The sequence below is a fragment of the Methylomonas koyamae genome (assembly GCF_019669905.1).
GTDB lineage: Bacteria > Pseudomonadota > Gammaproteobacteria > Methylococcales > Methylomonadaceae > Methylomonas > Methylomonas koyamae.
Map to the genome: position 1 here is coordinate 3207518 of NZ_AP019777.1, position 113594 is coordinate 3321111.

Annotated in this window: 107 protein-coding genes, 2 tRNA genes and 4 pseudogenes (1 of these 113 cut by a window edge); 58 read left to right on the forward strand and 55 right to left on the reverse strand. The window is 56.7% G+C overall.

Going from position 1 to position 113594, the window contains the following annotated elements; genetic code table 11:
- The first annotated feature begins 1 nt into the window (after position 1).
- Positions 2–331 (forward strand): small metal-binding protein SmbP, encoded by a 330-nt coding sequence (gene smbP, locus MKFW12EY_RS14335; protein WP_054762737.1) that lies wholly within the window; start codon positions 2–4, stop codon positions 329–331.
- Between the two features lie 145 nt (positions 332–476).
- Here the strand turns inward: smbP and MKFW12EY_RS14340 are convergent, their stop codons facing one another.
- From MKFW12EY_RS14340 to MKFW12EY_RS14355, 4 genes are read right to left on the reverse strand one after another with little or no spacing between them, the layout of a single operon-like run.
- Complete coding sequence (locus tag MKFW12EY_RS14340; protein ID WP_054762735.1) at positions 477–1595, reverse strand: HupE/UreJ family protein; 1119 nt, start codon at positions 1593–1595, stop codon at positions 477–479.
- Positions 1592–2770, reverse strand: a complete 1179-nt coding sequence (locus tag MKFW12EY_RS14345) for a tetratricopeptide repeat protein (RefSeq protein WP_157199459.1) — start codon at positions 2768–2770, stop codon at positions 1592–1594. The genes MKFW12EY_RS14340 and MKFW12EY_RS14345 overlap by 4 nt, the downstream gene beginning before the upstream one ends.
- A gap of 58 nt (positions 2771–2828) precedes the next feature.
- On the reverse strand, positions 2829–4448 hold the full coding sequence (locus MKFW12EY_RS14350; protein ID WP_221053241.1) for a DUF4331 domain-containing protein: 1620 nt from the start codon (positions 4446–4448) through the stop codon (positions 2829–2831).
- A 43-nt stretch (positions 4449–4491) separates the two neighbouring features.
- Entirely contained in the window at positions 4492–5226 is a 735-nt protein-coding gene (locus MKFW12EY_RS14355) for a DVUA0089 family protein (protein ID WP_221053242.1), read from the reverse strand.
- 426 nt (positions 5227–5652) lie between these two features.
- Between MKFW12EY_RS14355 and MKFW12EY_RS14360 the strand changes: the two genes are divergently transcribed.
- The gene (locus tag MKFW12EY_RS14360) at positions 5653–6297 is read left to right on the forward strand and encodes a sigma-70 family RNA polymerase sigma factor (protein WP_221053243.1); all 645 of its coding nucleotides are present in this window, start codon (positions 5653–5655) and stop codon (positions 6295–6297) included.
- Entirely contained in the window at positions 6290–7129 is an 840-nt protein-coding gene (locus MKFW12EY_RS14365) for a cupin domain-containing protein (RefSeq protein WP_221053244.1), read from the forward strand. The genes MKFW12EY_RS14360 and MKFW12EY_RS14365 overlap by 8 nt, the downstream gene beginning before the upstream one ends.
- A gap of 7 nt (positions 7130–7136) precedes the next feature.
- On the opposite strand, the gene MKFW12EY_RS14370 is transcribed toward MKFW12EY_RS14365, so the two are convergent.
- The gene (locus MKFW12EY_RS14370; protein WP_054762943.1) at positions 7137–8729 is read right to left on the reverse strand and encodes an ABC-F family ATPase; all 1593 of its coding nucleotides are present in this window, start codon (positions 8727–8729) and stop codon (positions 7137–7139) included.
- 374 nt (positions 8730–9103) lie between these two features.
- Here MKFW12EY_RS14370 and MKFW12EY_RS14375 point away from each other — a divergent pair, with 374 nt between their 5' ends.
- Positions 9104–9778, forward strand: a complete 675-nt coding sequence (locus MKFW12EY_RS14375) for a glutathione S-transferase (RefSeq protein ID WP_221053245.1) — start codon at positions 9104–9106, stop codon at positions 9776–9778.
- Complete coding sequence (locus MKFW12EY_RS14380; RefSeq protein ID WP_054762937.1) at positions 9772–10083, forward strand: hypothetical protein; 312 nt, start codon at positions 9772–9774, stop codon at positions 10081–10083. Before MKFW12EY_RS14375 ends, MKFW12EY_RS14380 begins: the two co-directional genes overlap by 7 nt.
- Positions 10084–10180: 97 nt before the next feature.
- Here MKFW12EY_RS14380 and MKFW12EY_RS14385 read toward each other — a convergent pair whose 3' ends face one another.
- Positions 10181–10336, reverse strand: coding sequence for a hypothetical protein (locus tag MKFW12EY_RS14385; RefSeq protein WP_186289564.1), 156 nt, complete (start codon positions 10334–10336; stop codon positions 10181–10183).
- A 208-nt stretch (positions 10337–10544) separates the two neighbouring features.
- On the opposite strand from MKFW12EY_RS14385, the gene MKFW12EY_RS14390 reads away from it, so the two are divergent.
- Together MKFW12EY_RS14390 and MKFW12EY_RS14395 are read left to right on the forward strand one after the other, a co-directional pair.
- Positions 10545–10829, forward strand: a complete 285-nt coding sequence (locus MKFW12EY_RS14390; protein WP_054762935.1) for a type II toxin-antitoxin system HicA family toxin — start codon at positions 10545–10547, stop codon at positions 10827–10829.
- 55 nt (positions 10830–10884) lie between these two features.
- Positions 10885–12138, forward strand: coding sequence for a YfiM family lipoprotein (locus tag MKFW12EY_RS14395; RefSeq protein ID WP_054762933.1), 1254 nt, complete (start codon positions 10885–10887; stop codon positions 12136–12138).
- Between the two features lie 93 nt (positions 12139–12231).
- Here MKFW12EY_RS14395 and leuB read toward each other — a convergent pair whose 3' ends face one another.
- Entirely contained in the window at positions 12232–13338 is a 1107-nt protein-coding gene (gene leuB / locus MKFW12EY_RS14400) for a 3-isopropylmalate dehydrogenase (protein ID WP_054762931.1), read from the reverse strand.
- Between the two features lie 160 nt (positions 13339–13498).
- On the opposite strand from leuB, the gene MKFW12EY_RS23075 reads away from it, so the two are divergent.
- From MKFW12EY_RS23075 to MKFW12EY_RS14415, 4 genes are all read left to right on the forward strand, one after another.
- A complete protein-coding gene (locus tag MKFW12EY_RS23075) occupies positions 13499–13720 on the forward strand; it encodes a hypothetical protein (protein WP_245006313.1) in 222 nt (73 codons plus the stop codon).
- An 82-nt stretch (positions 13721–13802) separates the two neighbouring features.
- The gene (locus MKFW12EY_RS23080; protein WP_054762929.1) at positions 13803–14015 is read left to right on the forward strand and encodes a hypothetical protein; all 213 of its coding nucleotides are present in this window, start codon (positions 13803–13805) and stop codon (positions 14013–14015) included.
- A 163-nt stretch (positions 14016–14178) separates the two neighbouring features.
- The gene (dgt, locus tag MKFW12EY_RS14410) at positions 14179–14871 is read left to right on the forward strand and encodes a dGTP triphosphohydrolase (RefSeq protein WP_221053246.1); all 693 of its coding nucleotides are present in this window, start codon (positions 14179–14181) and stop codon (positions 14869–14871) included.
- Between the two features lie 27 nt (positions 14872–14898).
- On the forward strand, positions 14899–15546 hold the full coding sequence (locus tag MKFW12EY_RS14415) for a hypothetical protein (protein WP_221053247.1): 648 nt from the start codon (positions 14899–14901) through the stop codon (positions 15544–15546).
- A gap of 66 nt (positions 15547–15612) precedes the next feature.
- Here the strand turns inward: MKFW12EY_RS14415 and MKFW12EY_RS14420 are convergent.
- Positions 15613–16035, reverse strand: a pseudogene (locus MKFW12EY_RS14420) (transposase); the annotation flags it as partial.
- Positions 16036–16616: 581 nt separating this feature from the next.
- On the opposite strand from MKFW12EY_RS14420, the gene MKFW12EY_RS14425 reads away from it, so the two are divergent.
- From MKFW12EY_RS14425 to MKFW12EY_RS14435, 3 genes are all read left to right on the forward strand, one after another.
- Positions 16617–17213 (forward strand): Uma2 family endonuclease, encoded by a 597-nt coding sequence (locus MKFW12EY_RS14425; RefSeq protein WP_054762925.1) that lies wholly within the window; start codon positions 16617–16619, stop codon positions 17211–17213.
- Positions 17214–17295: 82 nt separating this feature from the next.
- Positions 17296–17676 carry an AbrB/MazE/SpoVT family DNA-binding domain-containing protein gene (locus MKFW12EY_RS14430; protein WP_221053248.1) on the forward strand — a complete coding sequence of 127 codons (381 nt, stop codon included), beginning with the start codon at positions 17296–17298 and terminating at the stop codon, positions 17674–17676.
- Positions 17673–18068 carry a type II toxin-antitoxin system VapC family toxin gene (locus MKFW12EY_RS14435; protein WP_054762923.1) on the forward strand — a complete coding sequence of 132 codons (396 nt, stop codon included), beginning with the start codon at positions 17673–17675 and terminating at the stop codon, positions 18066–18068. The genes MKFW12EY_RS14430 and MKFW12EY_RS14435 overlap by 4 nt, the downstream gene beginning before the upstream one ends.
- Positions 18069–18077: 9 nt before the next feature.
- On the opposite strand, the gene MKFW12EY_RS14440 is transcribed toward MKFW12EY_RS14435, so the two are convergent.
- From MKFW12EY_RS14440 to MKFW12EY_RS14450, 3 genes are all read right to left on the reverse strand, one after another.
- Positions 18078–18800, reverse strand: a complete 723-nt coding sequence (locus MKFW12EY_RS14440) for a pseudouridine synthase (protein WP_054762921.1) — start codon at positions 18798–18800, stop codon at positions 18078–18080.
- Between the two features lie 198 nt (positions 18801–18998).
- Entirely contained in the window at positions 18999–20546 is a 1548-nt protein-coding gene (locus MKFW12EY_RS14445) for an alpha-isopropylmalate synthase regulatory domain-containing protein (protein WP_221053249.1), read from the reverse strand.
- A 148-nt stretch (positions 20547–20694) separates the two neighbouring features.
- Positions 20695–22200, reverse strand: a complete 1506-nt coding sequence (locus MKFW12EY_RS14450) for a phenylacetate--CoA ligase family protein (RefSeq protein WP_221053250.1) — start codon at positions 22198–22200, stop codon at positions 20695–20697.
- Between the two features lie 178 nt (positions 22201–22378).
- Here MKFW12EY_RS14450 and MKFW12EY_RS14455 point away from each other — a divergent pair, with 178 nt between their 5' ends.
- A complete protein-coding gene (locus tag MKFW12EY_RS14455) occupies positions 22379–23326 on the forward strand; it encodes an alcohol dehydrogenase catalytic domain-containing protein (RefSeq protein ID WP_221053251.1) in 948 nt (315 codons plus the stop codon).
- Here MKFW12EY_RS14455 and MKFW12EY_RS14460 read toward each other — a convergent pair.
- Entirely contained in the window at positions 23323–23853 is a 531-nt protein-coding gene (locus MKFW12EY_RS14460; RefSeq protein ID WP_245006314.1) for a YgjV family protein, read from the reverse strand. The genes MKFW12EY_RS14455 and MKFW12EY_RS14460 overlap by 4 nt on opposite strands.
- A gap of 190 nt (positions 23854–24043) precedes the next feature.
- Here MKFW12EY_RS14460 and MKFW12EY_RS14465 point away from each other — a divergent pair, with 190 nt between their 5' ends.
- Positions 24044–24478, forward strand: coding sequence for an SRPBCC domain-containing protein (locus MKFW12EY_RS14465; RefSeq protein WP_054763548.1), 435 nt, complete (start codon positions 24044–24046; stop codon positions 24476–24478).
- A 205-nt stretch (positions 24479–24683) separates the two neighbouring features.
- A complete protein-coding gene (locus MKFW12EY_RS14470; protein WP_221053252.1) occupies positions 24684–25757 on the forward strand; it encodes a class I SAM-dependent methyltransferase in 1074 nt (357 codons plus the stop codon).
- Positions 25758–25970: 213 nt separating this feature from the next.
- On the opposite strand, the gene MKFW12EY_RS14475 is transcribed toward MKFW12EY_RS14470, so the two are convergent.
- Positions 25971–26411 (reverse strand): hypothetical protein, encoded by a 441-nt coding sequence (locus tag MKFW12EY_RS14475; RefSeq protein ID WP_054763547.1) that lies wholly within the window; start codon positions 26409–26411, stop codon positions 25971–25973.
- A gap of 299 nt (positions 26412–26710) precedes the next feature.
- A complete protein-coding gene (locus MKFW12EY_RS14480; RefSeq protein WP_221053253.1) occupies positions 26711–27619 on the reverse strand; it encodes a LysR family transcriptional regulator in 909 nt (302 codons plus the stop codon).
- 95 nt (positions 27620–27714) lie between these two features.
- On the opposite strand from MKFW12EY_RS14480, the gene MKFW12EY_RS14485 reads away from it, so the two are divergent.
- Both MKFW12EY_RS14485 and MKFW12EY_RS14490 read left to right on the forward strand, forming a co-directional pair.
- The gene (locus tag MKFW12EY_RS14485; protein ID WP_054763550.1) at positions 27715–28143 is read left to right on the forward strand and encodes a VOC family protein; all 429 of its coding nucleotides are present in this window, start codon (positions 27715–27717) and stop codon (positions 28141–28143) included.
- A gap of 4 nt (positions 28144–28147) precedes the next feature.
- A complete protein-coding gene (locus tag MKFW12EY_RS14490) occupies positions 28148–29023 on the forward strand; it encodes an EamA family transporter (RefSeq protein ID WP_221053254.1) in 876 nt (291 codons plus the stop codon).
- 439 nt (positions 29024–29462) lie between these two features.
- Here MKFW12EY_RS14490 and MKFW12EY_RS14495 read toward each other — a convergent pair whose 3' ends face one another.
- The 3 genes from MKFW12EY_RS14495 to MKFW12EY_RS14505 form a co-directional block, all read right to left on the reverse strand.
- Positions 29463–34610, reverse strand: a complete 5148-nt coding sequence (locus tag MKFW12EY_RS14495; protein ID WP_221053255.1) for a RecQ family ATP-dependent DNA helicase — start codon at positions 34608–34610, stop codon at positions 29463–29465.
- 294 nt (positions 34611–34904) lie between these two features.
- Complete coding sequence (locus MKFW12EY_RS14500) at positions 34905–35372, reverse strand: single-stranded DNA-binding protein (RefSeq protein WP_221053256.1); 468 nt, start codon at positions 35370–35372, stop codon at positions 34905–34907.
- A 30-nt stretch (positions 35373–35402) separates the two neighbouring features.
- Complete coding sequence (locus tag MKFW12EY_RS14505) at positions 35403–36788, reverse strand: MFS transporter (RefSeq protein WP_245006315.1); 1386 nt, start codon at positions 36786–36788, stop codon at positions 35403–35405.
- Positions 36789–37012: 224 nt separating this feature from the next.
- On the opposite strand from MKFW12EY_RS14505, the gene MKFW12EY_RS14510 reads away from it, so the two are divergent.
- Genes MKFW12EY_RS14510 through MKFW12EY_RS14530 form a run of 5 tightly spaced genes read left to right on the forward strand, consistent with a single transcriptional unit; the run spans position 37013 to position 41191 of the window.
- Positions 37013–37432 carry a putative lipoprotein gene (locus tag MKFW12EY_RS14510; protein ID WP_054763744.1) on the forward strand — a complete coding sequence of 140 codons (420 nt, stop codon included), beginning with the start codon at positions 37013–37015 and terminating at the stop codon, positions 37430–37432.
- An 11-nt stretch (positions 37433–37443) separates the two neighbouring features.
- Positions 37444–39330 carry a hypothetical protein gene (locus MKFW12EY_RS14515; protein WP_221053257.1) on the forward strand — a complete coding sequence of 629 codons (1887 nt, stop codon included), beginning with the start codon at positions 37444–37446 and terminating at the stop codon, positions 39328–39330.
- The gene (locus MKFW12EY_RS14520) at positions 39331–39987 is read left to right on the forward strand and encodes a hypothetical protein (RefSeq protein WP_221053258.1); all 657 of its coding nucleotides are present in this window, start codon (positions 39331–39333) and stop codon (positions 39985–39987) included.
- 14 nt (positions 39988–40001) lie between these two features.
- Positions 40002–40838 (forward strand): amidohydrolase family protein, encoded by an 837-nt coding sequence (locus MKFW12EY_RS14525; RefSeq protein WP_221053259.1) that lies wholly within the window; start codon positions 40002–40004, stop codon positions 40836–40838.
- Positions 40839–40843: 5 nt separating this feature from the next.
- Complete coding sequence (locus MKFW12EY_RS14530) at positions 40844–41191, forward strand: hypothetical protein (RefSeq protein WP_054763535.1); 348 nt, start codon at positions 40844–40846, stop codon at positions 41189–41191.
- Here the strand turns inward: MKFW12EY_RS14530 and MKFW12EY_RS14535 are convergent, their stop codons facing one another.
- The 3 genes from MKFW12EY_RS14535 to MKFW12EY_RS14545 are packed head-to-tail and all read right to left on the reverse strand — an operon-like array spanning position 41192 to position 45368.
- Entirely contained in the window at positions 41192–42112 is a 921-nt protein-coding gene (locus MKFW12EY_RS14535; RefSeq protein ID WP_172680382.1) for a phosphatidate cytidylyltransferase, read from the reverse strand.
- A gap of 38 nt (positions 42113–42150) precedes the next feature.
- Complete coding sequence (locus tag MKFW12EY_RS14540) at positions 42151–42825, reverse strand: CDP-alcohol phosphatidyltransferase family protein (protein ID WP_221053260.1); 675 nt, start codon at positions 42823–42825, stop codon at positions 42151–42153.
- The gene (locus tag MKFW12EY_RS14545; protein ID WP_221053261.1) at positions 42822–45368 is read right to left on the reverse strand and encodes an AMP-binding protein; all 2547 of its coding nucleotides are present in this window, start codon (positions 45366–45368) and stop codon (positions 42822–42824) included. The genes MKFW12EY_RS14540 and MKFW12EY_RS14545 overlap by 4 nt, the downstream gene beginning before the upstream one ends.
- 165 nt (positions 45369–45533) lie before the next feature.
- Between MKFW12EY_RS14545 and uvrA the strand changes: the two genes are divergently transcribed.
- The 9 genes from uvrA to MKFW12EY_RS14590 all read left to right on the forward strand — a co-directional run bounded on the left by uvrA (position 45534) and on the right by MKFW12EY_RS14590 (position 54220).
- Complete coding sequence (gene uvrA, locus MKFW12EY_RS14550; protein WP_221053262.1) at positions 45534–48350, forward strand: excinuclease ABC subunit UvrA; 2817 nt, start codon at positions 45534–45536, stop codon at positions 48348–48350.
- A 15-nt stretch (positions 48351–48365) separates the two neighbouring features.
- Positions 48366–48746, forward strand: coding sequence for a type VII toxin-antitoxin system MntA family adenylyltransferase antitoxin (gene mntA, locus MKFW12EY_RS14555; protein WP_054762543.1), 381 nt, complete (start codon positions 48366–48368; stop codon positions 48744–48746).
- Positions 48727–49173 (forward strand): type VII toxin-antitoxin system HepT family RNase toxin, encoded by a 447-nt coding sequence (gene hepT, locus MKFW12EY_RS14560; protein ID WP_054762541.1) that lies wholly within the window; start codon positions 48727–48729, stop codon positions 49171–49173. Before mntA ends, hepT begins: the two co-directional genes overlap by 20 nt.
- A 275-nt stretch (positions 49174–49448) precedes the next feature.
- On the forward strand, positions 49449–50039 hold the full coding sequence (locus tag MKFW12EY_RS14565) for a Uma2 family endonuclease (protein WP_054762540.1): 591 nt from the start codon (positions 49449–49451) through the stop codon (positions 50037–50039).
- Between the two features lie 234 nt (positions 50040–50273).
- A complete protein-coding gene (locus MKFW12EY_RS14570) occupies positions 50274–50504 on the forward strand; it encodes an antitoxin (RefSeq protein ID WP_054762539.1) in 231 nt (76 codons plus the stop codon).
- Positions 50504–50911, forward strand: coding sequence for a type II toxin-antitoxin system tRNA(fMet)-specific endonuclease VapC (gene vapC, locus MKFW12EY_RS14575; RefSeq protein WP_054762536.1), 408 nt, complete (start codon positions 50504–50506; stop codon positions 50909–50911). The genes MKFW12EY_RS14570 and vapC overlap by 1 nt, the downstream gene beginning before the upstream one ends.
- Before the next feature lie 186 nt (positions 50912–51097).
- Positions 51098–51514 carry a hypothetical protein gene (locus tag MKFW12EY_RS14580; RefSeq protein WP_054762545.1) on the forward strand — a complete coding sequence of 139 codons (417 nt, stop codon included), beginning with the start codon at positions 51098–51100 and terminating at the stop codon, positions 51512–51514.
- On the forward strand, positions 51511–52815 hold the full coding sequence (locus MKFW12EY_RS14585) for a ParA family protein (RefSeq protein ID WP_054762534.1): 1305 nt from the start codon (positions 51511–51513) through the stop codon (positions 52813–52815). The genes MKFW12EY_RS14580 and MKFW12EY_RS14585 overlap by 4 nt, the downstream gene beginning before the upstream one ends.
- Positions 52808–54220, forward strand: a complete 1413-nt coding sequence (locus MKFW12EY_RS14590; RefSeq protein WP_221053263.1) for a hypothetical protein — start codon at positions 52808–52810, stop codon at positions 54218–54220. The genes MKFW12EY_RS14585 and MKFW12EY_RS14590 overlap by 8 nt, the downstream gene beginning before the upstream one ends.
- Before the next feature lie 46 nt (positions 54221–54266).
- Here MKFW12EY_RS14590 and MKFW12EY_RS14595 read toward each other — a convergent pair whose 3' ends face one another.
- From MKFW12EY_RS14595 to MKFW12EY_RS14605, 3 genes are read right to left on the reverse strand one after another with little or no spacing between them, the layout of a single operon-like run.
- Positions 54267–54650 (reverse strand): YciI family protein, encoded by a 384-nt coding sequence (locus tag MKFW12EY_RS14595; protein ID WP_157199439.1) that lies wholly within the window; start codon positions 54648–54650, stop codon positions 54267–54269.
- Between the two features lie 55 nt (positions 54651–54705).
- On the reverse strand, positions 54706–55212 hold the full coding sequence (locus tag MKFW12EY_RS14600; RefSeq protein WP_054762530.1) for a M48 metallopeptidase family protein: 507 nt from the start codon (positions 55210–55212) through the stop codon (positions 54706–54708).
- On the reverse strand, positions 55209–55823 hold the full coding sequence (locus MKFW12EY_RS14605) for a DUF938 domain-containing protein (RefSeq protein WP_221053264.1): 615 nt from the start codon (positions 55821–55823) through the stop codon (positions 55209–55211). Before MKFW12EY_RS14605 ends, MKFW12EY_RS14600 begins: the two co-directional genes overlap by 4 nt.
- Positions 55824–55838: 15 nt before the next feature.
- Between MKFW12EY_RS14605 and MKFW12EY_RS14610 the strand changes: the two genes are divergently transcribed.
- From MKFW12EY_RS14610 to MKFW12EY_RS14620, 3 genes are all read left to right on the forward strand, one after another.
- Entirely contained in the window at positions 55839–57011 is a 1173-nt protein-coding gene (locus MKFW12EY_RS14610) for a GNAT family N-acetyltransferase (protein ID WP_054762528.1), read from the forward strand.
- 208 nt (positions 57012–57219) lie between these two features.
- The gene (locus tag MKFW12EY_RS14615) at positions 57220–57684 is read left to right on the forward strand and encodes a metallophosphoesterase family protein (protein ID WP_054762525.1); all 465 of its coding nucleotides are present in this window, start codon (positions 57220–57222) and stop codon (positions 57682–57684) included.
- A gap of 121 nt (positions 57685–57805) precedes the next feature.
- A complete protein-coding gene (locus tag MKFW12EY_RS14620; protein ID WP_221053265.1) occupies positions 57806–58615 on the forward strand; it encodes an arylamine N-acetyltransferase family protein in 810 nt (269 codons plus the stop codon).
- 161 nt (positions 58616–58776) lie between these two features.
- Here MKFW12EY_RS14620 and MKFW12EY_RS14625 read toward each other — a convergent pair.
- Positions 58777–58852, reverse strand: a tRNA-Val gene (locus MKFW12EY_RS14625).
- 236 nt (positions 58853–59088) lie between these two features.
- On the opposite strand from MKFW12EY_RS14625, the gene MKFW12EY_RS14630 reads away from it, so the two are divergent.
- Positions 59089–60126: a GGDEF domain-containing protein gene (locus MKFW12EY_RS14630; RefSeq protein WP_054762523.1), complete on the forward strand. Its 1038-nt coding sequence runs from the start codon at positions 59089–59091 to the stop codon at positions 60124–60126.
- Positions 60127–60147: 21 nt separating this feature from the next.
- On the opposite strand, the gene MKFW12EY_RS14635 is transcribed toward MKFW12EY_RS14630, so the two are convergent.
- The gene (locus MKFW12EY_RS14635) at positions 60148–61377 is read right to left on the reverse strand and encodes a dicarboxylate/amino acid:cation symporter (protein WP_245006316.1); all 1230 of its coding nucleotides are present in this window, start codon (positions 61375–61377) and stop codon (positions 60148–60150) included.
- A gap of 206 nt (positions 61378–61583) precedes the next feature.
- Here MKFW12EY_RS14635 and MKFW12EY_RS14640 point away from each other — a divergent pair, with 206 nt between their 5' ends.
- The gene (locus MKFW12EY_RS14640; RefSeq protein ID WP_054762521.1) at positions 61584–61913 is read left to right on the forward strand and encodes a hypothetical protein; all 330 of its coding nucleotides are present in this window, start codon (positions 61584–61586) and stop codon (positions 61911–61913) included.
- 65 nt (positions 61914–61978) lie between these two features.
- Here the strand turns inward: MKFW12EY_RS14640 and MKFW12EY_RS14645 are convergent, their stop codons facing one another.
- On the reverse strand, positions 61979–62644 hold the full coding sequence (locus MKFW12EY_RS14645) for a hypothetical protein (RefSeq protein ID WP_221053266.1): 666 nt from the start codon (positions 62642–62644) through the stop codon (positions 61979–61981).
- Positions 62645–62933: 289 nt separating this feature from the next.
- On the opposite strand from MKFW12EY_RS14645, the gene MKFW12EY_RS14650 reads away from it, so the two are divergent.
- The gene (locus MKFW12EY_RS14650; protein WP_054762514.1) at positions 62934–63890 is read left to right on the forward strand and encodes a matrixin family metalloprotease; all 957 of its coding nucleotides are present in this window, start codon (positions 62934–62936) and stop codon (positions 63888–63890) included.
- Between the two features lie 23 nt (positions 63891–63913).
- On the opposite strand, the gene MKFW12EY_RS14655 is transcribed toward MKFW12EY_RS14650, so the two are convergent.
- From MKFW12EY_RS14655 to MKFW12EY_RS14675, 5 genes and pseudogenes are all read right to left on the reverse strand, one after another.
- The gene (locus MKFW12EY_RS14655; RefSeq protein ID WP_172680313.1) at positions 63914–64537 is read right to left on the reverse strand and encodes a hypothetical protein; all 624 of its coding nucleotides are present in this window, start codon (positions 64535–64537) and stop codon (positions 63914–63916) included.
- Positions 64509–65069, reverse strand: a complete 561-nt coding sequence (xrtM, locus tag MKFW12EY_RS14660) for an exosortase family protein XrtM (protein WP_221053267.1) — start codon at positions 65067–65069, stop codon at positions 64509–64511. Before xrtM ends, MKFW12EY_RS14655 begins: the two co-directional genes overlap by 29 nt.
- 777 nt (positions 65070–65846) lie before the next feature.
- Positions 65847–66878: an IS5 family transposase gene (locus MKFW12EY_RS14665; RefSeq protein WP_245006310.1), complete on the reverse strand. Its 1032-nt coding sequence runs from the start codon at positions 66876–66878 to the stop codon at positions 65847–65849.
- Between the two features lie 78 nt (positions 66879–66956).
- Positions 66957–67682 (reverse strand): hypothetical protein, encoded by a 726-nt coding sequence (locus MKFW12EY_RS14670; RefSeq protein ID WP_245006317.1) that lies wholly within the window; start codon positions 67680–67682, stop codon positions 66957–66959.
- 89 nt (positions 67683–67771) lie between these two features.
- Positions 67772–68865 (reverse strand): annotated as a pseudogene (locus tag MKFW12EY_RS14675) (IS5 family transposase).
- An 822-nt stretch (positions 68866–69687) separates the two neighbouring features.
- Between MKFW12EY_RS14675 and MKFW12EY_RS14680 the strand changes: the two are divergent.
- Positions 69688–71892 (forward strand): tetratricopeptide repeat protein, encoded by a 2205-nt coding sequence (locus MKFW12EY_RS14680; protein ID WP_054763584.1) that lies wholly within the window; start codon positions 69688–69690, stop codon positions 71890–71892.
- A 121-nt stretch (positions 71893–72013) separates the two neighbouring features.
- Here the strand turns inward: MKFW12EY_RS14680 and MKFW12EY_RS14685 are convergent, their stop codons facing one another.
- Together MKFW12EY_RS14685 and MKFW12EY_RS14690 are read right to left on the reverse strand one after the other, a co-directional pair.
- Positions 72014–72187: a hypothetical protein gene (locus tag MKFW12EY_RS14685; protein WP_221053268.1), complete on the reverse strand. Its 174-nt coding sequence runs from the start codon at positions 72185–72187 to the stop codon at positions 72014–72016.
- 190 nt (positions 72188–72377) lie between these two features.
- Positions 72378–72545: pseudogene (locus tag MKFW12EY_RS14690) on the reverse strand (IS5/IS1182 family transposase); the annotation flags it as partial.
- A gap of 128 nt (positions 72546–72673) precedes the next feature.
- Here MKFW12EY_RS14690 and MKFW12EY_RS14695 point away from each other — a divergent pair.
- Positions 72674–72964: pseudogene (locus MKFW12EY_RS14695) on the forward strand (integrase core domain-containing protein); the annotation flags it as partial.
- Between the two features lie 111 nt (positions 72965–73075).
- Here MKFW12EY_RS14695 and MKFW12EY_RS14700 read toward each other — a convergent pair.
- On the reverse strand, positions 73076–73540 hold the full coding sequence (locus MKFW12EY_RS14700; protein ID WP_221053269.1) for a hypothetical protein: 465 nt from the start codon (positions 73538–73540) through the stop codon (positions 73076–73078).
- A 72-nt stretch (positions 73541–73612) separates the two neighbouring features.
- Here MKFW12EY_RS14700 and MKFW12EY_RS14705 point away from each other — a divergent pair, with 72 nt between their 5' ends.
- From MKFW12EY_RS14705 to MKFW12EY_RS14760, 13 genes are all read left to right on the forward strand, one after another.
- On the forward strand, positions 73613–73822 hold the full coding sequence (locus MKFW12EY_RS14705; RefSeq protein ID WP_221053270.1) for a hypothetical protein: 210 nt from the start codon (positions 73613–73615) through the stop codon (positions 73820–73822).
- Complete coding sequence (locus MKFW12EY_RS14710; RefSeq protein WP_172680389.1) at positions 73819–74217, forward strand: IS3 family transposase; 399 nt, start codon at positions 73819–73821, stop codon at positions 74215–74217. The genes MKFW12EY_RS14705 and MKFW12EY_RS14710 overlap by 4 nt, the downstream gene beginning before the upstream one ends.
- Before the next feature lie 192 nt (positions 74218–74409).
- Positions 74410–75507, forward strand: a complete 1098-nt coding sequence (locus MKFW12EY_RS14715; RefSeq protein WP_221053058.1) for an IS5 family transposase — start codon at positions 74410–74412, stop codon at positions 75505–75507.
- Positions 75508–76700: 1193 nt separating this feature from the next.
- Positions 76701–77135, forward strand: a complete 435-nt coding sequence (locus tag MKFW12EY_RS14720) for a hypothetical protein (RefSeq protein ID WP_054762268.1) — start codon at positions 76701–76703, stop codon at positions 77133–77135.
- Position 77136: 1 nt separating this feature from the next.
- Positions 77137–77628, forward strand: a complete 492-nt coding sequence (locus tag MKFW12EY_RS14725) for a hypothetical protein (protein ID WP_157199415.1) — start codon at positions 77137–77139, stop codon at positions 77626–77628.
- Positions 77629–77749: 121 nt separating this feature from the next.
- On the forward strand, positions 77750–77896 hold the full coding sequence (locus MKFW12EY_RS23315; protein ID WP_373280609.1) for a DUF6680 family protein: 147 nt from the start codon (positions 77750–77752) through the stop codon (positions 77894–77896).
- A 267-nt stretch (positions 77897–78163) separates the two neighbouring features.
- Entirely contained in the window at positions 78164–79387 is a 1224-nt protein-coding gene (locus MKFW12EY_RS14730) for a site-specific integrase (RefSeq protein ID WP_221053271.1), read from the forward strand.
- Between the two features lie 29 nt (positions 79388–79416).
- Positions 79417–79647, forward strand: a complete 231-nt coding sequence (locus MKFW12EY_RS14735; RefSeq protein ID WP_054762261.1) for a hypothetical protein — start codon at positions 79417–79419, stop codon at positions 79645–79647.
- Between the two features lie 239 nt (positions 79648–79886).
- Positions 79887–80093, forward strand: a complete 207-nt coding sequence (locus MKFW12EY_RS14740; RefSeq protein ID WP_054762272.1) for a helix-turn-helix domain-containing protein — start codon at positions 79887–79889, stop codon at positions 80091–80093.
- A gap of 3 nt (positions 80094–80096) precedes the next feature.
- Complete coding sequence (locus MKFW12EY_RS14745; RefSeq protein ID WP_221053272.1) at positions 80097–80252, forward strand: hypothetical protein; 156 nt, start codon at positions 80097–80099, stop codon at positions 80250–80252.
- A complete protein-coding gene (locus MKFW12EY_RS14750) occupies positions 80245–82680 on the forward strand; it encodes a DUF3987 domain-containing protein (RefSeq protein ID WP_054762259.1) in 2436 nt (811 codons plus the stop codon). The genes MKFW12EY_RS14745 and MKFW12EY_RS14750 overlap by 8 nt, the downstream gene beginning before the upstream one ends.
- Positions 82680–83285 carry a hypothetical protein gene (locus MKFW12EY_RS14755; RefSeq protein ID WP_221053273.1) on the forward strand — a complete coding sequence of 202 codons (606 nt, stop codon included), beginning with the start codon at positions 82680–82682 and terminating at the stop codon, positions 83283–83285. The genes MKFW12EY_RS14750 and MKFW12EY_RS14755 overlap by 1 nt, the downstream gene beginning before the upstream one ends.
- A complete protein-coding gene (locus MKFW12EY_RS14760; RefSeq protein WP_221053274.1) occupies positions 83278–83475 on the forward strand; it encodes a hypothetical protein in 198 nt (65 codons plus the stop codon). The genes MKFW12EY_RS14755 and MKFW12EY_RS14760 overlap by 8 nt, the downstream gene beginning before the upstream one ends.
- Before the next feature lie 116 nt (positions 83476–83591).
- Here the strand turns inward: MKFW12EY_RS14760 and MKFW12EY_RS14765 are convergent, their stop codons facing one another.
- The 17 genes from MKFW12EY_RS14765 to MKFW12EY_RS14845 all read right to left on the reverse strand — a co-directional run bounded on the left by MKFW12EY_RS14765 (position 83592) and on the right by MKFW12EY_RS14845 (position 100511).
- Positions 83592–84479, reverse strand: coding sequence for an Lcl domain-containing protein (locus tag MKFW12EY_RS14765; RefSeq protein WP_221053275.1), 888 nt, complete (start codon positions 84477–84479; stop codon positions 83592–83594).
- 166 nt (positions 84480–84645) lie between these two features.
- Positions 84646–84721 (reverse strand) — tRNA-Thr (locus MKFW12EY_RS14770).
- Positions 84722–84782: 61 nt separating this feature from the next.
- Positions 84783–85628, reverse strand: coding sequence for a sulfite exporter TauE/SafE family protein (locus MKFW12EY_RS14775; RefSeq protein ID WP_231890874.1), 846 nt, complete (start codon positions 85626–85628; stop codon positions 84783–84785).
- Positions 85629–88079 (reverse strand): heavy metal translocating P-type ATPase, encoded by a 2451-nt coding sequence (locus tag MKFW12EY_RS14780; protein WP_221053276.1) that lies wholly within the window; start codon positions 88077–88079, stop codon positions 85629–85631.
- Between the two features lie 71 nt (positions 88080–88150).
- Positions 88151–88762, reverse strand: a complete 612-nt coding sequence (locus MKFW12EY_RS14785; RefSeq protein WP_054762253.1) for a hypothetical protein — start codon at positions 88760–88762, stop codon at positions 88151–88153.
- Between the two features lie 95 nt (positions 88763–88857).
- Positions 88858–89046 (reverse strand): hypothetical protein, encoded by a 189-nt coding sequence (locus MKFW12EY_RS23085; protein ID WP_082409858.1) that lies wholly within the window; start codon positions 89044–89046, stop codon positions 88858–88860.
- 125 nt (positions 89047–89171) lie between these two features.
- Positions 89172–89357, reverse strand: coding sequence for a heavy metal translocating P-type ATPase metal-binding domain-containing protein (locus tag MKFW12EY_RS14795; protein ID WP_064041388.1), 186 nt, complete (start codon positions 89355–89357; stop codon positions 89172–89174).
- Between the two features lie 190 nt (positions 89358–89547).
- The gene (locus MKFW12EY_RS14800) at positions 89548–89757 is read right to left on the reverse strand and encodes a hypothetical protein (protein ID WP_054762270.1); all 210 of its coding nucleotides are present in this window, start codon (positions 89755–89757) and stop codon (positions 89548–89550) included.
- Between the two features lie 234 nt (positions 89758–89991).
- Positions 89992–91212 carry an aspartate kinase gene (locus MKFW12EY_RS14805; protein ID WP_221053277.1) on the reverse strand — a complete coding sequence of 407 codons (1221 nt, stop codon included), beginning with the start codon at positions 91210–91212 and terminating at the stop codon, positions 89992–89994.
- Positions 91213–91400: 188 nt separating this feature from the next.
- Complete coding sequence (locus MKFW12EY_RS14810) at positions 91401–92438, reverse strand: glycosyltransferase family 4 protein (RefSeq protein ID WP_221053278.1); 1038 nt, start codon at positions 92436–92438, stop codon at positions 91401–91403.
- A gap of 221 nt (positions 92439–92659) precedes the next feature.
- On the reverse strand, positions 92660–95269 hold the full coding sequence (gene alaS / locus MKFW12EY_RS14815; RefSeq protein WP_221054616.1) for an alanine--tRNA ligase: 2610 nt from the start codon (positions 95267–95269) through the stop codon (positions 92660–92662).
- 105 nt (positions 95270–95374) lie between these two features.
- Positions 95375–95878 (reverse strand): regulatory protein RecX, encoded by a 504-nt coding sequence (locus tag MKFW12EY_RS14820; protein WP_054762244.1) that lies wholly within the window; start codon positions 95876–95878, stop codon positions 95375–95377.
- On the reverse strand, positions 95841–96890 hold the full coding sequence (gene recA, locus MKFW12EY_RS14825; protein WP_054762243.1) for a recombinase RecA: 1050 nt from the start codon (positions 96888–96890) through the stop codon (positions 95841–95843). Before recA ends, MKFW12EY_RS14820 begins: the two co-directional genes overlap by 38 nt.
- Positions 96891–96960: 70 nt before the next feature.
- The gene (locus MKFW12EY_RS14830) at positions 96961–98274 is read right to left on the reverse strand and encodes a cobyrinic acid a,c-diamide synthase CobB (RefSeq protein ID WP_245006318.1); all 1314 of its coding nucleotides are present in this window, start codon (positions 98272–98274) and stop codon (positions 96961–96963) included.
- Between the two features lie 61 nt (positions 98275–98335).
- The gene (gene nadA, locus MKFW12EY_RS14835) at positions 98336–99433 is read right to left on the reverse strand and encodes a quinolinate synthase NadA (protein WP_054763303.1); all 1098 of its coding nucleotides are present in this window, start codon (positions 99431–99433) and stop codon (positions 98336–98338) included.
- Positions 99434–99496: 63 nt separating this feature from the next.
- Complete coding sequence (locus MKFW12EY_RS14840; RefSeq protein WP_221053279.1) at positions 99497–99895, reverse strand: hypothetical protein; 399 nt, start codon at positions 99893–99895, stop codon at positions 99497–99499.
- 43 nt (positions 99896–99938) lie between these two features.
- Positions 99939–100511, reverse strand: coding sequence for a DUF2780 domain-containing protein (locus MKFW12EY_RS14845; RefSeq protein ID WP_221053280.1), 573 nt, complete (start codon positions 100509–100511; stop codon positions 99939–99941).
- A gap of 260 nt (positions 100512–100771) precedes the next feature.
- On the opposite strand from MKFW12EY_RS14845, the gene MKFW12EY_RS14850 reads away from it, so the two are divergent.
- From MKFW12EY_RS14850 to MKFW12EY_RS14860, 3 genes are read left to right on the forward strand one after another with little or no spacing between them, the layout of a single operon-like run.
- Positions 100772–101701 carry a ZIP family metal transporter gene (locus MKFW12EY_RS14850; RefSeq protein ID WP_221053281.1) on the forward strand — a complete coding sequence of 310 codons (930 nt, stop codon included), beginning with the start codon at positions 100772–100774 and terminating at the stop codon, positions 101699–101701.
- Positions 101702–101752: 51 nt separating this feature from the next.
- Positions 101753–102412, forward strand: coding sequence for a TMEM165/GDT1 family protein (locus tag MKFW12EY_RS14855; protein ID WP_221053282.1), 660 nt, complete (start codon positions 101753–101755; stop codon positions 102410–102412).
- A 35-nt stretch (positions 102413–102447) separates the two neighbouring features.
- Positions 102448–106947 (forward strand): PAS domain S-box protein, encoded by a 4500-nt coding sequence (locus MKFW12EY_RS14860; RefSeq protein WP_221053283.1) that lies wholly within the window; start codon positions 102448–102450, stop codon positions 106945–106947.
- Between the two features lie 30 nt (positions 106948–106977).
- Here the strand turns inward: MKFW12EY_RS14860 and rnd are convergent, their stop codons facing one another.
- Positions 106978–108126 carry a ribonuclease D gene (rnd, locus tag MKFW12EY_RS14865; protein ID WP_054759811.1) on the reverse strand — a complete coding sequence of 383 codons (1149 nt, stop codon included), beginning with the start codon at positions 108124–108126 and terminating at the stop codon, positions 106978–106980.
- Between the two features lie 196 nt (positions 108127–108322).
- On the opposite strand from rnd, the gene MKFW12EY_RS14870 reads away from it, so the two are divergent.
- Complete coding sequence (locus MKFW12EY_RS14870) at positions 108323–110620, forward strand: TonB-dependent receptor (RefSeq protein WP_221053284.1); 2298 nt, start codon at positions 108323–108325, stop codon at positions 110618–110620.
- A gap of 25 nt (positions 110621–110645) precedes the next feature.
- On the opposite strand, the gene MKFW12EY_RS14875 is transcribed toward MKFW12EY_RS14870, so the two are convergent.
- The 3 genes in view from MKFW12EY_RS14875 to MKFW12EY_RS14885 are tightly spaced (at most 7 nt apart) and all read right to left on the reverse strand, a layout consistent with a single transcriptional unit that may run on beyond the window.
- Positions 110646–111173, reverse strand: a complete 528-nt coding sequence (locus tag MKFW12EY_RS14875; RefSeq protein WP_221053285.1) for a DbpA RNA binding domain-containing protein — start codon at positions 111171–111173, stop codon at positions 110646–110648.
- A gap of 6 nt (positions 111174–111179) precedes the next feature.
- A complete protein-coding gene (locus MKFW12EY_RS14880; RefSeq protein WP_054759818.1) occupies positions 111180–112466 on the reverse strand; it encodes a peptidylprolyl isomerase in 1287 nt (428 codons plus the stop codon).
- A 7-nt stretch (positions 112467–112473) separates the two neighbouring features.
- Positions 112474–113594, reverse strand: partial view of an LPS-assembly protein LptD gene (locus MKFW12EY_RS14885; protein ID WP_245006319.1) — the 3' end only. 1546 nt of this gene lie beyond the right edge of the window; 1121 of the gene's 2667 nt are visible here — the last part of the coding sequence; its start codon lies off the right edge, out of view; it ends in the stop codon at positions 112474–112476.

Below are 113594 nucleotides of genomic sequence, written 5' to 3' on the forward strand. Positions count from 1 at the left end.
TATGAAAAAAATCGCGATTATCAGCGCCTTACTGTTAACCAGCACCGGCGTATTTGCCGAAGAGCACGCGGCCGAAGCGTTGAAACATTCCGAGCACGCCGTGACTCACGGCCAATCCGGTCACGCCGAGCAGTTGGTCGAACATGCCGGCAAGGCGCTGGACCACGCCAAACAAGCCGAAGGCGTAGCCAGCGGTTCGGCGAAAACCCATGTATCCGCCGGCATCAAATCGTTGGAAGAATCGATTGCCCACGGTAAACAAAACCACGCCGACGTGGCCACCAAACACGCCGAGGAAGCGGTAGGCCATTTCAAAGCCAGCAACGGTTAAAGCTATTTCCCAAGCCGATAGCCGGGGCGTTTTAACCGCGCCGGCCTTCGGCCGCCCGGCTCAGGATTCGCCGGGACGCAAAACTTAAACCTTACATCGGCGCGGATTGCGCCAAACAGCATCCTCTCACCGCAGCGGAATCCGCTCAGAAAATCTGCAAACTGATCTCCAGACTGCGCTCGGCCAGCCAAATGCAGGCCAGCGCCGCAATCGCCGCCGAGCTCCAGCGCATGGCCGAACCCGGATACGCGGCGAAACGGCCGGCGTATACCACCAGCGGAAACGCTAGCGCCACGACCACCAGTTGTCCGGCCTCGACGCCAAGGTTGAAGCCCAGCAAAGCCGCAATTGGCGAACTGCTCCCGTTGCCGATATCCAATAACACGCTGGCGATACCCATGCCATGGATCAAACCGAAACCGAACGCCAGCCAGGCCCGGCGCCGCGCCAACAGCGGGTAGATATTGTTCAGCGCCGCCAGCGCCACCGATGCGGCGATGGCCGCTTCGACCCAGCGCGCCGGCAAGGCGATGACATGCAATGCGGTCAGGCTCAAGGTTAACGAATGCGCCAACGTAAATGCGGTGACGACGGCGGCGACCTCCAGCGCAGCCGCGCGCCAACTGCCGACCGCGCGCCAGCCGGTTCGGTCCCAGGCCAGTCCGGCCGGCAGCAACAGGCTGAACAAAAACAGCAGATGGTCGTAGCCGATCAGGATATGGTGCGCGCCCTCCCCGGCAAAACTCGCCAATACCTGCCAAAGGCTGTGTTCGGTCGCAACGTCGAACGTCTGCCGCTGCGAGTCCGGGCCGAATATAGCCGGCCGGCCGGCGCTGCCGGCCCAACTGAACAGACCGCGGTGCTGGGCGTCCAGATCGAAAAACAAACGGTAATCCAGCGCCCAGGTCCCGGCCAAGTCCGGACAGGAAAGCGCAAAATTCAATACGGCGTAGTTGCCATCGCTATGGCTAGCGACCTGCAATTGGCCCGGCTGTAACGCGCAATCCCGGCCGGCACTGGCAACGCTCAGCCGTTGCATGGCATAAGCGAATACGGCATCGCTCATGTTGCGCAATTCGCCCCAGGTAAGCGCGCCGTCGCCGTTTGCGTCCAGGCCCAGTGCGTAATCCAGGTCGCGCAAGGCGATATCCCAGCGGCCTTGCAGGCGGGCCGGGTCCAGACTCAAATAGCTGTCGCTGGCTTTATGCGCCATGGCCGGGGCGGAGCAGCACAACCATAAGCAGAGTAAGGCCCAGTTCTTCATACTCCCTCCCCGCCGAACTGGGCGATCAACGGCTGTAAGCGGCTATCCTGCAAACCGGTACGCGCCAGAAAATCCAGCACCGGCCGCAACTCGGTCCGGCTTTTGCCGGCGGCCAGCGCCGCTTCCAGCAAAATCCGGGTGTCGCGTGGCTCGCGTTGGATTTGCCAATTGGCTTGCGCCAGCGCGAATGCGGCACCGGCCTGATTGCGCAGATGCAACAGAAACCGGGCTTCGTCGGCTTGGTGGCGGCTGTCGCCGCGCATGCGCAACGCGGCAAACCGCGCCTGTAACGCATCGGTATGGGCGGCGGCGTCCCGCTGCGGCAAATGCCGTTCCGCAAGCGTTAGCCGCAACAACAACGGATCGGCGCGGGTATGGTCGGCCAACAGCTCGACCAATTCGGCATACCGCTGCCGGTCCAACAGAAAGTCGGCATAGGCAGCCAGCAAATAGCCGTCGGCCTCCGCGCTGGCCAACGCCTGCCGGTAATGGCGCTCGGCCGCGGCCAGGTCGCCGTTGCGCTCGGCGATTTCGGCTAAGGTGGTAAATGCCCATTGCCGGTCGGTTGCCGACGCTTCGTTTGCATTCGCCAACGCTTGTTGCAACTGGCGGTAAGCCGCATCGCCCTGCCCGGTCAGGCTGATTACCGAATCGATGCAGACCGCGCTGACCAGCGGCGCCGCGGTTTTCGCCAGCGGCAGGCAACTACGGCCGGCGGCGGCATAGTCGCCTTGCACTTCCAGAATCGCCGCCCGGGTCAACCAGGCCTGGGCCAGCCGGGGCCGCAGTGCCAAAGCCCTTTCCAGCAAGGCCAGCGCCGGCGCGAATTCGTGCCGGTTTTGCAGCAAGGTCGCTTGCAGCGTCAACACTTCCGGGTCGGCGGCTTGCCGAGCCAACCATGGTTGCAAAGCGGCTTCGGCATAGCCGAAATAACGCGGATCGGCCTCGGCCCGGCCCAGTTCGATATAGCGCCGCGCCAGTTGCAGTACCGGCGGCAAAGCTTGGGGCTGGGCGGCGACTTGCTGGCGCAAGCCGCGCAGTTCCAGCCAATGGCTACCGCGGGCCGGCAAGGTCTCGATCACCTGACCGGCGTCGGCCGGCACGAACGCGTCGGCCCAACAAGGCTGCAGCGCCACAGTCAACACCATCCAGCCCATTCTCCAGCGATTAAACATCGTCATTCTCCTCGGCAAAGGGAGGCGGCCGCGCCGCCTCCGCGGTTGATAACGAAGGTCAATTGCTCGTGCAATTGCCGGGTAAGCCGCTGACTGGGTTGACGCAACCGGCTTCGCCCGGATCGACGTGCCGGCTGTGCCGGCCGCTGTTGGCGAAGGCGACGTAAGGAAAGGTTTCCTGGTAGATACGGTCGTTGCCGTTGACGCCGTCGGCGACCCGGTTGTTGGGAAAGGTATTGAACGCCGGGTTCAACACCCCGGCCACGGCTTGGGCGGCGATATCGGTGACGTCGTCGGATACTCGGCGCCCGTTCGGGAAACCGGCATTGTCCCCGGCCAGAAAGCCCATACGCTGCCGCGCTGCCGCCACGGTCGGGCCGATGCCGGTATTCAGCCGCAACAGGTCGGCCAAGGGTCCGCTCTGTCCGGCCGAGCAGCCTGGGCAAATCGGTGCGGCGTAAAATACCAGCGGCGCCAAGTCCAGCCGCGGCGGCGCCGGAATCGGCAACGCACCGCCGTAGGCGGCATTCAACACCCGCGCCAACAGCGGATCGAGCAGGTAATTGGCGAACGCGGCGTCGTTTTTCGGATCGCTCATGCTGAATTTGTCTTTGTCGCCGGTGCCGATCAACAACTCGTTGATCAACGGGTTACCCATGCGCTGGATCTGCGCGTAAGCGTTCGCCAACTTGGGTTTACCGCCCGGTTTGTCGGCATAGGCCTTGGTGCGCGGCCGCGAGGTAGTGGCATAGGTGCCGATCACGGCCAACGCATCGCTGGCGGCATGTTGTTTGCCGTCCTGGGTCAGGAGCGCGATCGGCAGTTCGATGGCAATGGAATTGACATTGAAGCCGGCCACGTCGTCCGGCGCGTAGTTGTTGCCGTTGTCGGCGGCCTGGCCGTCGGAAAACACGCCGGGAATCCCAGTACCGAAGGCGTCGCCGCGAAAATTAAAGGTATCGAACGCCGCGCCCAAATCGATGTAAAACGGATCGTCCACCGTGCCGGCAAACACTCGTACGCCGCCGCCCAAGTCGTAAATCCCCTGCCGGGCCAGATCGGTGTAATTCGGCATCGTGCGCGGCCCGACGTTGGACGGCACCGCATACAGCTTCTGTTGTTGGCTCAAGTCGATGACTTGGCGATTGGCGCCCTTGCCTTTGATTAACGTCACGCTGTAGCTTTGGCGCAGACCCAGGCCCTCGGAACCGGGACCGTCCAGCGCCGTGATGGCCGGCGGCACGATCGGACTGCCCGGAGCCACCGGCGCCGGCGAATTGGCCGGCGCGAAAATGCCGTTACCGGCACCGACGAAACCGGTAAACACGCCGGGCAAGCGGTTTTCGGTTTTAAAGCGAAATTGCAGCGTGAGGTCTTCTTCGGCGTCGAAGTCGTTATCGACTTTCATCTCGTAGAGAATCTCCGGGTCGAACGGAAAGTAGTTGGGACCGTTGCTGGGCTCCAGCAACGGATCGACGTTGAGTATCATCGTCACTTTGCTCGGATCGTCGTAGCTGACGAAGGCGTACCAGTCGGTAATGTCGGCCTTGCTGTCCAGCGCCGTCAACGGCGCCTCGCGGTGGTTGGCGGCGTCCGCTACGGCCATGCCGGCCAGATTGATGATGGCGCCGGCCAGCAGTGCCAGCGGCCAGCGGCTGAATGAGTCGTTTGGTTTCATAATCGGTCTCCTGTGGATTCAATAAGCGGATACAAGCTCCGCATCAGGCAATACGCGCCGGCGCGCTTTGCGGATGCAAGGCAACGGAAATTTTTGCGGAACCGGCACTCGGCTCGCCGCACAAATAGCGGCGGCCGTTTTTGGGTTTGGCGTAGCGGCCGCCCAGCATAAACAGCCCGGACAAGCCCAGCAGCATCAGGGTGGGCGGTTCCGGCACCGTGGCCGCCTGCGCGGCATCGACGTTGACAATGTGGAATTCCCAGGCCGCCGTGCGGTTCGGCTCGACCGGATTGTTGTTGCTGTCGAACAGGCTGCCAGCGCAGAAACGGCCGTTGCTGCAACCGAATGCGGCAGTGAAATTCGGATCGGCGTCGCGCAAGAAGCCGTCCGCCAACGCCGTGCCGACCGAGAAATTGTCGTATTGGGTTAACGTCGCCAGATAGTCGCCGGCGGCCAGATTCACAGCCAGATAGCTGTCGAACTCGCCGTAATCGAAAAGCGTGCCGTTGGAGACTTGGCTGCCGCCGGGAAAGCCGTCGTCCTGTTCCGCCAATTGGTTGCCGCCGCTGTCCCACACGCTGACAATCGGATCGAAGCCGCCGCCGAGCCAGGACGAGGTGAACAAGGTGACGACGCCGGGGGCACCGAGCGTGAAGTTGAAACGCAATACGTCGTTGTCGTTGGCAAAACTGCCGCTAAAGTCGAAGTCGGCGCCGGCGGCCGTTCCGGCCGCGCTTAAGCTCGCGGCCAAGGCTGCCGCGCAAAGAGTCTTTTTCATGATTTGCTCCGCAAAAGAGTGGTTGGGATAGGCAAACTCAGCCGCCGGGTCGCGACGCGGCCCAACGACTGGCTTGCAATCTTCAATACGCAGCGAATTCGGCCGCGGATGCAGAGCGGCAAAAAAATTTCGGCGGAAATTCTTAAGTGGTGGGTTGCGGACGGTCGATATCTTGGAAAAACCGACGTGTTTCAACAGCTTGAGCCGGCGGATTCATCAGGCACGTTTGCCAGGCCGGCGAAAGCTGCTTTATAGTGGCCCGAGAAATCCAATTTCCTTCAGCCTTGCGCCGAAGACGCTCACCCCAACTTGCCGACCGCATCGGTTGAATATGCCTGCCAGTTCGCAAAATTCAGCGTCTACCCTCCCCTGTCCTGCATCTATGGCGGCGTTCGCCGCGTATTTACCGTAACGGAGTAAGTAGCGATGGCGGACAACGATTGGGACCAAACAGACCAAGACCAGCCGGCGGAGGCACCGCGCACGGTTCCGGCCGACGAAGCCCAATTGCAGAGCTGGATTGCCGCCATCGTCGATCAAGATCAGTCGGCGCTGGAACGACTCTACGATTGTCTGGTCGAGCAAGTGTACGGATTGGCGTTGCGGATTACCGGCCGGGCGCAAATTGCGGAGGAAGTGGCGCAGGACACCTTCTGGCAGGTCTGGCGGCAGGCGCCGCGTTTCGACCCGGCGCGCGGTTCGGTTAGGGCTTGGGTCATGACGATGGCGCGCAGCCGGGCGTTGGACGCGTTGAGGCAATTGGATAGCAAGCAGACCGAACTGGAAGAGGAAACTTTGGCCGCCCTCGCCGCACCGGCGGCGCAGCGGCCGGCCGATCTGCTCGGCGCCGTGCAGCAAGGGCACATCTTGCACGCGGCATTGGCGCAACTGGAACCGCTACCGCGGCAGTTGCTGGCCTTGGCATTCTTCAGAGGCTTAAGCCACGACGAAATCGCCGAGAGCTGCGGCCTGCCGTTGGGTACCGTCAAGTCGCACATCCGCCGCGCGTTACAGAGTATGCAGCATTTATTGACAGCCGATTTCGGCGAGGTTGATCGAACCGATGATTGAACAACAGCCGCCTTTGTCCGGCTCTGAAGACGACGAGCTGGCGCCAATTCGCAATCTTTTGGCGGAGAATATTGCGCCGCTGCCGCTGGCCGGCAACCGCCGCAGCGCGATGCGCCAAGGCCTGATGGCGCAAGTGGCGACCGCCGTCGCCAAACAGGCCGGTCTGACCACGGTGCGGGCCAAGGACGGCGTATGGCAAACCTTGAAAACCGGCATCCGGGTCAAACCGTTGTGGGACGGCGGCGCTCTGGGCCGCTCGGTGTTGATCGAATTCGCCGCCGGCGCCAGCCTGATTCCGCACCGGCATAACAGCCTGGAGGAAGGCATCGTGCTGCGCGGCGATTTGGCGATGGGCGATTTACGTTTGGGGCCGCTGGATTACCATGCCGCCGCGGCCGGCAGCCGGCACGGCGCGATCTGCTCCGAGCGGGGCGCACTGGCCTATCTGCGTGGCACTTCGCTGGGCGATAGCCGCGAGGTGTTGAAAGAAGTGTTAAGCGGTTTGTTGCCGTTCGGCGCCGGTCCGTCGCTGACCGCCCATGGCTCGGACGTAAACGATTGGCCGGAGATCGCGCCCGGCGTGCGCAAGAAAAGCTTGTGGGTCGAAGGCGAGCGCGAGTCGTGCTTTTACCGGCTGGAGGCCGGCGCCCGCTGCCCGGCACACGGCCACGACACCGAACAGGAATGCATGATGCTGGACGGCGATTTATTCATCGACGACCTGCTGCTACGCGCCGGCGACTACCAACTGGCGCCGGCCGGCAGCGTGCATCGCGAGGTGTATACCGATGTCGGCGCTACCTTGTTCGTGCGCGGCGGCCGCAGCGATTGATCCGGGCTCAGCCGATATTCTGGCTGTTCAGATAATCCTCGTAACTGCCGCTGAAATCGACGATGCCGTTCGGTGTCAGTTCGATGATGCGGGTAGCCAGCGACGACACGAATTCGCGGTCGTGACTGACGAAAATCAGCGTGCCAGGATAATTTTCCAACGCGGCATTCAACGATTCGATCGATTCCATATCCAAGTGGTTGGTCGGTTCATCCAGCACCATCACATTGTTTTTTTGCAGAATCAATTTGCCGAACAGCATGCGGCCCTGCTCGCCACCGGAAATGACTTTGACGGATTTGTTAATTTCGTCATTGGAAAACAGCAAACGCCCCAGCGTGCCGCGAATGGTTTGATCGTCGTCGGTTTCCTTGCGCCATTGGCCCATCCATTCGATCAGCGACATGTCTTCGGCAAAATCTTCGGCGTGATCCTGAGCGAAATAACCGACGTCGGCGTTCTCGGCCCATTTCACTTCGCCGCTGTCCGGCGTCAAATCGCCGACCAAGGTTTTTAACAAGGTGGATTTCCCGATGCCGTTCGGACCGATCACCGCCACCCGCTCGCCGACTGCGATCATCATGTTCAGATTTTTAAATAAAGGTTCCGCGCCGTAGCCTTTAGCCAAATCTTTAGCTTCCACGGCCAAACGGTACAACTTTTTAGCCTGGTCGAAACGAATAAACGGATTGACTCGGCTGGACGGTTTGACTTCGTCCAGTTTGATTTTTTCCAACTGCCGCGCCCGCGACGTAGCCTGCTTGGCTTTGGAAGCGTTCGCGGAAAAACGCGCGACGAAGGTTTGCAACTCGGCAATCTGGGCTTTTTTCTTGGCATTGCTGGCCAACAATTGCTCGCGCACCTGCGTCACCGCAGTCATGTAATCGTCGTAATTGCCCGGATACACTCGCAATTCGCCGTAATCCATATCGGCCATGTGGGTGCAAACGCTGTTCAGAAAATGCCGGTCATGCGAGATGATGACCATCGTCGAGTTGCGCTCGTTCAGCACATTTTCCAGCCAGCGGATGGTGTTGATGTCCAGGTTGTTGGTCGGCTCGTCGAGCAGCATGATGTCGGGGTTGGAGAACAAGGCTTGCGCCAACAGCACCCGCAATTTCCAGCCCGGCGCCACCGCACTCATCGGCCCGTTATGTTGTTCCAATGGAATATCCAAACCCAGCAATAACTCGCCGGCCCGGGCTTCGGCGGTGTAGCCGCCGAATTCGGCGAATACCGTTTCTAGATCGGCGGCACGCATGTAATCGTCTTCGCTGGCTTCCATATTGGCGTAGATGGCGTCGCGCTCCGACATCGCCGCCCACATTTCGGCGTGGCCCATCATCACCACGTCCAGCACGCGCTGGTCTTCGTAGGCAAACTGGTTCTGGCGCAAGATACCCACCCGCTCATTGGCGTCGATGCTGACGTTGCCCGAGGTCGGCTCAAGATCGCCGCTGAGGATTTTCATGAAGGTCGACTTGCCGCAGCCGTTGGCGCCGATCAAGCCGTAACGGTTGCCGTTGCCGAACTTGACGGAAACGTTTTCGAACAGGGGCTTGGCCCCGAATTGCATCGTGATGTTAGCTGTAGAAATCAAAGGAATGTCCTTAAGTAGTCAAGAGCTGGCCGACTGAGCGCCGACGCTGCCATAGCGCGAAGGCGAGCGCTAAGAAAAACGTCCGATTTTACCAGAGTTTGCGCTGGGGCAGATTTGCCGTAGCCGCGGTACGGGGTTTAGGCTGAGGTTTTGTCGTAAAGTATCCAAAACAAAAGACACCCCAATGCCGCTCGAAACCTGCGCGCCAAAGGGGATTGAAAAACCAGCCTTTGGCTTTTGTCCGCGTCCAGGTTAGTGTCCTTTTCCGCCTCTGTTTTAATCGTACCCGAAGCGAAACGAAGGAGCTTCGCCTGTTACAATCGGCGCAGAAAAACCTGCTCAACGACCATCGATCAGCCGAACCCGGCAAAACCATGACCGACTCCAGCTACCCTATTCTGTACAGTTTTCGCCGCTGCCCGTATGCGATGCGCGCCCGTTTGGCAATCGCCGCCGCCGGCATTTGCGTTGCGCTGCGCGAAATCGAACTGCGCGCCAAGCCGGCGGCTATGCTGGCAGTCTCGCCCAAAGGCACGGTACCGGTATTAGTGCTGGCGAACGGCCAAGTCATCGACGAGAGTCTGGATATCATGGTTTGGGCCTTGACCCGGCACGATCCGCAAGACTGGCTTAACGTTTCGAGCCGGGCCGACGCCGACCGGTTAATTGCCGTTAACGACAGCCAATTCAAATACTGGCTGGACCGGTACAAATACGCCGACCGTTATCCGGAACACAGCGCGGAACATTACCGCGAACAAGGCGAATTGTTTTTGGCCGACTTGGAGCAACGCCTGCAGCGCAACGGTTGTTTCTGCGGCCGCCGTTTCGGCTTGGCCGACGCGGCGATATTGCCCTTCGTCCGCCAATTCGCCGCGGTCGATGCCGCCTGGTTCGCGCTAGCGCCTTATCCGGCGCTGCGGGCGGCTTTACAACACTTCGTCGAATCCGAGCTATTCGGCAAAATCATGGCACAGTATCCGGTCTGGCAAGCCACGGATCCGGCCCTCATTTTCGGCGCCGAATCCGGCGGGAGCAGCATATGTTGAAAATCTACAGAAAAGTCGTCGTCATCAACCCGAACCCGGACCAAGCGCAATTGCCGCCGGCAACAAAACCGCTGTCGCAACGCCTAACCGAGCTGTTGGCTATCCCGGCGATGATCGGCGGGGCCATCGTAGGCACCTTGGTGTTTTCCGCGCTGTTTGCCATCCTGCTGATTCCGCTATCGATCTTGGGCTTCAAGGTCTGGCGCGCCTGGCGCACTGCCCAACGCCAACAGGCCGAGCAAACCCTGGACGCCGAGTACACCGTGGTATCGACGGAACGCGACGAAAACCGTCCCGGCCGCTAACCTAGCCGCCAAAAAAAGGCCTCGAACCTTGCGGTAAGAGGCCAGGTAAGATGCAGAGCATTTACAACGAGGAGGTACTACGAAAATCGGGAAACGCTTAAATCCGGACCGGTTTGGCAACGCTCAGGTTGCTGGCCAGCGAGGCTGCGCCGAATAGCAACGTGGACAAGACAAACTCGCCCGACATGAAGCTGAAAATACCGGTGGTGAAAAACAGACCGGTAACGATGTCTTTAAATTTTGACTGGTTCATTTTTCCGCCTTGACTGGCTTGAGTCGAATCGTTGAAGTTGGGTTAACTATAAACTTTTAATTTTTATTTACAATAAGCCTATTTATAGATGATTTGTTTCTTTTGGAGAAACAAATAGCCGCCATTTAACCGCCCGCTGCAAGCTTTGGCGGAAAAGTTGGCATTTTTCAGGCAACGCTTTCAACACACCTGCCAGGAGTAAGCTGTCATGAGCCACCATTTAAACCTGCTCCGCGCGATATTTCAGGACCCGGTCAGCGCCAATCTGCATTGGCGCGACATCGAATCGTTGTTGCGCCATTTGGGCGCCAGCGTGCAACCCAGCCATGGCTCGCGTTTTCACGTGGTGCTGAACCAGGTCGAAGGCTTTCTGCACCACCCGCACCACAGCGGCGTCTGCAGCAAACAAGAAATCAAACACGTCCGCGAGTACCTGGCCCAGGCCGGCATCAGCGTGGCGCAGTACGAAGCGGAGCGGCACAAATCGGCCTGATTGTCGGCTTTCCGCGATCCGGCCCCGGATGCCGCCTAACCGCGTCGCACCAGCGATGAAGTTGTTCGGAAAGCTGTGCCGGCTGACTTTACTGCTGGCGCCGTTCTTAATCGCGCTGGCGATTTACGCTGCGCTCGACGCCAAACCTTTGTTGCAAACCCGCGCCGAACTGACGCCGGAGCAAATCGGCCGCGCCCGGCAATTGTTCCACCAAAACGACCCGCGCCGGCTGCGCTCCGGCACTGTCGCCCGCCTCAGCCTGGAGCAAGCCGATCTCGATTTGGCGCTGAACTACTGGGCCAACCAATTCGCCGGCGCCAGTGCCGCCTTGCGCCTGGAGCAAAATCGGGCCCGGATCGACGCCACCTGGCCATTGCCGGCCAACCCGTTCGGCGGCTACTTGAATCTAAGGCTGCAACTGCGGCAGAAAATCGGCTTGCCGCTCATCGATTCGGTTCGCCTCGGCTCCCTTTCAATTCCCGGACCGCTTGCCGAACTGGCGCTCAAAGCCGCGCTAGACTGGTTGCCGCTGCCGGTCGATCTAAAGCTCGTCGCCGGTTTCGTCCAACATGTGCAATTCCTGCCGCAACGCGCCACCGTCTATTACCGTTGGCAAGCCGATTTACCGCATAAATTGCGCCGCGCCTTACTGGCCGACGCCGAAGCCCAAATCCTGGAGCCGTACCAGCGCCGGCTGGCCGAACTGAGTGTTAAATTGCCGGACCGCGCCAGCCTGGCAGTATCGACTCAAGCCTTGTTCCAACTGGCGCAACAGCGCAGCCGAGCCGGCGATCCGATTGCCGAAAACCGGGCGGCGATTTTGGTGCTGACGCTGTATGCCAACGGTATTCCGCTGAGCAAAGCGATACCCCAAGCCGGACTCTGGCCGCGGCCCTACCGGCGCACGCTGCTGCTGAACGGCCGCGAAGACCTGACCAAACACTATCTGGTATCGGCAATGTTGGCGGCCTACTCCGGCACGCCGCTGGCCGATGCGGTCGGCTTGTATAAGGAGATCCAGGACTCGCGCGGCGGCAGCGGCTTTTCGTTTCCCGACCTGGCCGCCGACCGCGCCGGCACCCGCATGGGCGAAACCGCAATTGCCGGCCGGGATCAGGCTGCGCGGCTGCAACAGCGGCTGGCGCAAGCCGGCGAAGCGGATATGATGCCGGCCACTGCCGACTTGGTCGAATCGATGAACGAAGCCGAATTCGTCCAGCGCTTCGGCGGCGTCGAAGGCGCCGCTTACCGGCAAACTCTGCAAACCATCGAACGCCGCATCGCCGAACTGGCGTTGTTTCGCGATTGATTCGGAAAAATCCGGGCAATAAAAAAGGCGGGCCCTTACGGCGCCCGCCTTTTTACTGGAGGTTTTAAGCCGATTCGGCTTTACCGCGCAGACTTAAATTTTCGGCATCGCCCGCAGTTTTTCGACGACTTTATCGCCGAACTCCTGGGTGCTGATCATCGTTACGCCAGTGCCGGGTTTGGACAGATCGGCGGTCGAGTAACCGTCGCCGAACACGCCCTGCATCGCCGCCCAGACGTTTTTCGCTTCCGCTTCCATGCCAAAACTGTTTTCCAGCATCATCGCCACCGAACCGATCATCGAATAGGGGTTGGCGATGTTTTTGCCGGCGATGTCCGGCGCCGAACCGTGTGACGGCTCGTAATAAGCTTTATCGGGACCGATACAGGCCGACGGCATCAAGCCCAGCGAGCCCAAAATGCCGCCGCCCTGGTCGCTCAAAATGTCGCCGAACATGTTTTCCATCACCATCACGTCGAACTGGGTCGGTCTCAAGCACAGCGCGGTGGCGGCGGCATCGACCAAATAGTTGACGACTTGTACGTCCGGATAGTCCTTCGCCACTTCTTCCATCACCTCGTTCCACAACACGCTGGACATCAACACGTTGCTTTTATGGATGTTGTGCAGCAACTTGCGACGTTTTTGCGCCAGCTTGAACGCCTCGTGCATGATGCGGCGGATTTGGTCTTCGTCGTATTCCAGGGTTTCGCGGACGTAGCGCTTACCTTCTTCGTTAACGCCGCGCTCTTTGTTACCGAAATACAAGCCGCCGACCAGCTCGCGGACCATGATCAAATCGATGCCTTCGCCGATCACTTCCGGCTTTAACGGCGAGAAATGCGCCAGCGATTTGGGCAACGACACCGGGCGGAAATTGGCGTAAGTGTTGTAACGGCGGCGCATCGGCAGCAAAGCACCGCGTTCGGGTTGCTTCTCGACCGGGATTTTCTTGGATTCTTCGTGGCTCAAGCCGATAGGGCCTTTCAAGATCGCGTCGGCCTGGTCGCAAATATCAATCGTAGCTTGCGGAAAGGCGTCGCCGGTTGCGAAGTAAGCGCAGGCGCCGAACAAGGCCGGCAACAATTCGAAGCTCACGTCGTTACGTTCTTCGATGACTTTCAAAACCTTGAGGGCTTCCGCGGTGATTTCAGGGCCGATGCCGTCGCCGGCCAGGACTGCGATTTTGTAGTTTTTCATGAGATGGTGAGTGCTGAGTGGTTAAAGCGTTGAATCGAAAACGTTCGGTCAGTAAACAAACCGCGGATTTTAGCAGATTGGCCGCCACGCTTTCCTTGAAAAACGGCTTTCGTTTATCGATAGGCTACACTGTGCACGTCTTAACGTGAGAACTGACCTGATGAGTGACGAAAAACGCCTATCCACCACCCAACTCGCCAAATTACGCGGCGTATCCCAGGAGCAAATGTTCGGGCAACTGACCGCCGCCGGACGTGCTGCCGGCGGCGTTTATCTGACCGGCAAATACGGCCAATACGTCGCTTGGCCGGAAGCGCGTAGCCTCGATGCAGCGTCAGCGGAATCGAGGATTACAAAATTCCAACCATCAGGTGAACATTAAATAAATGAATTATATTGCCCTTTGAATCCTCGATTGCATCGAGGCTACTTGCTACGAACGCAAACTGCCGATTGAAGAGGAAATGTACTGCGACTTTTACATCCCCACCGGCAAGGTGTATATCGAATTCTGGGGCTACGAGAACGACGCCAAATACCAAGCCGGCAAACAGGAAAAACTCGCCATTTACCAGAAATATAATTTCAATTTGATTGAATTGACCGATAAGGATGTGTTGAATTTGGATGATATTTTGCCGAGGTTGTTGTTGAGATTTGGGGTGCAGGCTTATTGATTTCGAAAAATTCGTGTAGGGCGTATTAGCGCTAGCGTAATACGCCGAAAGAAAAGAAAATTCGGCGCAATGCCCGTTGGTTATTGCGCCTTACGGCATTGGTTGAATATGATTAAAGCGGTTAAGTTTTGATAAATTTTTCATCATTAAATGGAGAAAATATATGAGTATGAGCTGGGAAAAACTGTTATGTTCCGAACGTTTAGGTGCTCGACCTTCAAAAACTGAACTAGGGCGTTCAACTTTTATATCTGATCAGGACAAAATAATATTTTCGGGTGCGTTTAGACGTCTCGCAAGAAAAACTCAGGTTCACCCTCTAGCAACAAATGACCATATTCACAATCGATTAACACACAGTTTAGAGGTGGCTTGTGTTGGTAGAAGCTTAGGAAGTTTGGTTGGAAAAAAGCTGGCGTTAGACGGCAATCTTCCAGAGAAAATATCATCGGGTGATATTGGTGAAATTGTTAAAGCGACATGTTTGGCTCATGACATCGGAAATCCACCATTTGGTCATACAGGCGAAGAGGCCATACGCAGTTGGTTTAATAACGAGGGAAGTCAATATTTAAAGGAGTTAAGACCATGTGAGGCCAATGATTTAAAAACATTTGAAGGAAACGCTCAAGGACTCAGGATTTTGACATCCGTTGAAAATCACTTGAATGAAGGAGGTATGCGACTTACATACGCAACACTTGCGTCATTTATAAAATATCCTTGGACCTCACTTCCTTCGACTGATGGTCAAAGGCCAAAAAAGAATAAATATGGAGTATTCACATCCGAATTGGAGATATTTAAGGAAATATCAAATGCCACAGGATTAATGAAAAAAGATGGTGATGACTGATATGCGCGACATCCTCTCGTTCATCTTATGGAATCGGCAGATGACTTTTGCTACGGAATTCTTGATCTTGAAGATGGATTAGAAATGAACATCTTAAAATGGGATGATATATTCGAAATATTAAGACCTGTTTTAGAAATAAATGGGAGCGATATCTCTGATGTAGAAAATGAGTTGGGAAAAATGAATTATGGACGAAAAATGCCTATTTTAAGAGGAAAGGTAATCGGCGCTTATGTAGAAGCCGCAGCCGATGCGTTTATAAAACATGAAAACCAATATCTTAATGGTGACCCAACAAGCCTGATCGATTTATGCGAGTCTGATGTAAAAAATTCAGTGTACAAGGCCAAGGAAATTGCAAAAGATATAATTTTCAATCACCCGCGAAAAATTGAATTAGAAATTGGTTCTTACAATGTAATATCCACACTACTAAATGTTATGTGTGAGGCAGCTTTAGAGTGGAGCAAGGACTCCAACAAAATGTCTTTTAGAAGTCAGAGAGTAATGGATTTAATTGGAAGAAATACTTTTCATCCTAGAATTGGAGAGAATAGCAATGAACTATCCAAAAATTACATGGTATTGCTAAGAGTCATCGATTTCGTAAGTGGCATGACAGATAATTATGCAACATTTCTCGCTAAACAATTTAATGGCATGGGAATATAGGGCCGTAGGATGTGCTGAACACCGTGAAGCCCATCGGTCGCGAATGATGCGCTTCGCTTTTTTGAACCAAACATCTATCTCCATCAACCCCACCAAGCCTTCATAGTTGGCGGCACTGGAATAACGCCAATGCTGCGGTAAATTGACATAACCACGCTTGACCGGGTTGGCGTGGATGTAGTCCAGATTCTGCCGCATCATCGCTTCGTTCAAAATCATTTCGGCATGTACGCCCTCTTGCCAGAACTGGTATTCGCGATCCCGTTTATGTGCGGCTTTGGCAAAATGCAGGCGTTGCAGCAGGCGCTCGGCTTGTTGCCGCTGGAGGTGGTCAATGATCCGGCGAGCGGTATAAGCTTTGAAGCCGGCAACGCATTTGTCGAGTTCCGGGGCTTGGGCGATAAAGTGCAGATGGTTTTCCAAAATCACGTAGCCATAGAGTTTTAAACCTGTGTGTTGGCGTTGGTATTGCCAACTGTCTAGGACGATTTACACGGTTTCCGGGCGGGTAAACACGGCCAGCCATTCCACGACGGTGCAGGTCATGAAATGGGGTTTGTCGGCTTCGGTGATGAGATAACGGCTTCTGCCCATGCTTTACCTTGATTCATAAAGACGCCAGAGCGTCCGGGGCTGCATTCCCTCGCGGAGCGTGGGAACGATGATAGGACCAAAATGACTTAAATCGGCATCTCGATTATATCCATTCGAATCCGGTCAAGCATGGTCAAGTAAAACCGGCGATGGATTTACCCACAGGGCATAAAGGCCGTATTCCAGTTTTCATCAATTGGTGAAACCCGGAATTTATCCAAATGATTGGGGGAGCAATGAGCAATATTAAATTCAAGGTATCGAGTAACGCGAACGATGCGCCTCCTAACGTCGGCAGCATCCTATCAGCGCATTTTATGGGCTTGTTTAAGCGTTGAGGTTTGCATGGCCAGCCTCCAGAGTAAAATGCTCCCGAGTTAGCTGGCCGAATCGCACGTTGGCGGACAAGGATCGCATAATTCACATTGCGCCCCGGAAGAGTAGAATTAGGCCGACCCGCAACCGAGGAATAGACCATGGCACTTGCCGAAAAATTGAAGTTGAGCAGCAGCGACTATCTGCAAGGCGAAGAGGCCGCAACGGTGAAACACGAATATCTGGACGGCGAGGTCTGGGCCATGGTCGGCGCCAGCGATGCGCATGTTTCGATTTCCATGAATCTGGCGTTTCTGTTGAAGCAAGCGCTGAAACAGTCGCCTTGCCGGCCTTATATTTCCGACATGAAAGTCAACGTGGCCGCGGCTAACGCCTTCTTTTACCCAGACGTGCTGGTCACGTGCCACCCAAAGGACCGGGAGAATCGTTTATTCAAACAATATCCGCTGTTCATCGCCGAGGTCTTGTCGCCTTCCACCGAAGCCTTCGACCGCGGCGCCAAATTCGCCGCCTACCGTCAACTCGACAGCTTGCAGAGCTATTGGTTGATCGACAGCCGAACCCAGGCCATCGATTGCTTCCGGCGCACCGCCGACAACGCCTGGCTGCTGCATAGCTATACCGACTCGAGCGCTAAGCTGGCATTGCCGGAGCTGGATTTGGCATTGGATTTTGCCGAGATTTACGCCGATGTTACGTTGGATGCCGAGCCGCCGCTAGCCGAAACCGTTGGCTAAACCGATGCGGCAAGCCGGCCTTGCCCTACCCAGCAAACACCGACAACACCCGCAAAAAACTGTCTTCCAACTCCGCTCGTAAATGCAGAGAAAAATCATGCGCTTCGCCGCGCGCGGGAGCGACGAAGCCTTGTCTATAGACCGCCGCCAGTCGATAATTCGTCTTCATTTCTGTCTCACCCTAAGGAGTTTGCCAGTGTCTACCGCCACAATTACCCTGTCCAGCAAAGGGCAGGTTGTTATACCCAAGGAAATTCGCGACGAATTGCATTGGGAAGCCGGCACGGAGCTCACCCTGATTGCCAATGCATCCGGCGTTACGCTAAAAGCGGTGGAAAAAAAATCCGGCCGCAATTTGGCGGATTTGATCGGCATGCTCAAACATGACGGACCGCCGCTATCCACAGATGCCTTATGTAAGCCAGTGGAACTCAACGCAGAAGACGGTTCGGATGCTTCATGATTACTTTTGACACCAACCTATTGGTGCGGGCGGTAGTGGACGACCATCCGGAACAAGTCGCCTTGGTTCGGCAATTGATTGCCAGCGACCGGATCTTTGTTTCGCGCACCGTGCTGCTGGAAACCGAATGGGTGTTACGCGCCCGATATAAAAAATCCCGCGACCAACTGATCGCTTTTTTCTCGGCATTATTGGCCGTGGACAACACCGTGATCGAGGATGCGGAAGCCGTCGCCAATGCACTGGAATGGTACGCGCAAGGCGCCGATTTCGCCGATGCCTTGCATCTGGCGGCATGCGGCACAGCCGTCATGCACACTTTTGACCGCAATTTTTGCAAAGCGGCCAGGGATGCCGGATCGGCACCGGAAGTACGGGTGTTAGGAAATTAAACGACTGCACTACCCTGCAAACACCGACAACACCCGCAAAAAACTGTCTTCCAACTCTGCCCGCAAATGCAGCATCTCGCCGGTCGCCGGATGCGAAAAAGCCATTTCCGTCGCGGCCAGCATCAAACGCCCCTGGCCGAAACGTTCGGCAAAATAACGGTTATGGCGGCCGCGGCCGTGGTTGGCGTCGCCGATGATCGGGTGGCTGATGTGTTTCATATGTCGGCGCAGTTGGTGTTTGCGGCCGGTTTCCGGGTAGAGTTCGATTAGGCTGTAGCGGCTGGTGGGGTGGCCTTCGATGGCGACCGGAATTTCGGTGGTTGCCAGCCGCCGATAGCGGGTGCGGGCTTCGCGCTCCGGCTGCGGTTCGCCTTTCAAGCGGCGGTCTTCCGGCTCGTCGCGCAGCGGATGGTCGATCAGTCCCTGCTCCGGCGTCCAGCCGCGCACCATCGCCTGGTAGGTTTTGCGCACTTCACCGGCCATCAAGGCCTTACCCAAGGTACTCGCGGTTTGCGGGTCGCGGGCGAACACCAGCAAGCCTGAAGTGGGCCGGTCCAGCCGGTGCAGCGGGTAGACGTGTTCGCCGCCGTTCAGAGCCCGGGCGTATTGCAAGGCAAATTCGGTTTCGTGTTTGTCGATGGGACTGCGATGCACCAGCAAGCCGGCCGGCTTGTGGACGACCAACAGCCAGCGGTCGCGGTAGATTTCTGTGAGAGGGTTGTTTAAGTACACAGATTGTAACTATTCAGTGGCTTTCAGGAAGATGCTTACTCCCTCTCCTGATGGAGAGGGTAGGGAGAGGAGAGTCAAAATGAGGCTTTTGCCTTTTAAATTCTCCTCGCCCCGGCCCTCTCCATCAGGAGAGGCGATTGGCGCTTCGCGCTGAATAGTTACCACAGATTTAGACTGTCAGGTACGCAATGCGTAACCCTAGGCCTTTGGGCTGGCAGCCATCTCGTGCAGTTGAATGTTGATCAACTTGATCGTCGCCAGAATGCCGGCAAACACTTGGTTGACGTGGACGCCGCGGGTCTTGCGCAACTCGCTGCCGCAGTCCCAGGTAATCACGCACTCGGTCAGCGCGCTGGTATGGCCGCCTTTGGGGATGCGGATTTCGAAATCGGCCAGCGTCGGCAGCCGGTATTCGTAGTGTTGCAGCACCTTGCCGATCGCATCGATAAAGGCGTCGAAACCGCCGCTGCCGGCGCCGGTGGCTTGGTGCTTGTCGCCTTTGACTTCGACCCGGATACTCACCGTGGACGGCAAATCCAGCCCGCTGTTGATCGAACAGGCCAGTAATTTGATGTGCTGGTAGCTCTTGCTTTCCAGCACGTCGGCGATGATGAACGGCAGATCGTCGGTGGTGATGGTTTGTTTGGAATCGCCGATGCTGACGATGCGGGCAAGCACTTTTTTCTGGTCTTCTTCCGACAAATCCAGCTCAAGCTGCTCCAGGTTTTTCTTCAACGAGGCCTTGCCGCTCATCTTGCCCAGTGCGTAACTGCGGGTACGCGAGAAGCGTTCCGGGCCGAGTTTGGTTTTGTATAAGCCGCCTTTATGGTCGCCGTCGGCGTGAATGCCGGCGGTCTGAGTAAAGACGTCGGCGCCGACGATGGGTGCGTTGGCCGCGACCCGCTTGCCGGAAAAGTTTTCCACCATGTCGCTGATCCGCACCAGATGGCTTTCGTCGATGGCCAAATCCAGCCCCATCTTATCGCGCAATACCACCGCGACTTCCGCCAACGAGGCGTTGCCGGCGCGCTCGCCAAGGCAGTTCACGGTGCAATGCACCGCGCTGACGCCGGCCCGCACCGCCGCCATCACGTTGGCGGTGGCCAAGCCGTAGTCGTTGTGCGGATGGAAATCGAATTGCACTGCCGGATAACGCTGGCACATGTCGCTGAAGCTGGCGAATACCTCGTCCGGCGCCATGACGCCCAATGTGTCCGGCAACATGAAATGGCTGACCGGGCTGTGCTGCAGCCTGTCCATCAAACCGTAGACGTAATCGCGGCTGTCTTTGTAGCCGTTGGACCAATCTTCCAGATAGACGTTGACGCGCAAGCCCTGTTCGTGGGCATAGCCTATGGTTTGCAACACGTCGGCGCTGTGTTGCTCCAGCGTCTTGCCGAGCTGTTCCCGGCAGTGTTTCTCGCTACCCTTGGCCAGCAGATTGATGACTCGGCCGCCGGTGGATTTAATCCAGTCCACGCTACGGGTGTGGTCGACAAAGCCCAGCACCTCGACGCGCTCGGCAAAGCCTTCCTGTTGCGCCCATTGGTTGATCAGCGTCACCGCTTCCTTTTCGCCTTCCGACACTCTGGCCGACGCCACCTCGATCCGGTCGACGCGCAGGTTTTGCAGCAAGGCTTTGGCGATGCTGACTTTCTCCATCGGCGTGAAGGCCACGCCCTGGGTTTGCTCGCCGTCGCGCAGCGTCGTGTCCATCAATTGAATGTGTCTGGCTGGTGTAGACATGGTTTTGGTCGGTGTTGGTCGAGGTTCTCCGCCGAGCGGTGCGCTGCGCCGTTCGACGCTGCCGCACTGCCCGGCCTGACCGGTTATTGTCCCTCAACCGATACCCGCTTTGCAATTTGCCGGCGGATTCGCAAATTCCGCGCGCCGCTCAGCGCCGGGTATAACGATGTTTGACGCCGACCGGAAAATATTCGGCGTCGCCGAAACCGTGCAACGTGATCTGTGGCAACTGGCGCTCCGCCGGCGTGTAGTTGGCAAATTCGCTGTTCAGCCGCAGCAATTGGTTTTTAACCGACTCGGCGATGGCCGGCACCATCTCCGCTGCCGGCTCGACGCCGGGCAACAGTTCCACGGCAATATGAAGTTCCTTGTCGCCGTCGGCGGTTTCCCGGGTTTGCAACACGAACTTGCCGGTGGCCCAGGCTGAGATCTGCGGCTGCTCCAAACCCACGGTCACATTCTCCGGATAGATATTGGCGCCGTAATACGACACGGTGAAATCGGCCCGGCCGAACACGAACACGAACGGCAATGCCCGCGGCCGAAAATCGGCCGGCAAGCCCAGCTCGGTATGCGATTGGACGCCGTAGCCGCGTAAAAACTCCTGCATCTCGGCGAACGCGACCAACCCGCCCTTGTCGGCGATGTGGTAACGCAGCAACGGCACGCTGGATGCGCCGGACACCACCAGGGTAGCGTCGTGCACTTCGAAAAAGCGGCTGGCCGGATCGTATTGCACCAAGGTCGGCAGGCGCGACTCGCCGAACAAAGCCCGCGCCGCGTCCGGCCGGTCGGCTAACCAGCGCCGGATCGCGACGCTATAAGGCGTTTCGTTGCCCAGCACGCCGCCGTCGGCGGTGCCGTACAACGACGCACTGTCGAAACAAATATTTGCAGAGCCGGTGCGCCGGCCCAGCAAGCTGCGCCATTCCTCGCTGAACACTTCGCCGGCGAATACCAGCTTGGGCCGGTAAGCCGCCCAATCGATGCCCTCGACGCTGCCGGCGTCGATCACGTCTTTAACGAAGGGCGGATAACCCAGCAACACGGTTTGCTCGAAATGCGGCGCCAACTCGCGCACCACCCTTAGAATCTCGGCCTTGTTGTTGCCCGGCGTAGCCACCATCAACGGATAGCCCTTGCGCGCCAGATGCCAGCAGCAGGACGTGGTAAAGATGCCGCCGACCCAATTGCCCAACGCAAAACACACCACCGCCAACGTGCTACGGCGGTGGACTTGAAAACTGTCGGCAAACACTTGCTCGAAACGCAGCGCCACCTCCAATTCGTCGCCGGCCGAGCGCGGCCAGAAGGTCGGTGTGCCGGTCGAGCCGGACGACACCGCCACCCGGTCCGCACCGCGCAAGCTGCCGCCGAAACAGCGTTCCGGCAAAGGGTAAGCCTGCATGTAGTCGGCCTTACCCATCAACGGCAAGTTTCGGAATGCCGCATAATCGTTGACCTGAGCCGGATCGACCTGGCGCGCGGCCAGAAAATCGCGGTAGGCCGGCACCTCGGCGGCGCAACGCTGGAACAACTGCAAAAACTTGGACTCGGCATCCGCTGCGGCGGATTCGGCCAACAGCCGGTCCAGCGGCATATTGACGAAGCGGTCGAAAGCTTCGGCGACGGGCGGCAAAGGAAAATCGGACATGGCAATCCCCTAGAAAAAAGTCGATGCCGGATTGTAGCGCCAACCCGGCTCACCCCCCAATGTCGTTAAGTTAAGGATGGTAGGAGCGGGCCGGTCTGTTCCTTAACTTAACGACGTTGGGTTCACCCCAACCGGCATTTGCGCGATAATCGGCTTTTCCCCGTCCGGCGTGCCAATCATGCAAGCACTGGTTTTATCCAACACATTGGCGTACCGCACCGACTTCGCCGAGCCGGTACCGGCAGCGGACGCAGCCTTGATCGAGCTGAGTCTGGCCGGCATCTGCGCCACCGACCTGGAATTGGCGCAAGGCTATGCCGGCTTCCGCGGCATTCCCGGCCACGAATTCGTCGGCCGCGTGGTTGCAGTCGGCGACCCGCAGCACAACGCTTGGTTGCAACAGCGGGTGGTCGGCAGCATCAACATCGGTTGCCAAACTTGCCCGGAATGCCTTCAGCACGGCCCCGAACATTGCCCGCACCGGCGCGTGTTGGGCATCCGCGGCCAACACGGTGCCTTCGCCGATTATCTGACCTTGCCGATGCGCAATCTTTACGCTATTCCCGACTCGGTGACGGACCGGGCGGCGGTATTTGCCGAACCGCTGGCGGCGGCATTGAAAGTGGCCGAGCAACTGGCACAGCGGCCGGCCGGCGAAATCGCCGTGGTCGGTCCGGGCCGGCTCGGCCTGTTGATCGGCAAAGTGCTGGCCCTGGCCGGCCACGATGTCGTGATGCTGGGCCGGACGCCGGCGTCGTTGGCCTTGCCGGCAGCTTGGGGATTACGGACCGGCCTGGCCTTAGATTGCCCGGACAACCGTTTCGCTTGCGTGGTCGACGCCGGCGGCGTTGCTCAAGCGCTGCGCCTGACCCGGCCGCGGGGCACACTGGTATTGAAAAGCACCTTCGCCGCCGGCGCGGCGCTGGATTTAAGCAAAATCGTCGTCGCCGAAATTACGCTGCTCGGCTCGCGCTGCGGCCCCTTCGCCAAAGCGTTGGATTTATTGGCCAAAGGCGACGTGCCGGTGGAGACTTTGATAGACGGCGAATATCCGTTGCGCGACGGCGTCGCCGCCTTCGCCCACGCCGCACAACCCGGCGTCCGTAAAATCCTGCTCAGCCGCTAAGCCGAGTTTTGCCGATACAAGCCGATTATGGTCCTGGCGTTGACCAGCATCGCCACACTCTCGGCCAGCAAGGCCGGCCAGGCCTGCCAATACCAATCGTTACCGATCCAGGCCAGACTGGATGCCAACAAGGCAATGCGCATGCGCCGGTTGTCCAGATAAAACAAAGCGAAGGTGGTATTGATCGTCGCGAAGCCCGGCGCCAGCGAAATCGGCCCCTGCCAGGAAAAGACGGTGAATGCGGTAAACGCCAAGGTAAAGCCCGCCGCCGTCCAATGTTTGCCGGCACCGTGGGTCACATAAGCCGACAACAACGTGCGCAACGCGGTACCGGCCATGTTCAAGCCGGCAGTCCAGGCATCCAGTAAAAAATACTGGCCGGCCCAAAACAAAGCCCCCGCCGCCGACCAGCGCCGAAACGCCCTGCCGCCCGGCAACCAATAAGCCCGCCATTCCAGCACGATGCCGATACTGCCCACGGCATAGGCCAGGCTGTGCAAATCCAGGGTGTCGATCAATGCGGCCAAATGCGGAGGGTTCCTTGTCGTAGAATTAAATGCGGTTGCTGGCAGCACTACCTGCCGGCGCGGCCGTTATCCGGACCGGTCCGTTAATGTCATATACGCCCCCCAGTCCGACTGCGATGATATACGTTAATCCGGATCGGGCATACAAGCCGCCCAAACCAATCTTCGCAACCCGATCCAGCAAACTCGCATGTTTCATTACCAAATCGATACCGAAATCGAAATCGCTGCCCCGGCCGCGAAAGTCCGGATCATTTTGTCGGACTTTGCCGGCTATCCGGCCTGGAATCCGTTCGTCCGCGCCATTTCCGGCGAAGCCAAAATCGGCAGCCGCTTGCACGTGCATATCCAGGCCGGCAAAACCATTAAATTCCAACCGACCGTCATTACCGTGGAGCCGGAACGGGAACTGAAATGGCTGGGCCGGGTTCTAGTCCCCAGCCTATTCGACGGCGAGCACCGGTTTGCCATCGAACCGCTGGACGCCGACAAAATCCGCTTCCGCCACAGCGAGCATTTCAGCGGACTACTAATCCCGCTATTCGCCGTCGGCTTGCAACGCGACGTGCTACCCGGTTTTACAGCGATGAATCAGGCCTTAAAAGCCAGAGCGGAACGGCAATAATGCGGGCTGAATGGTTCGACAGATTCGAAATGCCATATTCATTAAGTCCGGATCATTTTGTCGGACTTTGCCGCCGATCCGGCCAGGAATCTGTCAGCCAGCGTCGAACCCAACTTCATTAGAAAAAAATAATATTGTTCCCGCTAGCCGATTTCGGTAGATTGCCTGCCATAACCATAAGCGGCAAGCACATCGGGAGAGCGTTATGACCTTGCATTTAAACGAAATCGACAACGCCAAGCTGGAGCAGCTCCAGGGCAAAGTGATCAATGACGTCGCCGGCTCGCTGGGCCTGCTGATGGCCTACATCGGCGACAAGCTGGATTTGTACAGCGCGTTGCTGGAAATCAGCCCGGCGACCAGCCAGCAACTGGCCGACAACACCGGCATGGACGAACGCTATCTGCGCGAGTGGCTGTCCGCCAACGCCGCAGCCGGTTACATCAATTACGATGCGGCATCCGGGCGATTTTCGATGACGCCGGAGCAGGCGGTGATTTTCGCCGCCGAAGGCCATCCGGCTTGCATGCAGGGCTTTTTCCAGGCCGTGATGTCGGTGTATATCGACGAGCCCAAGTTCAGCGAGGTGTTTCGTTCCGGGGCCGGCCTGCCGTGGCGCGAGCATAGCCCGTGCCTGTTCTGCGGCACCGAGCGCTTCTTCCGGCCAATGTATGCGATGAACCTGATCGACCACTGGCTGCCGGCGTTGGACGGCGTTCGGGAAAAACTGGAAGCCGGCGCTCGGGTGGCTGATGTCGGTTGCGGCCACGGATCGTCGACCATCCTGATGGCCAAGGCTTTTCCCAATTCCACCTTTCACGGTTTCGATTTCCACGCGCCGTCGATCGAGCACGCCCGAGAACGGGCGCGGGCCGCCGGCGTGGCCAGCAACACTATTTTCGAAGTGGTCACCGCCAAAGAATATCCGGGCAAGCACTACGATCTGGTGACGATCTTCGACGCGCTGCACGATATGGGCGACCCGGTCGGTGCCGCCGCCCACGTCGCCAGCACACTGGCCGCCGACGGCAGTTTCATGCTGGTCGAACCGTTTGCCGGCGACGCCCTGGAGGACAATCTGCACCCTCTCGGGCAAATCTACTACTCGTTTTCGACCATGGTTTGCGTACCGGCCTCCAAATCGCAAGAAGTCGGCCTGAGCCTCGGGGCGCAAGCCGGGCAAAAACGCCTGACCGAAATACTGAACGCCGCCGGCTTTAACCAAATCCGCCGCGCCGCAGCAACGCCGACTAATCTGGTGCTGGAAGCGAAGCTTTGACTTGAGAATTAGATTTAGGCGGGGTTCAATGATAATGAAACCCAGCTTCGAAGCCGACGAGTTTTTGAAATACAAAACATATTTGGATATAACCAAACTTGGCTATTTTAAAATATCTGCTGGGTTTCGCGTTGCTCTACCTAGCCTCCGCCACTATCTGATGTTCGAACGATGAACCGAAAGTTCGTATTATGCTGCATCATCTCGGCTCTACTATGATTTTCTTCCCCGTCTTATTTTACGATTTTTAGGAACTCCCTTATGTTTATGAAAAATGGTATTTGAAAATTTATCAAACCCACATTTTTTAATTATGGTTTCTGCAGTCTTAAAATTTGGTTCCAGAACACAAGTAGAGTCAAGATCTTTTAATAAAACTAAAACTTTAAGTATTTCTTTTTGGAGATCTTGCTTTTGCCATAACTTAAGACTAATCCAATCAAGTTTATTTGCTTTTGAAATGAGTTTGTTTAGTTCATCTTTATATTTGGCAATCTTTTGCCGATTATTCCCCTTTTCCATCTCATCCAAATCATAACGGCGGCGATCTGCGTAAGAGCCTACTAGCGGCATTTCTGTATCGGCGCGTATGTAACCTTTTTTACTTACTTGATCTTTTTTTCTTTGATTTTCAAAATCCAGTTTGTTTGCCATTAAAAAACTCCATTCGTTGCCTTATGGCTGTAGGGTAGATCGAGCAGAACGATACCTAATTTTGAAAGCCTAGATGCTGAGTTGGACTTTGTCCAATCCGACCTCAATATTGAGTTAACTTCAATTTGCCTGTCTGGAATTTTCGATCTGGCTCTTACGGAATGTCGTCATAAACCATTGCGGCCGAAATATGCACCAACATTTCCGGCAAACGTGATATCGCCGGAAAAACCTTTCAGCATACTTGTAACCCTTAGGTATGCTGACCTCCGATTCCGCTTTAGATCAACTGCCTTAACTCACCCACCAACCGCCCGAATCTCCCCACGCAACCACGCCAACTCCGGATTGGCTTCTACACCCGCCCGCCAGATCGATACGAAATCGAACGGCGGAATCGGCAGCGGCGGTTCCAACAGGGCCAGATTGGCCGGTAGCGCCGGACCGGCCACGGCGCGGGAAGCGACCGTCAGCACCAGGTCGGTGCCGGCGAGCAAGGCGGCGGCGACGGTGAAATGTGGCATGATCACGGCGATGCGGCGGCGCAATCCGCGCGCGGCCAGCGCGGTATCGACGTGGCTGTGGTGCATGCCCTGCACCGAGACATGCACGTGCGCCGCTTGCAGATAATGTTCCAGCGTCAGCTCGGCCGAATCCGGCAGATTGTGGCGGTCGGTCAGCACCACGAAATGTTCTTGAAACAGCACGTCGGCTTGCAGGCCCTCGGCCAGCATCGGAAACACGCCGAGCGCCGCGTCGAGCTCGCCTTCCGCCACTTGGCGCAAGGTTTCCAGCCGGGAATGTTGCGATAACTGCAAATCGACGCCGGGTGCGATTTGGCGCAGCCGCCGCACCAGGTCCGGCAATACCACCGCCGATCCGTAGTCGCTGACGCCCAAACGAAAACAACGCCGGCAGCGTTGCGGCTCGAAAGCCTCGGCCGCGACGACGTTACGTACCTGCGCCAGCGCATCGGCCAGCGGTTGCGCCAAGGCGGCGGCCCTGGCCGTCAACCGCATTTCGTTGCCGACCCGCACCAGCAACGGATCGGCAAACAGGTCGCGCAATCGGTTCAAAGCATGGCTGACCGCCGGCTGCGTCATCGCCAGCCGTTGCGCGGCGCGGGAAATATGGCGCTCGGCCAGCAACGCATCCAGCACCACCAGCAGGTTCAGATCGATATGCCTCAAGTCATGCACCGGATTCATAGCGCTATTGCCGTTTCTTCATTTCAATTAGTTTGAATAATATCCGAAACTCAGCCGCGTCCAATTTTCCGCACGATAAAGCGCAGGAGACCGCTATGGCAGATACCGCTACAGAACTCGAATTCAACGCCGGCCTACGCATCGCCCAAGTCCGAATCGCCCGCCCTACCCGGCAACTGGACGCGGTGACCCGGTTTTACCGCGACGGCTTGGGACTGGCAGTGATCGGCTCGTTCGCCGGCCACGCCGGTTACGACGGCGTCATGTTCGGATTACCGGGCAGCAGCCACCATTTGGAATTTACCCAACACCACGGCGACAACCGGTGCGGGGTGCCGGCGCCGGATAATTTGCTGGTGTTTTATGTGCCGGATGCCAAGCAGCGGCAAAGCCTTTATCAACGGCTGGCGGCCGTCGGCGCCCGCGAAGTGGCACCGGAAAATCCGTACTGGCTGGACAAGAGCCGTACATTCGAGGACCCGGACGGCTGGCGGGTCGTCATCTGCGACCAAACCGGAGTCTAAAGCGATGGCCTTTAGACACTTGCTACTGGCCTTGCTCTGCGTGCTGGTCTGGGGCGGCAGTTTTGCCGTGATCCGCTGGGGCTTGCACGATCTGCCGCCGTTGGCTTTCGCCAGCCTGCGCTTTGCCGCGGTGGCGCTGTTGATCCTGTTCGTCGGCCGGCCGGCCATCGGCTGGCAGATGCTGTTGCTTTATGGTGCCGGTTGGGGCGTGGTGCAATTCGCCGGGCTGTTCCTGGCCTTGCACTTCGGCTTGCCGACCAGCCTCAGCTCGGTATTGGCGCAATTGCAGGTGTTTTTTACTTTGCTGTTCAGCGTCGCGCTGGGCTGGGAAACGCTGAGCCGGCGCAAGCTACTATCGCTGGCCTTGGCCGTTATCGGCGTCGGCTTGATCGTGTCCGACCGCCCCGCCGCGTTGCCGGCCACGGCACTCGGTTTCAGCTTGCTCGGCGCGGCCGGCTGGGCCAGCGGCAACCTGGTAGCCCGGCGTTTAGCAGTCGTCGGCCTGCGCGCCGACACGCTGGCCTTCGTCGCCTGGGCCTCGCTGCCGCCTGCCGTGATCTTGGCAGGGCTCAGCGCCGTACTCGAATCGCCGCAACACCTGCTGGACTTGTCCGCAGCGGCCGCCGGCCGGGCGCTGGCAGCGGTGTTGTACCAAGCGCTGGGCGCGTTGCTGATCGGCACGCTGTGCTGGAACCGGCTGCTCAGGCATTACCCGGCGACCCGGGTAGCGCCGTTCTCGTTGCTGGTGCCGGTGCTAGGCTTGCTGCTGGGCGTGGTGCTGTTCGACGAAAACCTGTCCGCGGCGGCAATCGGCGGCTGCCTGTCCTTGCTGCTGGCTTTGTTCAGCAACCTTGGCTGGGCCCGGCGGGCGCGGATTTGATCCTGGTACGGCGTTCGGCTTAGCCCAAATGCCGTTTGGAATAACGCACCGAATTGAACTTCCCGTTCAAAACTGCGTGGCTTTGACAAGGACGTGGAACGCCTTGGCCATCCTTGGCTCCTGGGTTCCGGCATTCCCTGCCGGAACGACCTACTTCCCTTGATTTAACCGCATTGGGCAATCCCTGCCGGGTGCTTAAACTAAGGCTATGTTCGCGTTACTAGTTGAATGAGATCAAAGCCGTCATCCCGGCATGGATTGCCGGGATCCAGAGCACAAGGATGTGTTGAAACTTTGCCGTCCGTGGCTTCTGGGCCCCGGCAATCCACTTGCGCCCTTTGGGTATGTCGGGGCGACGCCAACTACTAACGCGAACATAGCCTAAAACTAACGGCATCGCCCCCAGGATGCGCATGCCGCCTGCCTTGTCGGCGTTGGATTAAGCACCGTCGGCGACGTACACGATTTCCGGCAAAACCAGTTCCCAGGATTCGGTTCTGAGCTTGGCTTTGTCGCCCGGCTTTTTATCCCGCCCCAGCACCGCCGCCACTCTGACCGCGACGATGCGGCCGGGCGGCGGCCGGAATGCCTGGGCCATACGGCCGACCGCGATGCCGTTGGCGTCGGCCAGTTCCCAACCCTCGCTGCCGTTGCCGCGTTCGCGCAACACCAGTTCGCTGCCCCAATCCAAGCCGGCCAGCGCCCGGTGTATCGGCTGGTCGGCGGCAAAACAGCCGGGCCAGGACAACACTACCTGCGACGGGTCGGCAACCCAGACTCGCTCCAATGCGCGGCTAAGGCCCTCGACCCGTTGGCCCCGGCTTTTCAGACATAGCGGTTCGCATTCGGCAATAAAAGCATGGCGCCCGCCTTGGCGGCAGCATAAGGCCAGCGTTTTGCGGGCGCGCGTCATCGCCACGTAAAACAAGCGCCGCTCGTCGGCGGCGGCGGATTGCCACGCGCCGCCGTCCAATACCAATACGTGGTCGAACTCCAGCCCTTTGGCGCGGTGAGCGGTCAGCAATGTCAACGGCGAGTTGATTTGCTGGCCGGCGGTCTGGCTGCCGGAACCGAACTCGTACAGCGCGTCCAGCAAATTGGCGGCGACCAGTTGGCAGCCGGGCGCGGCGGATTCGGCTTCGGCGATGAATTGCGCCAACAGCGCGCGGTACGGATGCGCTATCTCCGCCGTGACCGCTTGCCGGTAACAACGGCGAAACCAACGCGACAGCGCTCCCCAGCGCAACAACAACCGCGGTTTGCGGCCCTGCCGTTGCCGGCTGCTCAACAAGCGGATCAAAACCCGGCCTTCGCGCGTGCTGTGCAGATCGAGCAAATACTCGTCGCGCAGCGAACGTACCGGAATTCCGCTCCGCCGGCATAACGCCTCCAGCATCTCCAGATTTTGCCAATTGCGGGCAATCACGGCGAACCGGCCCCAATAGCCGGACGGGTTGCCGGACTGCAGCCGGTTTAGGCGTTGCAGTTCTGCCAAGGCCGCTTCGGCTTCGGCGGCGTTGTCGGCCGCGACCGCCAGGATATGCACCCGGCCTTGGGCCAGGCTGTCCAAATCCTGCCATTCGCCGCCCGGTGCCGCCTCGCGCCGGGCATGGTCGACGCGTAACGTCTGCCCGGCTTTCATGCGGCCGCGGGCCGGAGCGATCACCCGGCTGGCGCAGTGGATGATTTGCGCCGTGGACCGGTAGTTTTCCAGCAGATAGAAGGTCCTGGCCTGATAGTCGGCGCTGAATCGTTTGATAAAGCTAACGTCGGCACCGCCGAAGGCGTAGATGTTCTGGTCGTCGTCGCCGACCGCCATCAGAAACAACCGGTCTTCCTCGCTGCGGATGCTGCGGCCGGCCAAGGCGCTGATCAATTCGTAATGGTCGGCATTGATATCCTGGTACTCGTCGACCAACAGGTAGCGCAGCCCTGACAGCACGCGGTCGCGGCGCACCGAAGGCCCGACCTCGTCGCCGGCCTCCGCCTGGCGCAAGTAGGCCGCCGCCCGTTTGATCGCCGCGGCAAAATCCACGCTTTCGCCGTGTTCGGCGGCTACCGCGTAACTGGTACCGGTCAATCGCAACGCCAGGCCGTGCAAGGTGTTGACGCTGACGCCGCCGGCATCGGCGCCCACCAAGGCCCACAGCCGCTTACGAATCTCGACCGCCGCGGAGCGGTTATAGCTCAGCACCATGATTTCTTCCGGCAATGCCATGCATTCGCGCAACAGCCAGGCCACGCGGTGAACGATGACGCGGGTCTTGCCGGCGCCGGGGCCGGCCAGGACCAGATAATTGCCTTCCAGCGGCGCGGCGACGATCGCCTGTTGCTCAGGATTCTTCAGATCGGTCAAAATCCGGCGGTGCGCGGCCTCGGTGGTCGCCATTTCCAACACGTCCTGGCGGCCGGCAAAATAGCGGCGGACGAAGGCGGCACGGTCCATGCCGAAATAATCGACGATAAACGCCATCGCGGCCTGGATTTTGCCCAGCGCCAGCTTGGCGTATTCGGCCATCACGTGCACCTGGACGATTTTGTCCTGGTAATGCAAGGCCAATTCGGCGTAATCGGATTTCTTGAATTGGCGTCGCCTGGCCTCGGCGTTGAGCTGTATGCTCATCGCCGCGCGAAACACCGCTTTGCCGCGGGCCAAATGCAATACTTCGTTGGTGTCGAGGTAGACCAAAGTCGCCGCCAACGCCACGTTCCAGTCGCGCACCTCCAGATCCTGCAAGGTCAGGTCGGCCTGCAGCGCGGCTTCCAAATCGCCCTGTTTACACACCACCAGCAAGTTGTTGCCCTGGCGCCGGTCGGCAAAATAATGCAACAAGGCCTGAGCCAGACGCATGCGCTTATGGCGAATCGCATCGATTTCGCGCCAGTCGCGCAGCAATTTGAGGTAACGGTTGTCCTGACCGCCGGGCCGCAACGCGAAAAAACCGCGCTGGCCGGCACTGCCGCCGAAGGCTTCGGCAAAGGATTTCATCAGCCTGGACAAGCGTTCCGGCTCCAACTCGACGCCGGACTCGCGCCGCAGCGTGTCGCACAAACGGCGCACGTTCAAAATCTGCCATTGCTCGCGGTCGGCGTCCGGTGCCGCTTCGCGCAGGCAGGCCACCAACGCATCCTCCAATTTGCGCAACGCTTCCAACCGCTCGGCGCTGTCCGGATCGCGGTAAAAGGCGATGCCGATTTCGGTATCGTTGGACAGCAATTGGAACCGGTCCAGATCGCGCAACATTTGCATCACCCGATGCGAATCGCGGCCGGTGGCCAGTATCAGGTCGTCGGTGCTGATGCCGGCGTCGTCCTCGCAAGCGAACAACTGCGCCAGTAGGGTAAGGTAAGGTTCGATGTCCGCCTGCGGCCCGAGCTTCTTGCTGAGCACATCCCTGGCCTGGTCGAGACTCGACACCAACAGGCTACCGGGAAACACGCGGGTATGGTTTTCCCGCCGCTCGAGCAAGCGCGCCTCTTCCAGCCAGGCCACGGCGATCCTGACCTTGGTATCGGCATCGGCGGCGTCCGGGTCGATGCCGTGCTTGTCCGGAATCTCCAACAAGATTTCGCCGCTGGTGACGACGACCTCGCCTTCGCTGCGGTCTTTGCGCTCGATGCTGCGCAACGCTTTCAGAATGGCGTGGATATCGTGCTGGCTCAAGCGGGAATTGCGCAATAAGCGGAATTGCACATCCAGGTCGGCCTCGTCGAACAACAACACGCAACGGGCCGGTTGCTGGTCGCGGCCGGCGCGGCCCGCTTCCTGCAAGTAGTTTTCCAACGATCCCGGCGTGTCCAGATGCAACACCAGCCGCACGTCGGCCTTATCCACTCCCATGCCGAAGGCGTTGGTGGCGGCAATGACGCGCAATTCGCCGGCGATGAAGGCTTCCTGCACCCGGCGTTTTTCCTCCGGCAGCATGCCGCCGTGAAAATAGCCGCAATCCAAACCGGCCTGCTGCAAAAACCCGGCGACCTCCTCGACCGTTTTCTGCCGGGCGCAGAACACGATTGCGCCGCCGTCGTCGCGTAAGGTTTGTTCCAGCAAACGCAGCACTTCCGGGTATTTGGCCGGGGCCGGTACCGCGTGGACCTCATACCACAGGTTTTCCCGCTTGACGCCGCCGGTCAGCACTTGCAGCGAAACGCCGAGGCGGCCGGCGAAATGGCCGACGATGTCCTGCACCACATCCGGTTTGGCGGTTGCGGTAAAGCAATGCAGCGGCGCCGGTTTGCCCGGCTGGCGCTGTTTGATATAGCGCGAGACGTACAAGTAGTCGGGGCGAAAATCGTGGCCCCATTTCGACAGGCAGTGCGCCTCGTCAAACACCCAGGCGCCGATGTCGCGCTGGGCCAGAGCCTTGGTGAACGCGGTACTGCGAAACTGCTCCGGCGCCACGAAAATCAAGCCCAAATCGCCGAGCCGCAATTTGTCGAGCATGATGCGCCGCTCCAGCGGATTCAACAGGCTGTTCAGATAACCGGCGCAGGTAATCCCGCGCGACTCCAGATTGTCGACCTGGTCCTTCATCAAGGATTGCAGCGGCGAAACGATCACAGTCAGACTGCCGTTTCGGTAATACCGCGCCAACGCCGGCAACTGGTAACACAAGGATTTACCGCCGCCGGTGGGTAGAATCGCCAGGGTCGGCCTGCCGGCGAAACCGTTTTCGACGATGGCCTGTTGCAGCGAGCGGCCGTCCGCGGTGGCCGGAAGCGGCCGGAATTGGTCGATGCCGGGAAAATAACGCGGCAATAGTTTCGATAAATCGTGCTGTTCGCTGCACCAGGCGCAATCCGGATCGCCGCAGGCGGAATCGCGCAGCAGCGCTATCAGCTCGCGGGTTTGCGGAAAATTCGCGGCCACCCACGGCGGCAACACCGAGTTGGCGCCGGCCACGCGCAGCCAAGCCAGTACGTAGGCCAGCGGCTTGTGCCATTCCGGGTCGGGTAAGCGAACGTTAACGACGTGCGTCTGTGCCCGCCGGCACACCTTGCCGTCCGTCGCCCGCCGCCACGCGGTTTGCGCTTCCGCCAACGCCGGCCGCAACGCCGCGCGCAGCGTCGCGAAAAAGTTGGCAACGCCTTTGCCGTTTTCCGGCGCCAGCAGAAAATGCAGGCACAAAGCCTCGTCGGGATGTTCCGCCACCCGTTGGCGCAAGGCGGCGGCCTGGTCCAGAAACAGCTCGTAGGCCAACTCGGCGTCGCGGACCGGATCGTTGCGGGTCGTGGTGCAAAGCTTGTAGTCTTTGACCAGGCGATGGTAGGGATTTTGCGGAAACGCGACCGGCGACAACTCCAAGGTATCGACCAGCGGCAACCGGTGCAGCGCCAATTCCGGATGCAATAGCGATAGCGCCGGTTGGTCGAAGGCTATCACGTTGTGGCCCAACACGAAGGCCGCGCCGGCGCAGGCTTGGTCCAGCTTGTCCGCCAGATCGGCGGCTTTGCCGGCCACTCTGAGCCTGAGTCCGGTATCGGGCCGGAATGCGCCGATTTCTCTCAGTTGCAGTCGGTCGTGGCGGGCGGTTTCGATATCGATGCAAAGGCAGCGGGCCCGTAATTTTTCCGGCTGTTGATCCATTAAGCGACGTCAGGTGGGTAATAAACCATGCGGCTCGCGAGAGCGCTCCAGCCGGCCAGTTTGGCAAAGCGGCCGGCGAATGAAAAGTTCCCAACGGCAAAAAGGAATAAACCCTATTGCCGCAACGGCAACTGCCGGTCGCGGCCGAATCGATGGCCGCTAACGGTTTGGTTTGTGCCTGCGGGCGGCCGGCATTACTCAGATTTGCCTGCGGCTTTAAATCGGTGCCGCAAAAAAGCCCCTATTTACAGGGGCTTAGACTCATATTCTTTACAGAATAATCTCAGGTGACTCCTAGAACGGAATGTCGTCGTCGAAATCGTCGTAAGCGGCCGGGCCGGATGGGGCCGGGCTGCCGGCACCGCCGGCCGGACGGTTGTCGTAGGCGCTCGGCGGCGGCGTGTTGCTGTCGGCGTAGCTGGCGGTGCCGCCGCTACGGCTATCCAACATATGCATGTTTTCGGCGACGATTTCGGTGGTGTAGCGGTCCTGGCCGTCCTGGCCCTGCCATTTTTGAGTGCGGATACGGCCATCGACGTAAACCTGGCTGCCTTTTTTCAAGTACTCGCCGGCGATTTTGGCCAAACCGCTGAAAAACACCACCCGGTGCCATTCGGTTTCTTCCTTGCGCTCGTTGGTATTGCGGTCTTTCCAGCGGCGGCTGGTCGCCAGGCGGATCGTGGTAATAGCATCGCCGCTCGGCATATAGCGTACTTCCGGATCGGCGCCGAGGCGGCCGATCAGCATAACTTTGTTCAGCATGGTTGTCTCCGTGTGTTGTTCAGCAGCAGCCTAACGCCATTGCTGTAAAAATTGGTTGAGTTGGTCTTTATCCAGCCGCTGGCTGTCGACCTTGAGATAAGCCGCCTGTTCTTCGAAATGCAAGCGCACTTCCTCGACGCCGGCAATCGCCAGCAATTGTTTGGAAAACTCGCTACCGCGTTCGGCGGACACGCCTTGCAACGGCAGCAGCAGGTTGGCCCAATAACGCGGCGGCGACATGAAGGCGGCGATCAAAGCCCAACTGGCGGCCACCCCGGCCGAGAACAGGAACACGGCGGCGGCGCCGTGTTCGCCGTACAACCAACCGCCGGCCGCGCCGCCCAGGAAGGCGCCGAGGAATTGGCCGCTGGAGTAAATCCCCATCGCGGTACCCTTCAAATCGCCCGGCGCGGTTTTCGAGATCAACGACGGCAAGGTCGCTTCCAGCAAATTGAAGCCGCAGAAGAAAATCCACAAACAGGCGATCAGGCCGACCAGTTGGCCGTGCAACGCCACGAAGCCGAGGTTGGCGACGACCAGGGTGGCGATGGCGCCGAGAAACACCGGCTTCATTTTGCGTTTCTTCTCGGCGATGATGACGAACGGAATGATGCCGGCCATCGACGTCACCAACACCGGCAAATACACCATCCAATGGCTGCCGCCATGCAGGCCGGCGTCGCGCATCAGCAACGGCACGACGACGAAGCTGGCCATCAGGATCAAGTGCAAGGCAAAGATGCCGTAATTCAAGCGCAGCAGTTCGGGATTGGTAATGACCGTGCTCAACTCCGACGGGATGTATTCGGCGTCGCGGTGGGTGCTGATCTTTTCCGGGTTGGGCACGACGAACAGAATCACCAGTATCGCCAGCGCCGCCAGCAAGGCAATCATCCAGAAAATGCCGGCGATGCCGAATTGGTGGGCGATGATCGGGCCCAGCGTGATGGCGACGCCGAACGAAACGCCGATGCTGGCGCCTATCGTCGCCATGGCTTTGGTGCGGTGTACTTCCTGGGTCAAGTCGGCCAGCAACGCCATTACCGCCGCCGAAATCGCCCCACAGCCCTGCAAGGCCCGGCCAATCAGCACGCCGTAAATATCGGTGGCCAAGGCGGCCCAGACGCTGCCGACCACGAACAACACCAAACCGATCACGATCACGGTCTTGCGGCTGAAGCGGTCGGACAGCAGGCCGAACGGAATCTGCAAAATGGCTTGGGTCAAACCGTAAATACCCATGGTCAAACCGACCAGTTTTGGCGTGGAACCGGGCATTTGTTCGGTAAACAACGACAATACCGGCAGCAGCATGAACAAACCCAGCATTCTAAGCGCATAGATACTGGCCAGCGACACGGTCGCCCGTTTCTCCGTGGCCGTCATCGGACTGGTAATATCCTGAACCTGTGTCAAACCCTTAACTCCTCTTTGCCTTGGTATGGTTTAAGCCGCTTATAGTACCAGCTTCTCGCCGGCTTCCTCCAGCGCCAACCGCCGAATTCGGCCGCGTGCCGGGCGCCGATTTCCGGCAGGCTGTGCTTTATCGGCGGCCGCAGCAGGCGATATACTCTGTCCACCTGTCGGACCGAGCCGGCTCGGCAAACTCGCTTAACGCACTCATTTCCCGGAGGGAAGCCATGACCCGTTTTACCCTTGCCAAATTCGCGGCCTTGCTGCTCAGCGGTAGCCTGCTCGGCGCCTGCTCGTTTTCCACCAGTTCGGAAAGCGCGTTCGACAGCGCCTCCAGCTCGTTCGCATCCAGCTCCGATTCGTCCGGCGACGCCAAGGAAAAATACGAATCCGACGTCGCCGATTACACAGCCGATTTCGTGACCAGCTCCAGCGGCACGCTGGACAGTTTCCGGGTCCGGCTCGGCGAACTCGCCGAGAAACACGCCATCACCGATTGGGAGAACGACCGCTATACCTACCACGGCATCGGCCGCGGCCTGCGCCAGGCCAAACTCGGCAAGCCGCAAATCTCGGCGTTCAGCGAGAGCTTGAGCCGGAACGATCCGATGAAAAAACAAGCCATCGAAGACGGCCTGAAAAAATAACCGCCGCCGGCATGTTCGGTCTCCGCCGCTTTGCGTTGTGCTGGCGCCTGGCATGGTGCGTGCCAGGCGCCGTCGCTGCTGGGCCGGCCGCGGCGCAGACCTTCGATTTTTTGTACATCGAAGCCAACGAGGGTAACGCCAGCGGCGGCCACGCCGCGCTCCGTTTCGGCGAGCAGGTCTACCATTTCCAACACGTCGAGCCGGGGCTAATAAGGCTGTACCGCGACGACTTCGCCGCGTTCCGCTTTGCCTACGCCGACCAACAGAACCGCAGCTTGCGCGGCCAGCGCATCGAAGTCGCCGCCGAGGTTTACCAAGCCTTGCAGGAAGCGTTCAAGCGCCGACTGGCACAACAAAACCGGGAACTGGACCAACTGCGCGACTTGCAGGAAGACTTCGAGCTAAGCCTAAGCCTGAACGCTGCCGAGCCGGCGCCGCCTCTGCAATTGCGCGCCCTGGGCTACTTCCTGGATAACTACCGGCTCACGCCGCTTCCCGCCCTAGCCAACGACCGGGGCGACAGCCCGGAACTGACCGAATTACGCGGTATGGCCGCGCAACGTTACGGCCCGGAGTTTCTGGCACAAAAGCGCCAGGCCCTGTGGCAAGAGTTGCAGACCCTCTCCCCCAGCGACCCTAACGGGTCCACCCTGCGCCCCGGCCAGTTGACCTTCGCCCAACATTATAAAAACCGGCTGCTGAATCTGGCCGCACTCGACGTGCTGCTGGCCGCCGCACCGCCGCGCAGCGATGCCTGGTTGACAGCGACCGACGCGCTGTTCCGGCTCAGCGCTGCGCAACGCAACGCGCTTCGCCAATACCGGGAAGCGACCCGCGCCGACCTGATCCGGCTGCTGCACAGCCAGCGGCCGGACTGGGGCTATCCGCTATTGGTCGGCATGGCCCGGCTGCACGCCCTGCAACAATCCTTGGCCAGCGGCCATCTGACCGTGTTGGACCGGCGCAGCGCCGACGCCGACCCGTATGCGCCGGCCGTCGACTTGCCGGCCGCGCTGCAGTATTCCCGGCAATTATTGAACGCCGCCAATGCCCAATTGGCAGCCCTTGAACCGCTGGACGAACGCGGCTACGCGGTTATCGAACACAGCGCCAATGCCTTGTTCGCTTTGCTGCATACCGAAACTGAACCGGATTCCGCCGCCCTGCCCCGCTTCAGCAATACGCCGGACAAAGCGGCGGTCGGCGATGGGCCGCGCGTTCCGCTGCCGGCCGCAGTCTCGGCCGCATACCGTGCCGGCGCCGCCAAGCGCTTGGCCGATTACCGGCAACAACTGTTCGAACGCTACGCCTACCATTTGTGGCAGCGCAACTGCGTCACAGAGATTTTTCAACTGCTGAACGCGACCGTCGCCGCCCTCCCCGAAGCCGCAGCCGCAGCCGCAGCCGCAGCCGATCCGATCCAATCCGCCGAGCATGCCCTGGGCGCGTATCTGGACGGCGCTTTTCCGAATCCGATTCCGTTCGCCGCCTTCGACCAGGTCGGCGCGCACTACCGAACCGTTGCCAGTTACCAACTGCCGGCCTACCGCGACCGGCAGATTCTGGAACGTTACCAATCCGCGCCGGACTGGTGGGTCGATCTGCAGGAATCGAACAGCCTGAGCTCGACGCTGTACCGCTGGCATGACCAAGACGCCGCCTTCATGTTTTTCACCCAGGACGCGGTCTGGCCGCGGCCGCTGCAAGGCGGTTTCAATTTGGCGGCGGCGGCGCTGGAAACCGGGTATGGCCTGTTGAGTTGGCCCTGGGACGAAGGCTTTCATATTCTTAAAGGCTTGAAAGGCGGGGCGGTCAGTTTGCCGGAGCTGCTGTTCTTCAACATCCGCAAGGGCTCGTTTCCGCAGTTGTTGCCGGATTTCAAGCCCGGAGCGGGTTGAATGGCCGGCGAGACATTTTCGCAAGCGCTGGTCGTTTTGCCCGGCATCACCGCAGACCGGGCGGCCCGGCGCTACCTGCTGGATTTCTACCGCCGCCGCAGCCCATACCGAGTATTTTTACCCAAACTTTGCCAATATTTCGGCATCGGCTTCGCCGCCCGGCAACTGAACCGCTATTTCGACAGCCATCAACTGAGCCGCTACCAACGCTGCCACTTCATCTGTTACATCTCCGGCGGTTTCATTTTGCGCCGCGCCCTGGCGCAACGGGCCCTGCCCAACCTGGGCCGGGTGGTCTACGTCCGCTCGCCGGTCCAGGAACGGGTGCCGGAACTGTCGTTACGCCGCTACGGCCCGTTGCCGCTATTCAAGTTCGGCAAAGTGTTGCTGGATCTGGCCGGCGACCGCAAAGACCGCTGGCCGGAGCCGGCCGCCGATTTCGGCTATGTCATCGAAGGCGGCGTTTCCGCCCAGGCCGCACAACTGGGTTTGGTTGCCGCCGACTTCGAGCGCTGCCGCAGCGACCCGCGGTTTGCGCTCGCCGCAGGCCGGCCGACCCTGGTCACGCCGCTGAGCCACGATCAGGTATATAGTGACGACACCTTACTCGGGCACATGCTGCAATTCATCGAGTCCGGTCGTTTCCCGCCGGCATAATCCTAGGTACCGACATGATCATCGACGGCCATCGCCATATCGTGGATAGTTTCGAGCCGATTCTGGCGGAAATGGACGCCTTCGGCATAGACAAGACCGTGCTGGTCGGCATCGGCGTCCGCGATCTGGGCCCGGTGACGATTGCCGACTCCTGGGTGTTTCGCTGGCATTTTCTGTTTCGAACCCTGGGCATGTTGAAGGCACGGCAACTGGTGTCGTCGCCGACTTTCCAACACAATCTGTTGCCCCATCCACGCAACGATGCGGTGCTGGCGGCTATCGGGCAACGGCCGGATCGCTTCCTGGGTTTTGCCTTCATCAATCCGGAATCGGCCCAAGCCGCGCAGGAGTTGCAGCGCTGTCTGGCGCTGGGCATGTGCGGACTGAAATTGGCCTTGGTGCAATATCCGACCGATCTGGGGGGCGGCAAAATGGTCGCGCTGTGCGAAATCGCGGCCGGACACGGCATTCCGGTGTTCATGCATCTGGGCTTGACCGCAGCCAGCTCCCGCGCCGACGCCTTGGTTAAGGCCTTTCCAAAGCTCCGGTTCGTCATCGCCCATGCCGGGGTACAATGTTTCGCCGAAATCCTGGCTTTGGCCCGCCGCTGCGACAACGTATTTGTCGACACCTCCAGCCACATCGCCACCGCCGGCAAGATTCGGCAGTTGTGCGCCAAGCTAGGCGCCGGCAAATTGATTTTTGGATCGGATATTCCGGTGATGTGCGGCGGCTTGGCCGAGGCCTTGACCAAAATCGACGCGTTGACCATCCCCGCTTCCGAAAAAGCCAAAATCCTCGGCGGCAATCTGCTCAATATTTTGCCGTCTGTCTCCACCCCAACCCGGTAAAACCGATGCGCACACCGTTGATCTCCATCCTGTTTTTTCTGATCGCCTCGGTCGCCGGCGCCGCCGGCCAATACCTGTACAAATCCGGCGCCGAAGCGGCCAACGCCGGCATCTGGTCTTATTTGTTGAATCTGAAACTGTGGGCCGGCGTGACTTGTTATATCGCGGTGATGGTGTTGTTCATTGCCGCTTTTAAACGAGGCGGCTCGCCGGCGGTGTTGTATCCGATCTACGCCTCGACTTTCATCTGGGCGGCGGTGTTCGGTTGGCTGTGGTACGGCATTCCGATCAAGGCCGTCAACGTCGCCGGCATGGCTTGCCTGGTGTTGGGCATGTTGCTGATGGGACTGTGATCAGGCCACCAGCCGCAGAAAATAATAAGTCAACGGCGCCACCAGAATCAGGCTGTCGATCCGATCCAGCAAACCGCCGAAGCCGGGCAGCCAACTGCCGGCATCCTTGACGCCGGCCTCGCGTTTGATCGCCGACTCGAACAAGTCGCCCCACACCGAACCGAGCGCGATCAACGGTGGCAAGCCGATCAGCAGCAACCAATACGAGCTTTCCGGCAAGGCGAAGCTCATCAAACCGGTACCCAGGTAAGCGCCGAGCAAATTGCCGAAAACCCCTTCCCAGGTCTTGTTCGGACTCAATGCCGTCAGTTTGTGCTTGCCGAACAACGAGCCGACCGCAAACGCCGCATTATCGCTGAGCGCGACCGCCGCGCCGATCACCAACAACACGCCGTCGCCGCCGGGAATGTAGCGGCCGATCAATACCAGATGCGCCAGCAGCCAGGCGATGTAAGCCCAACCGAACGACGACAAGGCCAGTTGCTTGATGCCGGTACTGACTGCTTGAAACGCCAACGGCTGTGCCACCGCGACCAGCAACAGCAGCGGCGCCAGCAGATAAAACCCGTCTAGCGAAGCCAAACCGACCGGCACCGCGGTGATGCCCATCAGCTTCAACACCCGCCGGTAATGGCTGACCAAACCGACCAGCTCGGCATATTCGCGCAAGCCTTGCAACGTCATGCCCAGCACCAGCATGCCGACCGCCAGCGGACCGCCGAACACCGCGCCCAGATACAGCGGCGCAATGATGGCCCAGGTCCGCCATTTGACGAACAAACCCTGGCGCAACAGATCGCGGCCGTGCTTGCGCAACACCCAGACGATCAACAACAGCGACAGGCCCAACAGCCAGCCGATCCGCTCGGCGGCCGGCACGAACAAAGGGTGAAGCAGCGGATTAGCGATCAACGTGGACACGGTCGATTCTCCTGTGGGCAGTATTCAGCTTAGAGAGTTCAAGCATTGGCGTTCAGATACTGCGCGGCGCGGCGTACCCGCAGCACGCAGGTTACAACGCTACCCAGGGCAATGATGGCCAGGGCCAACGCCATCAAACCGTATCCGGCAGCGCCGAAGTGCGGATGCCAGCCATCCGGGGTAAAGCCGAGGTAGGCACAGCAGACGATGACGATGGCCATTCGCATCGGCTTGGCCATCGGCCCGCCGAAATCGCTCGGCGCACCGACGCTGCGCGCCGCGACCCGCACATAGGCGGTGAATACGGCAGCCAAAGCCGCCGCGTAACCCAACAGCTCGTGGCCGCCGGCGCTGAAACCGGCCCCGGCCAGAATTAACAGATCGGCAACCCGATCCGGAATTTCGTTGTACAAGGCGCCGACCGGCGAGGCCTTGCCCCACTCCACCGCCACCATGCCGTCCAGCATATTGCATAACAGGCGCGAACCGACCAGCAAACCCGCCGCAATCCACAGCAGGTGTTGGCCGATGCCTTCGGTTGTGCGGGTGCCAGCCAGTGCGGCGGCGGCCAGCGCCGCGGCGCCGACACCGGCCAGCGAGATCGCATTGGCAGAAATGTTGGCCTGCGCCAGCCGGCGCGCCAAGGATTTGGACCAACCCAATTCCCGGGCGGGAACGTGGCGGCGGTCGGCGTTTACGGGTTCTTGGTTCATGCCGGTGTCTCCAAAGGTTGGGCGGAATCGGGTTGCTGTGCGGCGATCAAGGCCGCCAAGCGTTGGTGTAGCAGATCGGTCGCTTGCTGCTTGTCCAGGTTCGGGTCGACTGCGATCGCGGCGCCGAAACAAACGCTGACCGGGCTGCGCCGCGGCCAGTACGCGCCTTTCGGCAAAATCCGGTGGCCGCCGGACACCGCGACCGGCAACACCGGCACGCCCAATTCCGTGGCCAAATAGCCGATGCCGGGTTTAAACGGCAACAATTTCCCGTCCGGCGAGCGGGTGCCTTCCGGGTAAATCAGCAGCGACCAGCGGTTGTCGGCCAGTTCGCCGCAGTAATCCAGGCTGCCGCGGATCGACCCTTCGCGGCTGAAGGCAAAAGCATTGATCGCCAACTGCAGCAAGCAAGCGACCGGACGGTTACGGAAAAAATAGTCGGCCGCGGCAGCGATGCACAAGCGCCGCCGCACCGGCCACGGCAGCGCCCGCAACAGCGACAGCGTATCGACGTGGCTGGCATGGTTGGCGATGAACATCACCGGAAACTGCACCTGCTGCAAATGTTCCAGACCTTTGACCTGGAACGAACTACCGACCAAGCCCTGCAGCAGCGGCAGTAAAATCCGCTGTATCCCGCCGCGGATCGCGACGGCCGGCGCGGCGAGTGGCCAGCTCGGGAAACGCACCTTCTTGGCGGCGCGCTCGCTACGACCCAGCAGTGCCTTCAGTTCGCCGACTTCGCGAATCGCGATCAATTCGGCATCGTCGCAAATGATGCCGAGTTGGGCCTCGATCAATCCGGCCAATTCGACCCGGGTCAACGAGTCGCAGCCCAAATCCAGCACCAAGTCGGTTCGGTCGTCGATGCTCTGCACATCGACCCGGCAGACGTTAGCCAGCAATTGTTCCAGCGTGGTCGACGCATTGCCGGCAGCGAGGGTCTCGGCGGCAACGTCCTGGCTGGGTTCGGTATCGATAAAGCGGGCTTTGACCTTCCAGCGTTGGATTTTCAGCAGCGGGGTTCTGGGAAAATCGCCGCTCCAGTAACGGATGTCGGAAATCCGTTGATGCGGCGCCAGCGCGGCATTGGCGTTGCGTACCGCATCCTGGCCGCGGCGTTGCCGCTCCTCGTCGGCCATGGTTTCCGGAAAACTCAAGATCGCGGCGATGCCTTGGCGGCCGTGGCGGTCGAGCAAATCGGTAACCATGCACGCGCCGATGCCGGGCTGTTTGGCCAGCTCCAATTCGATGTCTTCCGGAAACACGTTCAGACCGTTGGCCAGCACGATCATGTCCTTGCTGCGGCCTTTGATATACAGTTCGCCGCGGGCGCCGAACGCTCCCAAATCGCCGGTGCGGTAACCTTCCGTATCGCTGAATACTTGCCGGGTGGCTTCCGGACTTTGCCAGTAGCCGCGGCTGACGTTGGCGCCGCGCACCAGGATTTCGTCCTGCTCCGACAAGGTCACGGTGACGCCGGCCACCGGCCAGCCCACCGAACCCGGCATCCGCTGGTCGTAGCGGTTGACCGAAATCACCGGCGCGCATTCGGTGGTGCCGTAGCCTTGAATCACGCGCACGCCGAGCAATTCCCACTGCCGTTCCAGACTGGCCGGCAACGGCGCGCCGCCGCTGACGAAAAAAACCGGCGTGCCGGCCAGCGCCGGGAACAAGCGCTGCGCCAAGCTCCGCCGCCAGGCAAACGGCACCCGCTCGGCGATCCGCCACCATAGCCGCCAGCGCTGTTGCCCGCCACTGGCGGCAATCTGCTTTTCCAGCGCATGCCAGACCAGTTCCAACATCTGCGGCACGGCGATGACGCCGTCGATGCGCTTGGCTTCCAGTTTGCGCATCACCACTTCGGACTGAAAGTTGCCGGCGTAGTAAACCGTCGCGCCCAACAGCAGCGGCGCAAACAGTCCGGCGGTCTGTTCGAACAAATGCGACAGCGGCAACAGCGACAGAAACCGCAGCGGCCGCTGCGTCGGGTAAATGTCGCGGATGGCGTTAACGCTGCTTAAAATATTGCGGTGGCTCAACACCACGCCCTTGGGGTTGCTGGTGGTGCCGGAGGTGAAGACGATTTCGGCGATGTCGTCCGGCTGCGGCCGATATTCGAAACCGGGCTGTTCCGCCGTAACGGCAGCCAAGTCGGCGACGGCCAATTGCGGCAATGCCGAATAGTTCGGAATTTCGCCGTTGCCGAGCACGGCCCGGGCTTGGGTCGATTCGGCGACGCGGGTAATGAATTCGAGCGGCAGATGCGGATCCAGCGGTACCGCAATCAAACCGGCCTTGAAACAGGCGAAGTATGCCGCGACCAATTGCGGATTGGGCTGGCCGCGCAGCAGCAAGCAAGTACCGGGAGCGAAACCGTATTCTCGAACCAACCGGCCGGCGATCCGCTCCGCCACGGCGAGCAAGCGGCTGTAGCTCCAGCAGTCGTCGCGCAACCCTACCCGGCCGACCAAGGCAATCCGCTCCGGATATGCCGCCGCCGCGTGTTGCAGGAGATCGAACAGATTCGTGACGTGGGTCATGGCAAACGGCCGGTTGCAGGATTGGCTGCATCTTAGCCAGCGTCGCCGGGAAATGTCCACACGATTCTGCCGGTATCGGCTGGGCGCCATGCAAGCGCTACTTTCCCTATACCGCTAAAGCCTCGTATAGTATCCGGCTGTTAAAAATTCCAGGAATTTACCGCAGTGGACACCATCAGCATACGCGGCGCCCGCACCCATAATTTAAAGAACATCGACATCGACCTGCCGCGCGACAAGCTCATCGTCATTACCGGCCTGTCCGGCTCCGGGAAGTCGTCGCTGGCCTTCGACACCATTTACGCCGAGGGCCAACGCCGCTACGTCGAGTCGCTGTCGGCCTACGCCCGCCAGTTCTTGTCGATGATGGAAAAGCCGGACGTCGACCATATCGAAGGCTTGTCGCCGGCCATTTCGATCGAGCAAAAATCCACCTCGCACAATCCGCGCTCGACGGTCGGCACCATCACCGAGATTTACGATTATTTGCGGCTGCTGTACGCGCGGGTCGGCATTCCGCGCTGCCCGGAGCACGGCGTGTCGTTGCAGGCGCAGACCGTCAGCCAGATGGTCGATCAAGTGCTGGCGCAAGCGGAAGGCGAGCGCTGGATGCTGCTGGCGCCGGTCATCAATGACCGCAAGGGCGAGCACGTGTTGCTGCTGGAAGATTTGAAAGCCCAAGGTTTTCTGCGCGCCCGCATCGACGGCGAAGTCTACGAGCTGGACGAGCCGCCTACCCTGGACTTGAAGAAAAAACACACCATCGAGGTCATCGTCGACCGTTTTAAAATTCGCGACGACATTCAACTGCGCCTTGCCGAATCCTTCGAAACCGCGCTGCGGTTGTCGGAAGGCTTGGCGATTGCCGCGTCAATGGAAAACGACCAGCAACTGCTGTTTTCCGAACGTTACGCCTGCCCGCACTGCGGCTACAGCCTCAGCGAACTGGAACCGCGCATCTTCTCGTTCAACAACCCGAAAGGCGCCTGCCCCAGTTGCGACGGCCTCGGCGTGCGCCAGCATTTCGATCCGCAATTGGTGGTGCATAACCCGGACATTAGCCTAGCCGGCGGCGCGGTGCGCGGCTGGGACCGGCGCAATGCCTATTACTATCAGATCATTTGCGCGCTGGCAGCGCATTACAATTTCGATCCGGAAGCGCCGTTTGCCAAGATTCCGCGCGACGTGCAGGCCATCATTTTGTATGGCAGCGGCAACGAAAATATCGAGTTTCAGTTCCAGATGGGCAACGCCAAGCCCAAAGTGTCGCGCCATCCGTTCGAGGGCATCATTCCCAACATGGAGCGCCGCTACCGCGAGAGCGATTCGCAAATGGTGCGCGACGAACTGGCCAAATACCTGGCGCAACAGACTTGCTCGGTCTGCGACGGCGCCCGTTTGAATATAGGCGCCCGTAACGTGTTTGTCGAAGACCAGCCTTTGCATCACATCACCCGCTTCCCGATCCGCGATGCTCTGAGCTTTTTCCAGACCTTGACCATCGCCGGCCACCGCGGCGAGATCGCCGCCAAGATTAATAAAGAGATTCAGGAACGCTTGGAGTTTTTGGTCAACGTCGGCTTGGATTATCTGACGCTGGACCGCAGCGCCGACACGCTGTCCGGCGGCGAAGCCCAACGCATCCGCCTCGCCAGCCAAATCGGTGCCGGCCTGGTCGGCGTGATGTACGTGCTGGACGAACCGTCGATAGGCTTGCATCAGCGCGACAATGAGCGCTTGTTAAATACCTTGTTCAGATTGCGCGACTTGGGCAACACGGTCATCGTGGTCGAACACGACGAAGACGCGATCCGCGCCGCCGACCACATTGTCGACATCGGCCCCGGCGCCGGTGTCCACGGCGGCCAGATTGTGTCGCAAGGCACGCCGGCGCAAATTCTGGCCGACGCCAACTCGTTGACCGGCCAATACCTGTCCGGCGCCGAAACCATCGCCGTACCGAAGAAAACCACGCCGAACGATACTGCCCGACAATTGACGATCAAGGGCGCCTCCGGCAACAACCTGAAAAACGTCTCGGCCAGTTTTCCGGTCGGGCTGTTGACTTGCGTCACCGGTGTCTCCGGCTCCGGCAAATCGACCTTAATCAACGACACCCTATATAGCCATGCCGCCCGCGTCATCAACGGCGCCAGCTGCATCCCGGCGCCATGCGAGGCCATCGAAGGCCTGGAGCAATTCGATAAGGTGGTCGACATCGATCAAAGTCCGATTGGCCGCACACCTAGATCGAACCCAGCCACCTACACCGGGATTTTCACGCCGATCAGAGAGCTGTTTTCAGCGGTGCCGGAGGCGCGCTCGCGCGGCTACAACCCCGGCCGCTTCAGCTTCAACGTCAAGGGCGGCCGCTGCGAAGCCTGCGCCGGCGACGGCGTGATTAAGGTGGAAATGCACTTTCTGCCCGACATCTTCGTGCCCTGCGACATCTGCCACGGCAAGCGCTACAACCGGGAAACCCTGGAAATCCGCTACAAGGGCAAGACCATCCATGAAGTCCTGGAAATGACAGTCGAAGACGCGGCGGCGTTTTTCTCGGCGATTCCCAGTCTGGCGCGCAAACTGCAAACCCTGATCGACGTCGGCTTGAGTTACATCACCCTCGGCCAGAACGCCGTGACGTTATCCGGCGGCGAAGCGCAACGGGTCAAGCTGGCGAAAGAACTGTCCAAACGCGACACCGGCACCACGCTGTACATCCTCGACGAACCCACCACCGGCCTGCACTTCCACGACATCAAGCAATTGCTCAGCGTGCTGCACACGTTGCGCGACCACGGCAACACCCTGATCGTCATCGAACACAACCTGGACGTGATCAAGACCGCCGACTGGATAATCGACATGGGCCCGGAAGGCGGCAGCGGCGGAGGCACGTTGGTCGCCGAAGGCACGCCCAAGCAAATCGCCAAGCATAAGTCCTCGCATACCGGCAAGTATCTGAAGCGGTTTTTCGAGTAAGTTAACGCTGAAAACATGAACGACCCGCAAGCGGAAATCACCCAAGCAATTCTGAGCCATGCCGCCGTCGATGCTATTTACTTGTACGGTTCCCGCGCCAAAAATACCGCCCGGCCCGACAGCGATTGGGACATCGCGGTGATTTTCAGCAATTACGAAACCGACCCGCTGCAACGTGCCGTTCGCCCGCAACTGCTGGAGGCCGAAGTCGAGCGCGATTTAAAACGCTACAACCAAATCAGCATCGTCGATCTGGAAACCGCGCCCACGCTGTTGCAAGTCGGCATCTTGCAATCGGCGATAAAATGGTACGACCGCAACGTACCGCACGTCAGACGCATCGAGCAAAGCATCTGGTCGAAATGGGAAAAGGATTATGAGAGATATTGTCTATGAGCAAGCGCTGATGCGCCACCGCCGCAAAATGCTGCGTATTCTGGACGACTACAGCCGGGAAAATGCGGACAGCTGGACTGAGCGCGATTTGCTGGCGATACAACGCGCATTGCAGGTTTTCATCGAATCCTTCATCGGCATGGCGCGCTATTTCGTCCAGCAAAAATACCAGTTATCGGTCAGCCAATCGCGCGAAGCGTTGGACGAATTGAAAAGCCGCGGCGATTTGACACCCGAGCAGCATGGTGAGCTGATGAAAATCATCGGCTTTCGAAACGTACTGGTCCACGACTATTTGGACGTCAACGACGGCATCGTCCAAGCCATCGTCACCAAAAAGCAGTATCTGATTTTGGAGGAGTGGATGGTGGTTTGGCGCGGAGAGTTGGATGAATGTGAGCCAGAATGCCCGAATGGGAATAAGTAAGCCGATAAGACATCGAAACTTCCAAAGCCACCGTTAACAATTAGTCTTGTTCTTCGGCGGCGTCCGACCCATATAGGACTATGAGTTTTAATTTCTTGATGGCGGCAAATGAACGTAATGCTGCCATTCCCTGGTTCCCACGCGCTGCGTGGTAACCCAAAAGCACCGCGGTCAAGCCAGTCGTTCCAACGCAGCGCGTTGGAACGAGTAACTTGCCGCCGCGCGATGGACTGATTAGGATCAGTCCCATAAAGAGTGGACGAAGGAGACGAGCTATGGCTCTAGCGCTAAAAGACCGACAACAACACAATTACGGCGACTATTTACAGTGGCCTGAGGATATGCGTTACGAACTGATCGACGGCGACGCGTTTTTAATGTCACCTGCGCCGGACCTGCCCCATCAGGACGTTGCCGGCGAAATTTATCGGCAAGCCGCCAATGCGTTGAAAGGCAAACCCTACCGCCCCTTCATTGCGCCGGTAGACGTGCGCCTGCCGAAACGCGACGAAGCCGACGAACTGATAAGCAGCGTGGTGCAACCCGATGTGCTTGTGGTCTGCAACGCCGATAAACTGGACAAACGCGGCGTACGCGGTGCGCCGGATTGGATCGTGGAAGTGTTGTCGCCGTCCACCGCCAGCCATGACCAGATCAAAAAGCGCGACCTTTACCAACGCGCCGGCGTCCGCGAATACTGGTTGGTGCATCCCATCGACCGGATTCTGACTGTCTACCGATTGCACAACGGCGAATACGGCAAGCCCGAGCTATACCCGCTGGAAGGCGAAACCCAGGTCGGCATTTTGCCGGAGATCGTTATTGGTTGGGACGAGTTGGTGGCGCGGCTGCCCAAGGATTATTAAAAATAAACCTGCCCGCCGCGATTCTCTGCTTACCTGGTTACCAAGCTCCAGCTTGTTAATTAAGTCTTGCAAGCCCCAGCTTTCTCAAATAATCCGGGAAACAATAAGTTCCGCGATTCGGTATACAAGCTGGAGCTTGGATAACTGCCAAGAGTAGGCAAATCTTCTAGTTTCTAGATTACTCCAGATAAACAAGTATATACTGACCGTATTTACATTTTACGGAGTAAGACCATGACCTACGCCCGTATTTTTCAATCCGGCAACAGCCAGGCCGTGCGCTTACCCAAGGAATTTAGGTTTAACGCCGACCGTGTGGAGATCTTTCGCCGCGGCGACGAAATCGTGTTACGAGAAACGCCGACCAACGCCACGGCAATATTCGACGCGCTCAGTACATTGCGGGAAGACTTCATGGCCGAAGGCCGGGAAGACAGCCCGCCGCAAGAACGCGAGGCATTTTGATGCCAGTACGGTATCTACTGGACACCAACATCTGCATCTACATTGCAAAATATCGCCCTCCCGCCGTGCGCGAGCGCTTCGCCCGCCACTCGGCCAGCGAACTGGCTATGTCGGTTATTACCCTGGGCGAATTACGCTTCGGCGCCGAAAAAAGCCAGGTGCGGGACCGAGCTATTACAGCCATTGACGAATTGACCGGCCTGATTCCGATCTGCGACTTGCCCGAAACGGCCGGGGAACATTACGGACAAATCCGCGCGGAGCTACAAAAAATTGGCCAACCGATAGGCAATAACGATTTATGGCTGGCCGCCCATGCTCGGTCTCAAGAGTGGGTATTGGTGTCCAACAATGAACGCGAATTTCTCAGAGTGCCGGATTTGCGGGTTGAGAATTGGGCGAGTTAATTTGCCAGGCTCCTGCTTGGTAACCGAGCCTGAAAGCTCCTGCGTTCTTTTAATCGGCGGGACGCAATAGCGTTCCAAGATTTGATCAATGTCGCCGCACCGCCGATGCAGGGTTGTCGGAATAGAAATAATAAAAGTAATTTTTGTGTAACCTGAACTTAAGGCTTGACGTCAAAGGACAAAACTGTGGACGAAGACTTCTTAGATGCGCATCAACGGCATTGGGATGACGCCGAAAGGCTTTATGCGGCGAAGCGATGGGCTAACGCGGATCATCTCTATGGGTTTTCCGCCGAATGCGGTTTGAAGGCTTTATCAGAAAAACTGAAAGAAAATAAGTTAGAACGCAAAGAGTTCTTCCATATCATGGAATCCAAAAAACCAAGCAACGCCTGGGATATTTTCGAAACATATCGCTCGGGACACCGCTTAGGCTCCAAGTTTGTCATGCCGCCGTCGAATCCGTTTACCAATTGGGATGTTTCGCAACGCTACGCTAATCAAATCAACTTCGATCAGGCGTTGGTCGAACCTCACAGAGCGGGAGCGGAGACAATTTTGAAGTTCATTGCCATCGCGGATAAAGAAGGCCTTTTACCATGAATACTTTTGACCAAATATTGCCAATTGTCGGAATTATTTTGGCCAAATACCGTGGAGCCCCGTTAGAGGCATTGGGCGAAGTCTTGTTGAATCGAGATTTAAACAGTCGACTCAGACTCATCGTATCCGACAGCTTACGCGATAACACTACCGCAGTTGAAACACTCGAAAACATCGCATCCGATTTACTGAATAATTTCGGCAACCGAGCCTATCCGATTAATCGTGCGATATTATTCGAGTCCGACATAAATAAAGCTAAGGATGAAGCGCCGTGTTTCCCGTTGGAAGGCTTCGATCAGGTCTTTGTCGTTGATAGACTGGCCGCCGAGGGTAATTGGGCTTCAATAGAGCCGGAATCTTTGGGCGCACCTCGGATAGTTTTCTTTTCCATTAAGGGAGGTGTGGGCCGTTCGTCTGCTTTAGCAACCGTAGCCTGGTCTCTGGCGCAAGCCGGTAATCGCGTACTGGTTTTGGATCTGGACCTTGAGTCTCCCGGCCTCTCGACTTCATTGCTCTCCTCGGGCAAGCAACCAACATATGGAATTACCGATTGGTTGGTCGAAGACTTGGTTGATAACGGCGACACCGTACTGGATTCCATGATTGCTTCGAGTGACTTTTCGCACGATGGCGAAATTTATATCGTTCCCGCGCATGGTGTTGAACCAGGCGAATATGTATCCAAGCTTGGCCGCGTCTGGATGCCAAAGCAGCGACAGGATGGCCGCCACGAGAACTGGTCGCAACGACTGCAACGACTAATATCTACTTTAGAGAATCGCGTTAAGCCCGACATCATATTGATTGACTCGCGTGCCGGCATCGACGAAGTAGCATCGAGTTGCGTAACCGATTTAGGGGCGAACTTAGTGCTGCTGTTCGCGATTGACGGTACGCAAACTTGGTCGGGCTATCGTATTCTGTTTGACTATTGGCGACGCGCCAACGTGGTGCGGACGATTCGCGAACGCTTGCAAATCGTTTCCGCGTTAACTCCGGATACCGAACAAATGACCTATCTGGAACGGCTTCGCGATAGTGCCTATGATCTTTTCCTGGACATGCAATACGATGAGATTCCACCAGGTGAACTTATAGATCGTAGTTGGAGCTTCGAATCGTCTGACACCGCTGCGCCGCATTACCCTTGGGCCGTCAGGTGGCATCGCAGTTTCTCTGGAATATATTCGCTACACGGCCGCCTAACCGAAATCGACACTGATACTGTACGCGCCCTGTTTGGCCCGTTGATCGACGGTGTCATTCAAACCATACAATTAGAAAAAACCAATGTTTGACGTGAATGAATTACGCGACGCAATACTTAGTTCGCCACTGGAAACCAGCAATTTTGGCGAAGAGCCCGAACCAAGTACCTTGTATGTGCCGTTTTCCCATGTCAAGGCACTCAGGCTTGACGCGAATGTTGTCGTCGGCGGCAGAGGCGTTGGGAAGTCGTTCTGGACTTCGGTTTTACGGTCCGCATCGCTACGTTCGACTTTCGACAACCTTGTTCCGGAACTGACCGACCTGGATATTAACGTGGGCTTTTCCAGCCGAGAAGATATTGATCTCTATCCGAACGAGGATAGTTTTGCATTGATGCTCAATCAGGGTATAGACCCTTACGACATATGGCGCGCCGTTATAATGCGTTGGGTCGCAGCGTGCGCTGGCCAGTCAATCCCAAACAACACATGGCCTGAAACTGTCAGTTGGCTCAAACAATGGCCAGAAGAAGCCGCGAATTTGATGCGAACTCCCCGTGACTGGCGCGGGTTGATCATTTTTGACGCACTCGACCGAACCAGTAACGACTGGAAGCGGATGGACGAAATTGTTCGGGGATTATTACGTGCCGTGTTGTGGCTTAAATCTTATCCCGGCTTATTTGCCAAGGTATTTCTCCGAGAAGATCAAGCCGAACGCACCGTATTCAATTTCCCCGACGCCTCGAAATTGTTAGCTACCAAAGCAGAGCTTTCTTGGGCACGACACGACCTTCATGGCCTTCTATGGCAGCGTTTGATCAATGCGCCGGACGAGCACGGACAGCTTTTGCGCAAAGTATCCGAATTCGTATCCGAAGCATCTCTGGTAAGCCAATTAAGCCATTGGCAGCTACCTGAAATTATGAAACGGGACGGAGAGGCTCAACGACGCGCATTTGAACGACTTGCAGGACCTTGGATGGGAAGGGACAAACGGCGTGGGGTACCGTATACCTGGTCAGTCAGCCATCTGGCTGACGGCAAAGGATTAACTTCGCCACGCTCGTTTCTGGCTGCAATACACCATGCTGCAGAGGATTCGCGCGAACGCTATGCGTCGCACGAATTCGCTCTTCATTACGAAAGTATTAAGCGCGGAATTAGTAAAGCCTCCGAAATTCGGGTAAGGGAAGTAGCAGAAGACTATCCGTGGATACAGGATGTACTCTCGACACTTAAAGGCTTAAACGTGCCCTCTGATTTCGAGTTAATCCGCCAACGTTGGATAGAACGTTATCCGGAGGGGCCGCAAGCAATCGACACCGTCAGATTACCAGCCCAACATGCGGAACGGGGTTGGGAGGGGATTCGCGAAGACCTTAAGCGACTGGGTCTCATCGACATTAAAACAACCAGCCGTATCGATATGCCGGACATTTACCGAGTTGGATTCGGACTTGGTAGAAAAGGTGGCGTAAAACCAAGTAACTGATGCGAATACAGCGTAATTTTCCAAACCTCGAACCAACTCCAGTTTTTTACAATTCACCTTTAAACACGGCTGCTCTCTCCGCCATCATCGCCGATAAATCCTCGGCCGGGCGGAGTTCCCAGGGGCGCATTTTGATGCCGGGGCGGTTGGAGATCAGTTGAATAGCGTGGTTCATATCCGTCGCTTCCAATGTCAGCAATCCGCCGCGGAGTGCTTTGATTTCGGCGTAAGGTCCGTCCGATACACGCTCTGCGTCATTGCGATAGCGTAATTTGATGGCGATATGGAGGGCCTCCCGCCCCTTGCTCACCGCCCCTGAACGCATAGTTTCTATCAGAGATAGCGTATCGGAGGAAAAATGACTTCGAACCGGGCGATTGCGAGAGGAAATCAGGCCTGGATTCGGAGCGCCCGTTTCCAAATTGTTCATGCGGCTGTAAAACTAATCTTCTACAAGCGCTAAGAGTCGTTAGCGCCCCTTAAATTCACGCATAAACCGGCCCGCTAACCTCCAAACAAGTCAGATACAAGCGCAGGTCGAATTCCAGTTGGTGGTAGTCCGGTTCCATGTATTCGCACAGTTTGTAAAAGGCTTTGTTGTGTTCCTTTTCGCGCAAGTGCGCCAGTTCGTGTACGGCAATTGCGCGCAGGAACGGCAGCGGCGCGATTTTGAATACGGCGCCGATACGGATTTCGTTTTTGGCTTTCAATTGCCCGCCCTGCACCCGCGACACGAAACTGTGCATGCCCAAGGCTTGGTGCAGTACGTCGAGCTTGTCGTCGTAAACGATTTTGCTCAGCGGCGCGGACTGGCGCAGGTACTGGTTTTTCAGGTCCATGACGTAGGCATACAAGGCTTTGTCGCTGCGAATATTGTGCAGGGTCGGATACTTGCGCTGAATGACGCCGGCCAGTTCTCCGCGGTCGAGCAGGTTTTCGACTTTTGCCGTTACTGCGGCCGGATAGTGGTTGAGATATTTCAAGCGGCTCATGCCGGCATCTCCGCGCTGTTACGGAACACCAGCAAGCGATTGTTGGCCGGCATCGCGTGGTCGGCCTGCAGAACCAAGCCGGCGCCTTGCGCCAGCCGGCAAATCCATTCGCAATCGCGGATGCCGCTCAGCGGATTTTGCGATTTCAACCATTGTTCGAAACGGACGTTGCTGTCGCTGGTGAACTGGCCGCGATAATTAAACGGCCCGTAGATGCAAACCCAGGCGTTGGGATTGAGCAGCCCGCCCAAGCGGCGGAATAAGATTTCGACTTCGGCCTCGCTCATGATGTGCAAGGTGTTGGCGCTGAACAAGGCATCGATCGCGGAGCACGGCCACACCGGGTCGTTGACGTCCAACACCACAGGCCGCTGCAGATTGGGCAGCTTGGCCTCTTCCACCCACAAGCGAATGCCGGGCAGGTTTTCGGCGCGGTCGGTCGGTTGCCAGGTCAAATGCGGCAATTGCTCGGCGAAAAAACAGGCGTGCTGGCCACTACCGCTACCGATTTCCCAGACGGTAAGCGGATGGGTAAACACCTCGCGCAGCCGCGCCAGGATCGGTCCCTTGTTATTTTCGCAAGCTTGGGAAAACGGCTTTGGTCCGGTCATGGTTAAAATAGGGTTATGGAAATTCGTTTTGTAAACCGCATCGGCGACATCGAGCGCCGGGATTGGAACGCCCTGGCCGGGCGCGACTATCCGTTTTTGCGCCACGAGTTTCTGGCCGCGCTGGAACACAGCGGCGCAGTCGCGCCGGCCACCGGCTGGCAGCCCGAGCATGCGTTGTTGTACCAAGCCGACCGGTTGGTCGCGGCGATGCCGTTGTACCGCAAGACCCATTCCTGGGGCGAATACGTGTTCGACCAGGCTTGGGCGCGAGCTTACGCGCAACGCGGTTTGGCCTATTATCCCAAATATCTCGCGGCGGTTCCGTTTACGCCGTGCACGGGGCCGCGCATCGTCGTCGCGCCGGATCGGCCGGCCGACGAAACCGTGGTTCCGCTGCTGGACGCGGTATTGGAGCGGGCGCGAAGCGACGGCCTATCGTCCTGGCACTGTTTGTTTGCGGATGCCGACTTGGGCGAGCGCTTGGCGCAGTACGGTTTAATCCGCCGCGAAGACGTGCAGTTTCAATGGTTCAATCGCGCTTACCGCGATTTCGACGATTACCTGGCCGCGCTCAGCGCCGGCAAACGCAAAATGGTCAAACGCGAACGGCGCAAAGTCGGCGCACAAGGCATCGAACTGGTCAGCCTGGACGGCCGCGAAGTGGACGCCAAACAATGGCAGGCATTTTACCGGTTTTACGCGCTGACCTACCTCAAGCGCCGTTCGCAGCCCTATCTGAATTTGGACTTTTTTCTGCGGCTCGCGGCCGACATGCCGGAGCAGTTGCGTTTGATTTTGGCAATGAAACGGGGGCAAGCGGTCGCCGCCGCGTTGTTTTTCGTCGGCGGCGATACCTTGTACGGCCGTTACTGGGGTTGCGACCACGATTACGACGCACTGCACTTCGAAGCCTGCTATTACCAGGGAATCGGGTATTGCATCGCCAACGGTTTCAGCCGCTTCGACTCCGGCGCCCAAGGCGAACATAAAATCGCACGCGGTTTCGAGCCGGTGACGACCTCGTCGTGGCACTGGATCGCCGAACCCGGTTTCGCCGCGGCCATCGCCGATTTCGTCGCCCGCGAGCGGCTCCACGTCGCGAGTTACCGGGCCGATGCGGCGCAATATTTACCGTTCAAGCACAATGCAGACGCGACGGTCGGCAACGATGACAGCCATTTCAGATAAGGACGGTGTCGGGTAAATCGTATACGCCGACAGTTGCGTTGTTAGCTAGCCGTCCCCAATGTCGGCTACATAATTTAAGTATTTAACAGCGGTAAACTAGCCGTAAAACGGGATCGACCGGCCGTTGCGACCTGCTCCAGCCTCATCCGCGCCGGCCAATGCCGATCCGTTAAACTCCAAGCTAACCCAATATCCGCGCCAATTGTAAATGCTCTACCGCCTCGGCATCATCTCCGACACCCACGGCCTGCTGCGACCGCAGGCGCTGGCCGCGCTTCGCGGCTGCGAGCGGATTTTGCATGCCGGCGACGTCGGCAAGCCGGAGGTGTTACATGCGCTGAACGAGTTGGCATCGGTGACGGCGGTACGCGGCAATAACGATAACGGCGTTTGGGCCGACGAGTTACCGGACTGCGCGCGGGTCGAGGCGGGGCAAGTCGGAATCTATCTGCTCCACGATCTGGCCGAACTTGACATCGATCCGGCCAGAGCCGGGATTCGCATCGTGATTTCCGGCCATTCGCACAAGCCGTCGATTTCGGAACGGGATGGGGTGTTGTATCTAAACCCCGGCAGCGCCGGTCCGCGCCGTTTTAAGTTGCCGGTCGCCGTCGCCGAATTAACCATTGACGCCGCTGCGGTGCAGGCGCGAATTATTCCGCTGCCGGTTTGAATCGCTTCGGTTTACACATTGCCGTGTAAAATCGGCTGAGTCGCCGGCAAGCCGCTTGCGGCGCCACACAACCGGCAATTGGCCTTATTCATTCTAATCGACCGTAACCAAACCACCGACCATGAGTTTCGACTTCAACGCTTACCTTAACCGCATCGGCATAGCCCGACCCGAGCCCACCCTCGCCGGCCTGAGCGCATTGCAACAGGCGCAACTCAGTGCGATTCCGTTCGAGAACATCAATCCGCTGCTGGGTTTGCTGCCCGATTTGGACCCGGCGGCATTGATGGACAAGATCGTCGCCAGCCGGCGCGGCGGTTACTGTTTCGAGCTGAACGGATTATTCGAGCACGCGCTGAACGAACTGGGATTTGCCTACCAGCCGATCATGGCACGGGTGCGGATGGGACGCAGCGAAGGCGGGCCGCGACTGCATTTGGGCTTTATCGTCGAGGCCGACGGCGAGTCCTGGCTGGTCGATGTCGGATTCGGCGGCCCCAGCCACTACCGGCCGTTGCGTTTAGGTACAGAGCAGGAACAAATGTTGGACCACAACCGTTTCCGGCTGCGCCTGGAAGCGGAATCGGGGGAAACCGTGCTGGAACGGCAGCAAGACGGCGACTGGTTCGCGCTGTACAGTTTCGACCGCTCCAGAGTCCAACGTTGCGACCTGGAAGCGGCTAATCTGGTCTGCACCACCTGGGACCAATCGCTACTGTCGCAAAATCTATTGGTTTGCCGCAATACCGCCGCGGGCTGGGTGCAGTTGTTCAATACCAACTTTTCCCAATTTCGCATGGGCGAGCAAGTCAGCACGCCGGTGAACAGCCGGGCGCATTTGTGCGATTTGCTGGGGGAACATTTCGATATCGAGCTGGCAGAAGACCACTTGGCCCGGCTGGCCGAACGCTTGGCGTTGGCTGCCGGCTAAATCGCCGCGGCACAAGTTCCAACGGCCGCTGCAAAGGGCGGCAAAGCGTATCTGGCCGAAGCAGAAAGCGGGTTTGAGGTATCGGGGTAGGATATTCGGGACCGGCCGATCCTGCACCGCCGGTCAGCGAGCAGTAGGCCGCAAAGTTGCAATATCGAGTCTGGTGGGTGCTGAGGGGTTCGAACCCCCGACCCTCGCCTTGTAAGGGCGATGCTCTCCCAGCTGAGCTAAGCACCCGACTCGAGGCCGCGCATTTTATCGAAAACCCCGCTCCGCGCAAACTGTTTTTGCCGATTTCACCGCAACGCCGTCGGGCAAAGCTCAAGGGTTCGACTCGCCAGGCCCGACGCCTCCAGCAAACCTGCAGTTGAAAAATTCCGGTTTTGGTTTACCTTAGTGTAGGCATAAGACTACAGAAACTCGCCGCACCGACACTCCCTTTAACCGACGCTCCGTTTACCGCCGAAAATCGCATGAGTAAAAGTTCTTCGTTCATACCTATTTACGATTTTTCTCCCAGCGTAAACGCCAATTATCTGAAACAAATTCTGCCGCTGCTGGTCCGGCATAACGTCGCGGCCAACCCGATCAATTACGCGATTTGGTACGACTACGTCGCCGAAAGCAATTCCAGCCTGACCCGCGCCGTCAATAGCTTGATCGCCGAGCAAAAAAAGTTCGATTACGAAACCAGCGTCGATCTGTATAAAACCCACATCTGCAACGCTTCGCTGGAATCGTTCGAGCAGATCAACCGCCAGTTGCATAAAGTGATCGAGCAAGCCACCAGCGCGATCAACGACACCTATCACAAGGCCGAGGAAACCAACGACAGCTTCCAGAAAAAGTCGGTGATTCTGGAAAACTTTTCCGCGTCCGGCGGTTTGAAAACCGTGTTGCAGGAAATCATCCAGGAAACCAAGTCGCTGGCGCTGACCAGCCAGGCCATGCAGGCCAAACTGACCGACGCCAACCGGGAAATGGAGCAACTGCGGGAAGAACTGGCCCAGGTCAAACAGATCGCCACCACCGACGGCTTGACCGGTCTATTGAACCGACGCGCGTTCGATATGACGTTGGCGGAAATCGTCGAAAGCTCGGCGCCGGAAACGACCTGTCTGTCGATGCTGGATATCGACCATTTCAAACGCATCAACGATACCTACGGCCACACCATCGGCGATAACGTGATCAAATACGTGGCCACGCTGATGAAAAAACACGCCGAAGACCATCACCACGTCGCCCGCTACGGCGGCGAGGAACTGGCCATCATCATGCCCAACACCCGCGCCGAGCGGGCGTTTCAGATTTCCGAGAACATTCGCAGCGCGATGGAAGCCAGCCGCTTGCAGCGCAAGAACGACAACCAGCCGTTGGGGAAAATCACATTGTCTATCGGCGTCGCCCGCTTGCAAGCCGGCGACGATTCGGAAAGCTTTCTGGTCCGGGCCGATAACGCCCTTTACCAAGCCAAACAAAGCGGCCGCAACAAAGTCGTGCCGTCGTAAACCGGGTTCGGCCCGGAAACCTCAGCCTGCGGCGAAGCGCTGCACGACCAGGCAGCCGACCATGTCGCCTTCGACGTTGACCATGGTCCGCACCGTGTCCAGCAGCCGGTCTATCGGCAACAAAATCGCGACCGCCTCGGCCGGCAAGCCGACCGCTTGCAACACCATCACCATCGTCACCATGCCGGCGCTGGGAATGCCCGGCGCACCGATGGCGGCCACCATGGTCGTGAAGCAGACGATCAACTGCTGCGCCAAATCCAATTCGATTCCGGCCAGATTGGCGACGAATAATGCCGCGGCCGCCTCGTATAGCGCGGTACCGTCCATATTCACCGTGGCACCGAGCGGCACCACGAAACCGGCGATGCCGGGCTTGACGTGCAGATGCTGCTCCACGCAGCGCAGGGTCACCGGCAGCGTCGCCGAACTGGAACTGGTGGCAAAGGCCGTGACCAGGGCGGCACGCGACCCGCGAAAAAACTTCAATGGCGACATGCCGGTCGCCAGAAATAGCAAGCCCGGCAACACGACACAGCCGTGCAGCAAGGTAGTCCCCACCACCACCGCGACGAATTGGGCCAGACTGTGCAGCAAGGCCATGTTCTGTGTCGCCAACAATTGCGCGAGCAAAGCGCAAATCCCGAACGGCGCCAAACGCATGATCCAGCCCACCAGGCGCAACATCAATTCCAGCCCTTCCTGCAGCAATAACAGTATGTTGCGGTAGCGTTCGCCGCCAACCACCAGCGCAATCCCCAACAGCAGAGCGAACACGACGATTGCCAGCACGTTGGCTTGCGCCAGCGCGGCAAACGGGTTGACGAATAAGCCGTGCAAAAAACTGGCGATGAATTCGGCGAAACTCATCTGTTTGGCGGTAAAACCCTGGCTGGCGTCACGGAACAGCTCCAAATTCAGGCCTTTGCCCGGCTCGAACCAAATCGCCGCCCCCAGCCCGAGCAAGATAGCCAAAGCCATCGACAACACGAAAAAGCTCAGCGTCGCGATCCATACCCGATGTAACTGGCTGTGCAAACGCAAATTGGCGACGCCAACCGCAATCGAAGTAAACACCAGCGGCACCAACACCATTTTCAACAGATCGACAAACAGAGTGCCGACCAACCCCAGCAGATACATGCCGTGCCGGGTTAGCTGCGCCTCCGGGCCCAAGCGGGCTAAACCGACGCCCAACCCGACACCCAGGGCAGCCCCGAGAAAAATTTGCCCGTTCAATCCGATTTTCACCGCGTTCTCCGTTTGCACACTGGTCGCGCCGATTTTAACCCGGCCGACGGCGTCGGACCCGGTCTTTTATTCCCAGCGCGGACCATGGCATTCGGCTTCGACAGCAGAAGCGGATCGCTCTATGATTCATTGCCAACGCGTGGGCACTGCATTTAGCGAAGTGCAATTTTTTGAACTTAGCCAGACAGGCAAAGGAGCAAGTCGACATGAAAATCGGAACCAAACCTGAAGCCAACCAGCCCGGCAAGCGGCTGAAACCGAAAATCAGCGAGACAGCAAGCGAGCGGCGTTTGCGGCAGGCGCTGGACCGAATCGCTGAGCTGGAACAACGCTTAGCTACACTGGAGCAAGTTATTCGGATCGCGGCCGACGGATCGGTCAGCATTACCGCGGCGGCGAATCTGGCAATCAACGCGAATCAGGCGGTTATCAATGCCGCCAGCGTCAAGGCCGCCAACGTCATTCAATGCGATACGCTGATCGCGAACAACGTAGTGGCATCGACCTATACTCCGGGCGCGGGGAATATCTGGTAAACCGCAGCGAACGGGCAGCGCAAAGCGCCGCCCGGCGCGGGAAAGGATCGCGCGCGATTTAGCGTCTAACGCCGACGTTTAGCCAAACCGGCGCCGGCGGCCAAAACCGTGCCGAACAACCAAAGCGCCGAAGGCAGCGGTACCGCCGCTACCGTAGCGGCGGCAATGAACGGTTCGCCCGCCAAACCTTGTTGGTTGGAATGGAAGCGGATACTGAGCAAGGTTTGGTTAGCAAACGCGGCCGGCAAGTTGAAAATCTGCTGGTCCAAGCGGGCGCGGCCGCTGCCGGCGGAAAAAGCCTCGATCGCATCGACGCCGTTGATGGCGTTATTGAAGCCGCCGTCGTAATGGTCGCGGACGTTTTGGCCTTCGATCAAATCCACGGTATAGATGTCGCCCAGGCTACCGCTGAAACTGACGTAGCCGACGTTGGCGCCGTCGGCGCCGTAGGCGGTATTAATCAAGGTAAAGGCCTGGGTAACGCCGAAAATATTGACCGGGATATCGATCTCGCCGTTATGGAATGCGGTGTTGCCGTCGCCATCGACCGCCAATTCAAACGGCACGCCGTTAAAGGTATGCGCACCGGGAAACAGGCTGTCGTAACTGGCCCCGTCGGTCCAGGTTCTGATATCCGCGTTGAGGCTGGGTAAGGCCAGCGTGGTGTAAGACGCATCGGCAACCCCCGCTTCGGCAACCAATAGCAATGCTGCAAGTATCTGTGTTTTCATATCGGCTCTCCCGTCAATTTGGCCAACAATACCCCAAAATTTACCTGAGTATTGCCGCCTATTTTATTTGAACCGCGTCACAAAGTCATGCTGTAATGCCGGACAGGAAGCCGATGTTCATCGCCCTGTAAAACCGATGCGCCAGGCTTCGGCTAGCGGCCCGGACTAGTCGAACCGTTCGGACTTTTGCCGTGCGTGTTAGGGTTGCCGGGAAACGCCGCATGCGGAGCCTATGCGCACGATGCTGCTTGCCGCCTAGCTTGAACGCACTGTTAGAGGAGATTATTTAATGGAAAAAAGGAAATCGATTTTGCTGGCGGCAAGCCTGGCCGGTTTACTGGCCGGTCCGGCGGCGGCTGTCACCATTCACTTCGACTACAGCTACGACGGCGGCTTCTTTTCCGGAAGCAATCTGTCCCGGCGCACCACGCTGGATGCGGCCGGCCAATATTTCTCGGCGGTGCTGCAAGACAGTTTGGCGGCTATCGATTCGAACGGCGGCAACCAGTTTACGGCGATCTTCAGCAGACCGGACACCGGCGCGACCGGAAATTTGGCGGCATTCGACGTCGCCGCCGACACGCTGACGGTATTCGTCGGCGGCCGCGACTTGGGCGGCAACGCGCTGGGGCTGGGCGGACCGGGCGGCTACAGCGTCACCGGTACCCAGAGCTTTTTGAACCAGGCCGCCTACCGCGGCGAAACCGGCGCCCAAACCAATCCGCCGTCGGATTTTGCCACCTGGGGCGGTTCTATCAGTTTCGACGCCGATGCGGCCTGGTATTTCGATAGCGATCCCGCCACTACCGAATCGTTCAGCGGCTTCGATTTTTACTCGGTGGCCTTGCACGAATTGGGGCACGTACTCGGCTTCGGTACGGCCAATTCCTGGAGCCGCTGGCTGCAAGGCGGCAAATTCACCGGCCTGGAAGCCAAATTGGCCAACGCCGGCCAAGACGTACTGCTGTCTGCCGACGCGGCGCATTGGCAATCCGGGCAAACCAGTACCGTCAACGGCCAAGGCAGTTACCAAGCGGCAATGACGCCCAATATCGCAGCCGGCACCCGCAAGAACCTCACCGACCTGGACTTGGCGGCGCTATCGGACATCGGTTGGGAAGTGGCGGCCGCCGAGCCCGCGCGCCAAGTGCCGTTACCCGAACCGGCTTATTGGTTACTCGCCGCCGGATTGGCCGCCATCGGCCAGCGCGTGCTAGGCCGCGATCGCGCCGAGCTGCCGGGTTAAGCGCCAGCCCATTGCCAAACCGATCAGCCATTGGTTTGCACGCGGCCGGCCAGCAATTTGCCGGCACAAATGCACAGCAACCCGGCCAACACGGCCAACAGCCAACGCCCGCCGCTCTCCAGAAAGATCATGGCATCCAAGCTGAACGGAACCGGCCTGGACCGTCCGGCCTGCTCGGCCATGTTCTGAAACATGATTTCCAAGTTACCCAGCAACACCAATGGTACCGTTGCGGTTACCAGTAGTAACGACAGCAAGATACCGCCGATGGCCGCGATAATCCGCTGCGCCAACGCCGCTCCGGGCCAGGCCAGTATCAGGGACAAGGTAATCACCGGCGGCACCAGGGTATGCGTCAGATGGGTGCCGGCCGTCATCTGTGCGCCGGGATTGACGGTATAGCCCGCCGCGACCGGAATCGGCCGCAACACCCAGGCCGATACCGAAATCAAATAATCGTTGTCTTTGGCCACCAAGGCCAGCCCCGGCGCAAAATCCTGGCTCCACTCGCGGATACCGAAGTCGACGAAGGGCAGCAAAAACGCGCCGATCGGCTGGCGAAATACGAAAGCCAGCACCGACAATAGCAACCAAACCAGCAACAGCCTGACGCTAAACCTAACTAACTCTGCGCTGTCCATCGGCATCCGAGCGCGCCCACGCCGCCCACCAGGCAAAAAACAAACAGCCCAATAGGACAATCAAAGTCGGCGCAAAATAAGTGTGGGCCGGCAAAAACCAGGCCGGGTAATACGCTACGACAAAATAAATCGCGGCAATACGCAGCAGGTTCAGCAAATACATGAAACCCGCCGCGGCCAATACCCCGGCCAATTTACGGCCCAGGTTAGCCGGATACGCCAGCATGGCCGAGACCACCAGAAACATCGCACCGGCCCCGTCGCATCCGCGCACGATCTCCAAGTTGGCTCGCGCCGAAACCAAATAGTTGCCCACCGCTACAACCTGTTCGCCCGGCGCCAATAGATCGATCACCGCCACATCCGGCCGTACCAGCCCCCAGTGGTACAGCGTATCCCGCAATAAATCGTCCGGAATTTGGAAATACGCTTGATGCATCAACCCGTAGATGCCGGCAAACCACAGCGGAAACCACCAGGGCCGAAGCTTGGCAGCGATGAAGACGGATGGAGTAATTGCTTCGATAGGATCAGCCATGGTCTCGATAGTCAGTCAAGCAACCGCATGACACATTGCGGTTAATTCGATGCTTGCCCGTACAACAACACCCTACGCACGGCGCAGTTGTGGCGGCAGTGGGAACCCGGTCGTCTATTTCTTCGGGCTTCGCCTTTCCCCGCAGTGGAGCATCCGCTTCGAGCGCACCCGACAAACCGGTTCCGGCGCCGCGCATCATGCGCCATTATCCGCCAAAGGACATGCTCCCGATAGCCGAGCCGGCTCGAACGTTGCCAAATTGGTAGCGCAAGCCGCAACTGGCATCATTTGAATTTTTGCTATGCCCTATCGCCCTGCGCTACAGCATTCAAGGCAAACTCTGAGCCAACGGCAAGTTGTGCGCCAATATCGACGCCGGCGAATGCAAACTTCGGGTACTCGGCCCGTTCTTCGTCAAATACAGTTCCGGCAATTTCAACGCCAGCAACAGCGAACTGGAAAAACGCCGGCGTGTTCGCATCCAGGCAAAATTTGACCGCCGGTATAGGTTCAAATCTGGCAAAGGTAGCGAACTTGACGCTAGAGCAAGCGAAACGGGGGTAAATCCGCTTTGCCGTGTTTTGGATTAACGAACAGTAAAAAAGGCCCCCCACTCCTTGGCAGCCAAATCAGCGTGCTTAGTTATTTGCCGGTAACTTATGGGAGCCTCTAAAAATCCACGATTAATCAGATTCGGGGCGTAAAACGCGCTCGAAAGCGGACATTTCCAAGCGGACTACCTTCAACTCGAAACCTTTTCAGCTCCGATGGGCGGCATCAAGACGCAGCTACCCTGCGAATGGCGCAAAAACGTCGCATGTTGTACACCAGATTCATGAAGCCGATACGCACTTCGGCGCGGGCTAGGCCAATGCAACGGATCGTCTTACCGCCCCATTGCGCCATCCAGGCAAACACGTGCTCGACCCGGCAACGGGTTTTGGAGCGGGTACTGTTACCTTGTTTTTCCCGGTCAGTCAGCGGTTTGCCGCGCACCCCTTTGCGGTGAATCCGGCTGCGGTAGCCTTGTGCTTTAAGGCAGGCTTCCGTGGCTTCGGATCGGTACGCACTGTCGGCCCACACATCCCGGCTGGTATTGCCGCTATCGAGCAAGCCGTTCAGGGCTTGGGAGTCGTGGATGCTGGCATCGGTGACCGTGTATTTGCGCACCAACTTGTGGGCATTATCAACGTTGACGTGATTCTTGTACCCGTAATAACTCTTGTCACCTTTCTTGGTCCAGCGCGCATCGGTATCCTTCTGACGGCGTTTGGAGGCTGACCAGTCCTCGACGGTTTCGTCAGCTTTAATCCGGGCGTTCTCGTCCGGCGTATTACGCTGCACCGGCGCCTTGACGAAGCTGGCGTCAATCAGTTGACCCTTGCGGGCAATCAGGCCGGCGCGATCCAATTGCCGGTTGAATTCGTTGAACAAGGTTTCGGTCAATTTCAACGCCTTGAGCGACTCGCGAAATAGCCAGAAACTGTTGCGGTCCGGCGCGTGCTTGGCATCCGACAAACCGATAAAACGCTGAAAACTGCGCCGGTCTTCGATTTGAAACTCCAGTTGCTCGTCGCTCAGATTGTAGAGACTGGCGATGACCAACGCTTTGAACATCAACACCCCATCCCAAGGCTTACGCCCGGCAGACGATTTGCGGACTTTGTGATGGACTCGATCCAGCAGCGGCCGGAACGCGTCCCAATCCACTTGCGCGTCCAATTCCAACAACGGATTACCCAAACGATCGATTCGACGATCTCGATGTTCAAACAGGGAACCGAAAAGGTCGTCTTGTGCCACCGTCATCTCTGCTCTCCAAAGGTCTTTAGCTCCGACTCATTTTACTCGCCGGGCGCAATTTTTAGAGGTTCCCTTATGCTTTGATTACTGCAAGGTGCAGGTGTCGTTGCCTCCGTCCCTAATGTAGTAATCGGTCGACGCAGTGCCGTTGGCGGCCGAGATTACATTGGTCCCCGCACTCAGAAAAATCGGCATCGATTTTCTGGTCGTACCGTTCAATTGGGTGATCGGCGTGCCGTTGTTCGATACGTTAAGCAGGAAAGCACCGTTATCGAACAGGTTGACGAACGGTTGGGCGTTGCCGGTGGCCGGGTTAAACGCACAGCCCGGCGTTACCGTGGCGTAGGATTTACCGCTCGCTGCGTATTCGAGGACACCATCGGCGCTAAAGGTATTGCCCGATGTATCCGGCAAGTTGCAGAAGCCGGATTGTACCGTGAAGGTATAGGTATCGGCCGCTCTTCGCGACAAGGCGACCACGACAGTGTTATTTCCGTCATAAAGCCAAACATCCGTAGCGGGCTGTAACGCATCGACTTTGGTTACTGTTCGGCCGTTTAGGCTAACAGTGGCGGTATCTCTTGATTTTGGATTGAACAGCCCCACCTGAATCGTTGCCGACTGCAGGCCAGTAGCGGGATTTACGGCGCATTGCACCGTTGCGGAAGCAAACGTTTTTCCGGTTGAACCGATCTGGATGGTAGTGGCTGAGTTGACGTTAGCAGACGCAACTAGCAGGCTGGTGAAAAACCCACTGATATTTCCCCTTACCCACGGTTTCCGTGATTTTTTCGTGTTGAAATCGGTCATGACATCGAGTTTCAACCGTTTTGCCCCTGTTTCAAGGGCTTTTTATTCGCCTGAAGCCGTCTGTGGACGGTTTTCAGGCGTACTTCACCCTAGGTGGGCACACTCCACGCCGGTTTTGGTGTGAACACCAGCAGCTTGAGCAACCGCGTCAGGTTATAGGCGGCGAAGCAAAACAAGGCTTGGCCAGCGACTTTGGCTAAGCCAATGTGACGGGTTTTGCGCAGGCCACCGACCGTTTTGACCCAGCCAAAGGCTTCTTCGACGATTTTGCGGCGCTTGAGGCTTTGGGCATAGCCTTTGCCGCGCGCGGTGCATCGACGGCACTGCCGGTCTTTTTGCGAGCAACATGGGCTTTGATGTCTTGCGTCTTGAGTTTGTTGACGAACGCCGGTTGGTTATAGCCTTTGTCGGCACCGACGCTACCGCCTTTGGGAACACGGCGTTTGATCATTGTTTGCGCGGCTTCGATTTCAGCGGTGCCGGTGGCTTGGGTGGTTTCAACATCAACGATCAAACCGTTACGATTCTCGGATAGGGCATGGGTGATGTAACGCAGTTTGGCCTCGGTGTATTCGCCTTTTTTGTAAAGCCGGGCTTCGGGGTCGGTCGTACTTTGGTGGGTGGCGTTGCTGCGCTTTTCGCCGCTGAAGTCGACCTCGGGATTGCGGCCGGCGGGTTTATCGGGACCGCTGCCGTCTTTCTTCACGAAGCTTTTGTGCGAGGCCCAGGCTTCGATCAGGCTGCCATCGACACTGAAGTGCTCGTCGGAAACGAGGTTTTGCCACTCGGCTATGGCCAGTACCCGCTCAAAAAATTCGCGACTCAGCGCTTCGGACAGCAGGCGTTCGCGGTTGGCGCTGAACACGCTGCGTTCCCAGACAGCATCGTCGATGCCCAGACCGACAAACCAGCGAAACAGCAGGTTGTAGTCCAGCTGTTCCATCAACTGGCGTTCGCTACGAACGGTGTACAGCACTTGCAACAGCAAGGCGCGCAGCAATTTTTCGGGCGCAATCGACGGACGGCCAGTGTGCGAGTAACGCTCGGCAAAGACGGCATCCATAGAGGCCAATACGCCATCGACGAGTAGACGTAAACGACGCAACGGATGCTGTTTGGGAATACGTTCTTCCAGGCTAACGTAGCTGAACCAGCTATTTTGAATGGCATCGTGTCCGCGCATGGGGGGCTTCTCCAATTTAGATGCGCTATTTTACTTGTTTGCTGAGGCTATGCGCCTTGATGACTGCAGCTTTGGGAGTTTTTCACCAGCCTGCTAGCGCCGTGACTAGCCCCCAAAGGCTACCGGGTAAGATTTTGATCATGGTGGCGCTCCTGCTCGAATAGCTAAATTAGAGAACGCAAATCCTATTCGACGGATATGAATTCAACCTGAATCCCATATTAAAAGCAGGTTAAATCCCAGCTTACGTTTCTACCGGGCTAATCAACATGGATACTCGCTACGAACAAGGCAATAAAAAAGGCCTAGGTGAAAAACACCTAAGCCTTTGATAACTATGGAGCTGGCGATGGGACTCGAACCCGCGACCGGCTGATTACAAACCAAAGACCAAATTTATAAGTCCTTACGAATCAACAACCTACAGAGAATTCCATTAGCAAACCGTAGTTGAATTATTAATCACTTACATTCAATCGGCAATGGTTAGTGGCACAAATTAGGCACATCCTCTTACAATCAGATTTTATTTTTACTGGTAAAGACCGGCCATTGTCCCCCTCTGACATCTTTAATATTTTAACTACACTATTAGAAGACAAATTTGGATGTCCTTGTTTGATTAGCATAACTATCTAAAAAATGACTCGCCCTTTCTGGAGGATAAATGTTGCCTTTCTATGCCTTGCTTGTCTCTGACGTAAAGAGGGGTGTTGAGAACGCAGAAAAATAGTAGTAAACCTTTTTCATTCCGAAAACAGGTAAATAACCAATGCGTAAGTCTGTACTTGAACCAGTCTCTAAATAATATTAGGGGTAATTATGTATAATCTCGGTAAATTATTCACTCTGGCTAATGCTATCAAGAATTTTATCTTCAAGATACCGTTGACAAAAAGCAAAACCATTATTATTGATCTCTCCATAATATCATTAATCTTAGTTGTTTCCACTTGTATTGTGTCAGAGATTCTCAAGGACTCCATCATTTTAACATCCATAAGCATTCCTGATGATTTAAAACAATACGGGTATACAGAAAAAGGCATTACTAAGCGACTTGTAGCAAAAACTAGAATAAATCGTTTAGAGAATATTGATCTCCCAATAACTACATTTCGGCATAGCGAAAAAGAATATTTTTTCAAAACTCCGGCCATTTCCACCTCGTCCTTACAAGAAGATCTTCCAGATATTTCATGGGCTGAATCTGGAATCAATCTTAAGGCTGTTCTACTGTTGATAAGAAGGGCATTTGGTCTACAAACTAACTATATAGAAGGTCAGTTGATTTATTCTGCTGACACAAAAAACAAAAAAATTGAAAATGGGAAGCTCTATTTAAGTCTTAATAGCGCGAATGCGTTTGATAGGATATTGTCTAATAGATACAGTGTCAACGATATGGAGTCTTTGTTGCAAGATGCTGCTGATATGCTAGCCATGGAAATATCGCCACATAAGCTTGCGATTTCATACTTACAGAAACTTTTAGAGGACCATAAGTTTTTAACATACGCTGTAATTCAAAACAACGCAGATTTAAAGAAAAGGTTTGATAACATTGTTTACATGCTTACATCTTATGCTGAGAAATCCTCTAAATCCGATGCTAATCTCATTTATTCCTGGCTTGGATATGTGCATTTGCATATCGGCAGTCCCGATATGGCAATTAATTACTTTGACCAAGCCAATAGGATTGATCCAACGTTTGTGCCGACAATAATAGGATTCGGAAACTCTTTATACTTATTGAGTGAGCGGAAAGAAGCAGAGAAAAAGTATAGGGAAGCCGCTGATGCTGATAATAGTAGAAACCATCTGGAATTGAATATCTATCTAGCGGACTTGGCTCTAACAGATAAGAGGTTAGACGAGGCTTGCGAGAAATTCAATAATTCAATAAATTGGGCTCATGATCTATATCTTAAGAGCTTATATAAGGACTATCACTTTCTGGAAGCAATACCGTTTTTATTTAAAAAAATTTTTTTAAATAAAAATCTTTCAAATTCTTTTTTCTGTGATATCAGGGAAAATAAAATCCCTCCATTTTACGAGACGAATAATGATCAAATCTCATACATTTTAACCTCTGCCTACCAAGGGCTGGGAGAAGTTAATATTGCATATTATAGAAGAGAGATAGAAGAAAGTGCTAAAGAAAAGAGAGGGGTTAATTCCTTTAAATCATATTATTGGTATAACAAAGCGAATGAGGCATTTAATCAGGCATTAAGTTTAGGTAAAGAAAAATCATTAGTTTATGGAAAATGGGGGGCAGCGTTAAAAGAGCTTGGAAACGATCATAAGAAAAAATATCCCGAATCGAAATGGAATGGTTATTTTGCAAATGAGGCCATTAAAAAATTCAACTTGGCAATAAAAAATGACAGTGATAAAAAAATCAGATATTGGGCTTATTTTCAGCTAGGATTAACAGCGGATCTTTACGGCTCTCTAGATGCTGAAAATTTTTATCTGAAGTCCATAGATGAAAATCCTAGTTTTGCGTTAGCCCACAACAATCTAGGCTATATATATAGGAAATCAAAAAGATTAAACAAAGCAATAGATGAGTATGAAAAAGCTATAAAGTATAGTTCGGATATTATAAACACATCATTAGTTTACAATAATATAGGCATATTAATGATGGAAGATCGTCACGATCCAATAAATGCAATAATCCAGTTTCAAAAATCCTTGGCTTTATTTAAGGATGCTTCAAATACTCCTTACAATAACCGAGCAAAATCCAGATGCTACAATAATTGGGGCGAGGCTTTATTTAGATACCAAAAGAAACCGGAAGAGGCTAAAGAAAAATACAATATCGCAATAAGCTTATATAAGAGAAACGCGATTGCTCATTTTAATCTTGGCGAATTGTTACTAGATAATGACCGCGAGAGAGCGATTTGCCACTTCAAGTACGCAATTGAAATCGATCCAAAACTTAAAAAAGACATTCCAATTAAAAATAAGGATAATTCAGAAGGGAACTTATGTACTGCAATATGATAATTTTTGGATACTTCATGCTGATTACCAGGCTTGAAGCTTTTGATTAAACTTTTTTGGATTAAACCACTTCAAGTATAGTTGGCGGGGATTATGCTTTATCCCCGCCTAGAGGCTAGAATTAACCGCCGCCACCATCAGATAGCCCAACCAGTTGTTTTGAGGGAGTCTTTACCATTGACGTGCCGTTGTCGTCACCAGTGGTTGGGCCTCCATCAGGCTGGCTAAATACGTTGAAAGATAAAAACAGAAAAGAAGCTAACAGTAATGTAATTTTAACTAATTTGGACATCATAACCTCCTTAATCAATGCATGATAAATAGAGCACATTTTTTACATATTGTCAACAAAGCAAGTCTTGCAATCCATTTTATTTGAGTTAAACGCTACTGATCAATCATAAATTGTTTCGGCATTTGATCGGCTTTGTTGCATAAATCGAGGCCAGGGTAAATTTCCCCTTACCCCGAATCGTCAGACGGATTTAGGGCATGACCACGGTGATCGGCGTTCCCAATTGGGTAAAACGGTTCAATAACGCAGCTCGAATCTGCAACTCGGCGACTTGGCTATCAAAGACCCTCGCCTTGACCCGTTCGCCCAGCAGCTTGAAGCAACGCATTTTGGTTTCCACCAGACTGCGGCGATGGTATACCCCCAGATGCCGCTACTGCGGCGCCCCGCTGGTGCGCAGCGAGCGCGACCTCTGCGCCGATTGCCTGGCATACGCCAGGCTCGCGGCCAGCCTGGCGACCTTCAGAAACGCAACGAAAAGGCGGATATCAGCTCTATCTGGCAATCAACGACATCGAACACAGCAAGACCAAGGTCAGATCGCCGCAAACAAATGGCATTTGCGAGCGTTTCCATAAAACCATCTTGCAGGAGTTTTACCAGGTGGCGCTGCGAAAAACCCTGTACGAGGACTTGCCCTCATTGCAACGCGATTTGGACAACTGGCTGGATGAGTACAATAATCATCGAACCCATCAGGGCAAGATGTGCTTTGGACGAACTCCCATGGCCACCTTGATCAATGGCAAACAGGTCTGGAAAGGAAAACATTTCTAGGCCGAATTTAACCTGACAGACACTTCTAAAAATCCAGTAACTGTCAGATCGAGTTTGAAGTTCTACACTTTGTCAAATTGGTCTTACGCAGTTGTACGCCCATTCCTAGTTTCAAATTTTTGCCTGGCAGATATAGCGTCCAACTCGCAGGACTGTTTCTTCATGTTTATTGGCATAGTACACACCCAAGATCGCTTTCTCATTGACTGAGAGGTACCGCCATATACCTTCTTCCAGAATGAGTTCCTTGAATAGCTTTGCATCCTGACTTACGTAAATGGTCGAACTACTGTTACGCGTGAAGAGGCTCAAGTCTTTAAGAGGAAAGCACTCTTCAACATTCAGCGTCTCTTCTTGTTTTTTCCATTCGTAGCCTTTGTCCGAGGTCAGAAAATCCCCCCAACCGAAATACACTAGCTCGTCGCCGATTTTGACAAGTTTGTTACTATCCCTGTGAGAATATTTACTGCCCCCCCCAGGTTCCATTTTGCCAAGCCTTGGCCGCCCCGTAATACATGACGAAGAGCGGGCATTCAGGTTTCTTTTTGTTTTGGATGTAGGACGAGTCGTATTCACAGAAAGCCAGAAGAGCGTTTTGCCCTGGAATGGAGTAAATCGTTGGCGTTGTGCGTTGAAAATTCAGCGTCCTTGAACGAGCATGCTCGTGAGTTCGTTGCACTTTTAGCGGAAAAATCCGGCTTACCTGAACTGCAGAATGAAATTTTCGAACTAGCCGATAAGCCGTTAACACCCGATCAGCAGCGGATACGGCAGTTGGAGCAGGAAAATCGACAACTGCGTTCAGACAATGAATTGCTAAAAAAGGCTTCGGCCCTCTTTGCAAGGGAACTGCGATGACACATCAAGTGATTCAACAGTTGACAGCAGAGAGGGCCATGACGGTGCAGCAGGCTTGTAAATTATTGGGTGTCAGCCGTTCGGGATTCTATGCCGCCAGGCAGCGAACCCGGCAACCGCCAACGGTCTGCGGCACACGCATCCGGCTACGCAGTGTATTCGAAGCGACGGGGCGTAGCTATGGCAGTCGCCGCCTGCGTCAGGAACTGGCGGAACAAGGCATCGAGATCGGACGGCATCGGGTTCGCAGCCTGATGCGAGAGCTCCAGCTCAAGCCGATCTGGAAGCCCAAATTCGTCCATACGACTGACAGTAACCATGCGTTGCCGGTATACGAGAATGTGCTGAATCGTCAGTTTGAACAACGCGAGGCTAGCCGCATTGGATTTTCTTAACCAGAACACGACCAGCGAACTTAACTTTTTTGCTGTGGAAATAACGCTCTGGCGTATTGCGGACTCCCCGCTAGCGCCGAGTTTCAATGTGGTGGTTAACAGGCTGGTGAAAAACTCCCAAAGCTGCAGTCATCAAGGCGCATAGCCTCAGCAAACAAGTAAAATAGCGCATCTAAATTGGAGAAGCCCCCCATGCGCGGACACGATGCCATTCAAAATAGCTGGTTCAGCTACGTTAGCCTGGAAGACCGTATTCCCAAACAGCATCCGTTGCGTCGTTTACGGCTACTCGTCGATGGCGTATTGGCCTCTATGGATGCGGTCTTTGCCGAATGCTACTCCCATACTGGCCGCCCGTCGATTGCGCCCGAAAAACTGCTGCGCGCCTTGCTATTGCAAGTGCTGTACACCGTTCGTAGCGAACGCCAGTTGATGGAACAGCTGGACTACAACCTGCTGTTTCGCTGGTTTGTCGGTTTGGGTATCGACGATGCTGTCTGGGAACGCAGCGTGTTCAGCGCCAACCGCGAGCGCCTGCTGTCCGAAGCACTGAGTCGCGAGTTTTTTGAGCGGGTCTTGGCCATTGCCGAATGGCAAAACCTGGTGTCCGACGAACACTTCAGTGTCGACGGCAGCCTGATCGAAGCCTGGGCCTCGCACAAAAGCTTCGTGAAGAAAGACGGCAGCGGTCCTGATAAACCCGCCGGCCGCAATCCCGAGGTCGACTTCAGCGGCGAAAAGCGCAGCAATGCCACGCATCAGAGCACGACAGACCCCGAAGCGCGGCTTTACAAGAAAGGCGAATACACCGAGGCCAAACTGCGTTACATCACCCATGCCCTATCCGAGAATCGTAACGGCCTGATTGTCGATGTCGAAACCACCCAAGCCACCGGCACCGCTGAAATCGAAGCCGCGCAAACAATGATCAAACGCCGTGTTCCCAAAGGCGGCAGCGTCGGTGCCGACAAAGGCTATGACCAACCGGCGTTCGTCAACAAACTCAAGACGCAAGACATCAAAGCCCATGTTGCTCGCAAAAAGACCGGCAGTGCCGTCGATGGCCGCACCGCGCGCGGCAAAGCGTACGCTCAAAGCCTCAAGCGCCGCAAAATCGTCGAAGAAGCCTTCGGCTGGATCAAGACCGTCGGGGGCCTGCGTAAAACCCGCCACATCGGCTTAGCCAAAGTCGCAGGTCAGGCCTTGTTTTGCTTTGCCGCCTACAACCTGACGCGCTTGCTCAACCTATTGGTGTTCACGCCGAAACCGGCGTGGAGTGCGCCCACCTAGGGCGAAGTGCGCCTGAAAACCGTCCACAGACGGCTTCAGGCGAATAAAAAGCCCTTGAAACAGGGGCAAAACGGTTGAAACTCGATGTCATGACCGATTTCAACACGAAAAAATCACGGAAACCGTGGGTAAGGGGAAATATCAGTGGGTTTTTCACCAGCCTGTTAAACCCAAAAATTGGAGCAAGTCGAGTCGGGAAAGCGCACGTATGGCGGCCACCGCGACGCCGACTGTAGTGGTCAACTTTTTTCGGACACCAAGATAGGTTGCTGAGCTGCCATTTTCATTTCATAGCCATTGGGCGGCAGGTACACATTCACCCATCAGATTTCAACCTGAAACAGGTGGTTTGGCCACATCAGGAACATTGCCGCGGTAACTCCTAATCCAAGGCATAAACTATCAGCTTAGAAACTCGAAATATCTCCATGATGACCATGCCAAAGCCCCGCACACCGCCGCCGGCTCGGCCCGGTTGGAACTACTCGGCCTATTTTGCGGAGCAGCGGGCCAGGATCAAGGATCTGCAACAAAGTGCGGCTGGAGCGGCCAAAAAACCCCTGATCGTATGGTGAGCTAGGTGACGCGGTAAAAGGCGGGGCATCTTCCTCGCGCTATAGCCTAAATACGCGCTTCAACTCGCCGCAATGGCGGCTGACCTGGCGATCCATTTCCTTCCGCATTCGATGGCCGGATCGGCGCAGTTCGTCTCACGAACAAACAGGAATGGGGTCAACAATTCAGCGTTTATCGAAATGGCGCTTGTCGAACCAGCAGGATCGCGTAGCCGGCAAATACCACCCGTTACTACAAAACGCCATTTCTTCTGGTGACTCTGTGGTGACTCAAAATAAAAAAGGCCTAGGCGAAAAACACCTAAGCCTTTGATATATATGGAGCTGGCGATGGGACTCGAACCCGCGACCGGCTGATTACAAATATCAAATTTGCATTTAACACCTAATTAAATCAATGCCTTGCAATGTGCGCCGTAGCCAAAAACAGCCCTAAAAAGCCACAAACAAGCCATCAACCGGCCTGCGTAGCTACGTTTTAGCTACAGTATGCCACCGACCCGTTGTGGCCTATCGCCTAACGTGATTTAATGACGGCGATGAAATCGTTACTAGTCATAGTCGCCTAGCTCTGCGTTAGGCCTCACTGAACTAAAGAACTTCACCTCTGACACAAAAATGGCCGTAAAGATTGTCGACGAAAGCTTTGAGGAAGGCACCCATGTCGAACTCGATCTTCTAATTACCACTATTGAGAAGAATCGTGATCGTGTGCGATCTGTGGCCTCAATGCTACTAACATTCTCCGGTACGCTCATTTCCTTTGGATCAGCCTTTCTTCTTTTCGTAAGCGATAAAGCCCCATCAGAGCGCAGAACAATCTCAATCTTCGCTTTCGCAATTCTTTTGCTAATTACAGCAGCCGCACTTTCTATTTTCTCATCGTTTCTTCGAAACAAATATAGCATGTCGAACAAGTCTGAATTTACATCCGCGCTATTGCAGCTTTACAGCGCCGAGCTCAGACTCATAGGCGTTGCCGCGTGTTTCACAATTCTTGGCCTCACCGCCCTCGTAACTGCCGTGGCAAGCTTTGTAGCAACGAGGATATAAAATGAACTCACGAAATCTAGTCGGCTTGCTTGAGTGCCCATTCAAGAAAGGGTGGATTGAGTTCACCTTCAGTGAAGGCGATCTCGTTCAGAACTTGCTTGAAAGCATTGACGCGCGCTGGGGAGCAGCGGCGCAGAAGAGGTTTCACCTGAACTCGCTCCCCCGCTCTTGGGCCATCTTTTCCATCCAGGATGACGGATATATTGCACTTCGAAGGAGTGACCCCATACCAACCCGCGCGATCGAGGGTGCACCGAAACTACTAAACGAAGGCATGGCTCGGCATGCATACGATATCGGATCTAGCGAGGGATACTACGGATTACTAGATGTTTTCTTTCTTCAAGACTACTGGTCGTCTGATAACTGCAGGACGCCACTTGATCCAGTGGAAAATTATCAAGTTGAACTACCATTTAAGCGAGATTATGCTGTCCCCAACAAGGCCTACAATGCTCACCTTCTCGCACTCGTGGCAATTGTGGGTGGATAACGCGGCCGCTCAACGATCGGTCGGGCATGCAGAAGCTTTCCACTGAAAACCTGCAGACGCCGGTCAGCTCAAACGTTAGCTTTCCTAATCAAACGTTAGCTTTCCTAAGAGGAGTATGTAAGTGACTGTCTCAGATATCTTCATGATCCTCGCGGTGCTTGTGGGTCCGGTAATCGCCGTGCAACTAACACGTTACCTCGACGATAAGAGAGAGGTTCGTGATCGGAAGCTCCAAGTCTTCAAGACGCTAATGGCGACTCGCGCATAGCTACGATTTAGCTACGGTCAATAAAAAAGGCCTAGGTGAAAAACACCTAAGCCTTTGATATATATGGAGCTGGCGATGGGACTCGAACCCGCGACCGGCTGATTACAAATTTGAAGGCCCAGTGTTTTCTACTGATTAACCAACCTTAATCAACCTTTACAAAACAAATATTTACGCCTATCATTTCCTTAACGGTGCTACACCAAAAACGCTATTTTTTAATCAAATGCGTAGCACCAGCGTAGCACCAGAAAACGAGGGTATGTTATGGCTACACATTTCAGCTTTACAAAACCACAGCTTGACGCCCTGCCCTTTCCTGCCCCGGGCGAGCGCGTTATCTATCACGACACCCACAAAAACGCGGCAGGTCTACAGCTTAGAGTCACCAGCACCGGAAAAACCTTTTTTATTCAGCGGCGCGTAGACGGCAAGCCGGAGCGCGTCACCATAGGTAAATTTCCAGACTACTCAATTGAGAACGCCAGAAAAGAGGCGGCAAGGCTAACGGCCTTAATTGCTCAAGGTATCAACCCCAATACCGACGCCAGAGCCTTAAAGACCGAAACCACCCTGCAAGAATTGTTCGACAATTTTTTACAGCACCGGCGCAACAAACGCGGCGCGTTCCTGTCGGAGAAAACCAAACGCAGCTACCGTTACGACTTCGGCTTGTATCTGAGTAAATGGAGCAAGCGCAAACTATCACAGCTCAAAGATACCGACTTCAGCAACCTACATACCGAAATCGGCAAGGAACACCCCACCACGGCAAACCGCGTAATAGCTATGGCTTCTAGCCTTTTCAGTTACGCCAACGAGGAAAGACTATTCAAAGGCGCAAACCCTGCCAGCGGTATCAAGAAATACCCAGAAAACCCGCGTGCTAGGTTTCTGCAATCCGATGAATTACCGGCTTTCTTTTCTGCGCTGGCCGAAGAATCCAACGAAACCTTACGCGATTACTTTTTAATTTCCCTGCTAACCGGGGCGCGGCGCTCGAATGTGCAAGAAATGCAATGGAGCCAGATCAGCTTTGACAGGGCGGAGTGGCGCATACCCACCACCAAGAACGGCGAGCCGCAAACCGTTGCCCTAACCGCCGAAGCCTTGGAAATTCTACGAAACCGAAAAACCGATAATACTGACGTTTGGGTATTTCCAGGCACCGGCGCAACCGGCCACATCGTCGAACCAAAGAAAGCCTGGAAACGGGTATTGGAACGCGCAGGAATTGACGATTTACGCATCCACGACCTACGCCGCACTCTTGGCAGTTGGCAGGCCAAAACCGGGGCGTCTTTGGCAATAGTGGGCAAATCGCTTAACCACAAATCGCCATCGACAACGGCGATTTATGCCCGCCTAGACATTGACCCTGTGCGCGAATCGGTAGACCGGGCAACCGGCGCAATGCTGGCCGCTGCTGGTGTTAAGCCCATCGGGGGAGTGGTAGAACTAAAAGCTAAATTAAAGAAGCAACAGCGGTGATTGTCGTTCACAAAACCAAGGAAACACAGATGAACAGAAACGCAGACATTATATTTACAGTTGAATCAAACCAATTCACGCCTAGAGCAAAGAATGGCGAGCGCGTGCAATTACGCCCAGGCCTACCCGCTGAGGTGGGGGATATTGTCGCCACTACCATCGACGGCAAGCTGGAACTTGCTTTGTACTGTGAGGGAATGCATTACGAAGCGGTTGAGGTCGCGATTTTTCGCAAACATCCAGCCGCCGCGCAGAGCTAATATTGCTCGGCAGTAATCAAAGCCAAAATTTAACCCGCTAGGCTTAGCGGCTGAAAGCTGGAATCGTCAACCAGTTGCGGATTATCCATATCGGCGGCTTTCACTGCTTGCCACCAGCCAACACTGGACGGCAAACATTATTCAAATCGCCCCCTCAGTTCATGTGTAAGGCATGGACTTTAATCCGGCCCTTTATGCTTTGCGCCTACGTTTAACTTGAACCAATGGAGGTTCACGACATGGCCGAAGCTACAACTTCAAACGACGAGATTTTCAACAACACCGCCGCAGCGGAATACATCGGCGTCACCCCGCGCACGCTGGAAGTCTGGCGCTGCACTAAGCGTTACCAAATCCCCTTTATTAAAGTCGGTCGATTGGTGAAATACCGCAAATCCGCGTTAGATGCTTTTCTTGAATCTCGCACTGTAGATGCGGAGGTTTAAGGAATGACAAACAAAAAAATAGCCACCGGGGCGGGCGAGCCTCAAGCAGCTACAAAATCATTCAACGACCACCAGTTTAACCTGATCGATTATCGAATCAAAGCCGTTATTCATCACCTAGCCCCCTGGTTTTTCCTGGTAGGGGGCTTGCATGGGTAGCGCTGTCGAATCCTTCAAAACGGCCATTCAAGCCCACGGCCTACAACCGCCGGAAACGATCCAACCCGGCAAGTTTCACCGTTTCGCCGGTTATGGCAAGAAACGCGGCGACGATGCGGCCTGGTGTAAGTTGTTCGACGACTTGCGCGGCGGCGTGTTTGGCGATTTTTCCACCGGCCTCGACGAGCATTGGCAATTTGAAACCGAACGCACCTACAGCGCCGAAGAGCGGGCAGCCTTCAAACAACGGATTGAAGCCGAGCGCCAGCAACGCCTAGCCGAAGAGTTGCTCCAGCATGAAGCGGCGGAAAAGCAAGCGGCGGACATCCTGGCCGCGGCGAAAGCCGATCCGAAACAACATGCCTACGCAACCAAGAAAGGCGTTAATTTCGGCCCAAGGGTAAGGCGTGGCACGTGGCCGCAACGCGGCTGGATGGATGCCTTGCTGATTCCGATTTATGGCGCAGACGGCAAAGTCTGGACGTTGGAAGCGATCAACACCGACGGCGAAAAGGATTATTTAAAAGGCGGACGCAAGCGCGGCGGCTTTCATCCGTTAGGCAAAATTAGCGGGGCTAGTCGGGTGCTGATTGGTGAAGGCCTGGCAACGGTGGCGGCGGTTCATGCCGTGGATGGCGCGCCAGCGGTAGCGGCCATGGATGCCGGCAATCTATCGGCAGCGGCGCTGGCCGTGCGTACGTTGGCCCCGGATGCTGAAATCATCCTTTTGACAGATAACGACATTAAACCAGACGGCAGTAATCCCGGCTTAAAGGCAGCCACCGAAGCGGCGCAAGCGGTGGGCGGTCGTGTTGCGGTTCCAGAGCTGGACGGGCAAAAATGCGACTTTTGGGACGTATTGCAGCAACGCGGAGCCGATGCGGTACGGGAAGCGCTGGTAACACTTCAGGACATTGCTACAGCTACAGTTGCTACACCTGCTACAGATGGCGATCACCCCTGGCCCAAGCCGCAACCCCTAACCGCCAAAATCGAACCCGAAGCCTACCCATTAGACGCCTTGCCGGACACGATCCGCGAAGCGGTCGAAGAGGTGGCGGCCTTTGTCAAAGCGCCGCTTCCTTTGGTCGCGGGTTCGGCGCTGGGGGCGCTGTCACTGGCGATTCAAGCCCATTGCGACATCAAGCGGGCCGAACGCCTATCCGGGCCGGTTGGTCTTTTTATGCTGAGTATTGCCGATTCCGGCGAACGCAAAACCACGTGCGACGGCTTTTTTACATCGGCGATCCGCCAATATGAAGCCGAGCAAGCCGAACTTGCCGCGCCATTGCTGAAAGACTACGCGGCGGAATTGTCGGCATGGACCGCCGAGCGGGAAGGCTTGCTAGCGGCGATCAAGGACGCAGTAAAAAGGGACAAGCCCACGCAAAAGCACCGCGACGACCTGAAAGAACTGGAACACGCCAAACCCGAACCGCCGAGAATCCCGCGACTGATATTAGGCGACGAAACCCCGGAAAACCTAGCCTATACCTTGGCTAAAAAATGGCCGGCTGCGGGCGTGGTATCGAGTGAAGCGGGCGTCGTGTTTGGGGCGCATGGCATGGGCAAGGATTCGGTCATGCGTAACCTAGCCCTACTCAATACCCTTTGGGACGGCGGCGCATTATCGATTGGCCGCCGGTCGTCGGAATCGTTTACCGTGAAGGATGCGCGGCTTACCGTGGCCTTGCAGATTCAGGAAGCGACCTTGCGGGCGTTCTTCGATAAATCCGGCGCACTGGCACGGGGCACCGGCTTTCTGGCGCGGTTCCTGGTGGCGTGGCCCGAATCAACCCAAGGCAATCGACCGTTTACCGATCCGCCGGACACTTGGCCCAAGCTGGCGCGATTTCATCAACGCATTACCGAGATATTGAATACCCCGGCCCCCATCAACGAACAAGGCGGCCTTAATCCGGTCATGTTGTCATTTACCCCGGCGGCAAAAGCGGCCTGGATAGCCTTTCACGATGCCATTGAAGCAGAGTTGAAATCCGGCGGCGAACTGTACGACGTGCGCGACGTTGCCAGCAAAACCGCGGATAACGCGGCGCGGTTGGCGGTGCTGTTTCATGGCTTTACCAATGGCATTGGCGGCGCGGTGGATGTTGATAGCTTTGACGGCGCAAGCAGTATTGCGGCCTGGCACCTGTCGGAATCCCGCCGGTTTTTTGGTGAACTGGCGTTGCCGGTCGAGCTGGCGAACGCGGCGCGGCTGGATGCCTGGCTGATCGATTACGCCAAACGGGAACGGACGCACCTAATTAGCAAGCGCCATGTTTTGCAGCATGGCCCGTTACGGAGCGATGCGGCCCTGGTGGCGGCCTTGAAGGAACTCGACGAACTCGACCGGGCAAGATTGATTCAGGACAGCAAGCGCAAAACCATCAAACTCAATCCGGCGCTGTTGGCGGGTGGTGAATAATGGCGCTGTCGGCATTGATCCACAAAAACAAAGCCAAGCCCATTGCGACAGCTACAGTTGCTACACCTGCTACACATAACCACCGAAACCGGCCAACTGTAGCAAACGTAGCAAGTGTAGCCGTAGCAAAGCCCGCGGAATCAAAAACCATTCAACCCGGCGACCGCCAAAAGCTGCTCGATTACCTGGCGGCCATTGGCGAAACCGATCAAGGCATGATCGACGAAGTTTTGACCGAGTGCGGCAAGGATGCCGCTATTCTGGCGCGGGCGTTACAACAGGCCGACGACTATTTAAGGATCAATTCCGGCGATACCACCGGCCTGGTGCAATGCTCAGGCTGTCGGCAATTATCCGGCGATGCTTGCCAGCGTTACGGCTGGCGCGTGGTGGTCGATAAATGGCGGCAGTGTGGTGGCTTCGAGGTACTCCAGAAAACTCCAGTTTCCAAACCAATTACCTGCAAGGCCTGTAGTCACTTCCAGAGCTACCACCCACACGGCGGCGGCGCGGGTGTTTGCGGTGTTGGCGTCCAGCCCTTCGGCGCGTGTTGGTGGGCGGATACCTTGCATGAGTGCGACCAATGGAGCGCAAAACATGATTGAAACCGAATTGAAGGCGTTAAGTGACATGGCCGAAGAGGTTTTGATGGCATGGCTTGCCGTTGAGAGTCCGAGCGATAAGCGAAGGCAGCAAGCCTTAGCATTGCTGGCCGATGCCGGGATGTTGTTATTCAATGCCCATAGGAATCTGACGCTTGATGACGAAGGGGAGTCAGTTACCCTAAAGCCATAACAATCAATAACCTACCTAACTGACTTAAAATACTGCTTTTTACTGCAAATAAGGCTGAATTATGGGCGCATCCAGTTTTAAAACATCCGCAGAATACCAACGCGAACGGCGAGAACTCAACAGGCGGCACGGCGTGCGGCGATTGGATATTGAAATCGGGCCAAAGCTAATGGCAAGGCTGCAACGAGAACTTGCCGACTATGGCGCGGCCACACATCCGGGCGCGGCGCTGGTGGAGTGGCTGGACGACGTGTTACCGGATTAAGAGAGCAATTACTTTGAGCGCGTCCCGCTATTAAACCCAATAGGCCGACTCCCATCAACCAAGACGCCGCGGGCAAGGGTACGGCGGCTATTTGTCCAGGACTAACCGCCCATACAGAAAATTTGGTAGACTTAAATTCTGGATATGGATACCCACTATGGGAAAAGAACCCCCAAGCACGATCAGGATTCGAAGCATACTCTGTACCCAACCAGTAAGACAGGAAAAGAGAAGCCTGCTCATTCTCAAAGAACACAGTATCTGGGACAGCGTAACCCTGGGAACCACCTAATTCAATGTAGAACAATTCGTTAAGTTCACTTTGGTTTCTGTTTCCGAAATATCCCCCGATTTCTGCATAACCTAAGACAGTTGGCAATCGCCATTGATTGGCGCCACCGTAGTTAATGCTATTAAGGTAACTCACAAAAGCCTTGGCGCCCCACCAAGTCATTTGCCCATTCTCCAAATTAAAATCGTCTGCGTCGATAGTGTTTAAACCCCAATATGGATCATTATAAATCGGGGTTATCAGAGCTATATTACTTATCAAGTCATGTTCGGGATTACTATCAACCATAGATTTAAACAGGCTCGCATTTTGCGTCCAGGTTATGTTGCTAACGCTACTGTAAACCAAGCCTACGCCGCCAGCTCCGGTGTAACTAGTCAACGTTGCATTGGCAGAGCATGATGCAGACAAGACCAATGTCGATATCAGCGCTCTTTTTAAGTTCATATCGCTAATCTCCTTCTAAATACGATAACCGGACCCACACGATATCCGTTTATGCTACCGGAATAAACTACACGAAAGTGCGACACAATCCTTACGAGACCGTAGCACCAGCGTAGCACCAATAAAAAAGGCCTAGATGAAAAAACACCTAAGCCTTTGATAAATATGGAGCTGGCGATGGGACTCGAACCCGCGACCGGCTGATTACAAATCAGCTGCTCTACCAACTGAGCTACGCCAGCAAATTGGCTCGCCATTATACAAAAAAAACTGAATTAAGCCATTTCTTTTTTCACTACGAGCTCATTTGTTACGGATGCTGTCGATCATACCGGACAAGTAATCCATGATTTGCGCCAGGAATAGGATCAGCCGGTCGAGCTGAGCCTGCAAGAAGAACAGGAAATGACTGTGGTCGAAATCCTGATCCAGATAAAAACTCAGGCCGTTGTTGATGGTATTCAAGCCCATTGCCAGCATGATCAGGGCGGCCGCCTTGAACATGTAACCGCGCAGCTTCGCACTCATTTTGCCGAAGGCGACGCTGATGAACAACATCATCGGCAAGGTTCCGGCTCCGAAAGCCAGCATCAAAGCCCCACCCTCCAGCACGCTGGTTGCCGTCGTTGCTTTCACCGCCATCGCAAACGTCAGCATGCAGGGCATCAGACCGTTCAGGAAGCCGGCAATCACCGAACCGATCAGCGGCCCTCTTTGATTGGCGGTGGCGTAGCCCTTGCGCAATACCGCCAACGGAATCAGCCGCAAGGAGCCCTGCCAGGGTATCCAGCCTAACACACCCATTGCCAGCGCGATAACCACCAAGCCCATCGTGATCTGCAACACGCTTTGGATTTTGCCGAACAAGCCGCTCGATACCAGCACCACGCCCAACGCCGCCGCCAACATGCCGATCGTGGCGTAAACCGAAATCCGCGCCATTTGGTAAGCCAGATAAGGCAAATAGCTTTTGCTTTTTCCGGCTTTCATGAAATAGCCGGATACCAGCGCCCCGCACATTCCCAGGCAATGGCCGCTGCCCAAAAAACCGGCAGCAAACGCCAAGGTGTAATCGAATCCGCTGGCCGCAGCCATTTCGGTCATGCCATGCATGGCATGATCCATCCCTTCCATACTGTGGTGGTTCATTTACTTGTTCAATCTCAAAGAATTGACGATGACGGATACCGAGGACAATGCCATTGCCGCGGATGCGATCATCGGATTCAGCTTGCCGAGCGCTGCGACCGGAATCGCCACGGTGTTGTAGCCGAAGGCCCAGAACAGGTTTTGTTTGATGACGCGAATGGTAAAAGCGCTGAGCTCGATGGTATCGGTCACCTTGCCGATATCGCCTTGTACCAGAGTCAGGTCGGCCGATTCGATGGCAATGTCGGCGCCGCCGCCGACTGCGAAACCGACGTTCGCCGCCGCCAGCGCCGGCGCATCGTTGATGCCGTCGCCGATCATGCCGACATTGTGGCCATCCTGTTGCAATTGGCGGATGATTTGCAATTTTTGCTCGGGCCTGGCGTTGGCCACAACGTCGGCTATGCCGACTTTGTCGGCGATGAAATGGGCGGTCTTTTCGGTGTCGCCGGTCACCATCATGGTTTTGATGCCCAAACGATGCAAGCGCTCGATCGCCTCCGCAGCCTCCGCGCGAGGGCTGTCGGCTATTGCAAACACTGCAGCCTCTTTACCGTCTACCGCCATATACACCGGGGTCTGGCCCTGGCGGGCAAACAAATCGGCATGTTCGGCCAGACGCTCGACCGCCACTTGCTGGCTTTCCAGCCAAGCCTGATTGCCCAGCAAAATTTTGTATCCGGCCACCTCAGCCCGGATGCCACGGCCGGTTTCGCTGTAAAAATAAGCACACTCGCCCGGTTCGACACCTTGTTCGCGGGCGTGGGCGACCACGGCTTTACCCAGGTAGTGTTCCGAATTATTCTCGGCCGATGCCGCCAGCAATAGCAGCTTGGCGTCCGCCATTCGCGAGAGCTTGACCAGTTTACTGACCCTGGGCCGGCCCTCGGTAATCGTGCCGGTTTTGTCGAACACGATCGCGTTCAGTTTGCTGGCGATTTCCAGGCTTTCGCCGTTGCGGATATAGACGCCCTGTTTGGCGGCCTGGCCGGCGCCGACCATGATCGCCGCCGGCGTCGCCAATCCCAGCGCACACGGGCAGGCAATCAGCAGCACGGTAATCGCATTGCCGAAAGCGAAGCCGAAAGGTGCACCGACCAGCAGCCAACCGGCCAATGTCGCTGCGGAAAGCCCCATCACTACCGGCACGAACACCGCCGAGATTTTGTCCACCTGCTTCTGGATCGGTAATTTGGTCGCTTGCGCCTGATCGACCATATGGACGATACCGGCCAGCACCGTGTCCATGCCGATCGCAGTAGCTTTGACATGCAATACGCCATTGCCGTTGACGCAACCGCCGATCACGGCGTGGCCCGGATTTTTCACCACCGGCATACTTTCGCCGGTGATCATGGCTTCGTCGACCGTGGAAATGCCGTAGACCACCAAGCCGTCGGTCGGAATCTTCTCGCCCGGCCTCACCAGCAACAAATCGCCGATCCGGATATCGTCGATATCGACGCGCCGCTCGTTACCGCCCTCGAGCAGCAAGGTAGCGGTTTGCGGTTGCAAATCGACCAGTTTGCGAATCGCCTCGCCGGCCTTGCCGCGGGCGCGCTCTTCCAGGTAACGGCCGAGCAGTACGAATGTGACAATCGCTGCGGCGGCCTCGAAATAAACGTGGCCGCGCCGCCGGAACAAGGCCGGCACGCTATAGCCGTATGCCGAACCGACGCCCAAGGCGATCAGACTGTCCATATTTGCAGCCCGTTGTTTGGCCAAGCGGTACGCCTTAGTGAAAAACTGGCGGCCGGAGCCGAACACCACTTGCGTGGTCAGCGCGAATTGCAACCAATGCAGCCAACTGCGGCTGCCCATCGCCATCGCCGATACCACGACCGGTACCGTCAACAGCCCTGCGGTGACGAAGCGGCGCCGGGCCAGGTCAATACGTTGCAACTCCTTTTCGATCAGTTTCTTCCTTTGCGATAAGGTATCGACCGGCATTGCGCTATAGCCCAATCGTTCGACGATTTCGACCACGTCGGCCGCGCTCAAACAGCCTTGCACGTTGACGGTTTCGGTGGCGAAATTGACGCCGGCCTTGTTGACCCGCTGGTCGCGGTTCAGCACCATTTCGATCAATAGCGCACAGGATGCGCAACTCATACCCTGCACCGCCAAATCGATATCGTGCAGCGGCCCGTCGAGGATTTTACGCTTGTCCTGTTTAATATCGGTCCGCTTCTGGGCGATATTGCCCAACACGGCGTCCAGCATGATCAGCAGGTTTTTTTTCGGCAGCCGGGCGGAATCGAATTCGATCGCCACCGAACCGATCGCAATGACCGAACGCACCCGCTTAATTTCCGGGCGCTTTTTCAGCAGAATTTCCAGGATATATCCGCGCTCCGGATCGCCGGCCAGAACGCTCGAAACGATGCGTACCCGATTGCGCAACTGGTGGTGCAATTCGAAGTTTTTGGGGATGGGGGTCTCGGTTTCCATGGGCGGGATAATCCTGTACCGGAAAGGCGAACCGGCGCGCCGCCGGCCAAACGACGGCTCCGGACTGAACGTTATTTGGGCCTGCGGGAGCGGACCAGTAAGAAAAACATATAGAACAAGGCCATCCATTCGTAACGGTACACAAACGGCCTGACCAGCCATTCCTGCGTGATCCGCGTCCAATGAGTCTTGATCAAATACAGCACCAACACGTCATTTAAAAAATCGATCGTGGCTTTTTCCGGGTCTTTGATCAACGCTTTCGGACCTTTAACACCCAGTTTGCCGACGATTTTCGCCGCCTGCAGCGTTTCTTTACCGGCCTGGTATTTCTCCCGAAACCAGCCACCGACATGGGTCTTTTGCAAACGCTGGCCGATGTTGAGTATCGATTTTTTAGCTTTGTCGGCCAAAGGCGTCTCGAACAGCCCCTGTTGTTCCAACTCGGCGACGATCCCGGATAAACGGATCGCCAATTGGTTAAAACCGCAAACTGCGTCGTCATAGCGGATCGACAATTTGCGCTGGCTTCGGTACAGGCGGGCCGAGCGGACGCCATCGATTTCCACCAGTTTTGCCGCCAATAACTTGGCGACCTCCGCTTGGCAAGCCGGTTCCGGCAATTGAAACCGCACGTGGCCGTCGCCTCGATAACGCAATAAAAATTGTTTCTGGATAGCCATGATCGTTAAAAAACAAAAACGGGCGGTCGGCGCTGCCGAAACCGCCCGTTGTCAACTCGGCGATGGTTTACGCTGGACTTTTAAACCCGGCATCGTCACTCGCTTTCTTTAGCCTCGGCGACGATATCTTCCAGGTTTTCTTTTTGATGCAACACGAAGTCCTTGCCGGCCTCTATGGTTTTGCTGGCGTTGGAAATGATCTCTTTCCTATATTTGTAGACGAAATAACCGGCAACCATACCGGCACCGAAAACCAGCAGTGGGTGTTTCGCTAACTTGCTCATTAATTTTCCTCCAGTATTAACCGTTGCGGTCGCCAAAGTACCCGCCATCACTTGTTTAGCCATTGACGGGCCGTTTACGTCGGATTTGGGATCGTGTTTGTGCGCCATTATATCCTCTACGCTATTTAAGAATGCGGCTGCCGGGCGTCATCCTGGTCGGGCAATACCTGCGCCTCATGCAACATTTGGTAAATACCTTTACAGCCTTCGCAGCAGAATTTTTTGTCGCCGTCGACGGTTTTAAGTTCAAAACCCGCTACTTCAACCGTCAAGCCGCAAAGATCGCAATCTTTTTTAATTTCATCCGTCATGACACAAACTCGTTTTCGTTCGGCAATTTCCAATAACGCGTAATGGAATTATACCCGAAGCAGAATACGCGGCTTGATGAAAACAAACAGCGGCCTGTTACTAGCGACAGATCGAACATGGTTTCCCGACAGGCAAATACTGAATCGTATGGCGCCGGCCGCCCGTTAACGGCAGACACCGGGAGGGCGATTATCGGAGTCCCCTCGCCGCTTGGCTGGAGGCCTTCATCAACGCAATTCTGAGGGCACCGGTCAAGCTGGCACTCAAGCCTAGACGCATAGCCAACGCCGGCACCAAAATCATCGAAGCCACCGCCAAACCGGCGCCCAAGACCAAGCCGGCGGTATTCAGTTGCTGGGCAACCACTTCTTGATTTGCAACTACTAATTCTTGAGCCATCTGTTTACCTCGCGCAGAAAAAATTAATGCAACGCCGATAAACAGCATAAAAAATGCCACAATTACAACCGCTTGATATTGTTTATAAAAAGCAATTCAAAGCAACGTTTTTCGTAAAAAATAAGGCATATGCCCTATTTTTTACAAGTTATATAACATAGTTTTTTAAAACAACACTGCTTCCGCAGCTCATCGAGAATCGCTCGCCTACGCGTCGCGCTCAACGACCGCGGACTACTGCTGATCCAGACCGAATGCGGTGTGCAATGCCCGCACCGCCAACTCCAGATATTTCTCGTCGACGACAACGGAAATCTTAATTTCAGAGGTGGAAATCATTTGAATGTTGATGCCTTCGTTCGCCAACACTTTGAACATGGTGCTGGCAATGCCGGCGTGCGAGCGCATGCCGACGCCGACGATAGACACCTTAACGATGGTGTTGTCGCCGATCACCGTGGTGCTACCGCCCAAATCGGCTTTTAAGCCTTCCAACACATTCTTGGCGCGGACAAAGTCGTTACGGTTGACAGTGAAGGTAAAGTCGGTAGTGCCGTGCGCGGAAATGTTCTGCACGATCATGTCCACCTCGATATTCTCGGCGGCGATCGGCCCCAGGATTTTCGACGCCACACCCGGTAAATCAGGCACACCGGTCAAGGTCAGTTTGGCCTCGTCCCGGTTAAATGCGATGCCTGAAATTAACGCTTTTTCCATTTCTGATTCCTCGTAGGTGATTAGGGTGCCGTTGCCTTCCATGAACGAAGACAAGACGCGCAATTTGACATTGTATTTGCCGGCGAACTCGACCGAACGGATTTGCAACACTTTGGAGCCGAGGCTGGCCATTTCCAGCATTTCCTCGAAGGTAATCTGCTCCAAGCGTCGCGCTTTGGGTACCACGCGCGGATCGGTGGTATAAACGCCATCGACGTCGGTATAGATGTGGCATTCGTCGGCTTTAAGCGCCGCCGCCAACGCCACACCGGTGGTATCCGAGCCGCCGCGTCCTAACGTCGTGATATTGCCGCGCTCGTCGACGCCCTGAAAACCAGCCACGACCACGACTCGGCCAGCTTCCAAGTCGGCGCGGATATTGGCCTCGTCGATTTCGCGGATGCGGGCCTTGGTAAAGGCGCTGTCGGTCAGAATCCGTACTTGCGGGCCGGTATAGGACTTGGCTTCCACGCCGATGTGATGCAGCGCCATCGACAGCAGCGCGATGGTCACCTGTTCACCGGTGGACAACAGTACGTCCAACTCGCGGTCGGTCGGTTGCGGCTGCAATTCTTTGGCCAGCGCCACCAGACGGTTGGTTTCACCGCTCATCGCCGATACGACGACAACGATTTGATCGCCCTTGTCGTGGGCTGTCTTGACTTTCTCGGCTACCGCCTTGATCCGCTCGACCGAGCCGACCGAGGTGCCACCGAACTTATATACGTACAATCCCATTATAATTTTGACCCAATTGCTGAAACGACACGAAAACTCTTCGAAAAACATCGGGAACAACAAAGCCAATCCCGGATTTTGCTTAACAGGCCATTATATCGTGGCAACTCGATAAAACTAAACGACACCGAACTTCGTAACCCAAAAACCCGAATTTGCCCCTCGACAGACGGCTCCGAGACCTCGGATCAGGAAGCTTTCAATACGTCGCAAATATTTTTGACGAAAACAGCCATGGAATGCTGATCGCAAAAATGCCGATATCCGGTCTCAGCGAGCCTCGCCGCCAGTTCGACGTCGCCCCATACTGCTTCTACGGCGAGTTTGAGTTCGGTGAAACTGCCTTTTTCGACCAACAGAGCTGTTTTTCCGTGTTCCGCATACAGACGGGTGGTGGGGGTATCAGTAATGATGACAGGTTTGCGCAAAGCCATAGCTTGCAAAAATACCATTTGTCCCGCCGAGATGTCGTCGACAGCAATCGGAACGATTACCAGCTTGGCGGCGGCAAGCTGTTTGAGGTAGTCTTCGCCGTAGCAGCTATTTAAAATCCGTATATTCTCAGCGCTTTCAACTTCCTTGACCGCTTGATCCGAATCACACACTATACGCAACGGATAGCCCAATTCCGCAAACACTCGGCCAAGCAGAGCGTAATCTCTTCCCGACCTGCCAGCGCTTAATGCGTAAGGCTCAGAGTCAGGTTGCAGTTGCGCTGAAGAACGGGGAGCGTAGACGTGGAGGCCGTACGGAATAAAAATGAATTTGGAATCAGGCGAATTAAAAAACCGCCTATTGTCCTCAACCTCCAATACTGAGTGACAAACCACACGATGAGCCAAGCCAACAATTATCGAAAAATAACAGCGTTTAATTTTCGCGATCCATTGCTGCTGCCGCCGAGTATAAATAAACCCCAACAACATCAATTTAGGCCTTTTTCGGAACAGCAATAAGGAGACTATCGACATCGCCAATATGTCGAAATGGGATTGCGCGACCACCCAATCCGGCCTAGGTTCCGTAAATAGGGACCGCACGGACTGCCGAAACCCGAACAACATCATCCTTGGCCAACCGATGAGATATAGCCAGACTCTGCGGCTATACCTCAAACTAACCAAGTCGGAAAAAATCCTACAATTGATCGATTGCTTATTCAGCTCCTGAGCAAACGGCGAGTCATTCGCGTCTTTAGCAAAAGTTATAAAAAAATGCACATTCATTAGGAACTCAACGATAGGTACCGCAATTCAAAGACCAAACAAACATCGTCTGTAGTCTTCATTATTCAAGACTACAGGAAATGTTTAGCACATCACTGCGCAGCGATAACCGAAAACTTTTAACGGACTTGCATTCGGATTTGACTTCGATATTGAACTGGCCCCGGAACCCATCACCGACGCGCTGGATTAGCGCCCCCACGATATTAGACTGCCAACACTCACCTCAATCGTTCAGACACCCATCCGGCTACCGCGCCCAACGCAGCAGAAAGATTATTCGGATCGTTACCGCCGGCCTGCGCCATATCCGGCCGGCCGCCGCCTTTGCCGCCAACTTGCGTGGCAACGAAATTGACCAACTCACCGGCCTTGACCTTGTCCATCGCATCCTTCGACACGCTGGCAATCAGACTGACTTTGTCGCCGCTGACGGTGGCCAATACCAAGGCCGCACTGCCGAGCTTGTTTTTGATCTGGTCGGCCAGGTCGCGCAGAGCTTTCGGGTCGACGTCGTCGAGTTTGACGGCCAACACCTTCACGCCGTTGACATCGACCGCCTGACTGGTTAACTCGTCGCCGGCCGAGCTGGCCAGTTTGCCTTTGAGTTTTTCCAGTTCCTTTTCCAGATGGCGGTTTTTTTCCAGCAACTGCTGGACCTTGTCGGCGGTTTTGTCCGGCGCGGCTTTCAGCAAGCCGGCGATGCTCAGCAGCGCTTGCTCGCGCTGAGCGATCCATTCCAACGCCCCCTCGCCGGTCATCGCTTCGACCCGGCGCACGCCGGCCGCGACGCCGGTTTCGCTGACGATTTTCAGCAAGCCGATGTCGCCGGTGCGCTGGACGTGGGTACCGCCGCACAGCTCGGTCGAGAAATCGCCCATCGTCAAAACGCGAACTTCGTCGCCGTACTTCTCGCCGAACAAGGCCATCGCGCCGGCCTTGACCGCCTCGTCCTTGGCCATGATTTGCGCGCAAACGGCATTATTGGAGCGGATTTGCTCGTTGACCAAACGCTCGACCGCGGCAATTTGCTCGGCGGTCATCGGCTCGAAATGCGAGAAATCGAAGCGCAGACGCTCGGCATTGACCTGTGAACCTTTTTGCTGAACATGCTCGCCCAGCACGCTGCGCAAGGCCGCGTGCAATAGATGGGTTGCCGAGTGGTTACGTTCGGTCGCCTTGCGGATTTCGGCGTTGACGCTGACTTCACAAGCCATACCTTCGGCGATGACGCCTTTAACGACCCTGCCTTTGTGCAGGAACAACTGGCCGCCCTGTTTTTGGGTATCGGTCACCTCGAAGCTGCCGCCGATGCATTCGATCAAACCGCTATCGCCGACCTGACCACCGGATTCGGCATAGAATGGAGTTTGGTCCAGAATCACCACGCCTTCGTCGCCGGCTTCCAGCGATTCCACCGGCTGACCTTTTTTGAACAGGCCAATGACTTGCACCGAGCCGTCCAGATGCGAGTAACCGGTAAATTCGGTGACGCTGTCATGCTTGATGTCCTGGTCGTAATCGGCGGCGAACTGGCCGCCGGCCCGAGCGCGGTCGCGCTGGGCGCTCATTTCCACTTCGAAACCGGCGTGATCGACGCTCAAATTATGCTCGCGAGCGAAGTCGGCCGTTAAATCGACCGGGAAACCGTAGGTGTCGTACAACAAGAACACCACGTCGCCAGGGATAACGTGACCGTCCAGCTTGGCGACGCAGTTTTCCAGAATTTTCATACCCTGGCCCAAGGTTTCGGCGAAGCGTTCTTCTTCTTTTTTCAGCACCCGCTCGACTTGTTCCTGAGCCTTGACCAATTCCGGATAGGCTGCGCCCATCTCGGCGGCCAGCGGCGCGACCAGTTTGTAGAAGAACGTATCCTGGATTCCCAAACGGTAACCGTGACGGATCGCCCGACGCACGATGCGGCGCAATACATAGCCGCGACCTTCGTTGGACGGCAACACGCCGTCGGTCACCAAAAAGGCGCAGGAGCGGATATGGTCGGCGATCACCCGCAACGAACTGTTGGTCAAATCGGTTGTGCCGGCCAATGCGGCGGCGGTCTTGACCAGGTTCTGAAAAATATCGATTTCGTAGTTGCTATGCACGCCCTGCATCACGGCGGCGATGCGCTCCAGGCCCATACCGGTATCGACCGACGGCGCCGGCAGCGGCGTCAGGTTGCCGTCCTTGTCGCGTTCGTATTGCATGAACACCAGGTTCCAGATCTCGATGTAACGGTCGCCGTCTTCGTCCGGGCTGCCGGGAGGTCCGCCGGCGACGTGCTCGCCGTGGTCGTAGAAAATCTCGGTGCAGGGACCGCAAGGGCCGACGTCGCCCATCGCCCAAAAATTGTCCTTGGCGCCGATGCGCGAGAAACGGGTCGGATCGATTTTAACTTCCTCCAGCCAGATCGCTTCGGCTTCCGAGTCTTCGTCGAATACCGTCACCCAGAGTTTGGCCGGCGGAATGCCCATTTCCTTGGTCAGAAAGTCCCAGGCAAAATTGATCGCATCGCGCTTGAAATAATCGCCGAAGCTGAAATTGCCGAGCATTTCGAAGAAGGTGTGGTGGCGGGCGGTGTAGCCGACGTTCTCCAAATCGTTGTGCTTGCCGCCGGCCCGCACGCAACGCTGGCTGGTCGCGGCGCGGTTGAAATCGACTTTTTCCCGGCCCAGAAACACGTCCTTGAACTGCACCATGCCGGCATTGGTGAACAACAGGGTCGGATCGTTGCCCGGCACCAAGCTGCTGGACGGACGCACGGCATGGCCGCGCTGGCGGAAAAATTCCAGAAAGGCGGCGCGGATTTCGGCGCTGGTCATTTTTTTCATCATGGTTACTTCGATTTTTTGTTCTAAACAAACGTAGGTCGGGTTAGCGTAGCGTAACCCAACATGAAGGCTCGAATTGTCGGGTTACGCTACGCTTTTATACCCTTAGGGTAAACCCGACCTACATAGTTTGATTTTCAACTCCGCAAACACCTGCTTGATCGTCTCGCCGCTGAAGCCGCGCTGCTGCAAAAACCGACTGCGCTTGGCCCATTCGTTTGGCGGCAGCGATTTTTCGTCGCCGTATTTGCCGGCATAAACGTCCAAGGCCAAATTCAACCAACCGCCCTGCTCCTCGGCTTGCAGGTCGAAATCGACGCTGCTAATACCGCGTTGCTGCAATTCGTAGGCGATACGGATTGGGCCATAGCCTTTGCCGATACGGTCGCGGACGTAACATTCTGCGTAGCGTTCGTCGTTTTGCCAGTTTTGCTCGGTTAGCGCGTCGATAACCGGATTAGCTTCATCGCGTTCGAAGCCGCGCAAGGCCAACTTATCCAGCAACTCGCGGCGGCTGTGCTCGCGCCGCGCCAACAATCTCAGGCAAATATCTTCGATTTGCCGGCTACGCTCATTCGCCGTCGCTGAACTCGGCGTCTTCGTCTTCATGAGCCGGAGCGGTCGTCACTCTGCTGGCAAAGGCTTTCTCGCGAATGGCTTTTTCCAGTTCGGCGGCAATTTCCGGGTGTTCGCGCAGGTATTGCTTGGCGTTGTCCTTGCCCTGGCCGATTTTGTCGTTGTTGTAGCTGTACCAGGAACCGGATTTTTGGACGAAACCGAATTCGACGCCCAAGTCGACCAATTCGCCGAGAAAAGACACGCCCTCGCCGTACAGGATTTCGAAGTCGGCTTGTTTGAACGGCGGTGCGACTTTGTTCTTGACGATCTTGACCCGGGTTTCGTTGCCGATCACCTCGTCGCCTTTTTTTATCGCGCCGATGCGGCGAATGTCCATTCGCACCGAGGCGTAGAATTTCAGGGCGTTACCGCCGGTGGTGGTTTCCGGGTTACCGAACATCACGCCGATTTTCATCCGCAACTGGTTGATGAAAATCACCAGCGTGTTGGAGCGTTTGATGTTGGCGGTCAGTTTGCGCAAGGCTTGCGACATCAAGCGCGCCTGCAAACCCATGTGCGAGTCGCCCATGTCGCCTTCGATTTCGGCTTTCGGCGTCAATGCGGCCACCGAGTCGATGACGACGATATCGACCGCACCGGAGCGCACCAGCATGTCGGTGATTTCCAGTGCTTGTTCGCCGGTGTCCGGTTGCGACACCAGCAGGTCGTCGATATTGACGCCGATCTTTTGCGCATACACTGGGTCCAACGCATGCTCGGCATCGACGAAGGCGGCGGTGCCGCCCAGTTTCTGCATCTGGGCGATGGTTTGCAGGGTCAACGTGGTTTTACCGGACGACTCGGGGCCGTAAATTTCGATGATCCGGCCGCGCGGCAAGCCGCCGCAGCCTAGGGCGATGTCGACGGACAAAGAGCCGGTGGACACCACTTCGATGTCGCGGGTCGCGGCGACGTCGCCCATGCGCATGACCGAGCCCTTGCCGAATTGTTTTTCGATTTGCATCAACGCGGCGCCGAGAGCCTTTTTCTTGTTTTCGTCCATATCCTACCTACTGTTGTCTGCCCGGTGAAAACGCGGCATTATCCCATAGAGGCCGGCCGTGAAACAGTTTTTATCGGCCGGATTGCCGGAAAAAACCGGCGGCCACGCTGGGGTTGAACGGGAAATACAGGTGCAGATAGGACGCTTGCAAAGCGCCGTCGCGAAAAAATCCTTCGCCGTGGCCGAAGCGGCGCAACGGTTGCGAATACTGCTGCGGTTGCAGCTCGGTTTCCAGGATCGAAAAATGAAAACTGTGGCCGCGAATCTCGCCTTGGGGCAGCGTCAGACTGTGCATACCCAGATTCGCCAGCCGGCTCTGCATCTGTGCCCGCCCGGGCAACAAGCCCACCATTTCGGCGGCTTGGCCTTGCTTGTCGGCCAAACTCTCCAGCAAATACAGAAAACCGCCGCATTCGGCATAAATCGCTTTGCCCCGACTATGGTGCTGGCGCAAGGCCTGCTTCATCGCCTGATTCCCGGCCAATGCCGCTAAATGCAGCTCCGGATAACCGCCCGGCAAATAAACGCTATCGGCCTCCGGCAGCGCCGAATCGGCCAACGGCGAGAAAAACGCCAACTCGGCGCCCATCGCCAGCAGACAATCCAGATTGGCCTGATAGATGAACGAAAACGCCGCATCGCGCGCCACGGCTATCCGCAACCCGGCCAGTAATGCCGGCGGCGGCTCGCAGCGGACCGGCTCAAACTGCGCCGCTTGCGGCAACCGGCAGGGGCCGAAGCCGTTCAGCAACTCGGCGGCGCGGGCCAGGCGGGCGGAAAGGTCGCCGATTTCGTCGGCTTGCAGCAAACCCAAATGGCGCGACGGCAGCCCGATGGCTTCGTCGCGGGCAACCGCCGCCAACATCGCCATGTCGGTCGGCAAGGCCTCCTGCAACAATTTGGCATGGCCGGCGCTGCCGACCTTGTTGGCAATGACGCCGGCAAACGCCAATTCCGGCCGGTAAGTCGCCAGACCGTGGGCGACGGCGGCAAAGGTTTGTGCCATGCCTTGGGCGTCGATCACCGCCGCCACCGGCACGCCCAGAGCCTGCGCCAAATCGGCGCTGCTGCTGTCGCCGTCGAACAAGCCCATCACGCCTTCGATTAAGATCAAGTCGGCTGTGGCGGCGGCCCGGTAGAGCAACTCCCGGCAATGGCTCTCGCCCATCATCCACAAATCCAGTTGGTACACCGGATGCCCGGAGGCGAATGCCAATATCTGCGGATCGATGAAGTCGGGGCCGGTTTTGAACACCCGCACCGTTAAACCTTGACTGCGAAAATGGTAAGCCAGTGCGGCGGTGATGGTGGTTTTACCTTGGCCGGAAGCCGGCGCAGCGATCAGCATTGCCGGGCAGGCCACGGTATTTTGCGCAGATGCCATGATGAAAACGAGAGTAGCTGACCGGCGGATTACCGCCGGCCGGGAGATTAAAGGTGCGGGATCAGGAGGCCAACAGCATATTGTCCAGCGCCTGCTTGGCCGATGCCGCTTGTTCGGCCGGAACCGCGACTTGGTTGACCACATGGCCGGCGGCCAGATTTTCCAATACCCAGCACAAATGCTGCGGATCGGTGCGGAACATGGTCGAGCACATGCTCAAGGTCGGCGCCATGAAATGCACGCTTTTGCCTTGGGCCTTACATTCCTGGGCCAGACGGTTGACCAGGTTCAGCTCGGTGGCCACCAGCCAGCGGGTGTTGGCCTCGGCCTCGCGCACGATTTTCAGAATCATCTCGGTCGAGCCGATGAAATCCGATTTTTCGCAGACTTCGAAGCAGGCTTCCGGATGGGAAATCACGATGGTTTCCGGATGTTTGGCCTTGAAGTTGTCGATCTGCTCCGGCTGAAACGCTTGATGCACCGAGCAATGGCCTTTCCACAGAATGATTTTGGCCTCGCGGATTTGCTGCTCGGTCAAACCGCCTTGCGGTTTGTTGAAGTCCCAAGTCACCATCTGCTCCAACGGAATCCCCATCCGGTAGCCGGTGTTGCGGCCCAAGTGCTGGTCCGGGAAAAACAACACTTTTTCGCGGCGGGCAAAACTCCAGTTCAGGATTTTCTCGGCGTTGGACGAGGTACAAACGATGCCGCCGTGCTGGCCGCAAAAAGCCTTCAAATCGGCCGCGGAATTGATATAAGTGACCGGCGTCACGCTGTTTTCGACGTCGATGATCTTGGCCAATTCGTCCCAGCATTGTTGCACTTTGATTTTGTTGGCCATGTCCGCCATCGAACATCCGGCCGCCATGTCCGGCAGAATCGCGATTTGTTCCGGCCGCGACAAGATATCGGCCACCTCGGCCATGAAATGCACGCCGCAAAATACGATGAATTCCGCTTCGGACTGAGCGGCCTCGCGCGACAGCTTCAAAGAATCGCCGAAAATATCGGCGTGCTTGAACACCTCGTCGCGCTGGTAATGGTGGCCCAGAATAATGCAGCGTTTGCCGAGTTTGGCTTTGGCGGCGGCAATCCGCGCCTCGCACTCGGCGTCGTCCAGTAAGGCATAATCGTGGATCGGTAAAGCGGCGGCTGTCATGTATCGTTACCTGGCAATGAAAAACGCGACATTGTAGCGCTAAGCCGCTGTTTTCGATACCGCTTAGCCGGCCTGCAGCGCAAAGCGCAATAAAGTCCAGGCGATCCAACCGAATCCCAACGTCGTTGCGATAAAGCTGAGCAGCGAATACACCCGCCAGACCGGTTTGCCCCAAAAATCGGGATCGAAAGCCGCGACCACGAATACGCCAGGATTGGTCATGCCGCCGATCACCACCAGCCAACACGCTGCCACCGGCAATTCCACCTTGGTCGCGTAAAACCCCAGACAGAACAGCGCCATCAACGCAAAATCGATATGAGCGCGAATCATGGTTTTGTAGTCCTTCAAAAACCCGCCGTCGATGCCGGGTATCGGAAACCATTTGGCGAAAGTCATCAACCAAGCCGACATTAAAATCGCGGCGATCATCAGCACCGCACCTACCAGTAATATTTCCATGTGGTTGTTTTATTTTCTAAATTAAGCAGCGACCGGCAAGATATCAACGTAAAGCGCTTTGCAGCAGATTCATCGCGCCGGCTCCGCCCTGGTTCTGTACATATTGCAATACCACCGGCACGAATTGGCCGACCATGGACGGGTTCATGCCCAGGTTTTGGAACGAGCCGGCCAACGCCGCCAAACTGCCCAGGGCATTGTTCTGGCCGCCCAACAAGCTGCCGGCGGCGCCCAACAAACCGGCATTGGCGCCGTTGGCAGGCAGTTGCGGCGCCGACGACAGATAGCGGTCCATACCCGGAACGCTGCCGCTCAATTGCGAGAAATCGCCCGGATTCATGCGTTGTTGCGCCACCGAAAAGATCGAGCCGACACCGCCCAACGCTTGCTGCGGGCTGATGCCCAATTGCCCGACCAGAATGTTGATCAAACTCAATTCGTTGCCGATGCCCGCCACCGCGGCGCCGGTGCTGCCGATCGCCGCCGGCGCTGGTTGGAAGACCCCATTCTGCGCGCCGCCCAAGGCAAAGGTTTGGCCTGTCGGCTGTTGTACCGGAGCGCACGCGCCCAAAACCAGCGCTGCCCACGCAGCGCGATAAATATTCATATGTTTCATAATTTCCGCCTGAAAAAAAAGATGCCGGACAAACCTGCCGGCCATACGCCCGCGTTCGCTCGGCCCGCTGACTTTAAATCGAAAGGCTGCCGGCTGACAACAGCAGGCAAAATTCGCAGCTAAAAACCTGGCTGGCCAAGACCACCGGGTCTGCCGCCAATTTGCCGGGCCCCGCGCATAAATCGCCAACTTGGCCGCGGGCCGGATTGGCGAATTCAGTATAATCCTGCGCTTGGCCTAACCATCGATCGGGTAACGATATGCAGAATATTCAAAAAACACTGGAAGATTACTACCTCCGCTTGCAAGCCCACCCCAAATACCTGCAGGTCATGACCTTGCCGACCTTGCAACGCTGGGGCGTATTGGCCGGCCTGTTCCTCGCCTCGCAAATTCTGGTATTCGGCAGCCTCTACCTTATTTTCGGCAAAATCGTCGTGATCGGCTTCTTCGCCAGCGTGTTGGCCGGCTGCGCCACCGGCGTCGGTGCGTTGCCGGCTTTGTTTTTTAAAAACATTTCCGACCGTCTGTTCAACAGTATGCTCGGCGCCGCAGCCGGCGTGATGCTGGCCGCGACGGCATTTTCGCTGCTGGTACCGGGCATGGAATACGGCGAACAAGTCTGGCCCGGCAAAGGTTTATGGATAGTCTCGGCCGGCATGTTGATCGGCGCCCTGTTTCTACATTTCGCCGACAGCCGCCTGCCGCATCTGCATTTCGATTCGGTCAGCGACCATTCACTGGATTCGCTGCAAAAAATCTCGCTGTTCATCATCGCCATCACCATCCACAACTTCCCGGAAGGTATGTCGGTCGGGGTCAGCTTCGGCTCCGGCGATTTGAATAACGGCTTGGTGCTGTCGATCGCAATCGCCCTGCAAAACCTGCCCGAAGGTTTGGCGGTGGCCTTACCGCTGGTGGGCTTAGGCTACGATAAATGGAAAGCGGTCGGCATTGCCACTCTGACCGGCTTGGTCGAACCGGTCGGCGGCTTGCTGGGAATCACGATGGTCACGCTGTTTTCGTCGATTCTGCCGATCGCCATGGGCTTCGCCGCCGGCGCCATGCTGTTTGTCATCAGCGAAGAAATCATCCCGGAAACCCATTCCAAAGGCCGTTCCCGTATCGCCACTTTTTCGCTGATGTTCGGCTTCATCATCATGATGGTACTGGACCGGCTGTTGGTCTAGCCCGGCGGGCAATTTGCCGTTACCCGCTTCTGCCGCAACTAAAAGTTATCCATGGACACTCTCGTCTCACTGTTTGACCAACTCCACGCTGTAAACCCCGCAGAGCTGTTCGCCGCCGGCGGCACCGCCTTCGCGCTGATCGCCGCCGCCGAAATCGGCGATAAAAGCCAATTAGTCTGTATGACATTGGCATCGCGCCATCGGCCGGCGCCGGTGCTGTGGGGAGCGATAGCCGCATTTATGCTGTTGAATACGCTGGCCGTGGTGTTCGGCGCCGCAATCGCCAACTGGCTGCCGGACTATGCGGTCGCGGCCAGCGTCGCACTGCTGTTCGCGGCATTCGGCCTACACGCGCTGCTGAACGGCGGCGGCGATGACGACGATAACCAGGATGTGGCCGAAAAAAGCGGCCACGGTATTTTCATCACGACCTTCCTGCTGATCACGGTCGCCGAATTCGGCGACAAAACCCAACTGGCTGTCGTCGCCTTTAGCAGCACGGCGCAACCGCTGGCGGTTTGGCTGGGCTCGACGCTGGCGCTGAGCTTCACCTCCGCGCTCGGCGTGCTGGCCGGGCGCACCGTGCTGCAACGGATTCCGCTCAGCCTGCTGCACAAAGCCAGCGGTTTGATTTTTCTGGCCCTATCCGCCACCGCCGGCTACAAGACCTACCTCAGCCTGGCCGAGGCCGGGCTGATCCAGCCGCTGTAAGCGCTGCTGCCAACGCCTCGCCTTGACTTAATTCGATGTCCCTAAACCTTTACCGCCGCACAGAGTTGGTCGGCATTCTCGGTCTGAGCCTGATTTACGCCTTGTGCGCCAAGCTGGTTCTGACCTATTTTTCCACGACCGGCAACGTCACGCTGATCTGGTTTTCCGGCGGCATCGGCTTGGCGGTACTATTGCTGAAAGGCATTCGCTACTGGCCCGGAATATTGATCGGCGCCACCGCCGCCGGCTTGATGGTAGACGACGTGTTCTGGCTTTCCGTCGTCATCGCCGCCGGCAATACCCTGGAGTCGGTCACCGCCGCCTGGTTATTGCAACATAAGCGCCATTTTTCGATAGAGCTTTCCCACCCCCGCCATTTCCTGTGGTTGGCTTTGGCGGCAATGCTTTGTGCCGGCATCAGCGCGGGATTGGGGCCCGTCAGCCTTTACCTGGTCGGAGTTTTGCCGCGCAGCGAATTGGCCGAGTCCATATTGCATTGGTGGATGGCCGACGTGTTCGGCATCGTATTCACCACCCCAACCTTGCTGATTTGGCGCCGCTGGCCGCGAGATTGGTTCAGCGGGAAGCGGCTGCCGGAGACGCTGGCTTTTCTGGGCCTGACCTGGTTAAGCGGACAAATCCTGTTTTTCGACTGGTTCGCCGACCAACTAAAATTCGCACCGCTTACTTACTGGACGTTTATATTCGTGCTTTGGGGCGCCATGCGCTATAGCCGGCATGGCGTGACGCTGGTGTTGGCTATCACCGCCGCGCAAGCCCTGCTAGGGGTGGTCAATCATAAAGGACAGTTCGCCGCCGATTTCGAAGACAGCGACCTGTTCAACTTCTGGCTATTCATGGCCACGCTGTCTTGCAGCGGCGTGATGTTGGCGCTGACCTTATACCGAAACCGGCAGATTACGCGCGACTTGTCGGCCAACGAACGTCGCCTGCACACGATCATCGAAGCCTCGCCGGTACCGCATATCGTTTACGACCGCGACGAAAAAGTCTCTTTCGTCAACCAGGCCTTCATCGAGACCTTTGCCTATACCATCGACGACATTCCGGATCGGGATGCCTGGTGGCAACAGGCTTACCCGGACCCTGATTATCGGCAAACCGTCAAAGCCATCTGGCAAAACCAAGTCGAACAGCACCGGCAACACCAGACCTGGCAGAAAGCCGCAGTTACAGTCCAGAGCAAGGACGGCGCGCAGCGCCAAGTGATCGCTAGCAGCGTCGGGCTTGGGGAATCGTTCGAGGACGGTTATTTAGTAACCTACTTTGACGTTTCCGAGCAATTGCATTTCGAAAAAGCGCTGACGGCAGCCAACCTGCTGCTGCAAACCATCCTGGAAACGCTGCCGCTACGGGTGTTTTGGAAAGACACAAGTTGCCGTTACCTGGGCTGTAATCGGTTATTTGCCCGCGATGCCGGCCGAACGCAACCTGCGGAACTGATCGGTCTGGAAGACGCCGACATGGCCTGGAAAAACCAGGCTGAACTTTACCGGCAAGACGATCGCCAAGTGATGCAATCCGGGGTTGCCCGCCTGAATTACGAAGAACCGCAAACCACCCCCAGCGGCGAAACGATCTGGCTGCGCACCTCGAAATTGCCGCTGCGCGATTCCGAACAGCAGGTTATCGGTTTGCTGGGAATATACGAAGACATCACCGCATTCAAAGCCAGCCAGGATGCTTTGGCCGAAACCGTTTCGACCTTGCAGGCCACGTTGGAAGCGACAGCCGACGGTATTTTGGTCGTCAGCCTGGAAGGCCGCATCAGAAGCTTCAACCAACGTTTGCTGGAGTTGTGGCAAATTCCGGACGGTTTGATTCGCATCGGCGACGACGGCGCGGAATTGCTCCGATTCCTAATCGCCCAACTGAAAGATCCCGAGTATTACCTTAACCAATTCCACGAAATGGTTAGCCATCCGGAACGGGAAAGCTCGGCCTTGCTCGAATTCAAAGACGGCCGCTTGCTGGAACGCTATTCGCGGCCGCAAAAAATCGGCGACAAGGTAATCGGCCGGGTCTGGTGTTACAGCGACGTCACCGAACGCCGCCGCCTGGAACAGCAGTTATTGTGGCGCACCGCGTTTTTGGAGGCGCTGTTGGAATCGACGCCGGACGGCATCGTCGCAGTCGACCGCGACGGCCGGAAAATTTTGCAAAACCGGCGCATATCCGAAATCTGGCGCATGCCGCCCGAAATCGCCGAACAAACGGCCACGCTGCCGCAACGGAATTTCGCCCGCAACCAAGTCGCCGACCCCAAATTCATGGACGACTGTATTGCGGAAATCGAGGCTCACCCGGACTTATCCGGCCAATACGAAATCGAGTTGCTCGACGGCAGTATTTTGGAACTGCACACCGCCCCGGTTTCAGACGATAACGCCAGTTATTTGGGCCGGATCTGGCAGTTCCGCGACGTTACCGCAACCCGCCAAGCAGAGCGTGCCTTACGCCGCAAAGAATATTACCAGCGCGCCTTGCTCGACAATATTCCGCATGCGATCTGGCTGAAAGACCCCGACAGCCGGCTGTTGGCGGTCAATCAGGAATTCGCCGAGTTATTCGGCGCCGACAATCCGGCGGCACTGATCGGCAAAAACGATTTCGACATCGCGCCGCCGGAATTGGCGCAAGCCTACCTGGCAGACGATCGGCGGGTGCTGGAAACCCGGCAGAAACTGATCGTCGAGGAATATATTGTCGACCGCGGCCGGCGCACGCTGTTCGAAACCTACAAGGCGCCGGTCATCGACGAGCAAGGCCAATTGCTCGGCACGGTCGGTTTCGCCCGCGATATCAGCGAGGCGCGGAAAAACGAAGAAAATCTGCGTCTGGCGGCGCTGGTTTACGACAACAGCAGCGAGGCGATGATCGTGGTCGACGCCGACAATAATATTCTCAGCGTCAACCCGGCCTTCACGGCAATGACCGGCTACCGCGCCGAGGAAGTCATCGGCCAAAATCCGAGCCTGCTGCACTCCGGCGAACACGACCGCGCCTTTTACCGGGACATGTGGCGGGCTCTGGAGACCACCGGCGCCTGGCGCGGCGAAATCAAAAACCGGCGCAAGGACGGCCGCATGTTCGTCGAGGAATTGGCAATCAACACCATCTACAACGCCGACGGCAAGCCGCAGCGGCGGGTGGCCTTGTTTTCCGACATCACCCAACGCAAACAGTCCGAGGAACAAATCTGGCGCCAGGCCAATTTCGACCCGTTGACCGCCCTGCCCAACCGGCGCATGTTCCGCGACCGGCTGGAACTGGAAATCAAGAAAGCCCACCGCCTGCAACAATCGTTTGCCTTGCTGTTCATCGACCTGGACCGGTTCAAGGAAGTCAACGACACGTTGGGCCACGACCTGGGCGATGCGTTGTTGAAACAAACTGCGCTGCGCTTGCAGGCTTGCGTCCGCGAATCGGATACCGTGGCGCGGCTGGGCGGCGACGAGTTCACCATCATCCTGAGCGAACTGGAAACTCCGGAAAGCTGCGAGCCGGTCGCCCGCCACTTGTTGGAACAACTCAGCGCGCCGTTCGATCTGGACGGCGAATCGGCCTACGTTTCCGCCAGTATCGGCATCACGATTTATCCGAACGACAGCAGCGACGTTTCCCAATTGCTGAAAAACGCCGACCAGGCCATGTATGCGGCGAAGAACCAGGGTCGCAACAACTTCTGTTTCTTTACCCGGGCGTTACAGGAGGCATTGGTGGCGCGCGCCGCGCTGTTGGCCGATTTGCGCCGCGCCTTGGCCGAGAGCCAATTTCTGCTGTATTACCAACCGATTATCGACCTGCAAACCGGGCTGGCGCATAAAGCCGAGGCGTTGTTGCGCTGGCAACATCCGAGCCGCGGCCTGACCGGTCCGGGCCATTTCATCGCCCTGGCCGAAGAAACCGGCTTGATTAACGAGATCGGCGACTGGGTGTTCCAGGCCGCAGCCCGGCAAGTCGCGATTTGGCGGCGGCAGATTAGCGACGAGTTTCAAATCAGCGTCAACAAATCGCCGGTGCAATTTCAAAATCCGCACCATACGCCGGAGGATTGGTTTGCCTACTTGGACCGGCTCGGCCTGCCCGGCCAGAGCATCGTCGTCGAGATCACCGAAGGCCTGTTGCTGGATGCCGGCACCAGCGTCCACAACCATCTGATGGCGTTCCGCGATGCCGGGATGCAAGTGGCGATAGACGACTTCGGCACCGGCTATTCGGCCCTGTCTTATCTGAAAAAATTCGACATCGACTATCTGAAAATCGACCAGTCCTTCGTGCGCAATCTGGCCGCGGATTCCAGCGATTTCATACTGTGCGAGGCGATTATCGTGATGGCCCACAAGTTGGGGCTGAAAGTGGTGGCCGAAGGCGTCGAAACCGAGCAACAGCGCGCACTGCTGGCGGCGATAGGCTGCGATTACGGCCAGGGCTACCTGTTTTCCGAACCGCTGCCGGCCGGCCTGTTCGAGCAACGCTTCGGCACCGGCGCCGGCGCCGAAAGCGGCAGTTAGGCGGGCCCGGCTGTCCGGCCGGGCTGGCGGTTACGCGGCGCTGATGACCACGCCTTCCGGCTTCAGGCTCAGCGAATAATCGCCCTGCAGCAGACCTTGCAATTCGCGGCCGGCCATGTTGTAGCGCCAACCGTGCAGCAACAGGCAATCTTCGTCGCCGAACAACAACTGCTCCAAGTCCTTGCGCGAGGCCAGGATCACCGGGTTCAACGAATTTTCCTCGGCACGAATCCTGACCACGGCACTCAACACATCCAAGATGGCTTCGTGTTGTTGATTCTTTTTGACCGCGTTTTCCTTGCCGGCCATCGGCTTCGGCGGCCGCTGCCTGGCCTCTTCGACCAGAGCGCACAGGGCCTTGCCGTAACGGTTGACGGTGCGTTCGTTGATATTGCGGATCTTGGCCAATTCCGCCAACGTCACCGGTTGCAACTTGGCCAATTCCAACAGCATATCGTCCTGCATCAACCAGTTGCGCGGCTTGTTTTCCTGCTGCGCGGTGCGCTCGCGCCATTCGCTCAAGCTTTGCATGATCGACAATTGCTTGCCGGTCAGCTTGTTTTTGCCGCGGATTTTCAACCAGGCATTCTCCGGCGACAATTGGTACAGCTCCGGATTGTTCAACAAGGCGAAGTCGCTCTCCAGCCAATGCAAGCGGCCCAGCGCCGCCAATTGCTCGCACATTGCCGTATAAATCTGGCACAGATAAATCACGTCGTCGGCGGCGTATTGGATTTGGTCGGCGCTCAACGGCCGCTCCGACCAATCGGTGCGGGTATGCGCCTTGCTTAAGTTGACGTTCAAAAAGCTGGAAACCAGCATGGCGTAACCGGGGTTTTCCTGAAAGCCCAGCAGCGGTGCGGCAATCTGGGTGTCGAAGATCGGCCCCGGAATCTTACCGGTGATCTGGTAAAAAATCTCCAGATCCTGGCGGCAGGAATGCAGCACCTTGACGATATTCGGTTGGTAAATCGCCTCGAACAGCGCGCTCAAATCGGTTATGGCCAACGGATCGACGCAAGCCACCCAACCCGGCGCGGCGATTTGCAGCAGGCAGAATTTGGGGTAGTAGGTTTTTTCGCGGAGAAACTCGGTATCCAGAGCGATCCAAGGCTCGTTGGCAATCTGCCGGCAGAGGTTTTCAATTTGGTCGGGGCTATCGATATATTGGATGGACATGTGCGTTTTCTGTTTGACGAGGGTCGCCGCTAACCGGCGCGGCCGTCTATTTTACTCCGCCGGCGGCGGCGCGGCGTAACTATTCGCCCCGGAACGGCTTCGGGAAAAACTCCTTTTTTACAGCCGCTACGTGGAGCATCGCGGCGCCCGGCGTTACCATGCGGCCCTTTTTGGTAGCCAGTTTTAGGTAAAAGTCATGAATAAAATTGCCGTGGGTGTACTACCCTGGTTCAGCCTACTGCCGTTGGCCGCAGCGATCGCGGCCGAAACGTCCGGTAAACTGGATGCGGTGGAAGTGGTTGCGGTGACGCCGTTGCAGTTCGGCGGCATCGACGTCAATAAAATTCCGGCGCATGTGCAAACCGTTTCCGCCGACCAGTTGCAAGAAGCGCAAGCGCTATCGCTAGCGGAATACATGAACCGCTACTTGGGCAGCGTCAACATCAACGACGCCCAGAACAACCCATTGCAACCGGACGTGCAATACCGTGGATTCAGCGCCTCGCCGCTGATGGGCCTGCCGCAAGGCCTCGCGGTTTACGTCAACGGCATCCGCTTCAACGAACCGTTCGGCGACATGGTGAACTGGGATTTGATACCGAACGGAGCGATCGAGAACATGGCGCTGCAGCCGGCGTCGAATCCGGCATTCGGCTTGAATGCGTTGGGCGGCTCGATCAGCGTTAATACCAAAACCGGCTTTTCCGCGCCCGGCCACAGCTTCGAGGCGCAAGGCGGCTCTTGGGATCGGCATTCCGAAGAAATCAGCAGCGGCTGGAACAACGGCACCTGGGGTTATTTCCTGGACTTTAAATATTTCAACGAGAAAGGCTGGCGCGCCCATTCGCCCAGCGAGGCCAAACAAGGCTTCGGTACTTTGAGCTGGCGCGGCGTCAAATCCAGTCTGGACTTAAGCATTGCCGGCACCGAGAACACGCTGCGCGGCAACGGCGCGCTACCTCAACAAATGCTGGCTTACGGCCGCGACCAAGTATTCACCCACCCCGACATTACCCGTAACCGCATGTTGTTGGTATCGCTGGACGGCGACACTTGGCTGAACGACCACAACCAGTTGTCCGGCACGATGTACTACCGGCGCAATAAAATCGGCACCTATAACGGCGACGGCAGCGAGTTCGACGACTGCGGCGGCTTTATGTGCGAAGAGGACGGCGTGACGCAGTTGGAAGATTTGAACGAAAACCCGATCCCGGCCAGCGATTCATTGGAAGGCGGCACCATTAATACTTCCAGCACTTTGCAACAATCCTTCGGTTTTGCGCTGCAAGACGCCTTCGACCACAAGATTTTCGGCCGCAACAACCATTTGGTCGGCGGCGCCAGCTTCGACTACGGCAACGCCCGTTACCACGCCGACACCCAATTAGGCTCGTTGACCGCCGACCGCGGCGTCGCCGGCGGTGGCGTGTTGATCGAAGACGCCCACGTGCGTCTGACCACCGAAACCGACCACTACGGCGTGTTTCTGACCGATACCTATTCGTTGACCGATAAATTGGACGTTACGGTTTCCGGCCGCTACAACCAATCGCACATCAAACTGCGCGACCACGTCGGCGAAGATTTGAACGGCTCGCATTCCTTCGACCGCTTCAATCCGGCCGCCGGCTTTACCTACGCCGTCATGCCGGAATTGACCTTGTTCGGCAACTACAGCGAGTCGTCGCGGGTGCCGACACCGATGGAATTGAGCTGTGCCAATCCGAACGACCCGTGCCGGCTGCCGAACGCTTTCGTTTCGGATCCGCCGTTGAAACAGGTGGTGGCAAACACCTTCGAAACCGGTCTGCGCGGCCGCTTGAAAAATCTGTTGCCGGGCTATCTGGACTGGAATCTGGCGCTGTTCCGCACCATCAACAACGATGACATCATTTTCAAAAGTACCGGCGGCGTCGGCAGCAACCTGGGTTATTTCGACAATGTCGGTTCCACGCTACGCCAAGGCGTCGAGCTCGGCCTGAACGGAAACTTTTACGAACGTTGGCGCTGGTCGACCCATTACACCTATATCGACGCCAGCTTCGAGACCGGCTTCCTGTCCAGCAGCCCGAACAACCCGATGGCGGACGGTAACGGCGACATCGTCGTGCAACCGGGCGATAAACTGCCCGGCATCCCGGCCCACCAATTCAAATTCAGCACCGATTTCGACATCGTCTCGGCCTGGACCTTGGGCATGGACATGAACTACAACAGCTCGCAGTATCTGCGCGGCGACGAAGCCAATCTGACGGCCAAGCTCCCCGCTTTCGTCGTGTTCAACTTGCGTAGCGAATACCGTTTCAATCCGAACGTCACGTTGTTCGGCCGGGTGACCAACTTGTTCGACCGCGATTACGCCAACTTCGGCACCTGGGGCAATACCGGAGACGTATTGGATGGTCTCGGTTTACCAGGCGACCAGCAAAGCCGCTTCGTCGGCGTCGGCGCCCCCCGAGCGGCCTGGATCGGCATTCGCCTGACGCTGTAAACCCGCCACAAACGAAAACGGCGGTTCAACCGCCGTTTTCTTCTCCGCCAACATTGCGCTGTTGCCTGAACTTATTCGGCTTGATCCGTTTGATATTCAACTTTTGCGAACCGATTTCGGTTTCGGCTAATAACTGGAAAATATCGGCCGGCATGCCGTCGGGCAATTCCACCAAGGTATAGGTATCGCGGATGTCGATCCGGCCGATGCGCTTTTTGTCGACGCCCGACTCGGACACCAACACCGCCTGAATCTGGTCGCGGCTGACCTGATGCTGGCTGCCGACCGCCAAACGGTAACGCACCATCTTATATTGCGGCGGTAGTGCGCGGTCCGCCTCGGCGGCGGCCGGCTGGCGTTTTAGCGGCGGATAAAGATTCGGTTGATTCATGAACACCAAGGCCGCGGCGCAGGTCAGTAAGTCGATATTCAAATCGGCGCAGACCCGTTGCACCAAGTCGCGCTGCCGGCTTAAATCCTGTTCCCTGGCGACGCGCTGCAGGCGGCGCTTGAATTTATCTTCTTTTCTCGGTTCTACCGGAATCGCGCTCATAACCGGTTATAGCCGATCCAAATCGATTTCGACGTAAGCTTCGTCGCGTAACCGACGCAACCACAATTCGGTTTCTTCCTCGATTTTGCGTTTCCGAATCTCCTCGCGGATTTTGTCTTTTCTGAATTGTTCGCTGTTGTCCTGGCTTTCCCGGCCCAACACTTGAATCATGTGCCAGCCGAACTGGGTCTGTACCGGGGCGCTGATTTCGTTGATCGCCAATTTGTTCATCGCCTCCTCGAACGGCGGCACCAACGCGCCCGGACCGACCCAATCCAGCGAGCCGCCGTTGATCGCCGAACCTTTGTCGTCGGAATGGGCGCGGGCCAACGCGGCGAAATCGTCGCCGTCGCTGATCCGTTCGCGCAGCGCCAACAAACGTTTCTGCGCTTCGGCGTCGTCGACCAATTCGTTGGTTTTGATCAGAATGTGCCTGACTTTGGTCTTGGTGACGATATGCTGGCTGCCGCCTTCGGTTTCCAGCATCTTGATGATGTGAAAGCCGCTGGGGCTGCGGATCGCTTCCGAGACGTCGCCCTGGTTCATCGTACCGACGATGTCGGTGAACAGCGACGGAATCTGGCCGATGCCGCGCCAGCCCAGATCGCCGCCCTTCAGCGCATTGTCGCCGTCGGAAATGCCGACCGCGACTTGTTTGAAATCTTTGCCGCCGCGCAAATCGGCGATGACCTGATCGGCTTTGTCCTTGGCCTTTTGAATCGCAGAAGCCGATGCGCCTTCCGGCACGGCGATCAGAATGTGTCCCAAATGGTACTGGGCGCCGCTCTGGCCGGCCTTGCTTTGGGTTTCCAGATAATGCTGGACTTCGGCATCGGTAACCTTCACCCGGGCACCGATTTCGCGGCCGCGCAATTGGTTTATGATGATTTCGTTGCGCAGATTGTCTTCGAAACTCTTGTAATCCATGCCTTGCCGGGCCAATTCGCTGCGAAACGCATCGACCGACAAGCCGTTGCGGGCAGCGATGTCCGCCACCGAGGCGTGCAGCATCTCGTCGCTGATCTGGATACCCGATTTCGCCGCCATTTGCCGCTGCAGTTTATCGACCACCATCCGTTCCAGCACCTGTTTGCGCAGCACGAACTCCGGCGGCACCATCACGTTACTGCTGTTCAGTTTGTTACTGATCGCTGCGACTTCGGCGTTCAGCTCGCGTTCCAAGATCACGTCCTCTTCCACTACCGCGACGATCCGGTCCAACACTTGGGCCTGGGCCAAGCCAACGTAAAAACTCAATGCATACAGCAGAGTGGCGATCGATTGTTTCAACATGCGGCGCTTATTCAAAAAAGTTATCCTTGCGGTAACCGTCCAGGTTGGTTTGCAAGAAGGTATCGACGTGGTCGCCGAAACTGCTCAAGCCTTTCAGTTCCAATTGGACGAAAAAGGCGGTTTCCGGCTTGGTGCTCGGATCGACGAAGGCGATGGTGTTGGCACCGTTGATGAATCGCCGGCCGAGGACGCGGAACCGCCAGCAGCAGTTTTCCTTCTCGATCCCGATGAAACTTTCCGTGGTTTTGTCGAAATTTAACGAATATTGCCAACGGCCCAAGCCGAACCATTCGCCGAATAGCGGCCAGCGGAACGATACGTCGGTCTGCGAGATGGTTTGCGAAAATACTTGTGTCGTATTGTTTTGGTTGACGGTCTGCACCACGTCCTGCGGATTGGCGCGGCGGTAGCGGTAACCGATATTCAGGATCTGGTTCGGCTGCATCCGGTACTTCAACGCAAACTGGCCGCGCGACAGGCTATTCAACTCGGGATCCCATTGGGCACCGGTGGTGTAGCGAAGATGCCGGCTAACCTGGCCGCTGAGCTCGCCGATAAAGTTGGAAGTGCTGCTGGTCTGCGGTTGGGCGAAAGGCCGTAAGGTCGGGTTGTTGCGGTCGAACAAGTCGACGGTGCGGTCTTCGAAATACAAAATCTGGCCCAATGTCAATTTGAGCGGTTCGAGTCCGGTAGTCGAATCGATAAAGCGCGACGAGGCGGCCAACGTAATCTGGTTGGCGTCCTGGATCCGATCGTAGCCGGAAAAGCGGTTTTCCCGGAATAAACTGTAAAAGTTGGTATCGAACAAAGCTGTATCGAAAATCGGGATATTGCTCTGGTCTTTACGCGGGATATACAGATAGAACAGGCGCGGCTCCAAGGTGTTGACATAGGGCGTACCGGAGATCTGCATATCCTTTTCGAACACGATACCGCTGTCCACCGAAAATACCGGCAATGTCCGGGAAATGCTGCTCGGCAGCCCGGCGACAGTCTGATTGCTGAGTTGGTATTGGGAATACAACGCCGAAATTTTCGGTATGAAAAAGCCCTCGCTGCTTTCCAACGGAAAGCTGACCGACGGTGCCACATTAAAACGCTGGCCGTTGACCAGGGTCTTGTGGCTGA

What these genes read in the sequence shown, in the direction of transcription:
- MKFW12EY_RS14645 (WP_221053266.1), bottom strand. Translation starts at nt 62,644, where the DNA reads ATGAAAACACAGATACTTGCAGCATTGCTATTGGTTGCCGAAGCGGGG.
- MKFW12EY_RS14570 (WP_054762539.1), top strand. Translation starts at nt 50,274, where the DNA reads ATGACCTACGCCCGTATTTTTCAATCCGGCAACAGCCAGGCCGTGCGC.
- MKFW12EY_RS14670 (WP_245006317.1), bottom strand. Translation starts at nt 67,682, where the DNA reads ATGACCGATTTCAACACGAAAAAATCACGGAAACCGTGGGTAAGGGGA.
- MKFW12EY_RS14840 (WP_221053279.1), bottom strand. Translation starts at nt 99,895, where the DNA reads ATGGAAATATTACTGGTAGGTGCGGTGCTGATGATCGCCGCGATTTTA.
- MKFW12EY_RS14425 (WP_054762925.1), top strand. Translation starts at nt 16,617, where the DNA reads ATGGCACTTGCCGAAAAATTGAAGTTGAGCAGCAGCGACTATCTGCAA.
- alaS (WP_221054616.1), bottom strand. Translation starts at nt 95,269, where the DNA reads ATGAAAAAAATGACCAGCGCCGAAATCCGCGCCGCCTTTCTGGAATTT.
- MKFW12EY_RS14450 (WP_221053250.1), bottom strand. Translation starts at nt 22,200, where the DNA reads ATGTCCGATTTTCCTTTGCCGCCCGTCGCCGAAGCTTTCGACCGCTTC.
- MKFW12EY_RS14590 (WP_221053263.1), top strand. Translation starts at nt 52,808, where the DNA reads ATGTTTGACGTGAATGAATTACGCGACGCAATACTTAGTTCGCCACTG.
- MKFW12EY_RS14830 (WP_245006318.1), bottom strand. Translation starts at nt 98,274, where the DNA reads ATGGCATCTGCGCAAAATACCGTGGCCTGCCCGGCAATGCTGATCGCT.
- MKFW12EY_RS14350 (WP_221053241.1), bottom strand. Translation starts at nt 4,448, where the DNA reads ATGAAACCAAACGACTCATTCAGCCGCTGGCCGCTGGCACTGCTGGCC.
- MKFW12EY_RS14620 (WP_221053265.1), top strand. Translation starts at nt 57,806, where the DNA reads ATGAGTTTCGACTTCAACGCTTACCTTAACCGCATCGGCATAGCCCGA.
- MKFW12EY_RS14380 (WP_054762937.1), top strand. Translation starts at nt 9,772, where the DNA reads ATGTTGAAAATCTACAGAAAAGTCGTCGTCATCAACCCGAACCCGGAC.
- MKFW12EY_RS14510 (WP_054763744.1), top strand. Translation starts at nt 37,013, where the DNA reads ATGACCCGTTTTACCCTTGCCAAATTCGCGGCCTTGCTGCTCAGCGGT.
- MKFW12EY_RS14845 (WP_221053280.1), bottom strand. Translation starts at nt 100,511, where the DNA reads ATGAAACATATGAATATTTATCGCGCTGCGTGGGCAGCGCTGGTTTTG.
- MKFW12EY_RS14540 (WP_221053260.1), bottom strand. Translation starts at nt 42,825, where the DNA reads ATGAACCAAGAACCCGTAAACGCCGACCGCCGCCACGTTCCCGCCCGG.
- MKFW12EY_RS14755 (WP_221053273.1), top strand. Translation starts at nt 82,680, where the DNA reads ATGGCGCTGTCGGCATTGATCCACAAAAACAAAGCCAAGCCCATTGCG.
- MKFW12EY_RS14875 (WP_221053285.1), bottom strand. Translation starts at nt 111,173, where the DNA reads ATGAGCGCGATTCCGGTAGAACCGAGAAAAGAAGATAAATTCAAGCGC.
- MKFW12EY_RS14800 (WP_054762270.1), bottom strand. Translation starts at nt 89,757, where the DNA reads ATGGCTCAAGAATTAGTAGTTGCAAATCAAGAAGTGGTTGCCCAGCAA.
- MKFW12EY_RS14530 (WP_054763535.1), top strand. Translation starts at nt 40,844, where the DNA reads ATGCGCACACCGTTGATCTCCATCCTGTTTTTTCTGATCGCCTCGGTC.
- MKFW12EY_RS14725 (WP_157199415.1), top strand. Translation starts at nt 77,137, where the DNA reads ATGAACTCACGAAATCTAGTCGGCTTGCTTGAGTGCCCATTCAAGAAA.
- MKFW12EY_RS14485 (WP_054763550.1), top strand. Translation starts at nt 27,715, where the DNA reads ATGGCAGATACCGCTACAGAACTCGAATTCAACGCCGGCCTACGCATC.
- MKFW12EY_RS14545 (WP_221053261.1), bottom strand. Translation starts at nt 45,368, where the DNA reads ATGACCCACGTCACGAATCTGTTCGATCTCCTGCAACACGCGGCGGCG.
- MKFW12EY_RS14585 (WP_054762534.1), top strand. Translation starts at nt 51,511, where the DNA reads ATGAATACTTTTGACCAAATATTGCCAATTGTCGGAATTATTTTGGCC.
- vapC (WP_054762536.1), top strand. Translation starts at nt 50,504, where the DNA reads ATGCCAGTACGGTATCTACTGGACACCAACATCTGCATCTACATTGCA.
- MKFW12EY_RS14605 (WP_221053264.1), bottom strand. Translation starts at nt 55,823, where the DNA reads ATGACCGGACCAAAGCCGTTTTCCCAAGCTTGCGAAAATAACAAGGGA.
- MKFW12EY_RS14715 (WP_221053058.1), top strand. Translation starts at nt 74,410, where the DNA reads ATGCGCGGACACGATGCCATTCAAAATAGCTGGTTCAGCTACGTTAGC.
- MKFW12EY_RS23075 (WP_245006313.1), top strand. Translation starts at nt 13,499, where the DNA reads ATGAGTGACGAAAAACGCCTATCCACCACCCAACTCGCCAAATTACGC.
- MKFW12EY_RS14515 (WP_221053257.1), top strand. Translation starts at nt 37,444, where the DNA reads ATGTTCGGTCTCCGCCGCTTTGCGTTGTGCTGGCGCCTGGCATGGTGC.
- MKFW12EY_RS14430 (WP_221053248.1), top strand. Translation starts at nt 17,296, where the DNA reads ATGCAGAGAAAAATCATGCGCTTCGCCGCGCGCGGGAGCGACGAAGCC.
- MKFW12EY_RS14730 (WP_221053271.1), top strand. Translation starts at nt 78,164, where the DNA reads ATGGCTACACATTTCAGCTTTACAAAACCACAGCTTGACGCCCTGCCC.
- leuB (WP_054762931.1), bottom strand. Translation starts at nt 13,338, where the DNA reads ATGAAAAACTACAAAATCGCAGTCCTGGCCGGCGACGGCATCGGCCCT.
- MKFW12EY_RS14880 (WP_054759818.1), bottom strand. Translation starts at nt 112,466, where the DNA reads ATGTTGAAACAATCGATCGCCACTCTGCTGTATGCATTGAGTTTTTAC.
- MKFW12EY_RS14600 (WP_054762530.1), bottom strand. Translation starts at nt 55,212, where the DNA reads ATGAGCCGCTTGAAATATCTCAACCACTATCCGGCCGCAGTAACGGCA.
- MKFW12EY_RS14490 (WP_221053254.1), top strand. Translation starts at nt 28,148, where the DNA reads ATGGCCTTTAGACACTTGCTACTGGCCTTGCTCTGCGTGCTGGTCTGG.
- hepT (WP_054762541.1), top strand. Translation starts at nt 48,727, where the DNA reads ATGAGAGATATTGTCTATGAGCAAGCGCTGATGCGCCACCGCCGCAAA.
- MKFW12EY_RS14740 (WP_054762272.1), top strand. Translation starts at nt 79,887, where the DNA reads ATGGCCGAAGCTACAACTTCAAACGACGAGATTTTCAACAACACCGCC.
- dgt (WP_221053246.1), top strand. Translation starts at nt 14,179, where the DNA reads ATGAGTATGAGCTGGGAAAAACTGTTATGTTCCGAACGTTTAGGTGCT.
- MKFW12EY_RS14870 (WP_221053284.1), top strand. Translation starts at nt 108,323, where the DNA reads ATGAATAAAATTGCCGTGGGTGTACTACCCTGGTTCAGCCTACTGCCG.
- MKFW12EY_RS14650 (WP_054762514.1), top strand. Translation starts at nt 62,934, where the DNA reads ATGGAAAAAAGGAAATCGATTTTGCTGGCGGCAAGCCTGGCCGGTTTA.
- MKFW12EY_RS14615 (WP_054762525.1), top strand. Translation starts at nt 57,220, where the DNA reads ATGCTCTACCGCCTCGGCATCATCTCCGACACCCACGGCCTGCTGCGA.
- MKFW12EY_RS14745 (WP_221053272.1), top strand. Translation starts at nt 80,097, where the DNA reads ATGACAAACAAAAAAATAGCCACCGGGGCGGGCGAGCCTCAAGCAGCT.
- MKFW12EY_RS14495 (WP_221053255.1), bottom strand. Translation starts at nt 34,610, where the DNA reads ATGGATCAACAGCCGGAAAAATTACGGGCCCGCTGCCTTTGCATCGAT.
- MKFW12EY_RS14750 (WP_054762259.1), top strand. Translation starts at nt 80,245, where the DNA reads ATGGGTAGCGCTGTCGAATCCTTCAAAACGGCCATTCAAGCCCACGGC.
- MKFW12EY_RS14610 (WP_054762528.1), top strand. Translation starts at nt 55,839, where the DNA reads ATGGAAATTCGTTTTGTAAACCGCATCGGCGACATCGAGCGCCGGGAT.
- MKFW12EY_RS14805 (WP_221053277.1), bottom strand. Translation starts at nt 91,212, where the DNA reads ATGGGATTGTACGTATATAAGTTCGGTGGCACCTCGGTCGGCTCGGTC.
- MKFW12EY_RS14850 (WP_221053281.1), top strand. Translation starts at nt 100,772, where the DNA reads ATGCAGAATATTCAAAAAACACTGGAAGATTACTACCTCCGCTTGCAA.
- MKFW12EY_RS14630 (WP_054762523.1), top strand. Translation starts at nt 59,089, where the DNA reads ATGAGTAAAAGTTCTTCGTTCATACCTATTTACGATTTTTCTCCCAGC.
- MKFW12EY_RS23080 (WP_054762929.1), top strand. Translation starts at nt 13,803, where the DNA reads ATGTACTGCGACTTTTACATCCCCACCGGCAAGGTGTATATCGAATTC.
- MKFW12EY_RS14520 (WP_221053258.1), top strand. Translation starts at nt 39,331, where the DNA reads ATGGCCGGCGAGACATTTTCGCAAGCGCTGGTCGTTTTGCCCGGCATC.
- MKFW12EY_RS14415 (WP_221053247.1), top strand. Translation starts at nt 14,899, where the DNA reads ATGGAATCGGCAGATGACTTTTGCTACGGAATTCTTGATCTTGAAGAT.
- MKFW12EY_RS14565 (WP_054762540.1), top strand. Translation starts at nt 49,449, where the DNA reads ATGGCTCTAGCGCTAAAAGACCGACAACAACACAATTACGGCGACTAT.
- MKFW12EY_RS14640 (WP_054762521.1), top strand. Translation starts at nt 61,584, where the DNA reads ATGAAAATCGGAACCAAACCTGAAGCCAACCAGCCCGGCAAGCGGCTG.
- MKFW12EY_RS14685 (WP_221053268.1), bottom strand. Translation starts at nt 72,187, where the DNA reads ATGATGTCCAAATTAGTTAAAATTACATTACTGTTAGCTTCTTTTCTG.
- MKFW12EY_RS14395 (WP_054762933.1), top strand. Translation starts at nt 10,885, where the DNA reads ATGAAGTTGTTCGGAAAGCTGTGCCGGCTGACTTTACTGCTGGCGCCG.
- MKFW12EY_RS14820 (WP_054762244.1), bottom strand. Translation starts at nt 95,878, where the DNA reads ATGAAGACGAAGACGCCGAGTTCAGCGACGGCGAATGAGCGTAGCCGG.
- MKFW12EY_RS14525 (WP_221053259.1), top strand. Translation starts at nt 40,002, where the DNA reads ATGATCATCGACGGCCATCGCCATATCGTGGATAGTTTCGAGCCGATT.
- MKFW12EY_RS14475 (WP_054763547.1), bottom strand. Translation starts at nt 26,411, where the DNA reads ATGGCAAACAAACTGGATTTTGAAAATCAAAGAAAAAAAGATCAAGTA.
- MKFW12EY_RS14360 (WP_221053243.1), top strand. Translation starts at nt 5,653, where the DNA reads ATGGCGGACAACGATTGGGACCAAACAGACCAAGACCAGCCGGCGGAG.
- MKFW12EY_RS14710 (WP_172680389.1), top strand. Translation starts at nt 73,819, where the DNA reads ATGACACATCAAGTGATTCAACAGTTGACAGCAGAGAGGGCCATGACG.
- recA (WP_054762243.1), bottom strand. Translation starts at nt 96,890, where the DNA reads ATGGACGAAAACAAGAAAAAGGCTCTCGGCGCCGCGTTGATGCAAATC.
- MKFW12EY_RS14375 (WP_221053245.1), top strand. Translation starts at nt 9,104, where the DNA reads ATGACCGACTCCAGCTACCCTATTCTGTACAGTTTTCGCCGCTGCCCG.
- MKFW12EY_RS14735 (WP_054762261.1), top strand. Translation starts at nt 79,417, where the DNA reads ATGAACAGAAACGCAGACATTATATTTACAGTTGAATCAAACCAATTC.
- MKFW12EY_RS14810 (WP_221053278.1), bottom strand. Translation starts at nt 92,438, where the DNA reads ATGAATGTGCATTTTTTTATAACTTTTGCTAAAGACGCGAATGACTCG.
- MKFW12EY_RS14785 (WP_054762253.1), bottom strand. Translation starts at nt 88,762, where the DNA reads ATGGCTATCCAGAAACAATTTTTATTGCGTTATCGAGGCGACGGCCAC.
- mntA (WP_054762543.1), top strand. Translation starts at nt 48,366, where the DNA reads ATGAACGACCCGCAAGCGGAAATCACCCAAGCAATTCTGAGCCATGCC.
- MKFW12EY_RS14860 (WP_221053283.1), top strand. Translation starts at nt 102,448, where the DNA reads ATGTCCCTAAACCTTTACCGCCGCACAGAGTTGGTCGGCATTCTCGGT.
- MKFW12EY_RS14345 (WP_157199459.1), bottom strand. Translation starts at nt 2,770, where the DNA reads ATGTTTAATCGCTGGAGAATGGGCTGGATGGTGTTGACTGTGGCGCTG.
- MKFW12EY_RS14470 (WP_221053252.1), top strand. Translation starts at nt 24,684, where the DNA reads ATGACCTTGCATTTAAACGAAATCGACAACGCCAAGCTGGAGCAGCTC.
- MKFW12EY_RS14385 (WP_186289564.1), bottom strand. Translation starts at nt 10,336, where the DNA reads ATGAACCAGTCAAAATTTAAAGACATCGTTACCGGTCTGTTTTTCACC.
- MKFW12EY_RS14855 (WP_221053282.1), top strand. Translation starts at nt 101,753, where the DNA reads ATGGACACTCTCGTCTCACTGTTTGACCAACTCCACGCTGTAAACCCC.
- MKFW12EY_RS23085 (WP_082409858.1), bottom strand. Translation starts at nt 89,046, where the DNA reads ATGAGCAAGTTAGCGAAACACCCACTGCTGGTTTTCGGTGCCGGTATG.
- MKFW12EY_RS14655 (WP_172680313.1), bottom strand. Translation starts at nt 64,537, where the DNA reads ATGCCGATGGACAGCGCAGAGTTAGTTAGGTTTAGCGTCAGGCTGTTG.
- MKFW12EY_RS14595 (WP_157199439.1), bottom strand. Translation starts at nt 54,650, where the DNA reads ATGAACAATTTGGAAACGGGCGCTCCGAATCCAGGCCTGATTTCCTCT.
- MKFW12EY_RS14435 (WP_054762923.1), top strand. Translation starts at nt 17,673, where the DNA reads ATGATTACTTTTGACACCAACCTATTGGTGCGGGCGGTAGTGGACGAC.
- MKFW12EY_RS14665 (WP_245006310.1), bottom strand. Translation starts at nt 66,878, where the DNA reads ATGACGGTGGCACAAGACGACCTTTTCGGTTCCCTGTTTGAACATCGA.
- xrtM (WP_221053267.1), bottom strand. Translation starts at nt 65,069, where the DNA reads ATGGCTGATCCTATCGAAGCAATTACTCCATCCGTCTTCATCGCTGCC.
- MKFW12EY_RS14390 (WP_054762935.1), top strand. Translation starts at nt 10,545, where the DNA reads ATGAGCCACCATTTAAACCTGCTCCGCGCGATATTTCAGGACCCGGTC.
- nadA (WP_054763303.1), bottom strand. Translation starts at nt 99,433, where the DNA reads ATGACAGCCGCCGCTTTACCGATCCACGATTATGCCTTACTGGACGAC.
- MKFW12EY_RS14465 (WP_054763548.1), top strand. Translation starts at nt 24,044, where the DNA reads ATGTTTCATTACCAAATCGATACCGAAATCGAAATCGCTGCCCCGGCC.
- MKFW12EY_RS14795 (WP_064041388.1), bottom strand. Translation starts at nt 89,357, where the DNA reads ATGACGGATGAAATTAAAAAAGATTGCGATCTTTGCGGCTTGACGGTT.
- MKFW12EY_RS14455 (WP_221053251.1), top strand. Translation starts at nt 22,379, where the DNA reads ATGCAAGCACTGGTTTTATCCAACACATTGGCGTACCGCACCGACTTC.
- MKFW12EY_RS14680 (WP_054763584.1), top strand. Translation starts at nt 69,688, where the DNA reads ATGTATAATCTCGGTAAATTATTCACTCTGGCTAATGCTATCAAGAAT.
- MKFW12EY_RS14775 (WP_231890874.1), bottom strand. Translation starts at nt 85,628, where the DNA reads ATGAACCACCACAGTATGGAAGGGATGGATCATGCCATGCATGGCATG.
- MKFW12EY_RS14780 (WP_221053276.1), bottom strand. Translation starts at nt 88,079, where the DNA reads ATGGAAACCGAGACCCCCATCCCCAAAAACTTCGAATTGCACCACCAG.
- MKFW12EY_RS14720 (WP_054762268.1), top strand. Translation starts at nt 76,701, where the DNA reads ATGGCCGTAAAGATTGTCGACGAAAGCTTTGAGGAAGGCACCCATGTC.
- MKFW12EY_RS14365 (WP_221053244.1), top strand. Translation starts at nt 6,290, where the DNA reads ATGATTGAACAACAGCCGCCTTTGTCCGGCTCTGAAGACGACGAGCTG.
- MKFW12EY_RS14765 (WP_221053275.1), bottom strand. Translation starts at nt 84,479, where the DNA reads ATGAACTTAAAAAGAGCGCTGATATCGACATTGGTCTTGTCTGCATCA.
- MKFW12EY_RS14445 (WP_221053249.1), bottom strand. Translation starts at nt 20,546, where the DNA reads ATGTCTACACCAGCCAGACACATTCAATTGATGGACACGACGCTGCGC.
- smbP (WP_054762737.1), top strand. Translation starts at nt 2, where the DNA reads ATGAAAAAAATCGCGATTATCAGCGCCTTACTGTTAACCAGCACCGGC.
- MKFW12EY_RS14760 (WP_221053274.1), top strand. Translation starts at nt 83,278, where the DNA reads ATGATTGAAACCGAATTGAAGGCGTTAAGTGACATGGCCGAAGAGGTT.
- MKFW12EY_RS14500 (WP_221053256.1), bottom strand. Translation starts at nt 35,372, where the DNA reads ATGCTGAACAAAGTTATGCTGATCGGCCGCCTCGGCGCCGATCCGGAA.
- MKFW12EY_RS14340 (WP_054762735.1), bottom strand. Translation starts at nt 1,595, where the DNA reads ATGAAGAACTGGGCCTTACTCTGCTTATGGTTGTGCTGCTCCGCCCCG.
- rnd (WP_054759811.1), bottom strand. Translation starts at nt 108,126, where the DNA reads ATGTCCATCCAATATATCGATAGCCCCGACCAAATTGAAAACCTCTGC.
- MKFW12EY_RS14480 (WP_221053253.1), bottom strand. Translation starts at nt 27,619, where the DNA reads ATGAATCCGGTGCATGACTTGAGGCATATCGATCTGAACCTGCTGGTG.
- MKFW12EY_RS14355 (WP_221053242.1), bottom strand. Translation starts at nt 5,226, where the DNA reads ATGAAAAAGACTCTTTGCGCGGCAGCCTTGGCCGCGAGCTTAAGCGCG.